The following is an 87,115-nucleotide window of genomic DNA, read 5'->3' on the forward strand; positions in this document are numbered from 1 at the left end:
CGGCGCCTCGATGCTGCTGATCCGCCCGATGCTGCGTGCGAACGAACACCGGCGCGATAAAGTCCATACGATGGTGTTCTTCATCTTCCTGGTGTCGAATGTCGGCGGATCGCTTACCCCGCTGGGCGACCCGCCGCTGTTCCTGGGCTTCCTGAAGGGCGTCGATTTCTTCTGGCCGACGGTCCACCTGTTCGCCCCGATGGCCTTCTTGTCGGTCCTGCTGCTGCTGATCTATTTCGTTCTCGACGTCTTTCTGCACACCCGTGATCCCGGCAAGCACCCGCTGATCGAGGGCGTGCACGAACGGGAACCGATCCGCATCGAAGGTTCGGTCAACCTGCTGCTGCTGGTGGCGATCGTCGGCGCCGTGCTGCTCAGCGGCGTCTGGCATCCGGGGGGCGGCGTCACGCTGTACCATGTGACGGTGCCGCTGGAGAGCATCGTGTCGAACTTGCTGCTGCTGGGCATCACCGGCCTGTCGCTGGCCCTGACCAGCAAGCAGAGCCGCCGCATGAACGGCTTCACCTGGGGTCCGATCCTGGAGGTGGCGAAGCTGTTCGCCGCCATCTTCCTGACCATCATCCCGGCCATCGCCATCCTGAAGGCCGGCACCGACGGCGCGTTGGGCGCGATCATCTCTGCGGTGAACGAGGGCGGCAAGCCGAACCCCGCCGCCTATTTCTGGGCGACCGGCATCCTGTCCAGCTTCCTCGACAACGCGCCGACCTACCTGATCTTCTTCAACACGGCCGGGGGTGACGCGAAGGTTCTGATGACCGACCTCTCGTTGACGCTGACCGCGATTTCCGCCGGCGCGGTGTTCATGGGCGCCAACAGCTACATCGGCAACGCCCCCAACTTCATGGTCAAGGCCATTGCGGAGGAGCGCGGCGTAGCGATGCCCAGCTTCTTCGGCTATATGGCCTGGTCCTGCGGCATCCTGGTGCCGCTGCTGGGCCTGACCACGCTGGTGTTCTTCGTCTGACGCGGGTGTCTCTCACAAGCCGAAGGGATAGGTGTCGGGCACGTCCGTCCGGACGTGCTCCGGCCCCAGCGGGGTAACGGCGCTCGTCTCGTCGAACCAGACCCAGGCGTCGAACTGGCCGGGCAAGGTGGCTTCCGAATAGTGGCTCCACAGCTCCGTCTCGGGCCGGTAGATGACGCCGATGAAGCGTTCCAGCCGCGGCGTCAGCAGGGCGCGCCGCACCGCCCCGTTCCGTTCCGCCTGAAGGTCGAGCAGGAAGCGCTGCACTCCCGCGTCGTGGCAGAGCCGTTCATAGCTGTCGCTGCGCGACGGGCGCACCCGCTTCACCTCCATGGCGCCGTTCCAGTCGGTGGCCGCGGCTACCGTGCCGCCGTGGGTGCCGAAGCCGATCAGCGCCGCCTCCGCACCGAAGCGCTCGCGGCAGAGCTGGCCGATGTTCAGCTCGTCGCGGGTGATGCCCATGTCGGTCTGGCGGGCATCGCCAATGTGGGAATTGTGGGCCCAGACCACCGCCTTCGCGTCCGACCCCTTGGCTTCCAGCAGGTTGGCGAGGGTTTCGAACATATGGGTGTCGCGCAGGTTCCAGCTGTCCGCCCCGCCGTAATACATGATGCGGTAATAGCGCTCGGCCGAAGCGATCAGGCGGGCGTTCTGGGCGGCGTCGAGGAAACGGTCGCCGTCCTCCCCCGCATAATCCAGCCGCTTTTCGAGCAAGGCCCGGCACTGCTCGATCACCGCCGCCTCGCATTTGCGGAATCCGCCGGACAGCGCCGCGCGGCCATAGGTGGCGGGATCGCGCTGCCAGGGCGTCAAGCAGCCGTAGCGCTCGCGCGCCGCCGCCGCCGCCTCCGGATCGACGCGGTCGAGATAGTCCAGCACCGCGGCGATCGAACCGCCCATGTTGTACATGTCCAGCCCATAGAATCCGGCGCGACGCTCCGGCGGCTGGCTGCCGTTGCGGTCATGCAGCCAATCGAGGAAGGCGGCGACGTCGGTGTTCCGCCACATCCAACTGGGGAAACGCTGGAAAGGCGGCTCCTCCGCCCGGCCGCCGGGGCGCTGGCGGACATAGCGGTCGATTACGGCGGCGTCCGGCCAGTCGGCTTCCACGGCGACGATGGTGAAGCCGTGGTGCTCGATCAGCCTCTTCGTGATGGCGGCGCGGGCGCGGTAGAACTCCGAGGTGCCGTGGCTCGCTTCGCCCAGCAGCACGACGCGGTGGTCGCCCCAGCGGTCGAACAGCCGGCCGAAGTCGGGGTTGTCGAAATCCGGCAGGGGTTCGGCAGCATCGGCGATCATCTCCGGCAGGGTGGCCGGTGGCTCTCCCGGCCGCCGTCCCGGACTGTGGTTGCTGGCCGCCCGCGTGCCGTCCTCCGCCCAGCCCTGGGCGCCGATCAGCGGCACGAAGGACACGCGGTCCCGCTCCTCCCGCTCGAATTCGGTTTCACTGTGGCGGACGACCTTCACCAGCGTCTGGTCCCGGCGGGCGCCGACCGGGATCACCATCCGCCCGCCGATGGCGAGTTGGTCCATCAGCGCCTTCGGCACCTCCGGCCCACCGGCCGACACCAGGATGACGTCGAAGGGCGCTTCCTCCGGCCAGCCTTCGGTCCCGTCGCCGGTGCGCACCGTCACGTCGCCGAACCCAAGATCCTGCAGCCGGCGCCGTGCCGATTGGGCCAAGCTGGGGTGCCGTTCGACCGCGAAGACGCGGCCCCGGCCCTGGCGGGCGATGTGGCCCAGCAGCGCCGCGACATAGCCGGAGCCCGCCCCGACCTCCAGCACCCTGTCGTTCGCGCCGACCTCCGCCGCCTCGATCATTGCGGCGACGACGCTGGGCTGTGAGATCGTCTGCTCCTCCCCAATGGGCAGGGGCGAGTCCTCATAGGCGAATTCCACCATTTCCGGCGCAACGAAATGCTCGCGTGGGACGGCACGCATGGCGTTGAGGACGGGTTCGGCGCGGATGCCGCGGCGGGCGATCTGGGTGTCGACCATCCGCTGGCGCTGGCGATTGACGTTGGCCACGGTCTTCTCCCCGGGGCAGGAATGCGGCGGCCGGCTGTTGGCGAGCTGCTGTTTGATGGCCCAACAGGGTGCGGGCCGCAGCGTTCCCTCCTCCACGGCAGTCCGAACCAGATAGGGCACAGCAAAAAAATGCGCCCGGAGGCCAATGCCACCGAGCGCGAAGTCACAGTACGAAAGAGGATCATCAGCAGTGATGATGCAATCGGGAGATCGATTGTGCCGGCACCCTCGCATGGGGCGCAGGGGCATCCCTTGACCGCGGTCAAGCTTGAGCGAAAGAGTTGGTTATCAATCCCCCAGCGCCGGATCCGGCAGCGCGCCGTTCACCCCGGTGTCCTCCACCTCTTCCGTCTCCGGCCGGGGCACGCGGAACCAGGCGGCGTAGAGCGCCGGCAGGAAAAAGATCGTCAGCACGGTGGCGCCTGCCAGACCACCCATGATGGCGACCGCCATCGGACCCCAGAAGACGCTGTGCGTCAGCGGGATCATGGCGAGGATCGCCGCGGCGGCGGTGAGCGCGATGGGGCGGGCGCGGCGTACCGTCGCCTCCACGATGCTGTCCCAGCGTGACCGGCCGCCGCGGATGTCCTGCTCGATCTGGTCGACCAGGATGACCGAGTTGCGCATGATGATGCCGGCCAGCGCGATGACGCCCAGCATGGCGACGAAGCCGAAGGGCAGGTTGAACAGCAGGAGCGACGCTGTGACGCCGATCAGCCCCAGCGGCGCCGTCAGCAGGACCATGAACACGCGCGAAAAGCTCTGCAGCTGCAGCATCAGCGTGGTCACCATGATCAGCAGCATCAGCGGCATCATGGCATTGATCGAATCCTGGCCCTTGGCGCTTTCCTCGATGGCGCCGCCCATGGTGATGGCGTAGCCGTCGGGCAGGGTGGCGCGGAGCGCGTTCAGCTGTCCGTTCAGCTGGGTGCTGACCACCGGGGCCTGCAGGCCGCCGGTCACGTCGCCCTTGATCGTCATCGTCGTCTCGCGGCCCCGGCGCCACAGCACCGGCTCCTCCAGTTCGTAGCGGACGCTGGCGACCTGGCTCAGCGGCACGGTGGTGCCGCGGCTGGTGCGGATGTTCAGCTCGCCCAGGCGCGACAGGTCCGCCCGCTCCTCCGGCGTAGTGCGCAGCAGGACGCCGATCAGTTCCGTCCCCTCGCGGTACTGCGTGACGGACATGCCGTTCAGCAACAGTTGCAGGGCGTTGGACAGGTCCTGCTTCGAAACGCCCAGCGCGCGGGCCTTGGCGGTGTCCACCTCCAACCGGACGCGCTTGGACAGCTCGTCCCAGTCCAGATGGACATTGGCGGTGTTTGGGTGGCCGCGCATGGTGTCGCGCACCTGATAGGCGATCTTGCGAATGGTCGCCGGATCGTCGCCGGTGACGCGGAACTGCACCGGATAGCCGACCGGCGGGCCGTTCTCCAGGCGGCTGATGCGGACGCGGGCGGCGGGGAAGTCGGATTCCAGCGTCGGCTCCAGCCGCTGCATGAAATGCTCGCGTTCCTCCAGCCCCTTGGTCATCACCATGAACTGGGCGAAGTTTGCGGTCTCCAGCTGCTGGTCGAGCGGCAGGTAGAAGCGCGGGGAGCCGCCGCCGGTGTAGGCGACCCAATAATCGACGTCCGGATCCTTGGCCAGCACCGCCTCCATCCGCTTCACCTCGGCGGCCGTCGCCTCGAAGGACGAGCCCTCGGCAAGGCGGATGTCGATCAGCAGCTCCGGCCGGCTGGCTGAGGGGAAGAATTGCTGCTGGACATGGCCGAAGCCGACCAGGGCGGTGACGAAGGCCGCCACCGTCACGCCGATGGTGAGCCAGCGCGCCCGCACGCAGGCCTCGATCATCCGGCGCAGGATGCGGTAGGTCCGCGTGTCGTAGATGTCCAGCTCGTGCCCGTCCGGCACAACATGCTTGGGCTTGGGCAGCAGGAGCCAGCCGAGATAAGGGGTGAAGATCACCGCCACCACCCAGGACAGCATCAGCGACAGCGCCACCACCCAGAAGATGGAGTTGGTGTATTCGCCGGCCGCCGACGCCGCGAAGCCGACGGGCACGAAGCCGGCGGCGGTGACGATGGTGCCGCTCAGCATCGGGAAGGCGGTGGAGGTGTAGGCGAAGGCGCCGGCCCTCAGCCGGTCCCATCCCTGTTCCATCTTCACCACCATCATCTCCACCGCGATGATGGCGTCGTCCACCAGCAGGCCGAGCGCGATGATGAGGGCGCCCAGCGAGATGCGCTGCAAATCGATGTGCAGGATCTGCATCGCCACCAGCGTCATCGCCAGCACCAGCGGCACGGCCAGCGCCACGACGATGCCGGTGCGCCAGCCCAGGCTGACGAGGCTGACCAGGATGACGATGCCCAGCGCCTCCGCCAGCGACTTCATGAACTCGCCGACCGAATTTTCGACCACAGTGGGCTGGTCGGCGATCTGCGCCACCTCCAGCCCCACCGGAAGCTCCGCCTTGACCTTCTCCATCGCGGCGTCGAGCTTCTCGCCCAGCTTCAGAACGTTGCCGCCCTTCGCCATGACGACGCCGAGCCCGATGGCGTCGCGCCCCTTGTAGCGCAGGGTGTAGCGGCGCGGTTCGACATAGCCGCGCTTGACCTCCGCCACGTCGCCGATGGTCAGCAGCCGCCCGCCGCTCTCCACCGGGATCGCACGCACCGCCGCTGCGGTGTCGAGGCCGAGGTCGAGGCGGACATAGACCCGCTGCGATCCGGTATCGACATCGCCGGACGCGGCGATGGCGTTCTCGCGCTGCAGCGCCTGGATCACCGATTCTACCGGCAGGCCGAAGCTGGCGAGCCGCTGGCTGGAGATCTCGACATAGACGCGCTCCTCCTGCGGGGCGATCAGGTCGATCTTCTCGACCCCCGGCAGCTTCAGCAGGCGGGCACGCGCCTGTTCCGCCACCTTCTTAAGCTGGGCCGGTGTGAAATCCTCGCCCATGAAGCCGTAGATGGCGGAATAGACGTCGCCGAACTCGTCGTTGAAGAAGGGGCCGACCACGCCGTCGGGCAGCGTATAGGTGATGTCGCCGACCTTCTTGCGGACCTGATACCACAGGTCGGCCACCATCTTCGGCGGGGTATAGTCCTTCAGCTGGACGAAGACCACCGACTCGCCCGGCTTGGAATAGCTGCGGGAGACGTCGTAATAGGGCACTTCCTCCAGCTTCTTTTCGATGCGGTCGGTGACGAACTGTTCCACCTCGCGCGCGGTGGCGCCGGGCCATTGGGTGCGGACCACCATCACCTTGAAGGTGAAGGACGGATCCTCCGCCCGGCCCAGATTCATGTAGGCGAGCGCGCCGGCCAGCACGCTGGCGAGCATCATGAACAGCACGAGCGTGCGGTGCGCCAGCGCCCAGGCCGACAGGTTCATGCGGGAATGGTTCATCGCGCCGGCTCCGTCCAGACGCGGACCTTCTGCCCGGAATCGAGCTTGTGCACCCCGGCGGTCACGACGCGTTCGCCGTCCTTCAGCCCGCCGCCGATCAGCGCGAGGTCACCGGCATAGGCGGCGACGGTGACGGGGCGCAGCTCCAGCCGGTCGTCGGGAGCGGCCAGCACCCAGACCGCCGGCTTCTGTTCGCGCTGGGTCAGCGCGCTGAGCGGCAGGCGGGCGACGGGCGCCCCGTGATCGGCCGCGGCGGTGACGGTCGCCGTCATGCCGAGCTGGACCGTCGGCGGCGGATCGGCCAGCGCGATCTTCGCCTGGAAGGTGCGGGTGCTGGCATCGGCGCTGGGCGAGACTTCGCGCAAGCTGCCGGCAATGCTCTGGCCGGGGTGGGACCACAGCTCCACCGCCAGCTTCTGGCGGGGCAGGGCGCCCACCTGCTGTTCGGGGATGTTGGCGACCGCCTCCAACGCCCCCAGCCGGGCAATGCGCAGGGCGGTCTGGCCGGATGCCACCACCTGACCCGGCTCGACCAGCGTCGCGGTGACGATGCCGGCCTCGTCCGCAACCAGCGTCGCATATTGGGCGGAATTGTTCAGGACGCGCAGTTGCGCCTCCACCTCCCGCACCTTGGAATCGGCCTTGTCGAGGGTCGTCTTGCGGCGGTCGTATTCCTGCCGCGTCGTCCATTCGCCGTTGCGCAGGCTGGCATAGCGCTGGAAGTCGCTACGCGCGTTGGCCGCGTCGGCCTGCGCCGAGGCGAGTTGCGCCTGCGCGGCTCGAATCTGCAAATGGAGGTCCGTGGGGTCGAGGCGGGCGAGCGGCATGCCGGGTTCGATGCGGGTGCCGACCTCCACCAGCCGGGCGGTGACCTTGCCGCCGACGCGGAAGCCGACATCCGCCTCCACCCGCGGGCGGATCACCGCCGGGTAGCGCACGCTGTCGACAAGCGGTTCCAGCGCGACTGTGGCGACGCGGACCGGCCTGACCTCTCCCTCCGCGGGAGTGGAGGCGGAGTGCGTCTCGTTGCAGCCGGTCAGCAGGCCCGCCACCGTCAGCATGGCGGCGGTCGCCATGAAGGTGGACGCAAACCGTCTTTCGCGGAATTGGGCCATACCACGTCTCCCCACTGGACTGGACTGTATCGTACTGCTACCGTCCTACTCCGGCATCCGGGCAACGTCAAGAGTGAACGGTACAGTTCAGTGCAGTCATTGGAGCAAAAAGCGTCTCAGCCATCCGCCTCCCATGATGCGAAGGCGGAGCAGATCCTTGCCGCCGCGCGGGAGGTGTTTCTGGAGCTTGGCTACGCCGCGACCTCGATGGATCAGGTGGCCCAACAGGCGCGCGTATCGAAGACCACGCTCTACACCCGCTTTCCGTCCAAGGAGGAGCTGTATACGGCGGTGATCTCCGCCGAATGCGAGCGGCGTGGCCTGAAATTCGCGCCGGAAATGTTCGACGACCTGCCGCTGCGCGACATCCTGGTCCAGGTCGGCCGCCGCTTCGTCGATCTGATCTGGTCGGAAGCGGCGATCCGCGTCCACCAGTCGGTGGCGGGGGAGGCGACACGGATGCCGCTGGCAGCACAGCTCTATTTCCGGGCCGGGCCGGAGCAGGGCATCGCCAACTTCGTCGCGCTGTTCACCCGGCTGGCCCAGCGCGGCGTGATCGCGACAGACGATCCGACCTTCGTCGCCCGGCAATTCCTGGCGGCTCTGCAGGGTGGCTCATACTGCCAGCTGGTGCTGGGCCTCTGCCCCCAGCCGACGGAGGAGGAGCGCTACGCCTTTGTCGACAAGGCGATCGACCTGTTCCTGCACGGCGTGGCACCTGCTACACGATAGCCGGTTGCGATTTTTCTTCGATGGAATGCTTGTCCATGTCCGCCTGCCCCTGCGGTTCCGGCCGCGCCTTCGACCTTTGCTGCGGCCCGATCCTGGCGGGGGAGCCCGCCCCCAGTGCCGAGGCGCTGATGCGATCCCGCTACACCGCCTTCGTCCGTCACGACATCGACCATATCGAGCGCAGCTGCGCCCCGGAAACCCGCGCCGCCTTCAGCCGTGACGATGCGGTCCGCGTGGCGCAGGAGTGCGAGTGGGGACCGCTGACCGTGATGAAGGCGGAGGAGAACAGCGACGACGGCATGGTCGAGTTCTTCCTGACCTTCCGCCGCGACGGAGAGGACTGGCCGGTGCATGAGCGGTCGCGCTTCCGCCGGGTCGATGGCCGCTGGCTCTATGTCGACAGCGTGCTGAACCCCAAGGACCCGCCGCGCCGCGTGGTGAAAGTCGGCCGCAACGATCCGTGCCCCTGCGGGTCAGGGCGCAAGCACAAGGCCTGCTGCGGGCGGTAACCTCAACAACGCCCGCAGCCCAACTTCAACTCATCCCCAGATAGCGCCCCGGCTTGTGGTTGATCGCCAGTGTCAGGTTGACGATGGCCGCGCCCACGACCGACAGCAGCAGCCGGTCCGGCGCCAGCACGAAGAAGGCGCCGGCCAGGATCGCCAGATCGACGCCCAGCTGGAAATATCCGGCGCGGATGCCGTGGCGCTCCTGCAGGTAGATCGCCAGGATGTTGACGCCGCCCAGCCCGGTGCGGTGGCGGAACAGCATCAGCAGGCCGGTGCCGCACAGGCCGCTGCCCACCACCGTCGCATAGACCGGATCGAGATGGGCGAATCCCACCCACTGCTCGGTCAGGCGCGAGAAGATCGTGACCAGCCCCACCGCAATGAATGTGCGCGCGGTGAACTTCCAGCCCAGACGCTTCCACGCCAGCCAGTAGAAGGGCAGATTGATGACGAAGAAGATGAGGCCGAACTGAACCTTGGTGACATAGCTCAGCAGCAGGGACAGTCCGGCGGTGCTGCCGGTCAGCAGCATCGTCTTCGAATAGATCAACATGCCCAGCGCGATGAACAGCGTGCCCATCAGCATGGCGAGCGCGTCTTCATACAGCTGGTGACGCTCCACCGCCGCGGGCGGGGCCTGAAGGGTCGCGGCCATCCTGGTCGTCTCCCGGCTCAGCGAAGGGCGGCGAACTTCGCGACCACATCGTCCACCTCGGCCGTCTTCAGGCCGGCGATGTTGATGCGGCCGGAGGTCGGCATGTAGATGGCGTGGTCGGCGCGCAGGCGCAGCACCTCCGCCTCGGTCAGCGGCAGAAGGGAGAACATGCCCTCCTGCTCCGCCACCGCGGTCAGGGTGGGGAAGGTACCGGCCAATCCGGCCGCCAGCTTGCGGCGGATGCCGGTGATGCGGGCGCGCATGCCGTCCAACTCCGCAGTCCAATCGGCGGTGAGCGCGGCATCGCTCAGGATGGTGCGGACCACGGCGGCGCCATGGTCGGGCGGCATGGAGTAGCTGGTGCGGGCCAGCGCCATCAGGTTCGACTTGGCGAGATCGGCCGGGATCTGGGTCGCCGCGACGGCGAAGATGGCGCCGGTGCGCTCGCGATAGAGGCCGAAGGACTTGGACGACGACACGGCGACCAGCGCCTCCGGAACCGCGCCGATCAGATGGCGCAAGCCCTCCGCATCCTCGTCCAGCCCGCGGCCGAAGCCCTGGTAGGCGAGGTCGACCAGCGGCAGCACGCCACGCGTCTCCAGCACCGCCGCCAGGGTCTTCCACTGGTCGAGCGACAGCGGCGCGCCGGTCGGGTTGTGGCAGCTGCCGTGCAGCAGGGCGACGTCGCCGGGCTGCGCCGCCTCGAACGCCGCGACCATTCGGTCGAACAGAACGGTCTGGCTGGCAGTATCGAAGAAGGGATGGCTGACCACCTCCAGGCCGGCGGCGGCGAAGATGCCGACATGGTTCGGCCAGGTCGGCTGGCCGACCAGCACGCGCTTCGATCCGCCGCGCAGGACGAGGTCGGCGGCCAGACGCAGCGCGCCCGACCCGCCGGGAGTCTGCACGCCGGCGGCCACAACCTTGGTGCCGGCATCGCCGCCGACCAGCGACCACAGACGCTCCAGATACAGCGCGTCGCCTTCCAGCCCCAGGTAGGACTTGCTGTCCTGCCCGTCGAGCAGCAGGCGCTCAGCCGCCTTGACCGCGCGGAAGACCGGGGTGCGCCCCTCCTCGTCACGGTAGACCCCGACGCCGAGATCGACCTTGCCCGGCCGCGGATCCTGCTTGTACAGCCCGATCAGGGCGAGCAGGGCGTCGTCGGGCTGGCGGGAGAGCGCGTTGAACATGGCGGTTCGTCCGGTCCTTAGCAGATGGAAGAGGTGATGGCGGCGGGCCGGCCCTAATAACGGGAAGCCGGCCCGGCCGCGGCGATCCTCCACTTTTGCGGCCCCGCCGACAATGTCGAAGATCTCACCGGAGCATTGTCGCGGCGCATTGCCGCCGTGCGACACCTCCGCGCATATCGGGGCGGGGCGGCCGTCACTGCGTGAAGAACATTGCCGCGAACACGGCGACCGTGGCGGCGATGGCGGTCACCAGCCCGTTCCGCCCCAGCGCCCGCTGGCGATAGAGCGCCACCGCGAACACGATCACGGCAAGGCTGGCCACGAGCAGGCCGAGCTTGAATTCGGTCATCGTCCGTTATCCTCGAAGTTCATCAGTGCGGCCCGACCCAGCCCAGCACCCCGGCAGCGGTGACAAGCAGGATGGCGCCGCACAACAGCACCAGCCAGCCCGTCATCAACAGGCGCCATCCCGGCCCGGCATGGTCGAGTTCCAGGTAATGCAGAAGGATTTCCCTTCCCTTGGCCACGGCGAGCGCCAGCAGCAGGGCCGCACTGGCGATGCCGACCCCGCCGCCCGCATCGCCGTGGCGGGCGAACAGCAGGGTCACGGCGGTCAGCCCCATCAGCACCAGCCAGGACAGCGTCAGCCGGTCGATTTTCTTGAGCAATCCCATGGCCGGCCTCCTCAGCGGATCAGATAAACGAGCGGGTAGAGGATGACCCAGACCAGATCCACCATGTGCCAGAAGGCGGCCCCGGTCTCCAGATTCTCCACCAGCGTTTCCGGTCCGGATCGGGAGACCAGCAGAAGGATGACGATGCCCAGCACGACATGCAGGGCGTGGAAGCCGGTCAGCAGGAAATAGAGGGTGAAGAAGGTGTCGCTGTCGATGGTCAGCCCAGCCCCCAGCGTCGCGGAATACTCCACCGCCTTCACCGCCAGGAAGACCGACCCGACCGCTGCGGCGGCCAGCATCGCCCGGCGTGCCTGCTTCGCGGCGCCGCGCCGTCCGGCGGCGACGGCACGGGCCGCCAGATAGCCGCTGGTGACCAGCACCATGGTGTTCAGCGCCCCCAGCGTACCGTTCAGGTGCGCTTGCCCGGCGGCGAAGGTGGCGGGATCCAGCACGCGGGCGATCGCGAAGCCTATGAAGGCCACGCCGAACACCGCCAGCTCGCTGAAGATCAGAATCCACATCATCAGGTTGCCGGGCAGGGCATCCAATCCGCCCGGCCTGTCCTGCGGGGCCGTCATGTCAACGTCGGCCATGTCCGATCCTTCTCATCATGTATGCGAACGATAGGCCGGCACCGCTCCGGCCGGCTTGACCGCGGTCAAGGAATGCCCTCCTTCCACGGTCAATTATTCGCTCGACCCGTGGCGGAAAGACGCTGCGACGCCCGGCTTCCGGCCCCCGGCTTCGCGCACCCAACGCCTTCCGAACCGACCCCACTCGACGAAAATTCGAGATTGCCAGGGATCCCGAGCGATGACCGAACGCTTTACCAAGGCGGCCGCGCGAAACATCTTTTATGGCGGATCGCTGTTCTTCTTCGCGACCTTCGTCGCGTTGACCGCGCTCAGCCACAATTACATCGTCAAAACCGGTACGGACGAAAAGACGCTGACCGATGCCGTCACCCGCGGCAAGCATGTGTGGGAAAAGAACTCCTGCATCAACTGCCACACGCTGCTGGGTGAAGGCGCCTATTTCGCCCCCGAGCTGGGCAATGTCTGGCTGCGCTACGGCGGCGACAAGGACCACGACAGTGCCGTCATGGCCCTGAAGGGCTGGATGGCGGCGCAGCCGTCCGGGATCGAAGGACGGCGCCAGATGCCGCAGTTCAACCTGACCGACGCCGAGGTCGAGGATCTGGCCGCATTCCTGGAATGGACCAGCCGGATCAATACCCAGAACTGGCCGCCCAAGCTGTCGGGCTGAGGAGATTTCCGTCATGAAGTACGAATCGCAAAAAGTCGCCATCTATTACTTCGCGGCGGCCATGGGACTGTTCGGCGTGCAGATCCTGGTGGGTCTCCTGGCCGGTGTCGTCTATGTCCTGCCCAATACGCTTTCGGAATTGTTGCCCTTCAACGTTCTCCGGATGATCCACACCAACGCGCTGATCGTCTGGCTGCTGATCGGCTTCTTCGGCGCCGCCTATTACCTGATCCCGGAAGAGTCGGAGACCGAGCTGCACAGTCCGAAACTGGCGCTGATCCAACTGGGCCTGTTCGTCTTCGGCGCACTGGCCGCCGTGGTCGGTTACGTCTTCCGCATCCATGAGGGGCGGGAGTTCCTGGAACAGCCGACCTGGATCAAGGGCGCCATCGTCGTCGTCGCGCTGATGTTCCTCTACAACATGACGATGACGGTCATCAAAGGCCGCCGCACGGTCATCACCAACATCCTGCTGGTGGGCATGTGGGGCATCGCCATCTTCTTCCTGTTCTCCTTCTACAATCCGTCGAACCTGTCGCTGGACAAGATGTACTGGTGGTACGTCGTCCATCTGTGGGTCGAGGGCGTGTGGGAACTGGTCCTGGCCTCCATCCTCGCCTTCCTGATGATCAAGATGACCGGCGTCGACCGCGAGGTGGTCGAGAAGTGGCTGTACGCCATCGTCGGTCTGGCCCTGTTCAGCGGCATCCTCGGCACGGGCCACCATTATTACTGGATCGGCACGCCCGGCTACTGGCAGTGGATCGGCTCGCTGTTCTCCACGCTGGAAGTCGCACCCTTCTTCACCATGGTCGTCTTTGCCTTCATGATGGTGTGGAAGAGCGGCCGGCGGCATCCGAACAAGGCGGCGATGCTGTGGTCGCTGGGCTGCGCGGTGTTCGCCTTCTTCGGCGCCGGGCTGTGGGGCTTCCTGCACACGCTGGCCCCGATCAACTACTACACCCACGGCACCCAGGTGACGGCGGCGCACGGGCACCTCGCCTTCTACGGCGCCTATGCGATGATCAACCTCGCCATCATCACCTACGCCATGCCCTACCTGCGCGGCCGGCAGCCCTACAACCAGCTCCTGAACATGTGGAGCTTCTGGCTGATGAGCGGTGGCATGGCCTTCATGACCTTCGCCCTGACCGTGGCCGGCGTGGTGCAGACCCATCTGCAGCGCGTCCTGGGCATGGACTACATGGAGGTGCAGGCCCAGATCGCACTGTTCTATTGGATGCGGCTCGGCGCCGGCGTCGCGGTAGCGGTGGGCGTGCTGGTCTACCTCTACGCCATCTTCGGTCCGGCCCGCGAAGAGCGGCCTGCATCGATCCCGGCCAGCTACCAACCGGCCGAGTGACGTCCCCTCCGGCCCCTGCGCTCCGTCGGCCATCCGATACGCGCAGGGGCCGTCTTTTTTTGGAGTTCCGCTGCGATGCCCGACGCCGCCGTCCCGATCGACCCGTCCGTCTCCTTGCCCTTCTACCAGCCCACCGGCGACGAGTGCGCGCTGTTCGAGCACGCCTACCATCACCGGCTGCCCCTGCTGCTGAAGGGACCGACCGGCTGCGGCAAGACCCGCTTCGTCGCCCATATGGCGGCCAAGCTCGGCCGGCCGCTCTACACCGTGTCGTGCCACGACGACCTGACCGCCGCCGACCTGACCGGGCGCTACCTGCTGAAGGGCGGCGACACCGTATGGGCTGACGGTCCGCTGACCCGCGCCGTGCGCGAAGGCGCCATCTGCTATCTCGACGAGGTGGTGGAAGCGCGCAAGGACGTCACGGTGGTGCTGCACCCACTGACCGACGACCGCCGCATCCTACCGCTGGACCGCACCGGCGAAACGCTGGAAGCGCCGCCGGGCTTCATGCTGGTGGTGTCCTACAACCCTGGCTACCAGAATGTCCTGAAGGCGCTGAAGCCCAGCACCCGCCAGCGCTTCCTGGCCGTCGAGTTCGACTTCCCGGCGCCTGAGCGGGAAATCCCCATCGTGGCGACCGAAAGCGGCTTGGCCGAAAACCGCGTCGTCCCGCTGGTCCGCCTCGCCAACGCGTTGCGTGCCCTGAAGGGGCAGGATTTGGAAGAGGGCGTGTCGACCCGCCTGCTGATCTACTGCGCCACGCTGATCCGCTCCGGCATGAAGCCCGAACGCGCCATCCGCGCCGCCCTGATCGAACCGCTGACCGACGACCCGGACATCCGCGCCGGCCTGCTGCGCGTGGCCGAGGTCACGCTGGGGTAGGGCTTTCGGCCTCATAGGGAACAGGTGTCATGCTGGAAATCTTCGAGCCGGAAGAGACCGTCGGCCGCTTGTGGCACCGCCTGATCGGCGGGCGGTCGAGTTATCCCCACCATCCGGACGCGGCGGTGACGCTGGAAACGATGCGACCGCGGCTGGCCGTGTTCTTCCGCGCTCTCGGCGGTGACCGCGGGGTGAGGCTGGCGGCGGGAACCGCGGCAGTTTCGGGGCACCGGCTTCCCCTGCTCGACCGCATCGGGCTGGGGGCGGAACGGGTGGAGCGGGCGTCGCTGGACGGCGATGTCCTTCAACTGCCGGCGGCCATCGACCTGTTCCCGGATCCGGCACTGAACGAACGTCTGTACGAATGGCTGGCCGCCTTCTTCGCCCATGCCGAACACGTTCCGCTTCCCGCCGACCCATTGGGAGCCGACGTACAGCTTCTGCGCAGTGCCGCGGCGACCACCGCGACGGTGCTGACGTGCTGGCCTGGCCTGCGCCGCCCCTATGAGGATCTCGCCCGCGCCGTTGCCGCCATCCGTCCGGTCCGGCGCCTGCCTCCGGTGGAAGCCGAAGTGGAGAGCGCCGTCCTGGCGCTGCTCGGCGCAGGAGCCGCCACCGCGGAAGCGGCGCGGATGCTTGCCCCGACGATCCCGCTGTCGGATTTCGCCGCCCCCTACGGCTATGCCCGCCTGCTGCCGGTCCCACTGTGGGGCTTGGTGGCGCCAACGACCGAGCGCTCACTCGCCGCTGCCGCCGAAAGTCCGGGCGAGGGAGGACAGGCGGCGGAGGGAGACCAGCGCCGCCGTGCCGCGACCCGGCGGCAGACCGACCAGATCCAGCGCAACGACCCGCTGATCCTGAACCGCTTCGAGAAGATGCTGAGCCTCGCCGAGGCGCTGAACATCCCGCGCGCGGTCGACGACGACGATGCGGAGAATGCCCGCAAGGCCGCCGACGACCTGGACGAGATCGCCGTCGGCACGCACCAGCGCAAGGCCTCGACCACGCTGAAGCTCGACCTCGACCTTGGTGCACAGGCCGTCGACGACACGCCGCTGACAGCGACCCTGACCTATCCCGAATGGGACCACCGCCGGCAGGCCCATCTGCCCGACCACTGCCGTGTGGTTGCGGAGACGGCCCCGGCGGACGGCGAGTCCTGGCAGCCCGACGACGCGGCGCTGCGCCGCATCCGGCAAGTCCGCCGCCAGTTCGAGGCGCTGCGCCCGAAGCGCATGCTGTTCACCGGGCAGGCCGATGGCGACGAGTTGGACCTGACCGCCCTGGTGCGGAGCCGCGCCGACTTCCTGGCCGGCGGATGCGGCAGCGACCGGGTGCATCAGCAGGCCCGCAACGCCGCCCGCGACCTCGCCGTCGCCGTGCTGGTCGACGGTTCGCTGTCCACCGACGGCTGGATCGACGGACGCCGCGTGCTGGACGTGGAGAAGGAGGCGCTGCTGGCCTTGACCCATGGGCTCACCGCCTGCGGCGACGACCATGCGCTCTACGCCTTCACCTCGCGCCGGCGCGACTGGGTGCGGGTGCAGACCCTGAAGGGCTTCGACGAGCCGCTGGGCCCCACCGTGACCCGTCGCATCGGCGCGCTGAAGCCCGGCTACTACACCCGCATGGGCGCGGCGATCCGTCACGCCTCCGCCCAGTTGGCCGAGCGGCCGAACCGTCATCGGCTGCTGGTTCTGCTGACCGACGGCAAGCCGAACGACGTGGACCATTACGAAGGCCGCTACGGCATCGAGGACACGCGTCAGGCGATCCGCGAGGCGAGGCGCGACGGATTGGCCGTTTTCGCCATCACCGTCGATGCGATGGCCCGCGATTACGTGCCCTATCTGTTCGGACGCGGCGCCTATGCCATATTCCCGCAGGTTTCCCACCTGACGAAGGCGCTGCCGGCACTGTACCGGCAGGTCGCCTGCGCCGCCTGACCCTGTAAGGAACCAGCACAATGACCGACGCGAATGCCGCAACGCCCGCTCCGGTGAAGCCCGCCCCGGTGAAGATCGGGATCGTCACCATCTCCGACCGCGCCAGCCGCGGCGTCTACGAGGACAAGGGCGGCCCGGCGATCCGCGAAGAACTGACGCGCATCGTCGCCTCGCCCTGGATCGCCGAGGCTCGGGTCATCCCGGACGAGCTGGACCTGATCGCCGCCACCCTGGTCGAGTTGTGCGACGTCGCCGGCTGCGATCTGGTGGTCACCACCGGCGGCACCGGCCCCGCCCCGCGCGACGTGACGCCGGAAGCGACCGAGCGGGTGTGCGACAAGATGATGCCGGGATTCGGCGAGCTGATGCGATCGGTCAGCCTGCGGGTAGTGCCGACCGCCATCCTGTCGCGCCAGACCGCCGGCATCCGCGGCCGCAGCCTGATCGTCAATCTGCCGGGCAAGCCGTCCGCCATCCACGACTGCCTGGAGGCGGTGTTTCCCGCGATCCCCTATTGCCTGGACCTGATCGGCGCCGGCCGCATCGAAACGGACCCGGCAGTCTGCGTCGCCTTCCGCCCCAAATCGTAGTAGGGAAATCCTTATTGGTTGTATGGAAATAAAAAAGGCCTGCGACAAAGTTGCGTCCAGGCCTTCCACTTGACGGCGGTCAAGAAGAGAGAGGGGGAACGGGGGGAATATTACCTCACAAGAAACAAACCCCGAGACGACGCCATGAAGACCTCGCGCTCCCTCGTCACCGTCAGCGCCGCCGCCCTGATGATCCTCTCCGGTATCGGTGCCGCTTCGGCTGCGGACACGCTCTACGCCGACCCGAAGGTCAAGCAACCCACCCACAGCGTCGTCATGGACCCGGCGTCGGTTCCCGCCCCGGAAAAGGCCGGAAAACGGGCGCCGAAGACCCACAAGGTCTCGCTGGTCACGACGGAAGTCGAGTCCAAGCTGGATGACGGCACCACCTACACCTATTGGACCTTCAACAACACGGTGCCCGGCCCGATGGTGCGGGTACGGGTCGGCGACACGGTGGACGTCTCCATCGCCAACGCGCCGGAATCGACGATGAACCACTCCGTCGACTTCCATGCCGCGACCGGTTTCCTCGGCGGCGGCCAGATCACCCAGGTGGAGCCGGGCCAGACCAAGGCCTTCACCTTCAAGGCACTGACCCCCGGCGTCTATGTCTATCACTGCGCCACGCCGATGGTCGCCCACCACATCTCCAAGGGGATGTACGGCCTGATCGTGGTGGAACCGGAAACCGGCCTGCCGCCGGTGGATCACGAGTTCTACGTAATGCAGCAGGAGATCTACGCCACCAAGGCCAAGAACCTGTCGAACGCCGAGGACGACTATGATGGCCTCGTCAACGAGCGTCCGAGCTATCTGGTGTTCAACGGCACGGTCGGCGCGCTGACCAAGGACAAGCCGCTGAAGGCCAAGGTCGGTGAGACGGTGCGCCTGTACTTCGGCGTCGGCGGCCCGAACCTGACCTCCTCCTTCCATGTCATCGGCGAGATCTTCGACCGCGTCTACAACATGGGCGGATTGGAGAATGAACCGGCCAAGGGGATCCAGACCGTGACCGTCGCCCCCGGCGGCGCCACGATGGTGGAGTTCAAGGTCGACTATCCCGGCAAATACGCCCTGGTCGACCATGCGCTGAGCCGCGCCACCAAGGGCCTGATCGGTATCCTGGAAGTCGAAGGCAAGGCCGACGACAGCATCATCCTCGACAAGACCGGCGACTCCCGCAAGCAGATGGGCGAGATGCAGCACTGAGGGTCAGTTGGGCGGAAAGCTCGCGTCCCCTCACCCCAACCCGCGGGTCGGCAAAACGCCGTTGGCGTTTGGCCGATCCCGCCCCGCAAGGGGAGAGGGGCTTTGCAAGGCCCCACATCCTCGAAAAACAAAGAAGGGCTGCCGTTGCCGGCAGCCCTTCCATTGTCGATCCGTGTGTCGTCGACACCACGGCGCAGTCCTTAGCGGACCGAAATCCCCTTCACGAAGAAAGAGACCTCGGCCTTGGCGCTCGACGACGAGTGAGACGGACAATGAGACACGAGATCACCTCCTTTCTGTTGTTGGCGTAGGACACCCTATATAGGCCAGGTCGCGCCGACCGCAAGACGGTTTGCTGACCGCCCCGCTGTGACATTAACCGGGCCGCTCACATCAGTGCGTTGGGCATGAACAGCACCAAGCCCGGCCACAGCAGCAGCACCGCGACCAGCCCCACCACCGCCAGGACGAAGGGGATGGATTCGACGATATATTCCTCGATGGGGCAGTCCAGCAGGCTGCACACCGTGTACATCGCCACCCCCACCGGCGGGGTCATGGATCCCAACGTGACGATGGTCATCATCAGGATGCCGAAATGCACGGGATCGACGCCCAGCGGCTGGACGATCGGCAGGAAGATCGGCGTCAGCAGAAGCACCAGCACCGTGCTTTCGATGAACAGACCGGCGATGAACAGGAAGATCAGGATCAGGGTCACCACCAGCACCGGCTCCCGCGTCAGGTCGGTCATGGCGGCGGCAATGCTCTGCGGCGCCTGTTCGAAGACGATGGCGTAGCCGACCATGCCGGAGAACAGGATGATCAGCATGATCAGACCGGTATCCGTCACCGCTTCCACCAGCGCGTCGACCAAGCCCTGCATGGTCAGTTCCCTGTGGGCGAAGAAACCGACCAGGACCGCATAGACGACGGCGAAAGCGCCGACCTCCGATGGGGTGAACAGGCCTCCGCGGATGGCGACCAGCAGGGCCACCGGGAACAGCAGGGCCCATTTCGCGTCGACCACCGCCGCCCAGATCGCCTTGGCGGTCGGCCGCTGGGTGGTGGCGGCGCGATAGCCGCGGCGCCGGGCGATCCACCAGACGGTGACCATCAGCACGGCCATCATCAGGAAGCCGGGAACGATGCCGGCCAGGAACAGCCGGCCGATCGACACGTTGCCGACGAAGCCATACAGGATCAGGCCCAGGCTGGGCGGAATGGTCGCGGTGATCAGCGACCCAACCGCGATGACGGCCGAGGTGAAGCCCTTGGAATAGCCGCTGCGGATCAGGTCGGGACCCAGGATGCGCGCTTCCATCGCCGCGTCGGCGACGGCGGAACCCGAGACGCCGCCCATCAGCGTGGACAGCACGATGCAGACCTGCGCCAGACCGCCCGACATCCAGGACACCAGCACATTCGAACAGGCGATCAGCCGGTGCGTGATGCCGGTCCGGTTCATCATGTGGCCGGCCAGTACGAAGAAGGGGACCGCCAGCAGCGGGAAGCTCTGCGACGCGGTGGCGACCTGCTGCACCCCGATCGACATCGGAATGATGCCGTTGGTCAGGAAGAAGGTGAAACCGGCGATGCCGATGGCGAAGGCGATGGGAACGCCCAACCCCATCAGGACGAAAAAGGAAACGGCGAGCAGGATCACGGCATCACCTCCTCGGCGAGCGGAACTTCCGACGGCGTGTTGAAGATCGGGCGCGGGGTCCGGCGCAGCCGGCCGATGGCGGCCACCGTCTGCCCCAGCAGGGTGAAGGACAGCAGCAGGCAGCCGACCGGCACTGCCGCGGTGACGAAGGCATAGCTGATGCCGCTGTCGCCGAACTGCCGCTCCAGGTTCAGCATAGTCAGCTGATAACCCTTGACCGCCATTGTCAGCAGGAAGGCCAGCACCACCAGCGCCAGCAGGATGTCCAGCACCGCACGCGGCCGTGCCGGCAGGCGCTTGACCAGATAATCGATGCCTATATGGGCATGCTTGCGCAACGCGAGGTCGGCGCCGAGGAAGCTGGCCCAGGCGAACAGCAGCTGGGCGACGTCCACCGACCAGACCAGAGGATAGCCGAACCAGCGGCTGACGCCGGCCAGGAAGACCAGCAGGACGATGACGGCGAGCAGCGTCGTCGCCAACACCGCCTCCGCCTTGACGTACAGGGATTTCATCGCAAGGGGGTGCTCCGGTCCGGCCCGCCGGGATCGTCAGCGACGACGAAGGCTGCGAGCGTCGGTTGTTTGGAAGGGGAGCGCGAGGAAAGGGGAGCCTTTGAAAGGGCCCCCCACTCCGATTACTGCTTCACGAGCGCTTCGACCTGCTTCTGCAGGTCGCCATAGCCGAGCTTCTCGTAGACCGGGGCCGTGGCGGTGCGGAAGGGCGTCACGTCGATCTCGACGACCTGCATGCCCTTGTCCTTCATCTGCTTCTCGAAATCCGCAAGCGAAGCCTCGGTCGCCTTCGACGCGCTGTCGCCGGCCTTCAGCGATTCCTCGCGCAGCAGCGTCTGCATGTCCTTCGGCAGGCCGTCGAACCAGGCGGCGCTGGTGACGATGCCGGTGATCAGGTTGATGTGGCCGGTCTTGGTCAGGTACTTCGCCACTTCGTACAGGCGGGAGCCGTAGATGGCCGGGTCCTGCGCCTCCGCCCCGTCGATCACCTGCTGCTGCATGGCGGTGTAGACCTCCGACCAGGGCAGCGGCGTCGGCGTGGCGCCCATGGCGCGGATCGTCTCCATCCACACCGGCGCACCGGGGGTGCGGACGCGCACGCCGCTGAGGTCGGCCGGCACCTTCACCGGCTTATTGGTCAGCATGTGGCGTTCGCCCTGCCACCAGTTGAAGGACAGCACCTGATGGCCGGACGCCTTGCGCAGCTTCTGCACCCATTCCTCGAACATCGGGGAGGTCACGACCTTGCGGATGCCGCCATAGCCCTGGGCGACGTAGGGCGCGCCGAGAACGCCGAACTCCTTCACGAAGACGGCCAGCCGGCCGCCGTCCACCACAACCGCGACGGGGGCGCCGGCCCGCGCCTGTTCCAGCAGATCCTCGTCCTTGCCCAGCTGCGAGGCGGGGAAAAGCCGGACGCTCATCTTGCCGGCCGACCGCTTTTCCACATTGGCCTTGAACTCCTCCAGGCCCTTGTAGAGCGGGTCCTGGGGCGACAGCGCCGTGTTGACGCTGAGGGTGTAGTCGGCGGCCGACGCGCCGAACGAAGCCAGGGACATCACCGAACCGAACAGCGCCGCGCGCACGGCCTTTGCCATGACAGACATCTCGTTTCCTCCCAGCAAATTGGACTGTCGGCGGCATGGAAACCGCCGTTCGACTGGTGCGTGTTCGGCCCGACGCCGGGGTGCCAGCAGCGCCCGCGATCAAGGGGGCGCCGGCAGGGAAGGGAATGGCCGATGACCAGATTGTTCAAACACTGGTATGGTAGTATGTATGAATGGTCTTGGCAATAGCGTTTCAGGCGAACTGTACGTTTTGCCCGCAGGATGGGTGCCGGACGGTTTGCGCATAGGAAAAGGGCCGGCACCCGAGAAGGATGCCGGCCCTATTTCTCTTCCGCGTTCAGCCCGCCTAGCGCAGTCGCGGCGTCATCCGGCTCATGGCGAAGCCCAGACCGCCCGCCAGGATCAGCCCGGCGGCGACCGCCAGACCGCGGGCGGCGCCGCTGGGGGCGGCAAGCCGCAGGCTGTTGTGCGGCAGGCCGAAGCGTCCGCGGGTCCGGTGCAGCCCGTCGACGGGGTGATAGAGATTGTCCGGCCGGCCGGGGATCTCGGTCTCTTCCGTCAACTGGCCGTCCACCGCGTTGGCGGCGAGGTAGCGGTCGGCAAAACCGGGAGCGAGAAAATTGCCGAGGATGGCCTGCATCGCCGATCCGCCCAGCCAATATTCGCGGCGGGGGTTCTCGGCTGCATGAAGGATGGCGCGGGCGACGTCCTCCGGCTGGAAGATCGTCCCCATCGGCCGGGCACGGCGCGGCATATGGCTGCGCGCCCAATCGAACTGCGGCGTGTTGACCGCCGGCAGATGCACCGCCGTCAGGGTGATCCGGCTGTCCTCGTGGATCAGCTCCGACCGCAGGCTGTCGACGAAGCCCTGCACCGCATGCTTGGCCGCGCAGTAGGCCGATTGCAGCGGGATCGACCGGTAGGCCAGCGCCGATCCGACCTGAAGGATCGCGCCTTGTCCCCGCACCCGCATCCGCCGCAGCGCCGTCTGGATGCCATAGGCGGAGCCGAGATAGGTCACCTCGGTCACCCGCCTCAGTTCTTCCGCCGTCACCGCGTGGACCGGGCCGAAGACGGTGACCATCGCCGCGTTGATCCAGACGTCGATGGGACCGAAGGCCTCCTCCACCTTGTCGGCGGCGCTGTCCAGCGCATCGGCGTCGGCGACGTCCAGCGGCAGCACCAGCGCCCGGCCGCCCAGCCGCTCCACCTCCGCCTTAACCTCCTCCAGCGCCTCCTCGGAGCGGGCGATCAGGCCGATGGAGGCCTGCCGGTAGGCGGCGAAGGCCAAGGCCGTGGCACGGCCGACCCCGGCCGATGCGCCGGTTATGCAGACGACGGGGGCTGACGGAAGGGGCATGAGCGTTGTCCTGATCATGGTGCCGTACATGGTGCCATCAGGCGGCCGGCGGGACGCGGCGGCCGCTCCACCCGGTCCAACGGCCTGCACCGCTCGCGGTTCCCTGCCGGTCGCTCAGCGCCTCCTCCTCCACCTGGATGCGGCGGCGGGTGAGGGGAATGTTCAGCAGCGTGACGGCGACGGCGATCCAGACATTGCCGAACACCAGCGGCAGCACCACCAATTCGCCCGCCACCACCAGATAGTTGGGATGCCGGACCCAGCGGAACGGGCCGCGGCGGACCAGCGGAGCGCCGTCCAGTGTGATGATCCGCGTCGTCCAGAAGCGGCCGAGCGTCGCGATCACCCACACCCGCCCGGCCTGCAGCAGCAGGAACAGCGCCAGAAGCCAGCCATTGATCGGGGCGTCCGCCGGCACCGCCAGGAACAGCGCCAGCAGCCATCCGGCATGCAGCACGACGAACAGCGGGTAATGGGCGGCCCCAACCTCCCGCGCGCCTTCGTCCAGCAGCCGCGCTGTGTTGCGGCGGGCGACCACCAACTCAAGCAGCCGCTGCGCCGCGACCGCCAGCAGGATCGCCTGCGGCCAACCGAGCGATTCCATGGTCACAGATCCAGCAGGGTGAGGGCGGCGGTGAAGCCGGGGCCGAGCGCCAGCATCAGATGCGCCCCGGTGGCGCCGCTGCGCATCCGGCGGTCGAGCACGAACATCACGCTGGCCGCCGACATGTTGCCGCACTCGCCCAGCACCGCCCAGGAGTCGTCCATTCCGGCGGTGGCGGGCGCCAGCACTTCGGTCAACGCCTGAAGAACCTTGGCGCCACCGGGGTGGCAGATCACCCCGGACAGGTCCGCGCGGGTCATGCCGCGGCCGGTCAGGAAGCCATCGGCCACCGGGGCCAGCCGCTCGCGGATCAGGCGCGGGATGTCCTGGCTGAAGACGACGCCGAAGCCCTCGTCCTCGATCCGCCAGCCCATGATCCGCCGGGTGCCCGGCCAAGTGTGTTCGGCACTGTCGATGAAGCGAGGGCCAGGGGCATCGCCGCCGTCGGTCGGCGCGCGCAGCAGGGCGGCGGCGGCACCATCGGCGAAAAGCGCGCTCGCCACCACATTGGTGGGAGAGGCCTCTTCCGGCCGGTGCGAGAGGGTGCAAAGCTCGACCACCAGGAACAGCACATTGCGCCCCGGCATGGCACGCGCCATCATGCCCGCCCGCGCCAGCCCCAGCGCCCCGCCGGCACAGCCCAGCCCGAAGACCGGCAGCCGCACCGTGTCGGGCCGGAAGCCCATGCGATCAAGCAGAAGCGCCTCCAGGCTCGGCGTCGCGATGCCCGTTGTGGTGGCGCAGACGATGGCGTCGACATCGGTGGGGCGGAGCCCGGCTGCGTCAAGCGCCTTGCCCGCCGCTTCTTCCAGCAGGTCCAGCGCCACTCGCTCGAACACGGCGGCGCGCTCGCCCCAGCCATGGGGCTCCAGATACCAGGACAGCGGGCAGGCGGCATAGCGGCTGCGGATGCCGGTGTTGGCGAAGACGGGGGCCAGCCGGTCGAAGTCGCGCAGGCGATGGGCGAACACCGTCCGGGCGACGGCCAGCGTCTCCTCCTGCTCGAAGCGGTGGGGCGGCAACGCCGTGGCGACCGCCAACAGCCGCGGATCGAGTGACATCCTGCCTCCTGCATGCTGCGGCGGGCCGGCATGCGCATCCGGTCGATGCTCAGTCCAACCCTTTCCGCCAACAGAAAGCTGCCCCTGCGGTTGCGCCCGCCCACCCTCCTCAAAAGGCGATAGCCTTCTGAGGAGGTGGTGGTGCCGTTCAGTGCGCCAGGGCGCGCTCCTCGGCCCCCGGCTTGTCGTGGGTCGCCAGCCGGTCGACGATGGTCTCGCTGGCCGCATTGAGGCCGATCAGCCGCACCTCGGTCCCGGCACGGCGGAACTTCAGCACGACGCCGTCCAGTGCCGCGACGCTGGAGATGTCCCAGATATGGGCGCTGGAAACATCGATGACCGCGGCGTCCAGATCCTCCCGCACGTCGAAGGCGGCGGAGAAATCGTCGGCCGAGGCGAAGAACAGCTGCCCTTCGACCAGATAGGTGCGGGTGCGGCCATCCGCCGACAGGGTGGAGGTGACGCGAAACATCCGGGCGACCTTTCCGGCAAAGAAGATGCCGGACAGCAAAACGCCGATCAGCACGCCGATGGCGAGATTGTGGGTGAAGACCACCCCGGCCACCGTCGCCAGCATCACGGCGCTGGAACTGCGCGGATGCGTGACCAGGGTCTTCAGGGATTGCCAGCTGAAGGTGCCGACCGACACCATGATCATCACCGCCACCAAGGCGGCCATCGGGATGCGCTTCACCCAATCGCCCAGCACGACGATCAGGAACAGCAGGAACAGGCCGGCGCAGAAGGTCGACAGCCGGCCCCGGCCGCCCGACTTCACGTTGATCACCGATTGGCCGATCATCGCGCAGCCGGCCATGCCGCCGAGGAAGCCCGAGACCATGTTGGCAACGCCCTGGCCGACGCATTCGCGGTTCTTGTCGCTGCCGGTCTCCGTCATGTCGTCGACGATGGCCGCGGTCATCAGCGATTCCAGCAGCCCGACCACGGCGATGCCGGCGGAATAGGGCAGGATGATGCGCAGCGTCTCCAGCGTCAGCGGAATGTCGGGAAGCAGGAAGACGGGCAGGGTGCTGGGCAGTTCGCCCATGTCGCCGACGGTGCGCACATCGATGCCGAAGCCGATGGTGACCGCGGTCAGCACAAGGATGCTAACCAGCGCCGACGGCACCGCCCTGGTCAGGCGCGGCAGCAGGTAGATGATCGCCAATCCGGCGGCGACCAGCGCATAGGTGACGGTCGGCACCCCCACCAGCTCCGGCAACTGGGCCAGGAAGATCAGGATGGCGAGCGCGTTGACGAAGCCGGTCATCACCGACTTCGACACGAAGCGCATCAGCGCCCCCAGCCGCAGGAACCCGGCGCCGATCTGCAGCAGTCCGGCCAGCACGGTGGCGGCCAGCAGATATTGCAGGCCATGCTCCTTGACCAGCGTGACCATCAGCACCGCCGTGGCGGCCGTGGCGGCGGAGATCATGCCGGGACGGCCACCGACGATGGCGATCGTCATGGCGATGGCGAAGGAGGCGTAGAGGCCGATCTTGGGATCGACACCGGCGATGATGGAGAAGGCGATGGCCTCCGGGATCAGGGCAAGGGCGACGACAAGGCCGGACAGCAGGTCGCCGCGCGTGTTGCCGAACCACTCCTGGCGGAGCCGTTGCAAATCGATGGTCATGGGTCTCGCAAGCTCAAGACGGGACGGCGGCAGCGTTCGCGCAGCGGCAAAGGCCGGGCGGTGTGTCGCCATCGACGATGATCGGGAATGGAAGTCTGAAACTGGAATCGCTGCGAAGCGGCGGCCGGTCCGGGACTTGGACGGTCGGGCTTCAGGTCAATGCAGGGAGCAGGCCGTCAAGGCGGCGTGACGCGGTGCAGCATGACGGCAGACGTAACAGAATGTCGCAGGCCCGGCAACCCCGTGCATGGCTGCCCGTCGCGGACGCAAAAAGGCGGCGCCCCGCAGAGCGCCGCCTTGTCTGTCAAACGATTCGTTCCGTCAGGCCTGACGCGGCTTCAGCGGCGCGGTGTCGCGGAAGGGCTTGTCGACCCCGCCCTTGTCGTTGGTCTGGTTCTCGACATCGCCTTCGAAGGTGCTCTCGCCCTGTGCCAGATCCATGTCGTCCGGCGTCATGCCGGCGGCGCGGGCGCCCTTGGTCCCGCCGATCTGCGGGTTGTTCTTCAGGTCGGCATCGGTCGGCTTGTCGGTCTTCTCGTGCTTGCTTGCGCTCATGACGGCGTCTCCGTTCCGGTTCCGCGGGTTCCCTTGTCAACCGGCGCGGTGCCGGATCGTTGCGGCCCTGACTCCGTACAGACCATCTGCCGCAGCGATTGTCCCTTCTCGCTCCCGGAGAGAAGGATAGGATGGGCCGAAGATCATCCAAAGGGCTTCCATGTCCCATGACGACAAGCGGCTGAGGATCCGCGTGCGCGGACGGGTGCAGGGCGTGGGTTTCCGTCCGCATGTCCATGCGCTCGCCCGGCGTTTCGGCATGACCGGCTGGGTGCTGAACGACCCGCAGGGCGTGCTGATCGAAGTGCAGGGCGCCGACACCGCCGCCTTCCGCACCGCCTTGATCGAAGAGGCGCCGCCGCTTGCCCGCATCGACGTCGTCGACTGCGAAGCCGTCGCCCCGCTCCCCGGCGATGTGTCCTTCGCCATCCGCCACAGCGAGACCGGCGGCGCCATCGCCACCGGCATCGGTCCCGACGCCACGGTCTGCCCGGCCTGCCTTGCCGAACTGTTCGATCCGGCCGACCGCCGCTACCGCTATGCCTTCCTGAACTGCACGCATTGCGGCCCGCGCTACACCATCACGCGGCGGCTCCCCTATGACCGGCCGCAGACGGCGATGGCCGGCTTTGCGCTCTGCCCCGACTGCATGGCGGAGTACAAGGACCCGGCCGACCGCCGTTTCCACGCCCAGCCGACCGCCTGCCCAACCTGCGGTCCCCGCCTGTCGCACCCTCCGGAGGACATTCTGGCCGCCCTGCGGGATGGCAGGATCGTTGCCATCAAGGGGCTTGGCGGTTTCCACCTCGCCTGCGACGCCACGCGCGCGGACGCGGTGGAGCGGCTGCGGCGGGTCAAGCAGCGCAACGGCAAGCCCTTCGCCCTGATGGTCGCCAGCGCGGAGTCCGCCGCCCGTCATGTCGGCATGGACGACGGCGAGCGCCGGCTGCTGGAGGGGGTGGCGCGCCCCATCGTCCTGCTGCGGCGGCGGGAGGACGCGCCGGAACTGGCGCCCGACATTGCTCCAGGCCTCGCTTGGCTGGGCGTCATGCTGCCCTACACGCCGCTGCATTACCTGCTGTTCCACGAGGCGGCGGGACGGCCCGACGGCACCGCTTGGCTGCGCGAGCCGCAGGATCTGACCCTGGTCATGACCTCCGCCAATCCCGGCGGGGAGCCGCTCGCCATCGGCAACGGGGAGGCGCGGGAAAGGCTGGCGAGCATCGCCGACATGATCGTCGACCATGACCGCGACATCGTCATCCGCGCCGACGACAGCGTGGTGCGCAAGCTGGCCGGCGCGACCGCCTTCCTGCGCCGCGGTCGCGGCCATGTGCCGGAACCGATCCGGCTGGCCCACCCCGTGCCGCCGATCCTGGCGGTCGGCGGCCACCTCAAGGCGACAATCTGCGTCACCCGCGGCGACGAGGCCTTCCTGTCCCAGCACATCGGCGACCTCGACAATGCCGCGACGCTGGGCTTCCTGGAGGAGACCGTCGCCCATCTGCTGCACATCCTGGGCGTCGAGCCGGTGGCGGTCGCCCATGACAGGCATCCGGATTTCCAATCCACCCGCTTCGCCGAGCGAACCGGCCTGCCGGCCATCGCGGTCCAGCACCACCACGCCCATGTCGCCGCCGTGGTGGCCGAACACCGGGTGGACGGGCCGGTGCTGGGCCTCGCCCTCGACGGCTTTGGCCTGGGGGAGGGGGGGGGCTCCTGGGGTGGGGAGATGCTGCTGGTCGACGGCTTGCAGTCGGAGCGCCTCGGCAGTCTGGCCCCGCTCGCCCAGCCCGGCGGCGATGTCGCCGCCCGCCAGCCCTGGCGGATGGCCGCAGCGGCCCTGGTCCGCATGGGCCGCGCCGACGAGATCGTCCCCCGCTTCGCCAACCATGGTCCCGCCGAAGGCGTGCGGCGGATGATCGAGCGCGGCATCAACGCCCCGCTCACCAGTTCCTGCGGACGCTGGTTCGACGCTGCCTGCGGGCTGCTGGGCGTCCGTGCCGTGGCGGGTTTCGAGGGCGAGGCGCCGATGGCGCTGGAATCGCTGGTCCGCCGGCCACGGGTGGCGGCGGGTGCTTGGCGGATCGCGGGCGGCGAGCTTGACCTGACGCCCCTGCTGGAGCGTCTGCTGTCGGTCGCCGACGCGGTGGAGGGGGCGGAGCTGTTCCACGGCACGCTGGCTGCGGCTCTGGTCGACTGGACGCTGCCGGTGCTGCGCGCACGGAGCCTGAACCGGGTGGTGCTGTCCGGCGGTTGCCTGATGAACGCGGTGCTGGCGGAGGAACTGGTTACCGGCTTCCGTGCCGCCGGGGTTGAGGCGCTGCTGCCGAGGCTGGCACCCGCCAACGACGGCGGGCTCAGCCTCGGTCAGGCGTGGACCGCGTCCTTCGTCCTGTAGGAGAAGAGCGGCATCTGGACCGGCGCCCGCACCCTGGTCCTGGGCGCCGGAACATCGGCACTGCGGCTGGCCTTGTCGAACTCGTAGAGGCCGCGGTACTTGCCGATGTAGCCCTTTCGGCAGGCGCGATGGAACCGCTGCGACGCGGTTTCCCAATCGTCGCCGGGCCGCAGCCAGCTGACATAGGTGGTGCCGCTGCGCGGATCGGTGCGCAGAAATCGGCCGCGCCCCTTCTCGCCCCGCACCCACTGGCCGGGGTTCAGCGTCAGCGCCCCGCGCGCCAGAAGCAGCTTCACCTGCGGGGTCAGGTCGATGGTGGGAAAATAAGGCATGACATCCTCCGGCCGCACCCGGACGGTGCGGCGCTGATCTGGAATTCCCGATTGTTGCGGAACCTCCCGGATATGGGAACGCATGCGGAACAATTCAAGGTTTTCAAGGGGTGTGGGATGCTGGAGGGGCTGAGTTTTGCCCCCACCCCGAGCCTCCCCCGCTGGGCGGGGGAGGGGGACAGGACCTTTGTCAAAGCGCGGCGGCAGTCCCTCCCCCGCCCAGCGGGGGAGGATAGGTGGGGGCAGAGAACCTCAACCCATCAGACACTCACCCCACACGCGCCGCCTTCTTCACCGGGCGCTCATGCTCCTCGTCGGCCGGGGCTTCGGCGTCCTTGAAGGTGCGGACGCCGCTGATCATGGTGGAGATGATCGACTGGCGGGACATGATGTCCTCGCGCACCGCGGCATAGATGTGGACGATCACGAACAGCAGGATCGCCCACATGCCCAGATGGTGCCAGGTGTGGACGTCCATGCTCTGGCCGAACAGCGGGATGACCCAGCCGAACAGCCGGTCCTGCCAGCTGCCCAGCCCCGTCCCTTCGCTGTAGAGCGCAAAGCCGGTGACGATCATGAAGACGCTGCCGACCGCGATCGCCCAGAACATGGCGAACTGGGCCAGCGGGTTGTGGCCGACATACAGCTTCGGCTTGCGCTCCAGGAACAGGTACCAGCGGGCTTCGAGGAACAGCTCACCCCACCAGTGGCGGTCCCAGAAGGGGAAGCGGAACAGCTGCTTGGCATGGTGGTTGCCGGCGAACGCCCAATAGAGCCGGCCGATGAAGCCGATGGTGAAGATGTAGGCCGCCGCGAAATGCACGAAGCGGATGTAGCCCATCAGGAAATTGGCGCTCGCCTCGCCCGGCATGCTCGGCAGCGGGTTGGCGATCAGATAGCCGGTGACCGACAGCAGCGTGATCGCCAGCGCGTTGACCCAGTGCCAGACCCGGACCGGCACCTCATACACATAGATCGCCTTCAGGAAGCGGCCGCCACCCGAAGTGGCCGTTCCCTCCTCGTCCGGTGTCGCGACCGGCTTCGCATCGTCGAGAGGAGCCATGACGTAATCCTCCTCGGTTGCCGGTCAGCGCACGGTGACACGGGCCAGTTCGGCGCCGTCGGGCGCCATGACGTGGGTGGAGCAGGCAAGGCACGGATCGAAGCTGTGCAGGGTGCGCAGGATCTCCACCGGCTCGTCCGGGCGGGCCATCGGCGTGTTCAGCAGCGAGGCCTCGAAGGCGCCGATGTTGCCCTTGGGATCGCGCGGGCTGCCGTTCCAGGTCGTCGGCACGACGCACTGGTAGTTGTCGATCTTGCCGTCCTTGATCTTGATCCAGTGGCCGAGCCCGCCGCGCGGGGCGGCGACGGTGCCGACGCCCTTGGCCTCCTTCGGCCAGGTCTTCGGGTCCCACTTCTCGACATTGGCGGTGGCGGTGTCGCCGGCCTTGATGTTGGCGATCAGGGCGTTCCAGTCGTCCATCATCATGGTGCAGCAGTACTGGCATTCCAGCGCGCGGGCCAGCGTGCGGCCGATGGTGGTCGGCAGCGCCTGCTGCGGCGTGAAGTTCGTGCCGGCCAGCGCGTTGAAGGCGCCGAGAGATTCGGTGATCTGGTCCTTCACGTAACCGACGCCCTGGGCATAGGCCAGGATGTAGCGGGGCAGGGGGCCGACCTCCACCGCATGGCCGCGCCAGCGCGGGGCCTTGATCCAGGAATACTTGGCGGCCTCGTCAAGTTCCTTGATGTCGGTGCGGGTGCCCTTGGTGTTGGCGCCCAGTTCGAACTTGGCCTCGGTCACGCCGTCCCACGGGTGCAGGCCCTTGCTCTCGTCCTCGTAGTGATACCAGCTGTGGGCGACGAACTCCTGCACCTGGGCAGGGTCGCGCGGGTCGATGGGATGGACCTCGTTCCAGTTGCCGTTCAGGATGACGCCGCCCGGCAGCTGGCAGGTCGAATGGTCGTACGGCACCTTCTCGTAATCGCCGTAGTCCATGACGTTGGTCGCCGCCAGTCCGCCGCCATAGAGCCAGTCCTTGTAGAAGCTGGCGATGGCGAGCACGTCCGGCAGATAGACGTTCTCGACGAAGGCCGTGGCCTCCTGGATGCGGGCGCGGATGAAGTTCAGCCGCTCCATGTTCAGCGGCGCGCCCGACGATCCGTTGCCGTCCATGTTGATGGCGCAGGGAACGCCGCCGACCATGTAGTTCGGGTGCGGGTTCTTGCCGCCGAGGATGGTGTGGATCTTGACGATGTCCTTCTGGAGATCGAGCGCCTCCAGGTAATGGGTCACCGCCATCAGGTCGGCTTCCGGCGACAGCTTGTAGGCCGGGTTGTCCCAATAACCGTTCTTGAAGATGCCGAGCTGGCCGCTCTCCACGAACTTCTTCAGACGGGTCTGGACGTCGCGGAAATAGCCGGGGCTGGACTTGGCATGGCGCGGCGACACCGCCTGCTGCAACGCCGAGGTCGCCTGCGGATCGGCCTTCAGCGCGTTGACCGGGTTGACCCAGTCCAGCGCGTGCAGGTGATAGAAATGGACGATGTGGTCATGGACCTGCAGCGTCTTCGCCATGATCTCGCGGATCAGGTGGGCGTTCTTGGGGATGCGGATCTGCAGCGCATCCTCCACCGCGCGGACGGAGGTCAGCGCGTGGCAGCCGGTGCAGACGCCGCAGATGCGCTCCACGAAGGCCCAGGCGTCGCGCGGGTCGCGGCCCTTCAGGATCACTTCGAGGCCCCGCCACATGGTGCCGGTCGACACCGCGTTGCGGATGACGTTGTTGCTGTCGACATTCACCTCGCAGCGCATGTGGCCTTCGATGCGGGTGACCGGATCGACGACGATCCGCTTGCCGCCGTTGTCGAGCGAGAACCCGTTCGGGGTCTGGACGATGCCCATGGTCAGACGTCTCCCTTGTGCTGTGCGCGCTTCAGGGCGCTGACCGCCGCGTGGGCGGCGATGATGCTGCCGACGCCGATGGCGGCGGTGGTGCCGATTTCGTCGGCGTTGGCCTCGATCCCGAACTGGAGGATGTCGGACTGGCGGGCATACCAGGAGCCCTTGTCCCAGAAGCCGTCCTCCGAGCAGCCGATGCAGCCGTGGCCGGACTGGATGGGGAAGCTGGTGCCCTCGTTCCAGCGGACGGTGGAGCAGGCGTTGTAGGTGGTCGGTCCCTTGCAGCCGACCTTGTAGAGGCAATAGCCCTTGCGCGCGCCCTCGTCGTCGAAGGACTCCACGAACTGGCCGGCGTCGAAATGCGGCCGGCGATAGCATTTGTCGTGGATGCGCTGGCTGTAGAACATCTTCGGCCGGCCCTGGCGGTCCAGCTCCGGGATGCGGTCGAAGGTTAGCATGTAGGTGATGACGCCGGTCATCACCTCGGCGATCGGCGGACAGCCGGGAACCTTGATGATCGGCTTGTCGGTGATGACCTCATGCACCGGGGTGGCGCGGGTCGGGTTCGGGCGCGCCGCCTGGACGCAGCCGAAGGAGGCGCAGGAGCCCCAGGAGATGATCGCCTTGGCATCCTTGGCGACCTTGCGCAGCTGGTCGGTGAAGGGCTTGCCGCCGATGATGCAGGACATGCCGTCCTGGTTCAGCGGCGGATTGCCTTCCACCGCCAGGATGTAGTTGCCCTTGTACTTCTCCATCACCTCGTCGAGGATCGCCTCGGCCTGATGGCCGGCCGACGCCATCAGCGTATCGTCGTAATCCAGCGAGATCATCGACAGCACCACGTCCTTCACCAGCGGGTGCGCGGAGCGGATGAAGGATTCCGAACAGCAGGTGCATTCCAGCCCATGCAGCCACAGCACGGGCGTGCGCGGCTTGGTTTCCATGGCATGGACGATCTGCGGCACCAGTTCCGGCCCCAGCCCGAGGGCGGCGGCGGTGAGCGAGCAGTATTTCAGGAACGAACGGCGTGTGATCCCCTGCCGCCGCATCACCTCGTAGAAGGTTTCCAGCGTTGCCATCGGCTTGTTTTCTCCCCTAGGGCGGCACCGGCGTGCGAGGGTCCGGTGCGCTTCTCCGTCGGGCATAGGCAACAACCGTGCCGTAATACGAACATTTGGCAAAGCAACGGTTTCATGCCCGGACTGCCCCTTCCCCCTGGCAAGCTCCCGGCCGATCTGGCGGCCGGGATGGCAGGGGAGTTGCCGGCAGCCGTCGGGCGGCTTGCCCTCAGGCTGCCTGATTGTCCTCTTCCGGCCGGCCGATCAGCCGGTGGAGCGCCAGCCCCAGCGCGATGCCTGCCGCATGCAGACCGGCAGTGCTGGTCAGGAAGCCCGCGGCATAGCCGAGCGCCGCGGCGTCAGCCGGCATCTCCGCCCCATGGGCGAAGCCGTGGAACAGACCGAAGGCGGCGGCAAAGGCCGCACCGATCAGCCCGTTGCGCGACATCGGCATCACGCACAGCAGGGCCAGCACTACCGTGGAGGCGTAGATCGTCGGCTCGACCAGCGGCAGTCCGCCACCGGTCAGCGCGAACAGTCCGCCCGCCAGCATGGCGGCCAGGAACGCCCCCGGCACCGCCAGCACGGCGCGCCCGCCGATGGTGGCGCCATAGACGCCGACCGTGACCATGGCGATCAGGTGGTCGAGCCCGCCCAGCGGATGCGCGGCGCCATCGAGGAAGCCGGCGCCGGCAAGATGGCCGGGATGGGCCAGCGCCGGGGTGGCGGCGAGCGCGACGGCAGCCGCGACGGCGGCAAGACGAGTGGTTTTCGACATAGCGAACGGCTCCTCGGGGTTCTTGTGGTTTGGTGGTTGGGGGAAGGCCCTCTCCCGCCCCGGGAGAGGGAGGGGACCCGCGCCGCAGGCGTGGGGAGGGTGAGGGGCATTCCGAACATGGATTCCGATCCTTGTCGTACCCCTCACCCTTCCCACCGCTTTGCGGCGGGCCCCTTCCCTCTCCCGGGGCGGGAGAGGGGGGATATCAGTGCCTCTGCGCGGACCCACGCTCGATGCCGTAGCGTTCCAGCTTGGCGCGCAGGCCCATGCGGGACAGGCCCAGTTCGTCGGCGGCCTTGCTCTTGTTCCAGCGGCAGCGGACCAGCGTTTCCATCAGGATGCCGGCCTCCACCCGCTCGATGCGCGACTTCAGCGGTCCGCCCTGGCCGATCAGATCGAGCGGCGGCAGCGGACCGTCCTCCGGCGAGGCGGGGCGGGCGTTCAGCGCGGCACCGCGCAGCACCTGGTCGGACAGCAGTTCCGCCCCCAGCGTGTCGCCCTCGCACAGCACCAGCATGCGCATGATCTCGTTCTGCAGCTCGCGCACATTGCCGGGCCAGCCATAGGCCTCCAGGCAGGCCAGCGTGTCGGGGGCGAAGCCGGCGACAGGCTTGCCATGGGCGGCCGACAGCCGGTCGAGAATGTGGCGGGCCAGCACCGGGATGTCGTCCGGCCGGTCGCGCAGGGGCGGCATGGTCAGCGTCATCGTGCTGAGCCGGTAATAGAGGTCCTCGCGGAAGCGGCCGGCCTTCACCTCGGCGGTCAAATCGCGGTGGGTGGCGGCGACGACGCGGACATCGACCCGCCGCGTTTCGTTTGAGCCTACCGGCCGGATCTCGCCCTCCTGAAGGAAGCGCAGAAGCCGGACCTGGAAGGCCGGGCTGATGTCGCCGATCTCGTCCAGGAAGATCGTGCCGCCGTCCGCCTGTTCCAGCAGGCCGAGGCGGTTGCTGTGCGCGCCGGTGAAGGCACCCTTCTTGTGGCCGAACAGTTCGCTTTCCAGCAACTCGTCCGGGATGGCGCCGCAATTCTCGCAGTAGAAGGGCTGGTCGGACCGCGGGCTGCCGTAATGGATGGCGCGCGCCAGCAATTCCTTGCCGGTGCCGGTCTCCCCCAGCACCAGGACCGGCACGTTGAACCCTGCCACCCGCTCCGCCTGCCGGCAGACCTCCTCCACCGGGCTGCCCTCGGCCCGGACCAAGCCGTCGAAGCGGTAGGACTGCCGCACCCGCTCGCGCCTGGAAGCCACGCGGGTCTCGGCGACGGGGGGCAGCAGCTTCAGCTCGTTGGTCAGCCGGTCATGCTCGCGCTGCAGTTGGTACATCTTCGCCGCGTTGCGGGCGGTCAGCAGCAAATGGTCGGGGTGCCAGGGCTTGGTGATGAACTGGTGGATGCCGGCGGTGTTGATGGCGCCGATGATGTCCTCGGGGTCGATGTAGCCGGTGATGACGATGCGCACCACCTCCGGCCAGCGTTCGCGCACCTGGGTCAGGAATTCGACGCCGCTGACCTCCGGCATCCGCTGGTCGGAGAAGACCACCTGGATCCATTCGGCTTCCAGCAGGCGCAAGGCCTCTTCCGCCGACAGCGCGGTGAAGACCTCGAACTCCTCGTCCAGCAGGCGGGCGATGACCTCGACGGAGCGCGGCTCGTCATCCACCACCAGGATGCCGGGGCGGGTGGGGTCGGTCATCGCACGGGATCCTTCTTCATCGGGCCTGCCTCATTCGACCTCGCCTCACTCGACCTCGAGATCCTTGATCGTCATTTCGGTGCCGCCGTTGGGATGCAGCCGGCTGCCGCCGCAGTGTGGGCAGGGCGACAGCCGGTCGTCCAGATCCACCGTGTCGCTGCAGTCGAAGCACCAGCCCCGGCCCGGCACCTCCAGCACCACCAGTTCCGCCCCCTCGGCCAGAGAACCGCGCATCACCACGTCGAAGCCGAAGCGAAGCGCCTCCACCTCCACCCCGGCGAAGCGGCCGATCTCCAGCCGGATTTTGGTCACGCGGCTGAAGCCGTTGGCGCGCCCGGCCTCCTCCATCGCCTGGAGCAGGCTTTCGCAGAGCGCCATCTCATGCATCGGCGACGTCCCCCGCTCCCATCCCCAGCAGCGCCCGGCGCGACGGCCGAACCGGCTGCGCTGGTTCCGAAACCGCGTCCGCAGAAACCGCTTCCGGCGGCGCCAGTTCTTCCTCGCGCCGGCGCCGGATCTCGGCGGTCTGGGCGCCATCTTCGCGGATGGAGGGGTCGAAGAGGGAGACCAGGGCCGCCGAGGCCGTATCCGTCGCCTGGAGCATGGAGGCGAACTCGAACATCGGCGAGAACAGCGAGCATGCCTTGTAGGCGCCCACGCCCTTGCGGTTGGCATGGACGAACTCGTACCGGCCGGACGGGAACTCGATCAATTCCTTCGCGCCTGGCACCAGCCCCGTCCAGTCGTCCCCCTCGCCCGGCAGCAGGACGAGATTCAGGAACCAGGGCGTCACCAGCGCGCCCAGCCAGCGTTCGCCATGGCGGCGGAAGCCGACGGCCTTCACCGCCAGCGCGTCGTTGACGATGGGCAGGCCACGCATCTGCGCGGTGTGGATCTCGCGGAAGGCCGCTTCCAGCCGCGCGATGGTTTCGACCGGCTGGGCGGGCGGGGCAGGGACGGACGGCGGCGGCGCGGAGACCGTCTCCGCCACGGCGACTTCGCCGTCCAAGGCCATGAACTGGTCGCGGGCGCCGTCGCAGACCGGACAGCGCCAATGGTCGGGCAGGACGGCGAAGGGGGTGCCGGGCGGCACCTGCCAATGCTCGCAACCCTCCGCCGGATCGTAGACATGCCAGCAGATCTTGCATTCCATCCGCGTCGCCGCACCGATGCGCGTGGCGTCGCCGAGGTAGGAACCTTCAAAGCGGGAGGCGGCGGCGCTCATCGCGCCCGCTCCAGATCGGTCGCCAGCGCGTCGAGGATCTCGGCCAGCCGTTCGGCGCTGTCGGCGATGTCCTCCGCCGCGGCGCAAACCACCGCCGGCACGTCGACGATCTCCACCGTGTCGAGGATCAGCGTATCGACCGAGTTGTAATAGCGCACCCACCAGACGTTCGGCGTCGCACTGGCAGTGACGCGGCAGTTGCCGTAGCCGCGCGACAGGATGGTGGTGGCACCGACGCCCAGCCGCTGTTCGATGAAGGCCAGATCCTCGGGCGTGTGGGGAAGCAGGCTGAAATTCACCGCGTGGGGGCCATCGCCGCGGCGCCAGGCGGCGCTGCGGTCCAGCAGTTCGGTCAGGATCGGCTGGCCGTTCATCAGTCCGGCCGGAGCGGGACCGGCGGCGACCGGTGCAACGGCGGTGAAGGCGCGGTTCAGCGCCACCCGCGGGAAGCTGCCGACCAGCAGGCTTTCGCGCACGGTCCCTTCACCGAAGCCACGCACGCGCCAGACGCCGGCCAGCGACGCCTCCTGAATCTCCAGCCTGTCGCCGGCCCGCTCCACCTTGACTGCGACCTCGCCTTCGCCCAGCGCCTCGTCCACCAGGGCCAGAACCGGGGCGTCGAGATCGTCGACCGGAATGCGGATTTCCTCGCCCGCCGACCAGCCGGCGAGCGCCTGATGAACGCGGACCAGCACCGCGCGCGCCTCCGCGGCGCGGGCAGGGTCGGCGACCTCCGGCACATGCGGTTCGTAGACGCGCATGCCCGACGGCATCGGCAGGTATTCCAACCCTTCCTCGGTCGCGTCGGGCTGGCTGCCAGGGCCGAAGCCGACCGGCGGGTGGGTCATGCCGAACAGGGAACTCATGCCGCACCGCCTTCCGAAGTGCCTTCCAGTATCTCGCCGATCCGCTGCAGGTAGTCGTCCCAGTCGCGCACGCGCGGAATGCTGCCCAGCAGCCGGTCGCCGCGCAGGAAGACCAGGGCCGGCAGGCTCATCATGCCGGTCAGTGCCAGGATCGCGCGTTCCGCCGCTTCGCCCGCCACCGCCGGGGTCAGGCGCGGGTGCAACGCGCGGACCAGTTCCGGCAGGATGACGGCCACGTCGGCGGTCTCCGCATTGCCCTTGCCATGGCCGGGCAGGAAGACCACCCAGCATTTCGCCGGATCCTCCAGCCAGGGCCGGTCGTCGGCATTGTCGAGCCGCCGATACCCATGGACGTCGGTCAGCAGATCGACCAGCGGCGGCAAGGGCAGGCGCGGTTTGACGAGCGGGGGTGCAAGGTCGGTCATGGCGTCAGGCCTCCGTCAGGCCGGCCGCACGGGCCGCCTCCAGGTGGGGGGGAAGGGTCGGTTCACGGCCGGTCAGGTCGGCGAAGGCGCTGTCCAATGCTTCCCCGTCCAGCGCCGCAGCCATCGCCGCCAGCGCATCGAGGATCTGCGCCGCCTCTTCGGGCTCCAGCAGCCGGCGGGCGGCGCCCAGGAAGCCGAGCACCCAGTCGCCGGAACCGGCCTCCGGGACCAGCGACAGGTCGATGGCGGACCCGTCCTCCGCCCGGCCTACGATACCGTCGACGGCGGTCAAGCGCAGGGGAATGCCGATGCACATGCTGGCCGCGCTCCAATCAGGATGCCGTGGCGGACAGCGCCGCCAGAATTCGGGGATCTCCGATGCGGCAGGCATCCTCGGCGCTGGGTCGGCCGCCCTCATAGGCATCGCGGGCGATAGCCGGGGCGGCAATGTCGGCAGCAGCGTCCCGGCGTACGCCTTCCACGCCGAATTCGCCGCTCAGCAGTTGCAGAATGACGTCGATGGTGGGGGCGACCTGGGCCGCGACGGTATCGGTCAGGCCGCCGCCGTAATCCTCCAGGCATTCCGGCTGGACCCCGACGAGGATCAGCTTTTCCGGGCAGCGGCCGAGAAACATGGCGCTGGCCAGCACCTCCTGAAACCCGGTCTGGTGCAGGCTCATCTTCTTGGCGCCCAGGAAAGCCGGCACGTCGTCGCCATGGAAGACCCGGCGGGTGCCCGGTGGCAGGCCATAGTCAATGGCGTCGACGACGATCAGCGCGTCGGCAGTCTCCAGATGCGGCAGCAGATACAGCCCCTGTGTTCCGCCATCCATCAGCGTGACAGTGTCGGGAAACCGCCAATCGGCGGCCAGACGCTCCACGGTGCGGACACCGAAGCCCTCGTCAGCCCACAGGATGTTGCCGATGCCCAACACCAGGATTCGCGCCGCTTCGCGACCGCCGCCGCACCCCGTTCCGTCCATTCCCACGCCCCGGCATCTGTCCCATTCCGCGGCGTTCCGCCGCCGAGGCTTGTTCGTACAAGTTCCATGCCAGGACCGGCCATAAGGTCAGCCCCTTGATCGGACAGCATATTTCCCCACCCATCGCTCGTCAGGGCAGCGATTGTGGACATCAACATTACAGCATGCATGGAAAGTGGCAACTTACTTGCCGGTCTGGCTGCGCGCTTGCCGCAGAGTGTGCCGTCCGATTGTTCGCCGCAGCCGAACGGTGAAACCATGATCCGGGCGTTTATCCCGGCACCTCGCGGATTTAGATCTTGTCCATCAGGGCGGACATCCCCGCCGGATGCTCCGCCCCATGGAGGTCGAAATGGCACGAATGGTTTCTCTTCTGATGTTCGTCGGCGTCATGTCCTACGCGGCGTTCATCGTCTCGTGAGTGCCGACCTGAGACGGCACTTCAATTCCTTCCTTCAAACGGCTGGTACAAAAGCCGATTTATCAAGGAACCAAGTTGGCGAACCGGGCTCCTGAAGGCATGTGCAAGGGGCTAGGCTTCGTCATATCCCGGCTCCCGCGTCTGGCCTTCGCGGTCGCTCGCCTTCTCTGAAGCGGGCTTTTTGGGGGCGTTGCCATTCGGCTCCTTGTTTTGGCCGATTGACGGCGAATCCGGCGCCTGCCTGTTGCGCTCGCCCTGGGTGGGTTGGTCTTCGGTGGGTTTGTCGCTCATGACGCTCTCCCGGCTTGGTGATCCAATCCCAACAGGTTTGGAACAGGTTCATCCCCAATCACGGCCCGTCTTTGATGGAAGCCGGCTATCTCGCCGTCTTTCGGGTGCTGTTCCACGAACTTTGATGAACACTGAAAAGCAACAAACAAAACACTGATATTGCTATGGCTTTATCAATGAACCGTGCAGACCATGCATGGGTCGAAGGACCGGACGATGTGCTGCACCGACAGCGGCGTGCGCTCTCCCTCCTGCACCGGTGCGCCGACCAAAGCCTGCTCCAACGGGCCGGGAACGCCGTCGAGGTCGCGGGGGGAGAAATTCCAGGTCGTGGGCGCGATGATCTGATAACCGGCGATGCGCCCGCGCTCCACCCGCAGCCAGTGGCCGAGCGCGCCGCGGGCCGCTTCGGTCAGGCCCACTGCCTGGGCGCTCTCGGGCATGTCCGCCGTCGCACACCAGGGGCCGTTGGGCTCGATGGCACGCAGCCAGCCTTCCATGGCGCTGGTCGTGCGGGCCAGTTCCAGCAGGCGGGCAACCACCCGGCTGCGCACCGATCCGCCATCCTGCACCACCAGCGCCCTGATCAACGGGTGGCCGTGCACCAGCTGCCGCGCAATCGCCCCGGTCTCATAAGGAAGGCCGGCCAGCCGGGGCGCCTTGCACCAGCTGTATCCCTCCTGGTCCGCGCCGTCGGGCACGGTCGAGCCGGCGAAGGGCGGGTGGGGGCGTTCCTGCCCGGCCATGCGGCTGAAACGGTGATGCTCGGCCACCTGATCGGGGTCGAATGCGGCGTCCCGACCGTCTGCAAAGGTGCCGCGGCGATAGAGATGCACGCCGTCGGGCTCCGGATAGGCGCCGTGGCTGAGAAACCGGCCATAGGCACGGCCGAGATGAGCGAGGTCGAGATCCTCTGCGATCTCCAGGAACAGGCGGAAATCACCGGCCGGACCGGAAAGGCGCCAGCGTTCCAGATCCTCCGGCGCCGCAAGTTCCAGAACGCGGTCCAGCGGGGCGCCGAACAGGTTGTCCTCCAGGAAGCGGCGGAAGGCGCCGACGGTGGCGAGCAGCCGCACCCGGTCGCGGGCATCCGCCGCGCGGGTCACGCCGCCGGGCTGGAGCGTCAGCGTGTGCGGCCACTTGCCGCCCAGGATGCCCAGCACATGGAACAGTTCCGCCCGCGCCGCGGTGGCGCCGCGCACGGCGCTGCCCTGCGCCGCCTTGAAGCGCGCCTCCGCCCGCGCGAACCATGGGCGGCCTTCGTAGGCGGGCCGGGCGAAGTCCGGCATGAAGAACAGGTGGAAATGGGTCAGGTGATCGGCGGCATTCTCCGTTGCCGTCATCAGGTTGGTCGCCAGAACGCCGTTGCGCGGTATCTCCACTCCCATCGCTGCGGCCAGCGCCAGCGCCGCCGCATGGCTTTGCGAGACGGAGCAGATGCCGCAGATGCGCGGCGCCACCACCAGTGCATCCATCGGGTCGCGCCCCTCCAGAATGCGCTCGAACCCGCGGAATAGGGGGGAGTTCACATAGGCGGCGGAAACACGTCCGTCGTCTATTTCAAGCCTTACCTCAAGATCGCCCTCTACACGATTGAAAGGACCTACGATCAGGCGTCGCTTCGGCTCTTCACTCACCGGTTCAGCCTTTCCGGGTCGGGCGGACGGTGGGCGGCACGACGATACGGTCGGCGGCGGCGTTGCGGCGCACCCGTTCCGGTGTCGCCGCCTTGGCGAGGGAGGCAAGCGCCACGAACCACGCCTTCGGCATATCGGTCGGCAGGCCGATGGGGATGCCGGCGAATTTCGGGGTCTGCTGGAAGGGATGCCCCGGCTCCTCGAAGCCCGGCGCGGTGCAGTTGATGCAGGCGGAGCCGCCGCGGGTGCAAGAGCCCTCGCCGTTCCACAGGCGGGTGTTGCAGTCGGCATGGGCCTGGGTGCCCAGGCAGCCGAGATGCTCCATCAGGCAGCCGAGATCCGACGGCTTTTCCGCACTGGCCTTGTATTCGTAATACTCGTTGCGGGGGCAGCCATGGTGGACCAAATGGTCGGCGTAGAAGCGCGGGCGCTGGTAGACGTCCAGATCGTCGGCCGCCAGAGTATCTTCGGCCAGCAGCATCAGCGTCTCGGTCACCCAGTTGGGATGGGTCGGGCAACCGGCGACATTTACCACCGGCAGGCCGCCGTGCGCGCGGAACTCTCCGCCCAGCGCCCCGCCACGTTGCGTCCCCTCATATTGCAAGCCGCAGGCATCGGCGATGTTCTCGCCGCCCGCGGTGATGCCGCCATAAGCAGCACAGGTGCCTACGGCCAGCACGGTGCCGGCGACGGCGGCCAGATCGCGCGCCCAGTCGATGGTCGGCCGGCCGGTTCCCGCCAGCACATGGAATCGTCCGGTGCCGTTGGGGCCGCGCAGCAGCGATCCCTCCACGCACAGCACGTCCAGCGGCTCCGCCCCGGACAGGATGCGCTCGAACAGATCCAGCGCCTCAGCGCCGGTTTCCTCGGACAGGCTGGGGTGCCAGAGCAGGCGGATGCCGGCCGTCTCGAACAGCGCCATCAGATCCGGGGATTCGGCGCAGAGCAGCGACATGGTGCAACCGCCGCAGCCGCCGGATTGCAGCCACAGCACCGACAGCGGACGCCCGCTCATCGCCTGGCTGTTCATGCTGCAGCCCCATCCTTGTGCCCGGCCGCCGGCAGGGTCAGGGTGAACAGCGCCCCGCCATCGGGATGGTTGGCCGCGGCCAGAGCGCCGCCATGGTCGCGCACCAACTGGTAGCTGATCGACAGGCCGAGCCCGGTGCCCTTGCCGACCGGCTTGGTGGTGAAGAAGGGGTCGAAGACCCGGCCCAGGATCGCCTCGGGAATGCCGTGGCCCGTGTCGCGGATGGTGACGACGACCTCCCCGGCCTGCTCCCGGCCATGCAGTTCCAGCCGCTTGACCCCAGCGCCGGCCATGGCGTCGATGGCGTTCTGGACGAGGTTCATGGCGACCTGATGCAGGTGGCCAGGATGCCCGGCGATCTCCAGCGTCTCTGGCAGGTCGAAGACGACGGTCAGGTCCGGCATCTGCGCCTTCGCCACCCAGGTCACTGCGGACCGAAGAAGTGCCGTCAGATCAAAGCGTTCCGAGGCGTGCTTCTGTTCCGACGAGAAGCGGCGAAGCTCCGCCACGATGTCGCGCACCCGCTCCGTCCCCTCCAGCATGCCGTCCAGCGTCGCAGCGGCGTCGGCGCGGGCACGGTCGATGCGCAGCTCCTTGCGCAAGCCCGCCAATTCGGCGGCGCCGGCACCCTCATGCACGCGGTCGAGATAGGCGGTCATCCGGTCGACATAACGGCGCATGGCATGGGCGTTGCCGTAGACGAAGGAGATCGGGTTGTTCAGCTCATGCGCCACGCCGGCGACCAGCCGGCCGAGCGAGGCCATTTTTTCCGAATGGACGAGCTGCTGCTGGGTCTGCTTCAGCCCCTCATGGGCGGAGGCGAGGTCGCGGTAGGCGCGCCGCAGTTCCCCGATCGGCCGGCCGACCAGCACCAGCCCGATGGCATGGCCGCGCTGGTCGTAACGCACCGTGCTGTTGACCGCGACGGGAAAGGGACCGGTCGGACCGCGCAAGCACAGCTCCACATCGCTGCCGCCTTCGCGCTGGAGGGCGGCGCTGCACAGCCGGGCGAAGGCGGGGTGGGAGGCGGGGTCGAGGAAGTCGCGCAGCAGGCGGCCGGTCAGCTCCCGCCCGGTGCAACCGAGCGCCCGCTCGGCGGCCGGGTTGGTCTGCTCGATCCGGCCGTCGCGGTCGCAGGCGATCAGCACGTCGGTCATCGAGCCGAGGACGCTGGCGATGAAGGCCTGCGCCTCCTCCAGCTCGGCATTCTTGCGCTCCAGCTCCACCTGCTGCGACACCAGATTGGCGTAAGTCTCGTCCATCTTCCGGATCACCTCGATCCAGGCGCTCTCGGCGTCGGCATCGGGCAGCATGCCGGGAATGGAAAAGGGCTGCGACAGGGGGGCGGTCATGGGGCGCAGCCTAGCATGCTCCGCCCGCTTTGGGTGTGGTGGATTTCGCCCGGGACTCAGGCGGTCCAGACCGACCACAGTCCGGCGAGGCCGCTCAGCACCAGCACATAGAGCGCGAAGTCGAACAGCGGCGGGTGCCAGACCCAGCCATAGGCGCCGACCGCGCGCAACCCCCGGCGCAGCAGCGCCGACACCGCCCAGGCCACGACGGCCAGAATCAGGAGCGGCGGAAGGAACAGGCCGTAGACGTCGATCTCGCCGATCATGCGCGTGCCCTTTCAGGAATATGCATCTCGTCCATCGGCCGCGGGGCGCCGAAGGCGGCGTCGGGGAACAGGCTGCGCCGCAACGACGCCAGCGCCACCACCGCCCGGTCGCGTTCGGGGCAGCGTGGAGCGGTGCCGACCGCCGACAGCAACGCGTCCATGCTGCCCAGCAGTTCGGCCGGGGCCGGGTCGGGACGCTTGGCCGACAGGGCGCGGAAATGGGCGGCCACGCCGCGCAACAGCCGGTCCAGCACCGGTCCGGCTGCTGCGCCCAGCATCGGCCTGACCCGCTGAAGCTCCACCACGTTCAGCCCGACCCGCAGGTCGCGCACCGCGTCGATGGCGTCCACATCCACCGATCCGCCGGCCTGCGCCAGCCGGGCCGAGAGCAGCCCGACACGGTCCAGCATGCGGCTTTCGAAACCGTCCGCCGCCGGAGCGGTCCTGCCTCCGGCCAGTTCGGCGATCTCGCGCCAGCCGACATGCAGAAGGCGCCGGGCGCTCCAGGCGGCGCCGACCGACCGGCACAGGCGGGTGACCAGCATGGCGGTGACGATGCCGACGATCTGCCCGGCGCTGCTGTTCAGGAAGGAGGCGAAGTCGCCGGTCCCGGTGTCGAGCAGGCTGAGCGAGCCGCCGACGCCGAAGATCAGCGCCATCGCCTTGCCCATCGTCGCCGGCCGGGCGACGAACACGCCCAGCGTCACCAGGGTGGGCGCCAGACAGAGCACCAGGATCGGGAAGCTGTCGAAGGACGGCAGCACCACCAGCAGGTAGAAGGCCGACAGCGGCATCGAGGCCAGCGTATAGACCAGGAACAGGCGGATGCCCGGCACCGGATCGTCGAAGGAGGCGAAGAAACAGGTGAAGACCGCCACCATCATCGCCGCCACCGAGCCGGACGACCAGCCGGTCAGGATCCAAAAGGCGCAGATGACGGTGATCCCCAGCAGCGCCGCCGCCGCCGACCACAGGGCCATGCCATGGTCGAGGTGGAAGACGCCGCGCGACCGCTTGCGCGCCAGCGGGTCCAGATGGTCGGGCAGGGCGTGGTCGCCGGACACGATGTGCGCCCGCAGATCCCGGCAATCGCGGTGGATTTCCACCAGCGACCGCAGGCGCCGGATGAAGCTGAAGCGGGTGGCCGCCTCCCAATCTCCGGCCGAGCCCGCGGACTCCTCCGCTCCCAGCCGGTCGAGCCAGCCGGTCAGCCGGTTAGCCTCTGCCGGATCGGCGCCAGCCCCGGCAGCGATCCAGTCGCGCACGGCGGTCAGCACGGGGGCCACGTCCGGCGGCAGCGTGCCGTCCGCCCGGCGCAGTGCGATCAGCCGGTCCTGCACTGCGGTCAACACCGGCAGCAGGAACACCATGCGGTCCTGCAATGCCCGCATCGGCCGGGTCATCCAGCGCAGGTCCGAGGTGTCGTAGGGCAGGTGGGTGGTCATCACCCGCAACTCGGTCAGGTCGCTCGCCATCTTGTGGCGGTCGCGCAGGCGGGCGTCCATTTCCGCCCCGTCCAGAGCGTCGAGCGTCCAGCGCTCCGCATCGCGCAGCGCCGCGTCGAGCTTGCCGAGCAGAACCGGCCCCATGCCGCGCGGCAGGATCACACTGTGAATGACGGTGGCGCAGACGATGCCCAGGATGATCTCCTCCACCCGGGCAAGGCCGGTGTCGAAGATCGCCTCGGGATTGGCGACGCCGGGGAAAACGATCAGGCCGGCGGTGTAGCCGGCCAGCATGAAGACGTAGCTGCGCGGCGTGCGGTCCAGCAGCGAGACGAACAGGCAGCCGCCGACCCACAGCCCGACCGCCAGCGACAGCAGTTCCGGCGCGTTGATCAGCTCCACCGTCAGGATGATGGAGGCGATGCTGCCGATCACCGTGCCGACGACGCGGTACACCGCCTTGGACCGGACGGTCCCCGACAGCGGGCTCGACACCACATAGGCGGTCAGCATCGCCCAGAAGGGGCGCGGCAACCCCATGCCGAAGGCGATGTAGAGCGCCAGCATGGAGGCCGCGAAGGACTTCAGCGAGAAGACCAGTTCGTTGAAGGTCGGCGCCGGGGGCAGGGAAAGGGCAGGGGACTTTTGCATCGCGATGCGCTCACCGCTCCACCGGCAGTCCGGCGACCTTCGGCGCAGGGTCGGGAGCACCGACGACCGAGACCGTCGCAGTGCGTCCGGCCACCAGCTGCAGCGAGTCCGGCACCTCGTCCAGCGCGATGCGCACGGGGATGCGCTGGGCCAGCCGCACCCAGTTGAAGGTCGGGTTGACGTTGGCGACCAGCCCGGTGCCTTCCGCCCGGTCGCGGTCGACGATGGCGCGGGTGATGCTGTCGACACGCCCGCGCAGTTCGGCCTCCGTCCCCATGATCCGCACGGACACGGGCGCCCCGGCATGGATGCGCGGCAGCTTCGTTTCCTCGAAATAGCCCATGACGTAGAAGGAATGCCGGTCGATCAGCGCAACCACCGCCTGCCCGGCGGCGACGTAGTTGCCGGTCTTCAGCTGAAGGTTGGTGACGTAGCCGTCGACCGTCGCCTTTACCTCCGTCCGCTCCAGGTTGAAGCGGGCGAGGTCGAGGGCGGCTTCCGCCTGCTTGGTAGCGGCGGCAGCCTTGGCCATCGCCGACATCACCTCCTGCCGCTGGGCGGTGGAGACGACGTTGTTGCCCAGCTGCTCATAGCGATGGGCCTCGGCGCTGCGGTAGGACTGCTCCGCCTTCGCGCTGTCGAGATTCGCCTGGGCCTGCTCCACGGCCAGCCGGTAACGGCCGGGATCGACCACGAACAGCACGTCTCCCTTGTGGATCAGCTGGTTGTCGGAGACCCGGACATCGGTGACCAGCCCGGCGACGTCGGGCGACACCTGCACGATGTCGGCGCGGACGCGGCCGTCGCGGGTCCAGGGCTCGTTCATGTAATAGTCCCACAACCACAGGCCGCCGCCGACCGCCGCCACGGTGATCAGCAGGGTCACGGCGATGCGGGCCACGGTCCGCAAGGAAGGCAGGAAAGTCACGGTCTTGGTTCCTCAATCACCGCACCGATCGGACCGTAGGCACAGCAAGCCAGGGCTTGTCCGCGCCGCCGGGATCGCGCCGCGGTCAGGTCTGTTCGCGCTTGGCGTTGGCTTCGATGGTGGCGAGCACGCGGTAGCAGGCCTCCACGTCGGCGTCCGTCACGTTCGCCATCAGGCGCTGGCGGACGTCGTTCAACGCTTCGTTCACCTGCGCCAACAGCTGACGGCCGGCGTCGGTCATGTGCAGGGTTTTCGCCCGCCGGTCGCCGGCATCCTCACGCCGTTCCACCAGCCCCGCAGCCTCCAGCCCGTCGAGCAGCCGGACAAGCGACGGTCCTTCGACCGCCATCTCCTCCGCCAGCTCCCGCTGGCGCAACCCGTCGCCGAGTTCGGCAAGCAGCATCAGCGGCGTGATCGCCGAGCTTGAGAACCCGCTGTCCGCCAACACTCTGTTCGCCGCCCGCCGCCACAAATGGGAGGCGCGGAACAGGTGCAGGCCGAAATTGGGAGGAAGGCGCAGAGGCTTATCTTGTAGCATAGCTATTTAATAGGTTTGCTATCTAACATCGGCAAGTGGCCTCAGCGCTACGAAAGCCCCGGCTGCCGCATGGCTGGTTTGATGCGGCAGGCGGAGATTGTTTTCCATAAGTTTCCTTATGCGTTTTTAATGTGTAAGCGGGGTAGGTTCTATTCTGAAGTGCAACTCCGCCCCCTACCGCCGACGCAGACGAGCCATGACCGTTGGCGCCGTAGGGCAGCCTTCACGCTCGAATCCCGAACCTGATAAGGAAGAGGCTGCAAAGCGCCGAAACGGCGCGACGATGAGACCGGAGACGCCCGTGACGATCAATACCGCGTCCGCAACGCTGAAGGCCGTCCTGATCGGCAAGGCGGTTCCGTTCGGCAAGCCGGGAGCGCTCAGCGCCATCGGAAAGCAACCGGTCGACGGCGCACTCGCCATCGGGACCGCTGGTCTTGCCGGCGACGAGCAGGCCGATCTCCGCAATCACGGCGGCCCGGACAAGGCCGTGCACCATTACCCGTTCGACCATTACGCGGCATGGCGGGCCGACCTGCCCTCCCCCGCTCCCTTCCTGGAGTCGGTCGGGGCCTTCGGCGAGAACCTGTCGACGCTGGGGCTGACCGAGGACGAGGTCTGCGTCGGCGACGTGTTCCGCGTCGGCACGGCGACGCTGCAGGTCAGCCAGGGCCGCCAGCCCTGCTGGAAGCTGAACCATCGCTTCGGCGTGACGGACATGGCGCGCCGGGTGCAGGCCACCGGACGGACCGGCTGGTATTATCGGGTGCTGGAACCGGGTGTGGCCGCAGCCGGCGACAGTGTCGCGCTGGTCGAGCGTCCCCTGCCCGACTGGCCGCTGGCCCGCATTCTGCGTGCCTTCTATCACGACACCGGCGACGTCGGGACGCTGGCGGGCATCGCGGAGTTGGAGCCGCTCGCCCCCGGCTGGCGCGATCTGGCCCGGCGGCGGGTGGAGAGCGGCAGGGTCGAGGACTGGAGATCGCGTTTGGGAGAGTAGGCGACCAAACCGCCGGACGTCATACGTCTGTCATGGAGCTGCTGTAGCGTTGCGCGCGGGCGCGGGGTCGTGCCGACGCTGCTTGCCAGGGGAAGCTCCCGTGTACGACATGTCCACACCGAACGCCAATCCGGCCAACGATCAGGCCGGCTCCTTCCCCGTCGCTGCGCCGGGCTCGTCGCCCGTGCGTATCCGCAACTCGGCGGAAGCGGATGTGCCGGCCATGCTGGACATCTACAGTTACCACATCCAGCGGGGGCTCGGCCCCTACGACATCGAGCCCCCGCACCCGGAAGAGCTGAAACGCCGCCGCAAGGCGATGCTGAAGCGCCGGCTGCCGCATCTGGTCGCGGATCTGGACGGGCTTGTCGTCGGCTATGCCTATGCCGCACCCTTCCGCAAGCGGCCGGCCTACCGCTACACGGCCGAACACTCGATCTACGTCCATAAGGACCATCAGGGCCGCGGCATCGGCCGGCTTCTGCTGCCGGCACTGATCGATGCCTGCACCGCTGCCGGCTGTCGCCAGATGATCGCGGTGGTGGACAGCGCAAATGTCCCGTCGCTTCGGCTGCATGAGGCCTGCGGCTTCGTCCAGTCCGGCATCCTGCGCAATGTCGGCTTCAAATTCGGACGCTGGACCGACAGCGTCTTCCTTCAGCGCGCGCTTGGGGCCGCCGACCGCGAGCCGCCGCACGATTACCGCGGCAGCTGGGCGGCTGAATAATCGCCCTTGCGGGCCAGTGCGGTCCGCCCTTTCCATCTCGTCATCCTCCCTGCCCTTCCGGAGACCCATCGCATGGATTTCTTCCGCCGCTTCAACTTCCTGGTCTGCGCCCCCGCCTTCGAGGTGGACGAGTTGGAGGGCATGCGGCTTCAGCAGATCCTGTCGGAGGTGGAGCGGATGGGCTTCGAGGTGGTTCGTGCCCGCCGGGTGGAGGATGCCGAACTGGCCATCCGCACCGACGCCGCCATCGGCTGCATGATCGTCGACTGGGGCAAGCGCGGGGCCGACGGCAAGCAGGCCTCGCTGATCGCCTTCGCCCGCCAGCGCGGGCTGGAGATGCCGATCATCCTGCTGGTCCGCCGCCAGCGGCTGGAGAACATCCCGGTCGATGTGCTGAACCAGGTCGACGGCTACATCTTCCTGGCGGAGGAGACGCCTGAATTCATCGCCAAGAATCTGGTCAGCCGGCTGAAGCAATATGCCGACACGCTGAAGACCCCCTTCTTCGGCGCGCTGGTCGATTATGCGGAAGAGGGCAACCAGCTCTGGACCTGCCCCGGCCACAATGGCGGCATCTTCTACAGCCGCAGCCCGATCGGCCGCATCTTCGTCGAGCATCTGGGCGAGGCGGTCTTCCGCGACGACATCGACAACTCGGTTCTGGAGATGGGCGACCTGCTGGTCCATGAGGGACCGGCCCTGCAGGCCCAGAAGGAAGCCGCCCGCATCTTCGGGGCGGAGCGAACCTATTTCGTGCTGAACGGCACCTCGGCCTCGAACAAGATCGTGCTGTCGGCGCTGGTGGCGGAGGACGACCTCGTGCTGTTCGACCGCAACAACCACAAGGCGGCTCACCATGGCAGCCTGTTCCTGGGCGGCGGCATCCCGATCTTCCTGGAGACTGAGCGCAACGCCCATGGCCTGATCGGCCCCATCGACCCGCGGGCGCTGGACGAGGAGGTGATCCGCGAGCGCATCCGCCGCAACCCGCTGGTCAAGGATCCCGACGCCTGGAAGCGCGAACGCCCCTTCCGCGCCGCGGTGATCCAGCAATGCAGCTATGACGGCACCATCTACAACGCGCAGATGATGCTGGAGCGGATCGGCAAGCTCTGCGACTACATCCTGTTCGACGAGGCCTGGGCCGGTTTCCTGAAATTCCACCCGCTGTTCAAGGGCCATTTCGCCATGGGGCTGGAAGGGCTGCATGACGGGCATCCCGGCATCATCGCCACCCAGTCCACCCACAAGCAGCTGGCCAGCTTCTCCCAGGCCTCGCAGATCCATGTGAAGGACAACCACATCAAGGGGCAGCGCCGCCGGGTGGAGCATCGCCGCTTCAACGAGACCTTCCTGCTGCACGCCTCGACCTCGCCCTTCTACCCGCTGTTCGCCTCACTGGACGTCGGCGCGCAGATGATGAAGGGGCGTTCGGGCGAGATCCTGTGGGACGACACGATCCGGCTGGGCGTCGAGCTGCGCAAGAAGATCCGCGCCATCCGCCGCGAGTTCGAGGAGCGCGAGAGCGATCCGGCCAAGCGCTGGTTCTTCGACCCCTTCGTGCCCGACCGGGTCGTCCGCAACGGCGTAGAGACCGCGTGGGAGGAGGTGCCGACCGACGAGCTGGCGACCGACGTGCGCCATTGGGAATTCGCCCCCGGCGCCGACTGGCATGGCTTCCAGCATGTGGAGCCGGGCTATGCCATGACCGACCCCAACAAGCTGACCCTGCTGACCCCCGGCTTCGACCGCCACAGCGGCGCCTATGGCGACCACGGCATCCCGGCCCCGGTGGTGGCGCAGTATCTGCGCGAGAACCGCATCGTGCCGGAGAAGAACGACCTCAACTCCCTGCTGTTCCTGCTGACGCCGGGTGTGGAATCGAGCAAGGCCGGCACGCTGCTGAGCGGTCTGGTCGCCTTCAAGCGGCTGCACGACGACAACGCCCCGCTGGAGGAGGTCATCCCCGAATTCGTCGCCAAGCGGCGCGCCCATTACCTGGGCCGGCGCCTGCGCGACCTGTGTGCGGAGATGCACGCCTTCTACCGCGAAAAGAACACCAGCGCCCTGCAGCGCGCCATCTTCCGGCCGGAGCATCTGCCGACCATGGTGATGCCGCCGCGCGAGGCGACGCGCCATCTGGTGCGCAACGACGTGGATTACCTGCCCATCGACGAGATCGCCGGCCGCATCGCCACCACGCTGTGGGTCGTCTACCCGCCGGGCATCGCCACCATCGTTCCGGGCGAAAGGCTGGACGCGCGGGCCAAGCCGATGATCGACTATCTGAAGGTCTTCCAGGAGAGCGCCAACCGCTTCCCCGGCTTCGACAATGAAATCCAGGGCCTGTACCGGGAGACCGACGCCAACGGCGTGATCCGCTACTTCACCTATGTGGTGAGGGAGTGAAGCCCATCGGGAGGAGGGTTTCTCCCTCCTCCCGGTGTCTCCCTGGCTGCTTACAGGGTCGGGATGCCCTGTTCCGCGGCGACTTTCTCATACGCATCCTGAAGTCCGGCCAGGACCGGGGGTCCTTTGACCGGCGCCCCCAGATGCAGGCTGCGCAGTTCGTCCATGAAGGCCTCCCACAACGGCGGCCCGCCCTCTTCCAGCAGTTGGGCGCGGATGGCGAGTTCCGGGGTCACCGGTCGATGCCGGCGGCCCCAGGCCCCCATTTGCACAAGCAGCGGCACGAGCTGAATTGCCGCTTCCGTCAGGCTGTAGATCGCCTTCTGCTGATGGGATGGATCGTCCCGCTTCGTCAGCAACCCGGCGTCCATCAGGCGTTTCAGCCGGTCGGACAGAATGTTGGAGGCGATCCGCTCATGCGACCGGCTCAGCAATTCCCGAAAATGCCGACGATTCCCGAACATGATGTCGCGGATGACGATCAGGCTCCAGCGGTCGCCCAGCACCTCCACCGTCAGATTGATCGGACAGCCGGAACGGTGCCTGTCCTCCATCGCGAGCTCCTCTGAAAACCGCTTGCAAAATAGGATCGGTCTGGCCTAATGGCAACTGATTGCAAGACGCAATCGGATTGGCGGCAGACCAGCCATCCGCTATCGCCGAGGCTGGACGGGAACCTGTCCCCGAAGCGCGAATGCGGGTTCGCCCCGCCCTCCACCAGTCATCCTGTCCATGGTCACGCTGCAACAGAGGAGACGATCATGTCCTATGTCGATGGATTCGTCCTGGCCGTGCCGAAACAGAAGCTCGATGCTTACAAGGAGATGGCCCGCAAGGCCGGAGCGATCTGGATGGACCATGGCGCGCTCGCCTTCGTCGAGTGCGTCGGCGACGATGTGCCGTATGGAGAGCTGACATCCTTCCCGCGCGCAGTGCAGGCGACCGAGGAGGAAATCGTCGTTTTCTCCTGGATCGTCTACAAGTCTCGCGAGGACCGCGACACGATCAACGCAAAGGTCATGGCCGATCCCCGCATGCCGAAGGACATGAGCGAGATGCCCTTCGACGGCAAACGGATGATCTTCGGCGGCTTCCGCCCCTTCCTGGAACTTTGATCCCAGCCCTTTGCTCCTCGCCTTACGCCCCCTGCCCCTACCACATTCGGATTTCCGAACACCAAACACAGGCAGCGTTCGGAAATCCGAACGGCGGCGGCTCTGACCAACGATGGAACCTCATAGTTCCAATAGCTTAGCCGGCTGATCGCCCCCGCTGGCCAGTGGCACGCCGGTTGCTCCTTATGGGTCGCGTCCCGCGCAGGCGGGGCCGACTCATCAGATCAGGGGAGCGAAGCGTCCGATGCCTGCCACGACGCGCACCGAACACGACCTGCCGGGCGACCGCGAGGCTCCGGCCGACGCCTGTCATGGCGGCCGAACTCCGCGCGCTGTCGAGAATTTCCCGATCATCACCGGCTGACCGTTCCGCCACCCGGCCCCCATTCCGGTCCCGCGAGGGGCTTGGGAAGCCGGTACCCAATCGACCGTTACCCCGGCCGGCGCGTGAAGCGGGCGGGAAAGGTGAGGTAGTAGGACCATGAACAAACAGACGACGCTGATCATCGTCGCCATGCTGCTGGGCATCGTCACCGGCTATGTCTGCAACAGCATGTTCGACCCGGCCGCCGCCAAGACCATCGCCAGCTATTTCGCGATGGTGACGGACATCTTCCTGCGCCTGATCAAGATGATCATCGCGCCCCTCATCTTCTCCACCCTGGTCGCGGGCTTGGCCGGCATGAGCGACGCCCGCACCGTCGGGCGCATCGGCGGCAAGGCGGTGGGCTGGTTCCTGATGGCTTCCTTCGCCTCGCTGTTCATCGGGCTGGTCTTCGCCAACCTGCTGCAGCCGGGCGCCAATGTCGGCGTGCCGCTGCCCGATGCCGCCGCCAGCGCCGGGCTGAAGACCTCGGCCCTGAACCTGAAGGATTTCCTGACCCACGTCTTCCCGCGCAACTTCTTCGAGGCGATGGCGAACAACGAGATCCTGCAGATCCTAATCTTCTCGATCTTCGTCGGCCTCGCCATCGGCCAGCTGCGCGACACCAAGGCGGGCCTGCTCGCCCGCTCGATCGAAGAGGTCGTGCCGGTGATGCTGAAGGTCACCGACTATGTCATGCGCTTCGCCCCCATCGGCGTCTTCGCCGCCGTCGCCAACGTGGTGACGACGCAGGGGCTGGGCGTGCTGGCGGTCTACGGCAAGTTCATGGGCAGCTTCTACCTGACGCTGGCGGTGCTGTGGGCGACGCTGATCTTCGCCGGCTTCGTCGTGCTGAAGGGCGACGTGTTCCGTCTGGTGAAGACCATGCGCCAGCCGATGCTGCTGGGCTTCTCCACCGCGTCCAGCGAATCCGCCTATCCGCGCGTGATGGAAGGGCTGAAGGAATTCGGCGTGAAGGAGCGGGTGACCGGCTTCGTCCTGCCGCTCGGCTATTCCTTCAACCTCGACGGCTCGATGATCTACACGACCTTCGCGTCGCTGTTCATCGCCCAGGCCTATGGCATCCCGCTGACGCTGGAACAGCAGATCGTCATGCTGCTGGTGCTGATGGTGTCCAGCAAGGGCATCGCCGGCGTGCCGCGGTCCTCGCTGGTCGTGGTCGCCGCCGTGCTGCCGATGTTCAACCTTCCCGAGGCCGGCGTGCTGCTGATCATGGGCATCGACCACTTCCTCGACATGGGCCGCACCGCCACCAACGTGTTGGGCAACGCCATCGCCACCACGGTCGTCGCCAAGTGGGAAGGCGCCATCGGCGAGGAGGACGAGGACGAGGAGGTCGACGCGCCCCTGCCCGCCCCGGCCGCGGCGGAGTAAGCGGGACAGGACATCCACAAAGACAGTCCACAAAGGCGGGCGGGCAATGGGAGGGGGGCATCTGCTATGATGCGGCAGTCCCCGTCCCTGCCCGCCTTTTTCATGCAGATTACGCGCCGTCTCCGCACCATCGGTCTTCTCCTGCCGGTCATGGCCGGGCTGGCCCTGCTCGCCGGACTGGCGGGATTCCGCGTCAGCGAGGGAATGGGGCTGGCCGCCCTGCGGGAGACCGGTCGCCACCGTCTCGACCTCTATGCCGAGAGCCTGGAGCGGGAGATCGACAAATACGCCTATTTCCCGGCGACGCTGGGGCTGGAGCGCGACGTTCTCGACCTCGTGACCGGACGCGCACCGCTGGCCTGGGGGCTGAACCGCTATCTGGAGCGACTGAACGAGCGGGCCGGCACCCTGTCGATCTATGTGCTGAACCGCCAGGGCCGGGTGGTGGCCGCCAGCAACTGGAACCGCCCCGACAGCTTCGTCGGCGAGGATCTATCCTATCGCCCCTATTTCATCGAGGCCGCCGCCGGTCGCCAGGGCCGTCTGTTCGGCGTCGGCACCACGCGGGGGGAGGCCGGCTATTACCTGTCCTCTCCGCTGGCGGAGGACGGCGCCATCGTCGGCGTCGCGGTGGTGAAGGTCAGCCTGGAGCAGCTGGAACAGTCCTGGTCGACGGTGGAGGCACCGGTCCTGGTCAGCGACGAGAACGGCGTGGTCATCCTGGCCTCCGTTCCCTCCTGGAAATTCACCACCCTGCGGGCGATGGACGAGCCGACGCGCCGGCATTTCGACCGGACCCTGCAATACAATGCCCGTCCGCTGCCGCCGCTGGGCCTGTCGTCGCTGAACCGGATCGCCCCCGATGCGGAACTGGTCCGGCTCGCCCGCCCGGCGGATGGGGAGGCGGAGTCGGCCGTCTTCCCGGTCAGCGGCAGCTTCCTGGCCCAGACGGCGCCGCTGCACGGCACGGGGTGGACGATGACCGTGCTGTCGCCGGCTTCGCAGATCACCGGCATGGCCTGGACCCGCGCGGCGCTGGCGGCGGTCGGCAGCGCTTTCCTGGGCATCCTGCTGCTGATGTGGGTGCAGCGCCGCGGCCATCTGCGCGACCTGGAACGCAAGGTGGAGGAGCGCACCCGCAACCTGCGCGCCGCCCAGGACGAGCTGGTGCATGCCGGCAAGCTGGCGGTGATCGGCCAGCTGTCCGCCGGGCTGGCGCATGAGCTGAACCAGCCGCTGGCAGCCCTGCGCACCCTGTCGGGCAACACGGTCAAGTTCCTCCAGCGCGGCAACCTGGACGCGGCAAAGGGCAATCTGGAGCGCATTGCCCAGTTGGTGGACAGCATGGGCGCCCTGACCGGCCAGCTGAAATCCTTCGCCCGCAAATCCTCGGGCGCCCCCCGCCCGGTGGCAGTGCGGCGGCCCATCGATAACGCATTGTTCCTGCTGGAGCAGCGGCTGCGGCGCTCCGGCGTCGCCGTGACGGTCGATGTGCCGGAGGACGTGGCGGCGCTGTGCGATCCCAACCGGCTGGAGCAGGTGGTGGTCAATCTGGTCGCCAACGGCCTCGATGCGCTGGCCGGGCGGGCAGGCGGCAAACTGACCCTGACGGCACGGACGGAGGACGGCCGGACGCGCATCCAGGTGGCGGATAACGGCCCCGGCCTGTCCGAAGAGGTCCTGCCCCGCCTGTTCGAACCCTTCTTCACCACCAAGGAAGCGGCGAAGGACGGCGCGCGGGAGGGAAGCGGCGGGCTCGGGTTGGGGCTTGCCATCTCCGCCGGGATCGTGCGTGACTTCGGCGGCACCCTGACCGGGGCGAACGGTGCCGATGGCGGAGCGGTCTTCACCATCGACCTTTCCGCCGCCGTCCTGCCCGCCGACCCGACCACCATCCTGGCCGAAGACCTCGCATGCCCGACATTTCCTCCGCCGCCCTGAAGGTTCTTATCGTCGAGGACGACCCGAACGTCAGCCTCGGCTGCCAGCAGGCGCTGGAGTTGGAGGACATCCCGACCCAGGCGGTGGACAGCGCGGAGAAGGCGCGGCGGCTGGTGGCGGACGGCTTTCCCGGCGTGGTCGTCACCGACATCCGCCTGCCGGGCATGGATGGCATGGAGCTTCTCTCCACGCTGCTCGCCGCCGATCCGGATTTGCCGGTGGTGCTGATGACCGGCCATGGCGACGTGTCGATGGCGGTGCAGGCGATGAAGCTGGGCGCCCACGACTTCATCGAGAAGCCCTTCTCCCCCGACTATCTGGTGGAGGTGGTGCGCCGCGCGCTGGAGAAGCGGCGGCTGACGCTGGAGGTGCGCGAATTGCGCGCCCGGCTGCAGAATCGCGACAGCATCGAAGCGCGGCTGGTCGGCGGATCGCCGCAGATGGAGCGGGTGCGCCGGCTGATCGGCGAACTCGCCAGCTCCGCCGCCGACGTGCTGATCCATGGCGAGACAGGGTCAGGGAAGGAACTGGCGGCGCGTTGCCTGCATGACGCCAGCCCGCGCCGTGCCGGCAACTTCGTCGCCATCAATTGCGGCGGCCTGCCGGAAAGCCTGATCGACAGCGAGATCTTCGGGCATGAGGCCGGGGCCTTCACCGGGGCCGGCAAAAGGCGGATCGGCAAGGTGGAGCATGCCCATGGCGGCACGCTGTTCCTCGACGAGATCGAGAGCATGCCGATGCCGGTGCAGATCAAGTTCCTGCGCGTCCTTCAGGAACGCACGCTGGAACGGCTGGGCTCCAACACGCCGGTCCATGTCGACTGCCGGGTGATCGCCGCCACCAAGGTGGATTTGCGCGAACTGGCCGACCGCGGACAGTTCCGCGCCGACCTCTATTACCGGCTGAACGTTGCCAACCTGCCGCTGCCGCCATTGCGCGAACGGCGCGAGGACATCCCGCTGCTGTTCGAGCAGTTCATCCTTCAGGCAGCCGCCCGCCATGACCGCCCGGTGCCGCCGCCGGATGCGGAGCGGATGCGCCGGCTGATGGCCTACGACTGGCCCGGCAATGTGCGCGAGCTGCACAATGTCGCCGACCGCTGCGTGCTGGGCATCGAACAGGGCTTTCCGCCTTTCGCCACCGCCCATCCCGCGACCGCACGGCCGCTGGCTGAAGCGGTCGAGGCCTTCGAACGCGCGCTGATCGCCGACACGCTGCGCCGCACCGGCCACAGCCTTGCCCGTGCAGCGGAGGAGTTGCAGATCGCAAAGACCACGCTGCACGACAAGATCAGGAAATACGGCCTGTCGTGACGACTGCGTGGCATCGGAAGCCCTTCTCCCCTTGCGGGAGAAGGGCTAAGATTCCCGGTCAGCGGGAGGCGCCTGCCAGCGCGGCGGCGTAGCGTTCGGCCAGCAGCGGGCTGGCGGCGGCGCAGGCATCCGCGACAAGGCGGGAGCCTTCGACATAGGCCTCGGCCCGTTCGACGCTCCAGGACAGCGGGCGTTCCACCGCCAGCGCCTGGAGGATCGAGATCTGTTCCGCCAGCTTGATGCGCTTGGCTCCGTCGGGCGCGGCGGCGAGGCGGGCGGCCTGGATCGCCTTGCGATCGGCAATCGCCCGGCCGACATCCTCCGGCGCATCGCTGACGGCGGCCACCAGATCGGCGACCTCCGGGCCGAAGCGGTCGGCCAGTTCGGCGATGGTGGTCAGCCCATCCTCGACCGCGTCATGGAGCCAGGCGGCGGCGATCTCGGCCGGAGTGCCGCCGGCCTGGGCCACCAGCTCGGCGGTTTCCGACAGGTGCGAGACGAAGGGCGTGCGCGCTCGGTCGGGGCGGAAGGTGCCGTCATGCAGGGCCGCCGCATGGCGCAGCGCCGCGGTGATCAGTTCATTGTTGTCAGACATCTGGTCTCCTCCGTGCCGCGGGCGGGCGGCGCCTTGGCATTGCCCGCCCAGGCGGCGACAGTGCACCTATGGTCCGCTGCGGGGGCTTCGCTGCGGCTATTCGGCTGCAGGGTCACCGGTCCGGTCAGGCGGCGCGCGCCATCGGCAGGCGGCGGCAACCCATCTCGAACGCATGCAGCCGGGTACGGAGATGGTCGGCCGTCACGCGGTCGAAGTCCAGAACCTCGGCCGGCGGCAGATCGCCGCGGATCCGCAAGTGGATGGCCGCCTTAGCGTCATGGGTCAGATGCAGGTCGAAGCTGCCGACCAGCCGGTGCAGCCCTTCGCCCTCGTCTTCGCCATGATGGGCGCGGTAGAGCAGTTGCGCCCCGCCGTCACGCTCCACCAGTTCGATGGTGCCGACATCGGCCATGCGCCGCGCAAGCGCGTCCGTTTCGCTGTGCAGGCGGGCGACCACCTGGGCGAAGGCGGCAAGGACATCGGCACCCAGCGGCTCGTGGTCGAGCGCGCGCTGGGCCGGGGCGACTGACCAGCGATGCGACGAAGTATCTGTGTTCATTGGAAAGAGCACTCCTCGGGGGAGGCGTGGACGGGCCGATCCCGGCGCGTCTCCCGTCCGATTCCATATCATGCTGCAATGCAACACAGGGGCGCGACAAATCGTCAAGTGGTATGACCAGTTGGCAAAGCTGCCCTGTGATCAGGCCGCCATCGCCAGTTCCGGGGCGAGCCGGCGCGCGTCTGCGATCAGCGCGGCGGTCAACGGCGGCTGCGGATCGCGGCGGGCGACCACGAGGCCGATCAGGGTGGACAGCTCCGGCGCCACGATGGGAATCGCACGGATGGTCGGGGGCAGCAGCAGCGAATCCGCCATGATCCGCGGCATGATCGTCGACCACATCCCGGTGCAGAGGTGGTTGGCCAGCACGACGATGGAGTTGGATTCCAGCATCGGTTCGGCATGCACGCCCGCCTCGGCGAAGGCGCGGTCGATGATGCGGCGGTTCTGCATGTTGGCGTTCAGCAGGCAGAGCGGCACCTTCGCCGCCTCCTCCCAGGTGACGCTGTCGCGCGTGCCGAACGGGCCGTCCACCGAGGTGATCAGGTGGTAGCGCTCGTGATAGAGCGGCACCTCGTCGACATTGCCGAGCGGTTCGTTGTCGAGATAGGTGATGCCGGCCTCCGCCTCCAGATTCTCCAGCCGCGACAGGATCTCGGTGGAGCTGTGGGAGGCGATGGTGATCTTGATGCCGGGATGCATCGACCACACGGTGGCGGTCAGCCGCTGGACCATGGGCAGCGCCGTCGGCACCACCACCAGCCGCAGCGTGCCGGTCAGCCCCTGCTTCATCGTCTCCACATCGGCGCGCATCGCCTTGTAGTCGCCGACGATGCGCCGCGCCCATTCCAGAACCCGTTCCCCTTCCGGGGTGAAGCCGATGAAGCGGGCGCCGCGGTCGACCAGAGGCATGCCCATGGTCGATTCCAGCTGCTTGATCGCCGCGGACAGGTTCGGCTGCGAAACGCCGCAGACCTGCGCCGCGCGGCCGAAATGCTTTTCGGTGGCCAGCGCGATCAGAAATTCCAGCTTTTCCTGCATGCCGGGGCTCCTCCCACATCGGGCGCAGCGTAAATCGGGTGCCCGCTGCCAGGGCGCACTGCACGCGGGAACTTATCGATCACGACCCGGGCAATATCATTGATGCGAGTCACGGTTTTTTGTCGCGGCGCGGCCTGCCGCAGCGGCAAAGGGACGCATCGTTGGCGCACGAAGGGTTCACGGTCACGACACCTCCATCTCCAGCAGCCCGAATCCGTCGCCGGGCGGCTGGTCAATCCGCAGCTCCGCGCCCTCCAGGAAGGTGTCGCGGCTGAGCAGGTCGAATGCATGGCGCAGGGCGTCCGGCTGCACCCGGCTGGTCCGGCCGACCGACAGGCTGACGCGGACCACCCGGCCGAAGGGGTTGGCGTCCCGCGCCTTCATCGCCTGCTCCAGCAGGGATTGGCAGAGTGCGATCTCATGCATGGGATTGGGTCCTGTAAGAGCCCTCTCCCGCCCCGGGAGAGGGAGGGGACCCACGAAGTGGGGAGGGTGAGGTGTGATCTGGACATGGATTCTCTTGATCCTCGGATAACCCCTCACCCTTCCCATGGCTTACGCCATGGGCCCCTTCCCTCTCCCGGGACGGGAGAGGGAGATACATCACGCGTAGGCCGGGGCCTTCTTCGCCGCACGGGTCACCGCGTTGCTGAGGCCGCCCTTCAGCTTCGCGTATTCCTGCTGGACGTGGTTCTCGGCCCAGACCTGATCGGCAATCGCCTCGACCCGGACGGCGGCGTATTTGTATTCCGGCGTCTTGGCGATGGGATCGACGGCGTGGATGGTCAGCTCGTTGCAGGCGCCGATCCACCACTGGTAGGTCATGTAGACGGCCCCCTTGTTGGTGCGGTCGGTGACGCTGGCGCGGCTGATCACCTTGCCCCGGCGCGACGACACCCAGACCAGTTCCTGGTCGCGGATGCCCAGGGCCTTGGCGTCCTTCGGGTTCATGGTGACATAGCCGGGCTCGTCGGCCAGCGTCTGCAGGGCGGCGCAGTTGCCGGTCATCGAACGGCAGGAGTAATGGCCGACCTCGCGCACCGTGCAGAGGATCAGCGGGAACTCCTCGTTCAGCTGGTCCTGCGGCGGACGCCATTCGGTGGCGAACAGCAGGCCCTTGCCGCCCGGCCGCTGGAAGACGTTGCCCTCGTACAGATACTTGGAGCCGGCCGAATCGAGGTCGCGGCAGGGCCAGGGCACCGCGCCGAGTCCTTCCATCTTCTCGTAGGTCACGCCGTAGAAGATCGGGCAGAGCTCGCGCAGCTCGTCCCAGATCTCCTTGGTGTTGTTGTAGTGCATGGGATAGCCCATCGCCGTGGCGAGCAGGCTGATGATCTCCCAGTCGTGCTTGACGTCGCCCTTGGCGTCCACCGCCTTGGTGAAGCGCTGGAAGCTGCGGTCGGCGGCGCTGAACACGCCCTCATGCTCGCCCCAGGAGGTGGCCGGCAGGATCAGGTCGGCGAACATCGCCGTCTTCGTCATGAAGATGTCCTGGACGATGACGAACTCCATCGCCTCGAAGCCCTTGCGCACCTGGGTCAGGTCCGGCTCGGTCTGGGCCGGGTCCTCGCCCATGACGTACATGGCCTTCAGCCTGCCGGTTTCCGCCAGATGCGGCACGTCGGTCAGGCGGCAGCCGATCTGGTCGGGCAGTGAGTCGACCCCCCAGGCCTTGGCGAATTTCGCGCGCACCTCCGGATCGGTGACCTTCTGGTAGCCGGGGAATTCGGTGGGCAGCACGCCCATGTCGCAGCTGCCCTGCACGTTGTTCTGCCCGCGCACCGGGCCGACGCCGACATTCGGACGCCCGAGATTGCCGGTCAGCAGCGCCAGCCCCGACAGCCCCTTCACCACGTCGACGCCCTGGCCCCATTGGGTGACACCCATGCCCCACAGGATGGTGGCGGAGGGAGCGGCGGCGTAGATCCGCATCGCCTCGCGGATGTCGTCGGCGCGCAGGCCGGTGATCGCCGCAGCATATTCGGGCGTATATTTGTCGACGATCTTCTTGTACTCGTCGAAGCCCTCGGTGTGGTTGGCGACATAGTCCTTGTTGTAGAGCCCTTCATTGATCAGGACATTGGCGAAGGCATTGACCAGCGCCATGTTGGAGCCGTTATTCAGCGGCAGCCACAGGTCGGCCAGACGCGCCGTCTCGATCTTGCGCGGATCGCAGACGATGATCTTGGCGCCGCGTTCCTTGGCCCTGATGATGCGTTTGGCGATCACCGGATGGCTGTCGGCAACGTTGTAGCCGAAGACCAGGACGCATTTGGTGTGCTCGATCTCGGGGATCGAGTTGCTCATGGCGCCGTTGCCCAGCGTCACCTGCAATCCGGCGACTGACGGGCCATGGCAGACGCGCGCGCAGTTGTCGACATTGTTGGTGCCGAGAACCGCGCGGGTGAATTTCTGCATCACATAGTTGGTCTCATTGCCGGTGCCGCGCGACGAGCCGGTGGTCATGATCGAGTCGGGGCCGTACTTGGCCTTGATCTCGCCCAGCTTGGTCGCGGCGTACTGGATCGCCTCGTCCCACGACACCGCCTCGAACGCGGTATCGCGGCTGCGGCGCAGCATCGGGTTGCGCAGGCGCGGCGTCAGGATCTTGGTGTCGTTGATGAAGTCGTAGCCGAAATAGCCCTTGAGGCAGAGCTCTCCTTCATTGGTGACGCCGTTGAGGGGTTCGGCACCGACGACCTTCCCGCCCTCGACCAGCAGATTCAGTTTGCAGCCCGTACCGCAGTAGGGGCAGACCGCCATATGCTTTTCCATCTCGACCTCGATGTTCGCTCGATTGTGCCGGCTGTGCTTCAGCCGCAGTGATGGGAGGGTCAGGCCGCCACTTCGGCGGCTTCCAGGGCGGCGCGCTCGCGCCGGCGGCGCAGGGTCTCGTCCATCGCGTCCCGGTCCATCAGCGTCAGGGCGTTGGTCGGGCAGACCGACACGCAGGCCGGACCAGCGGCGCGGTCGACGCACAGGTCGCATTTGTGCGCCTGCGCCTTGACGCCCAGGCTGAGCGTCATGCCGGCGAACTGCCGGACCGCCGGGATCGTCACCACGTCCATGGCGCCGAAGGGGCAGGCCAGCACGCAGTTCTTGCAGCCCAGGCAGCGCTCCTGTTCCACCTGCACGCTGTGCTGGCGATAGACGATGGCGTTGTTGGGGCAGGCGTTGACGCAGGGCGCGTCTTCGCAATGGTGGCACATCACGGCAGTGCTGACGCTGGCCGTCTTCACCATGCGGATGCGCGGCTTGAAGGTCTCCGGCGCCAGTCCTTCGACGCCGGCACCATCGGAATGGGCAAGCGCACAGGCGACCTCGCATGTGCGGCAACCGATGCACTTGCTCGGGTTGGCAGTGACGAATCTGTTCATTCCCGTCGTCCTTGTTTGCAGCCGGAGGGGGCCGTCGGACGGTCCCGCCCCGGCATCGCTTCACTGTTCCCTGGCGTTACGCGCCGGTCCGCCGCGATGGGCACCGGTGGCTTCACGTCCGATCGAAATCGCTTATCGCCCGATATTTAAAAGTAATCGATGCCGATAAGCCGATCCTATCGAGTATATTGTCTTTCTTATCGGAGTTTCCGGTGAGTCATTCGGCAGTGAAATTGCCTCATGACTTCCTGTCTTCGTGACGCGCACCTTATACCCACTTTTTTTATGTGTCTAGTTGACATCGCGTAACTGAGGGGAATAGCGTAGCGAAGTCGATGACGGTCCCCATCGAGACGGTCATTTGACAAAGATTCGCAACAGCTGGCTCTCCTTCTGCCGCACCGCATGTGAAGACAGGCGGCCGCGGGGGCGTGCGCGAGCCAATACTGTCTTCTTATTGGCCGATCAGGATTTTTTATCGGGATCCTTCCCAATCCCGATCAGGCCGAGTCGACGCACCCGCCCGGGAAGCCGGAGGTCTGGACATGAATCGCTTCGTTATCGCGGAACCGAGAAAATGCATCGGGTGCAACACCTGCATGGCGGCCTGCACCGAGGCACACAAGAAACAGGGGCTGCAGTCGCATCCCCGGCTGACCGTCATGCGGATCGGCGACGACACCGGCCCCGTCCTCTGCCACCAGTGCGAGGACGCGCCCTGTGCCCGCGTCTGTCCGGTCGACGCCATCACCCATGCCGCCGACGCCATCCTGCTGGATGAGCAGGCCTGCATCGGCTGCAAGATGTGTGCGCTGGCCTGCCCCTTCGGCGCCATCACGCCCAGCGGCACGGGCATCGCCGGGGTCGCCGGCATCGCCACCGCCACACCGACCCATTCGGCGGCGCTCGACCCGCTGCTGGCCTGGGACATCGGCGTGCGCAGCGTGGCGGTGAAATGCGACCTCTGCGCCTTTTCCGGCGACGGGCCGGCCTGCGTGCGCGTGTGCCCGACCGCCGCCCTTTACGCGGCAGACGCCGACGCCACCCGCCAGACTGCCGCCGTCAAGCGCAGGCTGGCCGCCGCGGCACCGGTCAGTCCCGAAACGCCGCTCGCCTCGCTGGAGGGGCTGGACCCATGATTCCACTCTCCCTGCTCATCATGTCGCTGCTGCTGTCCTGCGGCGGCGCCATCCTCTGCCTCCTCCTGAAGCATCGGGAGGGGGACATCCGTCTTGGCGGCAGCGGCGTCGGCATCGCCGCGGCGGTCGCCGGGCTCGGCGCCGGGCTGACGGCCATCGGCGCCGGCCAGCCGGCCGTGCTCGATGCCGCCGGCCCCTACCCCTTCGCTCATTTCGTCCTGCGGCTCGACCCGCTGGCCGGCCTGATGATCGCGGTCATCTCCCTGCTGTCGCTGGTCGCCTGGATCTACGGCTTCGCCTATGTGCGCGAATATGCCGGGCGCGGCATCGGGGCGATGGGCTTCTTCATGAACGCCTTCATCGCGTCGATGATGCTGGTGGTGGCGGCCGACAACGCCTTCTGGTTCCTCATCTTCTTCGAGATGATGTCGCTGGCCTCCTACTTCCTGGTCATCTTCGACCAGGATGACGAGGCGGTGGGCGCCGGCTTCCTCTATTTCCTGGTCGCCCATGGCGGCTCGGTGCTGATCATGGCCGCCTTCTTCCTGATGGCGAACCAGGCCGGCAGCTTCGATTTCGCCGCCTTCCGCGCCCATCCGCTGCCGGCCCCGCTGGACAGCGTGGCGTTCCTGCTGGCCTTCATCGGCTTCGGCGCCAAGGCCGGAATGATCCCGCTGCACATCTGGCTGCCGCGCGCCCATCCGGCCGCCCCGTCGCACGCCTCGGCGCTGATGTCGGGCGTGATGATCAAGATCGGCGTCTTCGGCATCGTCAAGGTCGGCATCGACCTGCTGGGCGCCAGCGCCGGGCCGGCGATGCTGGGCTGGGGCCTGCTGGTGTTGGCCTTCGGCGCGGTGTCCTCGGTGCTGGGCGTCGTCTATGCCCTGGCGGAGCACGACATCAAGAAGCTGCTCGCCTACCACTCGGTCGAGAATATCGGCATCATCCTGCTGGGTGTGGGCACCGGCATGATCGGCATGGCGCTGCACCAGCCGGTGCTGGCGGTGCTGGGCCTGATGGCCGGCCTCTATCACCTGCTGAACCATGCGGTGTTCAAGGGCCTGCTGTTCCTCGGCGCCGGCTCCGCCATCTTCCGCATGCACACCAAGGACATGGAGGAGATGGGCGGGTTGGCCCGTACCATGCCCTGGACCGCCCTGTCCTTCCTGGTCGGCGCGCTGGCCATCTCGGCGATCCCGCCGCTGAACGGCTTCGTGTCGGAATGGTACACCTATCAGGCGCTGTTCGCCGCCGCTCTCGACGGTACCCCGCTTGTGAAGTTCGCCGCCCCCATCGCCGCCGTCATGCTGGCGCTGACCGGCGCGCTGGCGGTGATGTGCTTCGTCAAGGCCTACGGCATCATGTTCGCCGGAGCGCCGCGCAGCCATCATGCGGAGGAGGCGCGCGAGGCGCCGGCCGCGATGGTCGCCGGCATGGCGGTGTTGGCCGTCGCCTGCGTGGCGCTCGGCCTGCTGGCTCCGCTGGTGGCCCCGGTGATGGGCCGCATCGCAGCGGCGACCATCGGCACCGCTCCGGTGACTCTGGCAGTCGGCACCACCCTGCTGCCGGGCGACGCCCAGCAGGCGACGCTGTCCACCCCGCTGATCGCCATCCTGCTGATCGCCATGGCCTTCCTGCCTATCGCGCTGAAGGCTGCCTTCGCAGGCCGCCGCGGCGGCGACCGCAAGGTGGCGGCGCCCTGGGCGGCCGGATATCTGCCGGACCATCACATGCCCGCCACCGCCGGCAGCTTCGCCCAGCCGATCCGCATGTTCTTCGCCCCGCTCTACACCATGCGCCGCTCGATCTCCGGGCGCTGGACCGGCGTCGCCCTCGGCTTCGAGCGGGTGGTCACGCTGGCGCGGCGCACCGAACCGCTCGCCGACCGGAGCGTCATCGCCCCGATCACCGGCGCCGTCGATACCAGCGGCAAGTGGCTGCAAATCATCCAGGCCGGCGATTTCCGGATCTACTGCCTCTACATCGTCGCGGCGCTGATCGCGCTGCTGGCGCTGGCCGTCTGACGGGAGGACGCCATGCTGACCTTCTCACACCTGATCCTGGGACTGTTCCAGGCGCTCCTCCTGCTGGCCGCGGCCCCCCTGATCTCCGGCCTGTCGCGCATGATCCGGGCAAAGCTGCACACCCGCCACGGGCCGGGACTGCTGCAGGACTATCGCGACATCGCCAAGCTGCTGACCCGCCAGGACCTGACCCCACCCAACAGCGGCTTCGCCTTCCGCGCCATGCCGGCGGTGATGCTGACGACGGTGCTGGTCATCGCAATGGGCATCCCGATGCTGACCCGCTTCACGCCGGTGGCGCCCATCGGCGACCTGATCACCGTCATCTATCTGTTCGCGCTGGCCCGCTTCTTCTTCTCGCTGTCCGGCATCGACAGCGGCAGCTCCTTCTCCGGCATCGGCGGCAGCCGCGAGCTGACCATGGGCGTGCTGGTGGAGCCGGTGATGATGCTGTCGCTGTTCGTCGCGGCGCTGCTGGCCGGCTCGACCAACCTCGGCGCCATCGGCACCGCCATCGCAGACGGCCATGTCCGGTCGGCCACCGCGACCGTCATCGCAGCTCTCTCCTTCGCCTACGCCATCTACATCGAGCTGGGCAAGCTGCCCTACGACATGGCGGAGGCGGAGCAGGAGCTGCAGGAAGGCCCGCTGACCGAATATTCCGGTCCGTCGCTGGCGCTGATCAAGTGGGCGATGTCGCTGAAGCAGGCGGTCGTCGTCGCGTGGTTCATCGGCGTCTTCCTGCCCTTCGGCAGCGCGCCCGAGATGACATTCTTCGGGCTGCTGTTCGGGCTGGTCGCCTTCGCCATCAAGCTGGTCCTGATCTTCGCCGCCGTCGGCGTGGTCGAGAACAGCGTCGCGCGCGTCCGCTTCCGCCTGACCCCCCAGCACAGCTGGGTCGGGGTCGGCGCCGCCTCGCTCGCCTTCGTCTTCTATCTGGTCGGCCTGTGAGCCGGCGAGGGGCAGCATCATGATAACACTCCCCACGGAACCGCTCGGGCTGCTGGCGCTGGCCGCCATCCTCGTCCCCTTCGGCGGTGCGGCGGCGATCGCGGCATCGGAACGGGCATCGGCCAAATGGCTGTGCCAGGGCTTCGCAGCCGCCACCGTCGCGGTGATCGCCATCCTCGCCATGTCGCTGCTCGGCGACGGCAAGATCGGCGGCACCTTCGACCTGATCTCCTTCGGATCGGTCTCGATCCTCGGGCTGGTGGTGGACAGCGTCAGCGTGCTGATCGCGCTGGCGGTGATCTCCATCGGTCTGCTGGTGGCGGTCTATTCCGCCGCCTATCTGAACGCCGGCAACCGCGAGCATCCCGACATCGGCCGGCGGCGCTTCTACGCCTTCCTGCTGGTGTTCATCGGCGCGATGACCGGGCTGGTCTTCAGCTCCACCGTCGTCGGCCAGCTTGCCTTCTTCGAGCTGACGGGCGCCTGCTCCTGGGCCCTGATCGGCTACTACGAATCGCCGAAGGCGCTGCGCTCGGCGGCCAAGGCGCTGCTGGTCACCCATGTCGCCTCGCTCGGCCTCTATGTCGCGGCGGCGCTGCTGTTCCTGTCGACCGGCACCTTTGCTCTCACCGCCATCGCCGATCTGGCGCCGGGGATGAAGGCGGTCGTGCTGCTGGCGATCCTGGTCGCCGCCTGGGGCAAGTCGGCCCAGTTGCCCTTCCACATGTGGCTGCCCGACGCGATGGAGGCGCCGACCCCGGTCAGCGCCTACCTGCATGCGGCATCGATGGTGAAGGTCGGCGTCTACATCTTCGCCCGCGGGCTGATGTCGTCGGGCGGCGCGCCGGAGATCGTCGGCTGGGTCGGCTCGACCATGGCTGTGCTGACGCTGGTCTACGGCTTCTTCATGTATCTGCCGCAGGTCGACCTGAAGCGTCTCTTGGCCTATTCGACCATAACGCAGCTGGCCTACATCCTGCTGGCGCTGTCGCTGTCGGTCTTCGGCTCCGACCTCGCCTTCAAGGGCGCCATCGCCCACATCTTCAACCACGCCTTCGCCAAGACGCTGTTCTTCCTGGTCGCCGGTGCGCTGAGCTACACCGCCGGCACCCGCCTGCTGCCGTCGCTGCGCGGCATCGTCACCAAGTCGCCGCTGCTGGGCGTCGCCTTCGTCTGCGCCGCCCTGGCGATCACCGGCGTGCCGCCCTTCAACGGCTTCTTCAGCAAGTTCGCCATCTTCGCCGGCGGGTTCGAGGTCGGAGCGCATCACTGGGCGCTGATGGTGCTGGTCGTCATCGCGCTGGCGGAATCGGTCGGCTCCTTCGCCTGGTTCCTGAAATGGCTGGGCCATTCGGTGCCCGGCAAGCCGTCCACCACCATGGCCGCGGCGGCGCCGCTGCCGGCCGGCATGAAATTCGTGCTGGTGGCCCTGGTGGCGATGACGGTGGTCTCAAGCTCCATCGCCGCCTCGTGGCTCGGCTGAGGGAGGGAACGGTCATGAACGGATTTCTCATCGTCAACGGCCTGTCGGGCCTGCTGATCGTCAGCTCCCTTCTGGTCACGCTCGCCGGCAATCCGGCCAACTCCGCCCGCTTCTACGCGCTGCAGAGCTTCATCCTGGTGATGCTGTTCGTGGCGCTGGCAGGGACCACCGGGTCGGGCGAGCTGTATCTCTGGTCCTTCACCGCGCTGCTGACCAAGGTGATCCTGGTCCCGGCCATCATGTATCGCGCCTTCCGCAAGCTGAGCGACCCGGCCATCGGATCGGGTGCGGTGATGCCGACAGCGCTGTCGATCGTCGGGGCGGCGGTCGCCGTCATCCTGTGCTTCGGCGTGGCGTCCAAGGTGACGCTGCCGGCGGCGGATGCCATCAAGCCGGCGCTGGCGGTGTCGCTCGCCCTGTTCTTCATCGGGCTCGCCTGCATCGTGGCGCAGCGGAACATCCTGAAGCAGGTGTTCGGCTATTGCCTGATGGAGAACGGGTCGCACCTGACCCTGGCCCTGCTGGCCCCCAACGCCCCTGAACTGGTGGAGATCGGCATCGCCACCGACGCCATCTTCGCGGTGGTGGTGATGGCGGCGCTGGGATCCCGGATCTTCGACACGCTGCACACGCTCGACGCGCGCCAGCTCACGAGCCTGAAGGGATGACCGCCATGGTACCCTCGATCCTTCCCCCACTTCTGCTGATCGGTCCGCTGGCGGTGGCGCTGTTCCTGCTGACCCTGCCCTGGTTCCGGGAGTCGCTGCCCGACTCCTTCGCAACCGACCAGGGCAGCGTGGCGCTGCTGGAGCGCATCCATCTGGGCTCCATCGGCTATGTGTTCCTCCTGAGCGCCGCGGCGCTGATTCAGGTGCTGTCGAACGGCGCCATCGCCGCCTTCGGCGACTGGCTGTTCGTCGATGCGCTCGGCGCGGTCTTCATGATGCTGATCGGCGTGGTCGGGCTGCTGACCGGGCTCTATTCCATCGCCTACATCCGCCACGACCTCGAAGCCGGCCTGATCGATGCCGGCAAGCTGCGGATCTATTACGGCTTCTTCAGCCTGTTCCTGTTCACCATGCTGCTGGCGGTCACCGCAAACAACATCATCATGATGTGGGCGGCGATCGAGGCGACCACGCTCGGCTCCGCCTTCCTGGTCGGGCTGTACGGGCAGAAATCCTCGCTGGAAGCCGCCTGGAAATACGTCATCATCTGCACGGTCGGCGTCGCCTTCGGCCTCTACGGCACGGTTCTGGTCTTCTCCAACGCCGCCGACGTGCTGGCCGACCCGCATCAGGCGGTGCTGTGGACGGCCCTGGTCGGCCATGCCGCAGAGCTGGACCCGATGCTGGTCAAGCTGGCCTTCGTCTTCGCCCTGATCGGCTTCGGCACCAAGGCCGGCATCTTCCCGATGCATGCCTGGCTGCCCGACGCCCATTCCGAGGCGCCGAGCCCGGTGTCGGGCCTGCTGTCGGGCGTGCTGCTGAAATGCGCGCTGCTGATCGTCATCCGCTTCTACGTCATCACCGTCGGCACGGTGGGCGTCGGCTTCCCGCAGATGCTTCTGCTGACGCTGGGCGTCCTGTCGGTCGGCGTCTCGTCCCTGCTGTTCTTCGTGCAGCAGGATTTGAAGCGCAAGCTGGCCTATTCCAGCATCGAGAATGTCGGGCTGATCGTCGTGGCGCTCGGCGTCGGCGGGCCGCTGGGCATCGCCGCGGCCTTGCTGCACGCCATCAACCACAGCGTCACCAAGGCCCTGTTCTTCTGCAGCGCCGGCAATGTCCTGATGAAGTACGGCACCCGCGACCTGCGGGCGGTGAAGGGCGTGCTGCGGGTGGCGCCGGCCACCGGCCTGCTGATGATGGGCTGCGCCCTGGCGCTGGCCGGCTTCCCGCCCTTCAACATCTTCGTCAGCGAATTCATGGTCTTCATGGCCGGGCTGAACGAAGGCTATGGCTGGGTCATGGCGCTGTGCGCGCTGTTCCTGTGCATCACCATCGCCGGTCTGGTGAAGATCGTCGCCGACAGCGTGCTGGGCAAGAGCCCGGAGACGATGGCCAAGGGTGACGTGGGCTGGAGGGCGCTGGCCCCGCTGGGCGTCCTGGCGGTGCTGGTGCTGACGCTGGGCTTCGCCGTGCCGCAGCCGCTGTCCAACCTCGTCCAGCAGGCAACCGCGGTGGTGATGAACGGCGACAGCCGCCCGGTGGTCGCCGCCCCATGGCAGAAATACGACACGGTCCGCGCCGCTGGGCCGGTGGTGACCGGCAGCCTCTCGCAGACGGAGATTTCCAAATGAACCTCATCACTCCGGAACGGGTCGGGAGCGGCACTATCGCCTCCCTGCGCGAGAGCCTGCCCCATGCGATCCTGGATGAATCCTGGCAGACCGAGGCCCAGGTCACCATCACGGTCAAGCCCTCCTCGCTGCCCGATGTTGTCGCCAGCCTCTATTACGACCACAATGGCTGGCTGTCGGTGGTCGTCGGCAACGACGAACGGCCGCTGAACGGCGCCTACGCCGTCTACTACGTCCTGTCCATGGAGGGCGGCGACAAGTGCCATGTGGTGGTGCGCTGCGAGGTGCCGGCCGACACGCTGGAATACCCCTCCGTCACCCCGCGGGTGCCTGCCTGCGTCTGGGGCGAGCGCGAGGTGCGCGACATGTTCGGCCTGCGCCCGGTCGGGCTGCCGGACGAACGCCGCCTCGTCCTGCCCGACGACTGGCCCGACGAGCTGTATCCGCTGCGCAAGGACTCGATGGACTACCGGCTGCGGCCGGCGCCGACCAGCGACGACGAGACCTACCAGTTCATCAACGAAGCCAAGCAGGAGACCCGCGTCGTCCCGCTGGGACCGCTGCACATCACCTCCGACGAGCCCGGCCACTTCCGCCTGTTCGTCGACGGCGAGGACATCATCGACGCCGATTACCGCATGTTCTACGTCCACCGCGGCATGGAGAAGGTGGCCGAGACGCGGATGGGCTACAATGACGTGACCTTCCTTGCCGACCGCGTCTGCGGCATCTGCGGCTACGCCCACAGCGTCGCCTATGCGAACTCGGTGGAAAATGCGCTGGGCATCAAGGTTCCGCCGCGGGCGCAGGCCATCCGCTCCATCCTGCTGGAGACGGAGCGGATGCACAGCCATCTGCTGAACCTCGGCCTCGTCTGCCATTTCATCGGCTTCGACACCGGCTTCATGCAGTTCTTCCGCGTGCGCGAGAAGGCGATGACGCTGGCGGAGTTGCTGACCGGCGCCCGCAAGACCTATGCGCTGAACCTGATCGGCGGCGTGCGCCGCGACATCCTGGGCGACCAGCAGGCCAGGACCCGCGAACTGGTCGCCGAACTGCGCGACGACGTGACCCGGCTGGTCGACGTGCTGCTGTCGACCGCCAACGTCAGCGGCCGCGTCAAGGGCGTCGGCCGGTTGGACCCGCAGATCGCCCGCGATTACAGCCCGGTCGGGCCGGTGGTGCGCGGCAGCGGACATCGCCGCGACACCCGCGCCGACCATGCCTTCGGCGGTTACAAGCTGCTCGACATGCCGGTTCATGTGGAGCAGGGCTGCGACGTGCTGTCCCGCACGCTGGTGCGGGTGGCGGAGTTCTTCGACAGCCTGTGGATCATCGAACAGCTGCTGGACAAGGCGCCCGCCGGCCCGGTGCTGACCGAGGACTTCACCTATGCCCCGCATAAATTCGCGCTGGGCTTCACCGAGGCACCGCGCGGCGAGGACATCCACTGGTCGATGACCGGCGACAACCAGAAGCTCTACCGCTGGCGCTGCCGCGCCTCGACCTACAACAACTGGCCGGTGCTGCGCTACATGCTGCGCGGCAATACGGTGTCGGACGCCCCGCTGATCGTGGGCAGCATCGACCCCTGCTATTCCTGCACCGACCGCGTGACCGTCGTCGACGTTCGCAAGAAGCGCTCCAAGACCATCGCCTACAAGGAGATGGAGCGCTACTGCCGCGAACGCACGGATTCACCGCTGAAGTGACGGGGGCGACCGATGCTCAAGCTACTCAAGGAAATCTTCCGCACGGGCGAAGCGACGGTCAAGTACCCCTTCGCTCCCATGACGGTCTGCAAGGACTTCCGAGGCAAGCCGGAACACAGGGCGGAGGACTGCATCGCCTGCGCGGCCTGCACCGTCGCCTGTCCGGCCAATGCCATCCAGATGGAGACCGACACCGCGGCCGGCACCCGCACCTGGTCGATCAACTACGGGCGCTGCGTCTTCTGCGGCCGCTGCGAGGAATCCTGCCCGACCGCCGCCATCCGCCTGTCCGACGATTTCGAACTGGCGGTCGGCAGCAAGGCCGACCTGACGCGCAAGGCGGTGTTCTCGCTGGCCGAGTGCGCCTGCTGCGGCAAGGCCTTCGCCCCGGCCAAGGAGGTCGATTACGTCGCCCGCCTGCTGAGCCAGTCGGCCCGCAGCGCCGAGGAAGCGGACCGGCTGCGCCTGACCGTCTCGACCTGCCCGGCCTGCAAGCGCGCCCAGGACGTCCACCAGATCGCCCGCATGGGGATCGGCCGGCAGATTGAAGCCGGACAGTCGGTCAATGAACTGGAGACCACGCCATGAACGTCCCGGTGAACCCCAAGACCCTGGCGGCGGAGCTGCCGCAGGTCTCCACCAGCGAACAGATCGCCACGATGAAGAAAGCGCTGCTGAAGAACATCCAGCGCTCCGCCTATGTCTATCGCGTCGATTGCGGCGGCTGCAACGGCTGCGAGATCGAGATCTTCTCGTCCATCACTCCGGTGTTCGATGCGGAACGCTTCGGCATCAAGGTGGTGGCGTCGCCCCGCCATGCCGACATCCTGCTGTTCACCGGGGCGGTCACCCGCTCCATGCGGATGCCGGCGCTGCGCGCCTACGAGGCGGCGCCCGATCCGAAGATCGTCGTTTCCTACGGCGCCTGCGGCTGCACCGGGGGCATCTTCCACGACCTCTACTGCGTGTGGGGTGGCACCGACAACATCGTGCCGGTGGACGTCTACATCCCCGGCTGCCCGCCGACGCCGGCCGCGACCATCCATGGCTTCGCGGTGGCGCTGGGTCTGCTGGAGCAGAAGCTGAAGGCCGAGACCCATGTCGAGGCCGCCGGGGAGACCGCCGCTCTGCCCCACCCCGACATCCCCTATGCGCTGCGGGTCCGGCTGGAACGCGAGGCGCGGCGGATGGCCGGCTACCGCCAGGGGCACGACATCGCCGAGGAGTTCTTGGCCCTGCTGGAGGGGCATGCGCACATGCCGGGATCCTTCACCCTGTCCGAATGCATGATGGAGGCGATTGCCGAGGAACGCGACCCGCGCCGCGCCGAGATCATCGGCCGGCTGGTCGATGTCGTGCAGCAGGCGATCCGGGGAGAAGCGGCATGAGCACCCTCGCACAAGCCGATCCTGGCTCCATCCCCGGCTTGCGCGCCGGCCGCGGCGTGGCGCCCGAGGTGGTGTTCTACCAGCTGAACGCCAAGGTTCTGGAGCGGAAGGAGGACATCCCGGAGGATGCGAAACAGGTGGTCTATTATTCCCTGGCCATCGGGCATCACATCGGCGTGTTCGACTGCTTCAAGCCGGCCTTCCGCTGCACCACCGCGGTGTTCGACCGCGTGCTGGAGACGCTGAAGGACAATGAGGAGGCGCACCGCAAGCTGTCGGGCCTGCTGCGCTTCGGCGAGATCACGGTGGACAGCACCCACACCCGGCCGCTGATTGCGGCCATCGAGGCGGTGCTGCCGACCGCGCCGCCCGACGTGGCGGCATGGCTGGACCGGCTGCGCACGGCGCTGGACGCCATCCGGCGCGAACCCGCGATCTATCTGATGGGGAGACGGCTGTCATGACCGATGTCGTATTCACGGTTGGGAATGTCCTGCGCGGCGATGATGGGGCCGGCCCGCTGCTGGCCCAGCTGCTCGACGAGCAGCCCGCCCCCGGCTGGACCGTGGTGGATGGCGAGGATGTCCCGGAAAACCACACCCATCACATCCGCTCGCTGGCGCCGCAACGGGTGCTGATCGTCGACGCCGCCGACATGGAACTGCCGCCGGGCGCGGTCCGCCTGATCGACCGGGACAGCGTCGCCGAGCAGTTCATGGTCACCACCCACGCCATCCCGCTGAACTTCCTGATCGACAGCCTGCGGGAAACCGTGCCGGAGATCCTGTTCCTGGGCATCCAGCCGCAGGACACCAGCTACTTCGCGCCCGTCACCAGCACCGTCCGCCATTCCGTGGAGGCCGTTCACGACCGGCTCGTCCGCGGCGAGGGCTTCGAGGCCTACGAGACGGTGGGCTGACACCAGTCCCCCCGGAGCGTCTGCCGCGTCCTTCTTCGCAGCGCTCCGGGCATCAACGAAGACGCCGACGGCGTCACCGATCGGCGCTGAATTGCCGGTCGCCCCTCCCCCTGGCCGACGAACCGTTGCACATCCGTCGGCGGGTGCCGGGACAGACCGTGTCCGGAACAACTCCACACAAGCGGAGGACCCCGTCATGGCAACGGATCCAGCATCTAAAGACTCGATGGTGCTCGGCATGGACGCCTATTCGCCTGCCGAGATTCAGGACAAGGTGGAAAAGCTCGGCGTGAAGAAGGCGACGATGCCCTTCCTGCCCAGCTTCATGCTGGCGGTGGTCGCCGGCGGCGGCATCGGGCTGGGCGGCATGTTCTTCGTCATCGTGCTGGCCGATCCGGCGCTCAGCTTCGCGGTCCAGCGGCTGCTGGGCGGGCTGGTCTTCTCGCTCGGCCTGTCGCTGGTCATGGTCGGCGGGGCGGAGCTGTTCACCGGCAACTGCCTGATCGTCATGGCACGGGCGAACGGCCAGATCAGCACGGCGCAGGTGTTGCGCAACTGGGCGACGATCTGGATCGGCAACGCGGTCGGCGCGCTCGGCCTCGTCTTCCTGATCTACATGTCGCACCACACCGAGATGAACAACGGCGCGATCGGCGCCGCCATCCTGAAGCTCGCCATCGGCAAGATCGCGCCGGACGCGGTGACGATCTTCTTCAAGGGCATCATGTGCAACCTGCTGGTCTGCCTGGCGGTCTGGCTCGCCTATGCCGGCCGGACGGTGACCGACAAGATCGTGGCGCTGACCCTGCCGGTCGCCGCCTTCGTCGCCGCCGGGTTCGAGCACTGCATCGCCAATCTGTATTTCCTGCCGCTGGCTTATGTGCTGAAGATCACGGGCCATGTGTCGGCCGGGATGGACGTGTCGATGATCACCGCGGGCGGCATCCTGCACAACCTGCTGTTCGCCACGCTGGGCAACATCGTCGGCGGATCGGTGTTCGTCGGCGGCGTCTACTGGCTGATCTATCGTAAGGGCCTGGGAGGCCTGACCCCGCTGCCGTCGCGCAAGGCGATGCCGGTTATGGGGCGGTCTGCCGCGACGCATTGATCAGGAGACTCCCGCGGGCCGGCGATGAACCGGCCCGAGGGATTTGACGCTCATGCGAGCGTGGCGACGCGGGAGGGAACGGCGTAAACGGTGAAACGGCCGTCGCGCACATAGGCGACCACCCCCACCCCGACCGTCTCGGCAAAGCCGACGCAGAGTGAGGTCGGTGCGGAAATGGCGGCGATCAGCGGGATACCGGCGGTGGCCGTCTTGTGGACCATCTCGAAGGAACAGCGGCTCGACACCACGACGAAACCGCCGGTCGGGTCGATGCCGGCACGGGCCAGCGCGCCGATCAGCTTGTCGAGCGCATTGTGCCGGCCGACATCCTCGCGCACGGCCAGCAGTTGCCCATCGGGACGGGCGAAGCCGGCGGCATGGACGGCCCCGGTCTGCCGGTTCAGCGTCTGCCCCGATGGCAGGGCCGCCACGGCGCGGCGGATGGCGTCGGGCGCGATGCGGGCGGTCGAGCGGACGGGATCGAGAGGCCGCAACGTTTCCGCGAAGCTGTCGGTGCCGCAACGGCCGCAGCCGGATCCGCCCATCAGGTTGCGCTTGCGCCGCAGCAGTGCCGCAAGCCGCTCCACCGGCAGTTCCATGCGGAGGCGCACGCCGTCCGTCAGCTCGTCGATTGCGGTGATCGCCAGTTCGTCGGCACTGCCGACGATCCCCTCGCTGAGCGAGAAGCCGGTGGCGAAATCCTCCAGGTCGGTCGGGGTCGCCAGCATGACGGCGAAGAGGTCGCCGGCATAGACCAGCCCGACCGGCACCTCGTCGATGATCTTCTCTTGGCGGTCGTCGGTGTCCGATCCGGTGCAGACGGTCGCCGGCACCAGCCGGATGCCATGACGCGACAGCGGCTGCGCCAGGGAAAGCGGCGCGGATGTCGGGGCCGCGCAGGCGGTGGCGTGATCCATGATGTGGCAGAGCCCCTGGCTGCGATGAAAAGCGGGGTGAGGACGAGCGCCGGCCGAACGGTCCGTCACAGCGTACCGTTATAACGCCGAAGCTGGAGCATTGGTCCCGGCGTCATGATCGGACCGGCGCTCGCCCCACGATCTTGCACCGGCGCGCGGCGGAACGACATGCGGCATTACGGCCCAGTGTCAATATTTAACGGACAGACTTTAAATAAAATCGGCTTATCGGTTGATAGAATACACTTATCGCTCAGATGCGATGATGGACTTTCATGTATTGCTTCTGTTTTACGGTTTACAACACTTTGCCTGTGATGATATTTTCCACGAGGTGGAGGCGGAAGATGCATGAGCTTTCATTGTGCGAACGGCTGCTGGATTTGCTGCAGGAGGAATCCCGTCGGCACGCCTTCCGGCGCGTGACCCGCATCCGGTTGGCGGTGGGGCGATTCGCCTGCGTCGATCCGGACGCCCTGCGCTTCGCCTTCGACGTGGTCCGCCGCGACACGCTGGCCGACGGGGCGGCGGTCGACATCGTTCAGCCGCCGGGTCTCGTCTGGTGCGACGACTGCGCTTGCGAGCGGGAGGTGCCGTCACGGCTCGCCCTCTGCCCAACCTGCGGCGGTCAGCGCCTCAGCCCACGCGGCGGTGACGACCTGACCCTTGTCGAACTGGAAGTGGCCTGACCGCCGCGACGAAGGAGTCCGCCATGTGCCTTGGTGTCCCGGCCCGCATCCTCGCCGTCGCCGATGCCGGACGGATGACCGTCCTGGCCGATATGCTGGGCGAAGAGCGGGAGGTGAACCTCTCCTGCCTCGCCGGCCCGGATGAGCCGCCGGTCGCCTGGATCGGCGACTGGGTGCTCGTCCATCTCGGCTTCGCCCTGTCCCGGATCACAGAGGCCGACGCGCTTACAACCCTCGACATGCTTCGCCAGTTGGACGAGGCGGAGGACGGACGGGGCCACCTGAAGGCCTCCCTGATCGGCTGATCCCGGCAGAGAGAACAGCCGGCAGAGAACAGCCGGCATTCACAGGAGATCACTTGCGATGAACAGGTTGCTTTCCGCCGGCCTCGCCGGCCTTCTTGCGGTGGCGCTCGCCCTTCCGGCACTTGCCCACACCGGCCACGCCGGACACGCGATGTTCCAGGAAGGGCTGCTCCACCCGCTGAACGGCATCGACCATCTGCTGGCCATGGTAGCCGTAGGCATCTGGGCGGCGCAGAATGCCGGCCGGGCGATCTGGCTGCTGCCGGCGTCCTTCATCGCCATGCTGGCCGGGGGCGCCCTTCTCGGCATGACCGGGGTCGAGTTGCCGGCGGTGGAGGCCGGGATCGCCGCCTCCGTCGTGGTGCTGGGCCTGCTCGTGCTGCTGAACAAGCGGGTGCCGGTGGTGGCCGGAATGCTGCTGGTCGGTGCCTTCGCCGTCCTGCACGGCCATGCCCACGGCGCCGAGATGCCGCAGGCGGCCGATCCGGTCCTCTACAGCCTGGGCTTCCTGCTGTCGACCGCGATGCTCCACGGTGCCGGCATCGCCATCGGGCTGACCAGCCACATCCCGCGCCTGCTGTCGGGGCGGCGCATCGTCCGGTAAGCCGGCCTGCAGGGAACGGCAAGGAAAGCCGGGCTGGGAGCGGGAGCGGTACCCATCACGCCGTTGCGAACGAATGGTGCCGAGCGCTGTTCTTGTCTGCGTACCCTTCCCCGGCCGCCACGGTTCATGCCCTCCGCTCCGATCTCCCTCACCGACACATCCCTGCATCACACATCCGATGCCGGCCGGCTCGCCGAAGATCTGGCCCGCAGGGAAAGGCAGCACGAACTGCTGGCCCGCTTCGGCATGGCCGCCCTGAAGAGCACGGAGGTCGGCACGCTGTTGCAGGAAGCCACGAGCCTGTGTGCCGAAGGGCTGGGAACGGAGCTGTGCAAGGCGCTGGAATGGGTGCGGGACACCGATGGCGACGGGACGGAGGGAGACCGCCTGCTGGTCCGCGCAGGCGTCGGCTGGAACCCCGGCGTCGTCGGAGGCCGGACGGTGGGTACCGACCTCGCCTCCCCCGCCGGTTACGCGCTGAAAACCGGCGAGCCGGTCATCTCCAACGATCTCGGCACCGAATCGCGCTTTCGACTCCCGGCGCTCCTGGCCGAACATGGGGTGAGGAGCGCCATCAACGTGATCATCCGCGGCGAAGGCGCGCCCTTCGGCGTGCTGGAGGTCGACAGCCGACAGGAGGGCCGCTTCGATGCCGCCGACGCCGCCTTCCTCCAGGGCTTCGCCAACCTGCTGGGCGGTGCCATCGACCGAGCCCGCGACGCGGCGGAGCGCCACCGGACGGAAGCGCTGCTGCGCGAGAACGAGGAGCAGTTCCGAAGTCTCGCCGACCTGATCCCGCAGTTGACCTGGATGGCCGACGCCGGCGGCGCGATCTACTGGTACAACCGGCGCTGGTACGACTTCACCGGCGCCAAGCCGGGAGAGACGGAGGGCTGGAACTGGCGCATCGTCCACCATCCCGACCATGTCGATCGCGCCTCCGACGGCTTCTTCCGCGCCATCCGGGCGGAGGAGCCCTGGGAGGACACCTTCCCCCTGCGCAGGCACGACGGCGAATACCGCTGGTTCCTGTCCCGCGCCGTGCCGGTCCGCAGTCCCGATGGGCGCATTCTGCGCTGGCTGGGCACCAACACCGACGTGACCGAGCAGCGCCGGGCCGAAGCCCGCATGATGGAGGCGGAGCGGCGGCTGCAGCTGGCGCTCAACGCCGCGCGGATCGGCGCATGGTCGTGGAACCTGGACGAGGACCGCATCGAGGCCGACGCCCGCCTGCGCGAGATCTTCGACTTCACCGCGGAGTTCCCGCCCGACCGCCCGCTCTGCGGATCGGACGTGACCGGCCGCGTGCACCCCGACGACCAGTCCCGCATCCGGCGGATCATCGAGACCGCCCGGCGGGAACGCGGCGAATATGACGCCGAGTTCCGCATCCTCCTGCCGTCGGGCGAAATCCGCTGGGCGGTGGCGCGCGGCATCGTGACCGACAGCACGCCCGAACGCAGCCTGAGCCTGATCGGCGTCACCTGGGACACCACCGACCGCAAGAGGGCCGAAGACCGTCTGCGCGTCAGCGAGGAAAGGTTCCGCTCGCTGGTGGAGGCCACCGCCGCCATCGTCTGGAGCACGTCGGAGACCGGGCGCTTCACCGCTCCGCAGCCGAGCTGGAGCGCCTTCACCGGCCAGAGTTTCGAAGAGTTGAAGGGCACCGGCTGGATCGACGCGATCCATCCCGACAACCGCCCCCACACAGCGGAGGCCTGGCGCGCGGCGCGGGCGGGACGGACCGTCTACAAGGCCGAGCACCGGCTGCGCCGTCACGACGGCGTCTATCGCGACATGCTGGTCCGCGCCGTCCCGCTGCTGGACGGCACCGGCGCCGTGCAGGAATGGGTCGGCGTCCACACCGACATCACCACCCGCCGCCGCGCAGAGGAGGCGTTGCGCGAGACGGAGGAGCGTTACCGGCTGGCAGCGCGGGCGACCAACGATGCCATCTGGGACTGGAACCTGTCGTCGGACCGCATCCACTGGAACGAGGCGGTGCGCACCCTCTTCGGCTATGGCGAAGATGCGGCTGAGACCGCCGCGGCCTGGTGGATGGACCACATCCACCCCGACGACCAGGACCATGTGGTGACCGGCATCCATGCGGTGATCGACGGCGGCGGCACCCGCTGGAACGACGAATACCGCTTCCGCCGCGCCGACGGCAGCTATGCCAGCATCCTCGACCGCGGCTTCGTCCTGCGCAACGCTATCGGACAGCCGCTGCGCATGATCGGCGCGATGCAGGACATCAGCACCCGCAAGCGGGCGGAGGCGGAGCTGGAGGCCGCCCGCCTCGCCGCGGAGGAGGCCAACCGGGCCAAGAGCCTGTTCATCGCCAACATGAGCCACGAACTGCGCACGCCCTTGAGCGCCGTCATCGGCTATACCGAGATGCTGGAGGAGGAGCTGGCCGACCTCGGCGTCGACAGCATGCTGCCCGACCTTGAGAAGATCGAGGCCAACGCCCGCCACCTGCTGAACCTCATCAACGGCGTCCTCGACATCTCGAAGATCGAGGCCGGCAAGATGGAGGTGCATGGCGAGGACGCCGACATCGCCGAACTGACCCGCGAGGTCGCCGCGACGGTCGAGGCCCTGGTGTCGAAGAAGGGCAACCGGCTGGCCGTGGAGGTGGCGGACGGGCTGGGCCGCATGCACACCGACGTGGTGAAGGTTCGGCAGTGCCTGTTCAACCTGCTGAGCAACGCCGCCAAATTCACCGAGAACGGCACAGTCACCCTGTCGGTCGAGCGTGCGGCGAACGGCTCGGGTCCGGAGGCCGTCGACATGGTGGTCTTCCGCGTCACCGATACAGGCATCGGCATGTCGCCGGAGCAGGTCCGCCGGCTGTTCGAACGCTTCATGCAGGCCGACAGCTCCACCACGCGCCGCTTCGGCGGGACCGGACTGGGGCTGGCGATCACCAAGGCCTTCGCGGAGATGCTGGGCGGAGAGATCGCGGTCGAAACGGCATCCGGCAAAGGCACCAGCTTCATCCTGCGACTGCCCGCCGACCTGCGGCACGGCCAGGCGCACCGCCACTCCGATCCTTCACCAGTAACGGTCGACGGGACCACCCCCGCGCCGTCCGCCCGCGAGACGATCCTGATCATCGACGACGAGCAGGCGATGCGCGAACTGCTCGCCCGCTTCCTGCACCGCGAGGGCTTCGGCGTGGCGCTGGCGGCGGACGGCCAGACCGGCCTGTCGATCGCCCGGCAAATCCGCCCGCGCGCCATCCTGCTGGACGTGATGATGCCGCGGACCGACGGCTGGTCGGTGCTGTCGCTGCTGAAGGCGGAACCCGATCTGGCCGACATCCCCGTCATCATCATCTCTTCCCGCCGGGAAAAGGGGCTGGCGCTGTCGCTGGGGGCCGCCGACTATTTCACCAAGCCGGTGGACTGGCAGCGCCTGCACCGCGTGCTGAGCGGCCTCAGCGGTCAGGCTCCGGGCACCGCGCTTGTGCTGATGGAGGCCGACGAGACACGCGCCCTCCTGGGAGCGGAGCTGGGCCGCGACGGCTGGGACGTCCGGGAGGCCGAAACGGAGGAGGAGGCGTTCCGCCAGCTTGCCGCCGTCCGGCCGACCGTGATCCTGCTGGACCCCTTCATGGACGGCCTGGACGGCTTCGCCTTCCTCAAGGCGCTGAGCCGCAATCCGGATTGGAGCGGCATCCCCGTCATCGTCATGGCCCCCCAGGCGATCGGCCGCGCCGAGGCCGAAGAGCTGCGAGGCCGCGTCCGCGACATCATCCCGATGACGGAGGATGGATCGGAAGAGATGATCGAAGAGTTGAAGGACGCGATCGCGCGCCTGCGGCCGGCCTCCGGCAAAATGGAGGATACCGCTGGCGCGACCGGTAGAACGGGAGGAACCGATGGCTAAGCTGCTGCTGGTCGAGGACCATGAGGAAATCTGGGACTTCCTGTCACGCCGCCTGAAGCGGCGGGGGTTCGACGTGGTGCTCGCCTTCGACGGGCGCCAGGGAGTGGAGATGGCGCGCAGCGAACGGCCGGACGTGATCCTGCTCGACATGAATCTGCCGGTCATCGACGGCTGGACCGCCGCCCGCGAACTGAAGGCCGGCGGGGAGACCGCCGCCATCCCGATCATCGCCCTGACCGCCCACGCCATGTCCGGCGACCGCGAGAAGACCCTGCAGGCGGGCTGCGACGATTACCATCCCAAGCCCGTCGATTTCTCCCGTCTGCTGACGCAGATCGACAGCGCGATGCAACGACCGGCCGGAACCGACGGGGGAACCCCGTGATGACGGATCTTCAGAAGCCCGGCCTGCTGAAGCGCCTGTTCGGCGGCTTGCCGAGTTCTCCGCCTGCCATTCCGACCGCCATTCCCACCGGCGAGCCGGACGCGGACGCCAGCCCGCTGGGATCGCGCCTCGGTCACCAGCCGGTGCTGCACGAGATGCTCGCCCGGCAGATCCTGGACGCCCATCTGCGCAACCGCCACCAGCTGCACGACCGCGCGCCCGCGGATCTTGCAGGCGCCAGTCCGGAGGAGGCCCGCCTGCTGGTCCGCGCCATGGCCGCCGCGGCCCACGCGAACGGCAAGTTGGACGGCATGGAACTCGGTCGGATCAGGGGCAAACTGCGCAGCAGTCCCCTCGACGAAGAGGACCGGCGCGCGCTTGAGAATTCGTTGGAAGAACCGCAATGCCTGGAGGACCTAGTCCGGCAGGTCGACAGTCCGCGCCTGGCCGCCCGTTTCTACGCGGTCTCCCTGGCGGCGGTCGACAAGAACGCGCCGATCAACCGCTCCTACCTGCGCTACCTCGCCCAGCGCCTCGGCCTTCCCGCCGATCTGGTGGTGCGGCTGAACCGGCAGATGGGTCTGCGGCTGTAGCCGGCTCCGTCAGACGTCCTGCCGTCAGACGTCCTGCCCGCTGGCGCTGAGTTCACCCAGCGCGTTCCGGATCGTGTTGGTTTCCAGCAGCAGCCGGCGCGACACGTCGCTCAGCGTCAGCCAGCCGACGACCTGATTCGCCTCGTCCAGCACCGGCAGGCGCCGCACATGATAGGCGCCCATGATGTCCATCGCCGTCGCCAGCGTGTCGGTGTCGCGGCAGCTGAAGACGGAACTGGACATCACCTCGCGGACCCGTACTCGCGTGCTGTCGCCGCCCTCCGCCACCACCCGGAACAGGATGTCGCGGTCGGTCAGGATACCCAGCAGGTCCTCGGCCGACCCGACCGGCAGCGCGCCGACATCCAGTTCGCCCATCAGGGTCGCAGCCTCCTGTACGGTGGCGTCGGGGGCGATGAACTCCAGCGCCTTCGCCATGATCTCGGAAACCAGCACGGTCGTGTTCCTCATTGGTCGGGCCCGCCCCTTGGCGTTTGGGGGGGGCGGCGTTGGGGGCCGGCGATGGGCGGGCGGCGATTGACAACATCCGGTCGGGAACCGTTGTTCCTTCCTCACCCCCCAAGCGGCCAGACCATCACGATCAGCCAGGTGCCAAGCGTCAGGATGAGCAGCGACAACGGCAAACCCAGCCGGGGATAGTCGCTGAACCGGTAACCGCCGGGGCCCATCACCAGCGTGTTGCATTGATGGCCGATGGGGGTCAGGAAATCGCTGCCGGCACCAACGGCAACCGCCATCAGGAACGGATCGGGGCTGAGGCCCAGCTGCTGGGCCACCCCGGCGCCGATGGGCGCCATGACCAGCACGGTCGCCGCATTGTTGAGGAAGGGCGTGACCGCCATCGCCGCCGCCATGACCAGCGTGACGCAGGCCACCGCCGGCAGGCCGCGCGCGGCATCGGCCAGCAGCGTGGAAATCACCCCGGTCGCCCCGGTGCTTTCCAGCGTGCCGCTGACCGGGATCAGCGCGGCCAGCAGGATGATGATCGGCCACTCCACCGCGTGATAGGCATCCTCGACGCTGAGCACCCCGGTGACGATCATCGCCGTTGCCGCCGCCAGGAAGGTGACCGCCAGCGGGGCCAAATGCAAGCCGACGACCAGCATGGTGATGATGACGATCCCGACCGGCACCCACATCGGCCGGCGTCGGCCGAGTTGCAGGCGGCGCTCCGCCAGCGGGATCAGGTTGGCATCGGCGAGCGCGTCGGGATAGCGCTCCGCCGGCACTTGGAGCAGCAGCAGGTCACCCTCGCGGAACACCACATGGTGCAGGCGCTGGGCAATCCGCTCGCCGGCGCGGCTCACTGCCAGCAGGCTGAGGCCGAAACGCCGCCGCAGGTCGAGACGGCGGTCGGAATGGCCGGCAAGCGGCGAGTCCGGCGTGACCACCGCCTCGACCGCCAGCAATTCGCCATCCACGCCCTCCAGCACCCCTAGCGGTTCCAGCGAAGCGGCTTGGACCAGACGCTGCAGGGCCGGCGCATCGCCCTCCAGCACGAGGATGTCGTCGGCCAGCAGGACCCAGTGCTTGTCGGGAACATAGCGGCGGAACCGTTCGCGGATCAGGCCGATCACTTGAGCCTCGCCCTCCGCCAGGCCCTCGATGTCGCGGACGGTGCGGCCGACGAAGGCCGATGCGGCCGACAGCCTCATCTCGCTGGCGTAATTCTCGACGGCGAATGTCTCTTCCGCCGACCGGGCGCCGCTGCGGTCCTGGGGCAGCAAGCGCCAGCCGAACATCAGGAAGGCCAGCCCGGCCAACGTGATCCCAAGCCCGACCGGCAGGTAATCGAACATGGCGAAGGGCTTGCCCAGGATCTCTTCCCGCACGCGGGACACGATGATGTTGGGCGAGGTGCCGACCAGCGTCATCAGTCCTCCCATGAGAGAGGCGAATGCCATCGGCATCAGCACGCGATGCGCCCCGGTGCGGTGCCGCCGCGCCAACTGCATGGTGATCGGCAGGAAAATGGCGAGCGCGCCGATGTTCTTCATCAGGGCCGACATGAAGGCCACCGACCCGGACAGGAAGGCGATCTGGCGCGTCGGCGTGTTCAGCTTTGCTGCCACCGGGCGGACCAGCGCGTCGATCACGCCTGATCGGGCGATGCCGGCGCTGACGATGAGGGCGGAGGCGATGATGATGACGATGTCGTCGGCAAAGCCGGAAAAGGCGTCCTTCGCCGGAATCAGCCCCAGGAATACGCCGGCCAGCAGGGCCAGCACCGCCACCACGTCGAAGCGCAGCTTGTTCCAGACCAGCATCGCCACCACAATGCCCACCAACGCAAAGGCCATGAACTGCTGCAGGGTCATCGAAGGTCCATCTGTTGGTGTCGCCCGGAGGTAACCCCGCGACACCCGGCAGCGTTCCCGAAGCGCTGGCGGTACGGCAGTTGCGCCAACGCCGGTTTTGAACCAACAGCAAAACGCCCCGGCTCATGTGAGCCGGGGCGTTTCCGATATGTGCGAAGATGCCAGCGTTTGTGCTTCGGTGTTTAGCGTCTCTTGAGCCTGAGTGACCTGGCGGCGACCTACTCTCCCACGTCTTAAGACGCAGTACCATTGGCGCGGAGGCTTTTCACGGCCGAGTTCG

At 67.5% G+C, this 87,115-nt stretch carries 81 protein-coding genes (1 of these 81 running past the window's edge); 35 read left to right on the forward strand and 46 right to left on the reverse strand.

Features of this window, described 5'->3' with window-relative positions:
* Positions 1–985: the 3' portion of a sodium:proton antiporter gene (locus J2Y49_RS26640; protein ID WP_310118356.1), read on the forward strand. The gene continues 491 nt to the left of window position 1, outside the view; only the last 985 of its 1,476 coding nucleotides appear in the window; its start codon lies off the left edge, out of view; its stop codon occupies positions 983–985.
* 12 nt (positions 986–997) lie between these two features.
* On the opposite strand, the gene J2Y49_RS26645 is transcribed toward J2Y49_RS26640, so the two are convergent.
* The 3 genes from J2Y49_RS26645 to J2Y49_RS26655 all read right to left on the reverse strand — a co-directional run bounded on the left by J2Y49_RS26645 (position 998) and on the right by J2Y49_RS26655 (position 7,539).
* Positions 998–3,013, reverse strand: coding sequence for a protein-L-isoaspartate(D-aspartate) O-methyltransferase (locus J2Y49_RS26645; protein WP_310118358.1), 2,016 nt, complete (start codon positions 3,011–3,013; stop codon positions 998–1,000).
* Between the two features lie 288 nt (positions 3,014–3,301).
* Positions 3,302–6,424, reverse strand: a complete 3,123-nt coding sequence (locus tag J2Y49_RS26650) for an efflux RND transporter permease subunit (RefSeq protein ID WP_310118360.1) — start codon at positions 6,422–6,424, stop codon at positions 3,302–3,304.
* Positions 6,421–7,539, reverse strand: a complete 1,119-nt coding sequence (locus J2Y49_RS26655) for an efflux RND transporter periplasmic adaptor subunit (protein ID WP_310118362.1) — start codon at positions 7,537–7,539, stop codon at positions 6,421–6,423. Before J2Y49_RS26655 ends, J2Y49_RS26650 begins: the two co-directional genes overlap by 4 nt.
* 90 nt (positions 7,540–7,629) lie before the next feature.
* Here J2Y49_RS26655 and J2Y49_RS26660 point away from each other — a divergent pair, with 90 nt between their 5' ends.
* Together J2Y49_RS26660 and J2Y49_RS26665 are read left to right on the forward strand one after the other, a co-directional pair.
* A complete protein-coding gene (locus J2Y49_RS26660; RefSeq protein WP_310118364.1) occupies positions 7,630–8,271 on the forward strand; it encodes a TetR/AcrR family transcriptional regulator in 642 nt (213 codons plus the stop codon).
* Between the two features lie 35 nt (positions 8,272–8,306).
* Positions 8,307–8,780 carry a YchJ family metal-binding protein gene (locus J2Y49_RS26665; RefSeq protein WP_310118365.1) on the forward strand — a complete coding sequence of 158 codons (474 nt, stop codon included), beginning with the start codon at positions 8,307–8,309 and terminating at the stop codon, positions 8,778–8,780.
* 25 nt (positions 8,781–8,805) lie between these two features.
* Here the strand turns inward: J2Y49_RS26665 and J2Y49_RS26670 are convergent, their stop codons facing one another.
* The 5 genes from J2Y49_RS26670 to J2Y49_RS26690 form a co-directional block, all read right to left on the reverse strand.
* Positions 8,806–9,435, reverse strand: coding sequence for a YitT family protein (locus tag J2Y49_RS26670; RefSeq protein WP_310118368.1), 630 nt, complete (start codon positions 9,433–9,435; stop codon positions 8,806–8,808).
* Between the two features lie 17 nt (positions 9,436–9,452).
* Positions 9,453–10,625: an amino acid aminotransferase gene (locus J2Y49_RS26675; RefSeq protein ID WP_310118371.1), complete on the reverse strand. Its 1,173-nt coding sequence runs from the start codon at positions 10,623–10,625 to the stop codon at positions 9,453–9,455.
* A gap of 193 nt (positions 10,626–10,818) precedes the next feature.
* On the reverse strand, positions 10,819–10,974 hold the full coding sequence (locus J2Y49_RS26680; RefSeq protein ID WP_310118372.1) for a hypothetical protein: 156 nt from the start codon (positions 10,972–10,974) through the stop codon (positions 10,819–10,821).
* Positions 10,975–10,996: 22 nt separating this feature from the next.
* Complete coding sequence (locus J2Y49_RS26685; RefSeq protein WP_310118373.1) at positions 10,997–11,299, reverse strand: cytochrome C oxidase subunit IV family protein; 303 nt, start codon at positions 11,297–11,299, stop codon at positions 10,997–10,999.
* An 11-nt stretch (positions 11,300–11,310) separates the two neighbouring features.
* Positions 11,311–11,895: a cytochrome c oxidase subunit 3 gene (locus tag J2Y49_RS26690; RefSeq protein WP_310118375.1), complete on the reverse strand. Its 585-nt coding sequence runs from the start codon at positions 11,893–11,895 to the stop codon at positions 11,311–11,313.
* Between the two features lie 220 nt (positions 11,896–12,115).
* Here J2Y49_RS26690 and J2Y49_RS26695 point away from each other — a divergent pair, with 220 nt between their 5' ends.
* The 6 genes from J2Y49_RS26695 (at position 12,116) to nirK (ending at position 18,564) form a co-directional block, all read left to right on the forward strand.
* Positions 12,116–12,568 (forward strand): cytochrome c, encoded by a 453-nt coding sequence (locus tag J2Y49_RS26695; protein WP_310118377.1) that lies wholly within the window; start codon positions 12,116–12,118, stop codon positions 12,566–12,568.
* Positions 12,569–12,581: 13 nt separating this feature from the next.
* A complete protein-coding gene (locus J2Y49_RS26700) occupies positions 12,582–13,931 on the forward strand; it encodes a cbb3-type cytochrome c oxidase subunit I (RefSeq protein WP_310118379.1) in 1,350 nt (449 codons plus the stop codon).
* A 75-nt stretch (positions 13,932–14,006) separates the two neighbouring features.
* Entirely contained in the window at positions 14,007–14,816 is an 810-nt protein-coding gene (locus J2Y49_RS26705) for a CbbQ/NirQ/NorQ/GpvN family protein (RefSeq protein ID WP_310118381.1), read from the forward strand.
* A gap of 29 nt (positions 14,817–14,845) precedes the next feature.
* On the forward strand, positions 14,846–16,762 hold the full coding sequence (locus tag J2Y49_RS26710) for a VWA domain-containing protein (RefSeq protein ID WP_310118383.1): 1,917 nt from the start codon (positions 14,846–14,848) through the stop codon (positions 16,760–16,762).
* A gap of 20 nt (positions 16,763–16,782) precedes the next feature.
* Complete coding sequence (mog, locus tag J2Y49_RS26715; RefSeq protein WP_310118386.1) at positions 16,783–17,352, forward strand: molybdopterin adenylyltransferase; 570 nt, start codon at positions 16,783–16,785, stop codon at positions 17,350–17,352.
* Positions 17,353–17,496: 144 nt separating this feature from the next.
* The gene (nirK, locus tag J2Y49_RS26720; RefSeq protein ID WP_310118388.1) at positions 17,497–18,564 is read left to right on the forward strand and encodes a copper-containing nitrite reductase; all 1,068 of its coding nucleotides are present in this window, start codon (positions 17,497–17,499) and stop codon (positions 18,562–18,564) included.
* Between the two features lie 388 nt (positions 18,565–18,952).
* Here the strand turns inward: nirK and J2Y49_RS26725 are convergent, their stop codons facing one another.
* The 8 genes from J2Y49_RS26725 to J2Y49_RS26760 all read right to left on the reverse strand — a co-directional run bounded on the left by J2Y49_RS26725 (position 18,953) and on the right by J2Y49_RS26760 (position 27,028).
* Positions 18,953–20,230, reverse strand: coding sequence for a TRAP transporter large permease (locus tag J2Y49_RS26725; RefSeq protein WP_310118390.1), 1,278 nt, complete (start codon positions 20,228–20,230; stop codon positions 18,953–18,955).
* Positions 20,227–20,745 (reverse strand): TRAP transporter small permease, encoded by a 519-nt coding sequence (locus J2Y49_RS26730; protein ID WP_149225931.1) that lies wholly within the window; start codon positions 20,743–20,745, stop codon positions 20,227–20,229. Before J2Y49_RS26730 ends, J2Y49_RS26725 begins: the two co-directional genes overlap by 4 nt.
* Before the next feature lie 122 nt (positions 20,746–20,867).
* Entirely contained in the window at positions 20,868–21,851 is a 984-nt protein-coding gene (locus J2Y49_RS26735; RefSeq protein WP_310118391.1) for a C4-dicarboxylate TRAP transporter substrate-binding protein, read from the reverse strand.
* 307 nt (positions 21,852–22,158) lie between these two features.
* Positions 22,159–23,172 (reverse strand): SDR family oxidoreductase, encoded by a 1,014-nt coding sequence (locus J2Y49_RS26740; protein WP_310118393.1) that lies wholly within the window; start codon positions 23,170–23,172, stop codon positions 22,159–22,161.
* A 37-nt stretch (positions 23,173–23,209) separates the two neighbouring features.
* On the reverse strand, positions 23,210–23,776 hold the full coding sequence (locus tag J2Y49_RS26745) for an isoprenylcysteine carboxylmethyltransferase family protein (protein WP_310118395.1): 567 nt from the start codon (positions 23,774–23,776) through the stop codon (positions 23,210–23,212).
* A gap of 2 nt (positions 23,777–23,778) precedes the next feature.
* A complete protein-coding gene (locus J2Y49_RS26750) occupies positions 23,779–24,837 on the reverse strand; it encodes a 3-oxoacyl-[acyl-carrier-protein] synthase III C-terminal domain-containing protein (protein WP_310118396.1) in 1,059 nt (352 codons plus the stop codon).
* A 148-nt stretch (positions 24,838–24,985) separates the two neighbouring features.
* On the reverse strand, positions 24,986–26,473 hold the full coding sequence (locus tag J2Y49_RS26755; RefSeq protein ID WP_310118398.1) for a SulP family inorganic anion transporter: 1,488 nt from the start codon (positions 26,471–26,473) through the stop codon (positions 24,986–24,988).
* A gap of 321 nt (positions 26,474–26,794) precedes the next feature.
* A complete protein-coding gene (locus tag J2Y49_RS26760; protein WP_310118400.1) occupies positions 26,795–27,028 on the reverse strand; it encodes a hypothetical protein in 234 nt (77 codons plus the stop codon).
* A 160-nt stretch (positions 27,029–27,188) separates the two neighbouring features.
* Here J2Y49_RS26760 and hypF point away from each other — a divergent pair, with 160 nt between their 5' ends.
* Positions 27,189–29,429, forward strand: coding sequence for a carbamoyltransferase HypF (gene hypF / locus J2Y49_RS26765; RefSeq protein ID WP_310118402.1), 2,241 nt, complete (start codon positions 27,189–27,191; stop codon positions 29,427–29,429).
* Here the strand turns inward: hypF and J2Y49_RS26770 are convergent.
* The 20 genes from J2Y49_RS26770 to J2Y49_RS26865 all read right to left on the reverse strand — a co-directional run bounded on the left by J2Y49_RS26770 (position 29,399) and on the right by J2Y49_RS26865 (position 48,157).
* Complete coding sequence (locus J2Y49_RS26770) at positions 29,399–29,761, reverse strand: hypothetical protein (protein WP_310118405.1); 363 nt, start codon at positions 29,759–29,761, stop codon at positions 29,399–29,401. The genes hypF and J2Y49_RS26770 overlap by 31 nt on opposite strands.
* A gap of 268 nt (positions 29,762–30,029) precedes the next feature.
* Positions 30,030–30,824: a Ni/Fe-hydrogenase, b-type cytochrome subunit gene (gene cybH / locus J2Y49_RS26775; RefSeq protein WP_310118407.1), complete on the reverse strand. Its 795-nt coding sequence runs from the start codon at positions 30,822–30,824 to the stop codon at positions 30,030–30,032.
* A 24-nt stretch (positions 30,825–30,848) separates the two neighbouring features.
* The gene (locus J2Y49_RS26780; RefSeq protein WP_310118408.1) at positions 30,849–32,663 is read right to left on the reverse strand and encodes a nickel-dependent hydrogenase large subunit; all 1,815 of its coding nucleotides are present in this window, start codon (positions 32,661–32,663) and stop codon (positions 30,849–30,851) included.
* Positions 32,664–32,665: 2 nt separating this feature from the next.
* Positions 32,666–33,739: a hydrogenase small subunit gene (locus tag J2Y49_RS26785; protein ID WP_310118411.1), complete on the reverse strand. Its 1,074-nt coding sequence runs from the start codon at positions 33,737–33,739 to the stop codon at positions 32,666–32,668.
* Positions 33,740–33,947: 208 nt separating this feature from the next.
* A complete protein-coding gene (locus J2Y49_RS26790; protein ID WP_310118412.1) occupies positions 33,948–34,496 on the reverse strand; it encodes a HupE/UreJ family protein in 549 nt (182 codons plus the stop codon).
* Between the two features lie 205 nt (positions 34,497–34,701).
* On the reverse strand, positions 34,702–36,189 hold the full coding sequence (locus J2Y49_RS26795; RefSeq protein WP_310118413.1) for a sigma-54 dependent transcriptional regulator: 1,488 nt from the start codon (positions 36,187–36,189) through the stop codon (positions 34,702–34,704).
* A 45-nt stretch (positions 36,190–36,234) separates the two neighbouring features.
* Positions 36,235–36,576 (reverse strand): hydrogenase maturation nickel metallochaperone HypA, encoded by a 342-nt coding sequence (hypA, locus tag J2Y49_RS26800; protein ID WP_310118415.1) that lies wholly within the window; start codon positions 36,574–36,576, stop codon positions 36,235–36,237.
* Complete coding sequence (gene hybE / locus J2Y49_RS26805; protein ID WP_310118416.1) at positions 36,569–37,414, reverse strand: [NiFe]-hydrogenase assembly chaperone HybE; 846 nt, start codon at positions 37,412–37,414, stop codon at positions 36,569–36,571. Before hybE ends, hypA (J2Y49_RS26800) begins: the two co-directional genes overlap by 8 nt.
* Positions 37,411–38,280, reverse strand: coding sequence for a hydrogenase expression/formation protein (locus J2Y49_RS26810; RefSeq protein WP_310118418.1), 870 nt, complete (start codon positions 38,278–38,280; stop codon positions 37,411–37,413). Before J2Y49_RS26810 ends, hybE begins: the two co-directional genes overlap by 4 nt.
* Positions 38,277–38,705, reverse strand: coding sequence for a hydrogenase (locus tag J2Y49_RS26815; protein ID WP_310118420.1), 429 nt, complete (start codon positions 38,703–38,705; stop codon positions 38,277–38,279). Before J2Y49_RS26815 ends, J2Y49_RS26810 begins: the two co-directional genes overlap by 4 nt.
* Positions 38,706–38,709: 4 nt before the next feature.
* Positions 38,710–39,021, reverse strand: coding sequence for a HypC/HybG/HupF family hydrogenase formation chaperone (locus J2Y49_RS26820; RefSeq protein ID WP_310118421.1), 312 nt, complete (start codon positions 39,019–39,021; stop codon positions 38,710–38,712).
* Positions 39,022–39,037: 16 nt separating this feature from the next.
* Positions 39,038–39,688: a HyaD/HybD family hydrogenase maturation endopeptidase gene (locus tag J2Y49_RS26825; protein WP_310118423.1), complete on the reverse strand. Its 651-nt coding sequence runs from the start codon at positions 39,686–39,688 to the stop codon at positions 39,038–39,040.
* Between the two features lie 532 nt (positions 39,689–40,220).
* Positions 40,221–40,400: a hypothetical protein gene (locus J2Y49_RS26830; protein WP_310118424.1), complete on the reverse strand. Its 180-nt coding sequence runs from the start codon at positions 40,398–40,400 to the stop codon at positions 40,221–40,223.
* Between the two features lie 173 nt (positions 40,401–40,573).
* Positions 40,574–42,037 (reverse strand): nickel-dependent hydrogenase large subunit, encoded by a 1,464-nt coding sequence (locus J2Y49_RS26835; RefSeq protein ID WP_310118426.1) that lies wholly within the window; start codon positions 42,035–42,037, stop codon positions 40,574–40,576.
* Positions 42,038–42,041: 4 nt separating this feature from the next.
* Positions 42,042–43,067 carry a HupU protein gene (locus tag J2Y49_RS26840; RefSeq protein ID WP_310118428.1) on the reverse strand — a complete coding sequence of 342 codons (1,026 nt, stop codon included), beginning with the start codon at positions 43,065–43,067 and terminating at the stop codon, positions 42,042–42,044.
* Positions 43,064–44,419 carry an ATP-binding protein gene (locus tag J2Y49_RS26845; RefSeq protein WP_310118430.1) on the reverse strand — a complete coding sequence of 452 codons (1,356 nt, stop codon included), beginning with the start codon at positions 44,417–44,419 and terminating at the stop codon, positions 43,064–43,066. Before J2Y49_RS26845 ends, J2Y49_RS26840 begins: the two co-directional genes overlap by 4 nt.
* A gap of 56 nt (positions 44,420–44,475) precedes the next feature.
* Positions 44,476–44,685, reverse strand: coding sequence for a DUF1656 domain-containing protein (locus tag J2Y49_RS26850; RefSeq protein ID WP_310118432.1), 210 nt, complete (start codon positions 44,683–44,685; stop codon positions 44,476–44,478).
* Positions 44,682–46,781 (reverse strand): FUSC family protein, encoded by a 2,100-nt coding sequence (locus J2Y49_RS26855; protein WP_310118434.1) that lies wholly within the window; start codon positions 46,779–46,781, stop codon positions 44,682–44,684. The genes J2Y49_RS26850 and J2Y49_RS26855 overlap by 4 nt, the downstream gene beginning before the upstream one ends.
* A 10-nt stretch (positions 46,782–46,791) precedes the next feature.
* Entirely contained in the window at positions 46,792–47,709 is a 918-nt protein-coding gene (locus J2Y49_RS26860; RefSeq protein WP_310118435.1) for an HlyD family secretion protein, read from the reverse strand.
* A gap of 85 nt (positions 47,710–47,794) precedes the next feature.
* Entirely contained in the window at positions 47,795–48,157 is a 363-nt protein-coding gene (locus J2Y49_RS26865; RefSeq protein WP_310118436.1) for a MarR family transcriptional regulator, read from the reverse strand.
* A 391-nt stretch (positions 48,158–48,548) separates the two neighbouring features.
* Between J2Y49_RS26865 and J2Y49_RS26870 the strand changes: the two genes are divergently transcribed.
* From J2Y49_RS26870 to J2Y49_RS26880, 3 genes are all read left to right on the forward strand, one after another.
* The gene (locus J2Y49_RS26870) at positions 48,549–49,247 is read left to right on the forward strand and encodes an MOSC domain-containing protein (RefSeq protein WP_310118437.1); all 699 of its coding nucleotides are present in this window, start codon (positions 48,549–48,551) and stop codon (positions 49,245–49,247) included.
* Between the two features lie 109 nt (positions 49,248–49,356).
* Positions 49,357–49,974, forward strand: coding sequence for an N-acetyltransferase family protein (locus tag J2Y49_RS26875; protein WP_310118498.1), 618 nt, complete (start codon positions 49,357–49,359; stop codon positions 49,972–49,974).
* Positions 49,975–50,046: 72 nt separating this feature from the next.
* Positions 50,047–52,383, forward strand: a complete 2,337-nt coding sequence (locus J2Y49_RS26880) for an Orn/Lys/Arg decarboxylase N-terminal domain-containing protein (RefSeq protein WP_310118439.1) — start codon at positions 50,047–50,049, stop codon at positions 52,381–52,383.
* Positions 52,384–52,433: 50 nt separating this feature from the next.
* Here J2Y49_RS26880 and J2Y49_RS26885 read toward each other — a convergent pair whose 3' ends face one another.
* The gene (locus tag J2Y49_RS26885) at positions 52,434–52,937 is read right to left on the reverse strand and encodes a helix-turn-helix domain-containing protein (RefSeq protein WP_310118441.1); all 504 of its coding nucleotides are present in this window, start codon (positions 52,935–52,937) and stop codon (positions 52,434–52,436) included.
* Between the two features lie 207 nt (positions 52,938–53,144).
* Here J2Y49_RS26885 and J2Y49_RS26890 point away from each other — a divergent pair, with 207 nt between their 5' ends.
* The 4 genes from J2Y49_RS26890 (at position 53,145) to J2Y49_RS26905 (ending at position 58,511) form a co-directional block, all read left to right on the forward strand.
* On the forward strand, positions 53,145–53,498 hold the full coding sequence (locus tag J2Y49_RS26890) for a DUF1428 family protein (protein ID WP_310118443.1): 354 nt from the start codon (positions 53,145–53,147) through the stop codon (positions 53,496–53,498).
* Between the two features lie 481 nt (positions 53,499–53,979).
* Positions 53,980–55,257 (forward strand): dicarboxylate/amino acid:cation symporter, encoded by a 1,278-nt coding sequence (locus tag J2Y49_RS26895; protein ID WP_310118445.1) that lies wholly within the window; start codon positions 53,980–53,982, stop codon positions 55,255–55,257.
* 66 nt (positions 55,258–55,323) lie between these two features.
* Complete coding sequence (locus tag J2Y49_RS26900) at positions 55,324–57,198, forward strand: ATP-binding protein (protein ID WP_310118448.1); 1,875 nt, start codon at positions 55,324–55,326, stop codon at positions 57,196–57,198.
* Complete coding sequence (locus J2Y49_RS26905; protein ID WP_310118450.1) at positions 57,171–58,511, forward strand: sigma-54 dependent transcriptional regulator; 1,341 nt, start codon at positions 57,171–57,173, stop codon at positions 58,509–58,511. Before J2Y49_RS26900 ends, J2Y49_RS26905 begins: the two co-directional genes overlap by 28 nt.
* Positions 58,512–58,569: 58 nt before the next feature.
* Here the strand turns inward: J2Y49_RS26905 and J2Y49_RS26910 are convergent, their stop codons facing one another.
* The 6 genes from J2Y49_RS26910 to J2Y49_RS26935 all read right to left on the reverse strand — a co-directional run bounded on the left by J2Y49_RS26910 (position 58,570) and on the right by J2Y49_RS26935 (position 64,083).
* The gene (locus tag J2Y49_RS26910; protein ID WP_310118451.1) at positions 58,570–59,106 is read right to left on the reverse strand and encodes an HD domain-containing protein; all 537 of its coding nucleotides are present in this window, start codon (positions 59,104–59,106) and stop codon (positions 58,570–58,572) included.
* Positions 59,107–59,230: 124 nt separating this feature from the next.
* Positions 59,231–59,665, reverse strand: a complete 435-nt coding sequence (locus tag J2Y49_RS26915) for a hypothetical protein (protein WP_310118453.1) — start codon at positions 59,663–59,665, stop codon at positions 59,231–59,233.
* Positions 59,666–59,806: 141 nt separating this feature from the next.
* Complete coding sequence (locus J2Y49_RS26920; RefSeq protein ID WP_310118455.1) at positions 59,807–60,706, reverse strand: LysR family transcriptional regulator; 900 nt, start codon at positions 60,704–60,706, stop codon at positions 59,807–59,809.
* A 183-nt stretch (positions 60,707–60,889) separates the two neighbouring features.
* Positions 60,890–61,132 (reverse strand): hydrogenase maturation nickel metallochaperone HypA, encoded by a 243-nt coding sequence (locus J2Y49_RS26925; RefSeq protein ID WP_310118458.1) that lies wholly within the window; start codon positions 61,130–61,132, stop codon positions 60,890–60,892.
* Between the two features lie 177 nt (positions 61,133–61,309).
* A complete protein-coding gene (gene fdhF, locus J2Y49_RS26930; RefSeq protein ID WP_310118460.1) occupies positions 61,310–63,481 on the reverse strand; it encodes a formate dehydrogenase subunit alpha in 2,172 nt (723 codons plus the stop codon).
* Between the two features lie 59 nt (positions 63,482–63,540).
* Positions 63,541–64,083 (reverse strand): 4Fe-4S dicluster domain-containing protein, encoded by a 543-nt coding sequence (locus J2Y49_RS26935; protein ID WP_310118461.1) that lies wholly within the window; start codon positions 64,081–64,083, stop codon positions 63,541–63,543.
* 545 nt (positions 64,084–64,628) lie between these two features.
* On the opposite strand from J2Y49_RS26935, the gene J2Y49_RS26940 reads away from it, so the two are divergent.
* The 12 genes from J2Y49_RS26940 to J2Y49_RS26995 all read left to right on the forward strand — a co-directional run bounded on the left by J2Y49_RS26940 (position 64,629) and on the right by J2Y49_RS26995 (position 77,106).
* Positions 64,629–65,222: a 4Fe-4S dicluster domain-containing protein gene (locus tag J2Y49_RS26940; RefSeq protein ID WP_310118462.1), complete on the forward strand. Its 594-nt coding sequence runs from the start codon at positions 64,629–64,631 to the stop codon at positions 65,220–65,222.
* Positions 65,219–67,246, forward strand: coding sequence for a hydrogenase 4 subunit B (hyfB, locus tag J2Y49_RS26945; protein ID WP_310118463.1), 2,028 nt, complete (start codon positions 65,219–65,221; stop codon positions 67,244–67,246). The genes J2Y49_RS26940 and hyfB overlap by 4 nt, the downstream gene beginning before the upstream one ends.
* 12 nt (positions 67,247–67,258) lie before the next feature.
* Positions 67,259–68,197 carry an NADH-quinone oxidoreductase subunit H gene (locus J2Y49_RS26950; RefSeq protein ID WP_310118464.1) on the forward strand — a complete coding sequence of 313 codons (939 nt, stop codon included), beginning with the start codon at positions 67,259–67,261 and terminating at the stop codon, positions 68,195–68,197.
* 19 nt (positions 68,198–68,216) lie between these two features.
* Positions 68,217–69,680, forward strand: coding sequence for a hydrogenase 4 subunit D (locus J2Y49_RS26955; RefSeq protein ID WP_310118465.1), 1,464 nt, complete (start codon positions 68,217–68,219; stop codon positions 69,678–69,680).
* 14 nt (positions 69,681–69,694) lie between these two features.
* Positions 69,695–70,348, forward strand: a complete 654-nt coding sequence (gene hyfE, locus J2Y49_RS26960; protein WP_310118468.1) for a hydrogenase 4 membrane subunit — start codon at positions 69,695–69,697, stop codon at positions 70,346–70,348.
* A 5-nt stretch (positions 70,349–70,353) separates the two neighbouring features.
* Positions 70,354–71,979, forward strand: a complete 1,626-nt coding sequence (locus tag J2Y49_RS26965) for a hydrogenase 4 subunit F (protein WP_310118469.1) — start codon at positions 70,354–70,356, stop codon at positions 71,977–71,979.
* Positions 71,976–73,691 carry a hydrogenase large subunit gene (locus J2Y49_RS26970; RefSeq protein ID WP_310118471.1) on the forward strand — a complete coding sequence of 572 codons (1,716 nt, stop codon included), beginning with the start codon at positions 71,976–71,978 and terminating at the stop codon, positions 73,689–73,691. Before J2Y49_RS26965 ends, J2Y49_RS26970 begins: the two co-directional genes overlap by 4 nt.
* A 12-nt stretch (positions 73,692–73,703) precedes the next feature.
* Positions 73,704–74,279: a formate hydrogenlyase complex iron-sulfur subunit gene (locus J2Y49_RS26975; protein WP_310118473.1), complete on the forward strand. Its 576-nt coding sequence runs from the start codon at positions 73,704–73,706 to the stop codon at positions 74,277–74,279.
* Complete coding sequence (locus J2Y49_RS26980; RefSeq protein ID WP_310118475.1) at positions 74,276–75,079, forward strand: NADH-quinone oxidoreductase subunit B family protein; 804 nt, start codon at positions 74,276–74,278, stop codon at positions 75,077–75,079. The genes J2Y49_RS26975 and J2Y49_RS26980 overlap by 4 nt, the downstream gene beginning before the upstream one ends.
* Positions 75,076–75,543: a formate hydrogenlyase maturation HycH family protein gene (locus tag J2Y49_RS26985; protein WP_310118477.1), complete on the forward strand. Its 468-nt coding sequence runs from the start codon at positions 75,076–75,078 to the stop codon at positions 75,541–75,543. The genes J2Y49_RS26980 and J2Y49_RS26985 overlap by 4 nt, the downstream gene beginning before the upstream one ends.
* The gene (gene hycI, locus J2Y49_RS26990) at positions 75,540–75,998 is read left to right on the forward strand and encodes a hydrogenase maturation peptidase HycI (RefSeq protein WP_310118478.1); all 459 of its coding nucleotides are present in this window, start codon (positions 75,540–75,542) and stop codon (positions 75,996–75,998) included. The genes J2Y49_RS26985 and hycI overlap by 4 nt, the downstream gene beginning before the upstream one ends.
* A gap of 196 nt (positions 75,999–76,194) precedes the next feature.
* Complete coding sequence (locus J2Y49_RS26995; protein WP_310118480.1) at positions 76,195–77,106, forward strand: formate/nitrite transporter family protein; 912 nt, start codon at positions 76,195–76,197, stop codon at positions 77,104–77,106.
* A 50-nt stretch (positions 77,107–77,156) separates the two neighbouring features.
* On the opposite strand, the gene fdhD is transcribed toward J2Y49_RS26995, so the two are convergent.
* A complete protein-coding gene (gene fdhD, locus J2Y49_RS27000) occupies positions 77,157–78,023 on the reverse strand; it encodes a formate dehydrogenase accessory sulfurtransferase FdhD (RefSeq protein ID WP_310118482.1) in 867 nt (288 codons plus the stop codon).
* 347 nt (positions 78,024–78,370) lie between these two features.
* On the opposite strand from fdhD, the gene hypA (J2Y49_RS27005) reads away from it, so the two are divergent.
* From hypA (J2Y49_RS27005) to J2Y49_RS27030, 6 genes are all read left to right on the forward strand, one after another.
* Positions 78,371–78,712, forward strand: a complete 342-nt coding sequence (gene hypA / locus J2Y49_RS27005) for a hydrogenase maturation nickel metallochaperone HypA (protein WP_310118484.1) — start codon at positions 78,371–78,373, stop codon at positions 78,710–78,712.
* A 23-nt stretch (positions 78,713–78,735) separates the two neighbouring features.
* Complete coding sequence (locus J2Y49_RS27010; RefSeq protein ID WP_310118486.1) at positions 78,736–79,017, forward strand: HypC/HybG/HupF family hydrogenase formation chaperone; 282 nt, start codon at positions 78,736–78,738, stop codon at positions 79,015–79,017.
* A 58-nt stretch (positions 79,018–79,075) separates the two neighbouring features.
* Positions 79,076–79,621 (forward strand): HupE/UreJ family protein, encoded by a 546-nt coding sequence (locus tag J2Y49_RS27015; protein WP_310118488.1) that lies wholly within the window; start codon positions 79,076–79,078, stop codon positions 79,619–79,621.
* Between the two features lie 126 nt (positions 79,622–79,747).
* Positions 79,748–83,518, forward strand: coding sequence for a PAS domain-containing protein (locus J2Y49_RS27020; protein WP_310118490.1), 3,771 nt, complete (start codon positions 79,748–79,750; stop codon positions 83,516–83,518).
* Complete coding sequence (locus J2Y49_RS27025) at positions 83,511–83,903, forward strand: response regulator (RefSeq protein WP_310118491.1); 393 nt, start codon at positions 83,511–83,513, stop codon at positions 83,901–83,903. The genes J2Y49_RS27020 and J2Y49_RS27025 overlap by 8 nt, the downstream gene beginning before the upstream one ends.
* Positions 83,903–84,496 carry a DUF533 domain-containing protein gene (locus J2Y49_RS27030; protein WP_310118493.1) on the forward strand — a complete coding sequence of 198 codons (594 nt, stop codon included), beginning with the start codon at positions 83,903–83,905 and terminating at the stop codon, positions 84,494–84,496. The genes J2Y49_RS27025 and J2Y49_RS27030 overlap by 1 nt, the downstream gene beginning before the upstream one ends.
* Before the next feature lie 24 nt (positions 84,497–84,520).
* Here the strand turns inward: J2Y49_RS27030 and J2Y49_RS27035 are convergent, their stop codons facing one another.
* Positions 84,521–84,967 (reverse strand): CBS domain-containing protein, encoded by a 447-nt coding sequence (locus J2Y49_RS27035; RefSeq protein WP_310118495.1) that lies wholly within the window; start codon positions 84,965–84,967, stop codon positions 84,521–84,523.
* Positions 84,968–85,068: 101 nt separating this feature from the next.
* Positions 85,069–86,835: an SLC13 family permease gene (locus J2Y49_RS27040; protein ID WP_310118497.1), complete on the reverse strand. Its 1,767-nt coding sequence runs from the start codon at positions 86,833–86,835 to the stop codon at positions 85,069–85,071.
* Between the last annotated feature and the right edge of the window lie 280 nt (positions 86,836–87,115).

It is taken from the genome of Azospirillum sp. BE72 (assembly GCF_031455875.1).
Lineage (GTDB): Bacteria > Pseudomonadota > Alphaproteobacteria > Azospirillales > Azospirillaceae > Azospirillum.

What these genes read in the sequence shown, in the direction of transcription:
- J2Y49_RS26650 (WP_310118360.1), bottom strand. Translation starts at nt 6,424, where the DNA reads ATGAACCATTCCCGCATGAACCTGTCGGCCTGGGCGCTGGCGCACCGC.
- J2Y49_RS26655 (WP_310118362.1), bottom strand. Translation starts at nt 7,539, where the DNA reads ATGGCCCAATTCCGCGAAAGACGGTTTGCGTCCACCTTCATGGCGACC.
- J2Y49_RS26665 (WP_310118365.1), top strand. Translation starts at nt 8,307, where the DNA reads ATGTCCGCCTGCCCCTGCGGTTCCGGCCGCGCCTTCGACCTTTGCTGC.
- J2Y49_RS26670 (WP_310118368.1), bottom strand. Translation starts at nt 9,435, where the DNA reads ATGGCCGCGACCCTTCAGGCCCCGCCCGCGGCGGTGGAGCGTCACCAG.
- J2Y49_RS26675 (WP_310118371.1), bottom strand. Translation starts at nt 10,625, where the DNA reads ATGTTCAACGCGCTCTCCCGCCAGCCCGACGACGCCCTGCTCGCCCTG.
- J2Y49_RS26680 (WP_310118372.1), bottom strand. Translation starts at nt 10,974, where the DNA reads ATGACCGAATTCAAGCTCGGCCTGCTCGTGGCCAGCCTTGCCGTGATC.
- J2Y49_RS26685 (WP_310118373.1), bottom strand. Translation starts at nt 11,299, where the DNA reads ATGGGATTGCTCAAGAAAATCGACCGGCTGACGCTGTCCTGGCTGGTG.
- J2Y49_RS26690 (WP_310118375.1), bottom strand. Translation starts at nt 11,895, where the DNA reads ATGGCCGACGTTGACATGACGGCCCCGCAGGACAGGCCGGGCGGATTG.
- J2Y49_RS26695 (WP_310118377.1), top strand. Translation starts at nt 12,116, where the DNA reads ATGACCGAACGCTTTACCAAGGCGGCCGCGCGAAACATCTTTTATGGC.
- J2Y49_RS26700 (WP_310118379.1), top strand. Translation starts at nt 12,582, where the DNA reads ATGAAGTACGAATCGCAAAAAGTCGCCATCTATTACTTCGCGGCGGCC.
- J2Y49_RS26705 (WP_310118381.1), top strand. Translation starts at nt 14,007, where the DNA reads ATGCCCGACGCCGCCGTCCCGATCGACCCGTCCGTCTCCTTGCCCTTC.
- J2Y49_RS26710 (WP_310118383.1), top strand. Translation starts at nt 14,846, where the DNA reads ATGCTGGAAATCTTCGAGCCGGAAGAGACCGTCGGCCGCTTGTGGCAC.
- mog (WP_310118386.1), top strand. Translation starts at nt 16,783, where the DNA reads ATGACCGACGCGAATGCCGCAACGCCCGCTCCGGTGAAGCCCGCCCCG.
- nirK (WP_310118388.1), top strand. Translation starts at nt 17,497, where the DNA reads ATGAAGACCTCGCGCTCCCTCGTCACCGTCAGCGCCGCCGCCCTGATG.
- J2Y49_RS26730 (WP_149225931.1), bottom strand. Translation starts at nt 20,745, where the DNA reads ATGAAATCCCTGTACGTCAAGGCGGAGGCGGTGTTGGCGACGACGCTG.
- J2Y49_RS26735 (WP_310118391.1), bottom strand. Translation starts at nt 21,851, where the DNA reads ATGTCTGTCATGGCAAAGGCCGTGCGCGCGGCGCTGTTCGGTTCGGTG.
- J2Y49_RS26740 (WP_310118393.1), bottom strand. Translation starts at nt 23,172, where the DNA reads ATGCCCCTTCCGTCAGCCCCCGTCGTCTGCATAACCGGCGCATCGGCC.
- J2Y49_RS26745 (WP_310118395.1), bottom strand. Translation starts at nt 23,776, where the DNA reads ATGGAATCGCTCGGTTGGCCGCAGGCGATCCTGCTGGCGGTCGCGGCG.
- J2Y49_RS26750 (WP_310118396.1), bottom strand. Translation starts at nt 24,837, where the DNA reads ATGTCACTCGATCCGCGGCTGTTGGCGGTCGCCACGGCGTTGCCGCCC.
- J2Y49_RS26755 (WP_310118398.1), bottom strand. Translation starts at nt 26,473, where the DNA reads ATGACCATCGATTTGCAACGGCTCCGCCAGGAGTGGTTCGGCAACACG.
- J2Y49_RS26760 (WP_310118400.1), bottom strand. Translation starts at nt 27,028, where the DNA reads ATGAGCGCAAGCAAGCACGAGAAGACCGACAAGCCGACCGATGCCGAC.
- hypF (WP_310118402.1), top strand. Translation starts at nt 27,189, where the DNA reads ATGTCCCATGACGACAAGCGGCTGAGGATCCGCGTGCGCGGACGGGTG.
- J2Y49_RS26770 (WP_310118405.1), bottom strand. Translation starts at nt 29,761, where the DNA reads ATGCCTTATTTTCCCACCATCGACCTGACCCCGCAGGTGAAGCTGCTT.
- cybH (WP_310118407.1), bottom strand. Translation starts at nt 30,824, where the DNA reads ATGGCTCCTCTCGACGATGCGAAGCCGGTCGCGACACCGGACGAGGAG.
- J2Y49_RS26780 (WP_310118408.1), bottom strand. Translation starts at nt 32,663, where the DNA reads ATGGGCATCGTCCAGACCCCGAACGGGTTCTCGCTCGACAACGGCGGC.
- J2Y49_RS26785 (WP_310118411.1), bottom strand. Translation starts at nt 33,739, where the DNA reads ATGGCAACGCTGGAAACCTTCTACGAGGTGATGCGGCGGCAGGGGATC.
- J2Y49_RS26790 (WP_310118412.1), bottom strand. Translation starts at nt 34,496, where the DNA reads ATGTCGAAAACCACTCGTCTTGCCGCCGTCGCGGCTGCCGTCGCGCTC.
- J2Y49_RS26795 (WP_310118413.1), bottom strand. Translation starts at nt 36,189, where the DNA reads ATGACCGACCCCACCCGCCCCGGCATCCTGGTGGTGGATGACGAGCCG.
- hypA (WP_310118415.1), bottom strand. Translation starts at nt 36,576, where the DNA reads ATGCATGAGATGGCGCTCTGCGAAAGCCTGCTCCAGGCGATGGAGGAG.
- hybE (WP_310118416.1), bottom strand. Translation starts at nt 37,414, where the DNA reads ATGAGCGCCGCCGCCTCCCGCTTTGAAGGTTCCTACCTCGGCGACGCC.
- J2Y49_RS26810 (WP_310118418.1), bottom strand. Translation starts at nt 38,280, where the DNA reads ATGAGTTCCCTGTTCGGCATGACCCACCCGCCGGTCGGCTTCGGCCCT.
- J2Y49_RS26815 (WP_310118420.1), bottom strand. Translation starts at nt 38,705, where the DNA reads ATGACCGACCTTGCACCCCCGCTCGTCAAACCGCGCCTGCCCTTGCCG.
- J2Y49_RS26820 (WP_310118421.1), bottom strand. Translation starts at nt 39,021, where the DNA reads ATGTGCATCGGCATTCCCCTGCGCTTGACCGCCGTCGACGGTATCGTA.
- J2Y49_RS26825 (WP_310118423.1), bottom strand. Translation starts at nt 39,688, where the DNA reads ATGGACGGAACGGGGTGCGGCGGCGGTCGCGAAGCGGCGCGAATCCTG.
- J2Y49_RS26830 (WP_310118424.1), bottom strand. Translation starts at nt 40,400, where the DNA reads ATGAGCGACAAACCCACCGAAGACCAACCCACCCAGGGCGAGCGCAAC.
- J2Y49_RS26840 (WP_310118428.1), bottom strand. Translation starts at nt 43,067, where the DNA reads ATGAACAGCCAGGCGATGAGCGGGCGTCCGCTGTCGGTGCTGTGGCTG.
- J2Y49_RS26845 (WP_310118430.1), bottom strand. Translation starts at nt 44,419, where the DNA reads ATGACCGCCCCCCTGTCGCAGCCCTTTTCCATTCCCGGCATGCTGCCC.
- J2Y49_RS26850 (WP_310118432.1), bottom strand. Translation starts at nt 44,685, where the DNA reads ATGATCGGCGAGATCGACGTCTACGGCCTGTTCCTTCCGCCGCTCCTG.
- J2Y49_RS26855 (WP_310118434.1), bottom strand. Translation starts at nt 46,781, where the DNA reads ATGCAAAAGTCCCCTGCCCTTTCCCTGCCCCCGGCGCCGACCTTCAAC.
- J2Y49_RS26875 (WP_310118498.1), top strand. Translation starts at nt 49,357, where the DNA reads ATGTCCACACCGAACGCCAATCCGGCCAACGATCAGGCCGGCTCCTTC.
- J2Y49_RS26880 (WP_310118439.1), top strand. Translation starts at nt 50,047, where the DNA reads ATGGATTTCTTCCGCCGCTTCAACTTCCTGGTCTGCGCCCCCGCCTTC.
- J2Y49_RS26885 (WP_310118441.1), bottom strand. Translation starts at nt 52,937, where the DNA reads ATGGAGGACAGGCACCGTTCCGGCTGTCCGATCAATCTGACGGTGGAG.
- J2Y49_RS26890 (WP_310118443.1), top strand. Translation starts at nt 53,145, where the DNA reads ATGTCCTATGTCGATGGATTCGTCCTGGCCGTGCCGAAACAGAAGCTC.
- J2Y49_RS26895 (WP_310118445.1), top strand. Translation starts at nt 53,980, where the DNA reads ATGAACAAACAGACGACGCTGATCATCGTCGCCATGCTGCTGGGCATC.
- J2Y49_RS26900 (WP_310118448.1), top strand. Translation starts at nt 55,324, where the DNA reads ATGATGCGGCAGTCCCCGTCCCTGCCCGCCTTTTTCATGCAGATTACG.
- J2Y49_RS26905 (WP_310118450.1), top strand. Translation starts at nt 57,171, where the DNA reads ATGCCCGACATTTCCTCCGCCGCCCTGAAGGTTCTTATCGTCGAGGAC.
- J2Y49_RS26910 (WP_310118451.1), bottom strand. Translation starts at nt 59,106, where the DNA reads ATGTCTGACAACAATGAACTGATCACCGCGGCGCTGCGCCATGCGGCG.
- J2Y49_RS26915 (WP_310118453.1), bottom strand. Translation starts at nt 59,665, where the DNA reads ATGAACACAGATACTTCGTCGCATCGCTGGTCAGTCGCCCCGGCCCAG.
- J2Y49_RS26920 (WP_310118455.1), bottom strand. Translation starts at nt 60,706, where the DNA reads ATGCAGGAAAAGCTGGAATTTCTGATCGCGCTGGCCACCGAAAAGCAT.
- J2Y49_RS26925 (WP_310118458.1), bottom strand. Translation starts at nt 61,132, where the DNA reads ATGCATGAGATCGCACTCTGCCAATCCCTGCTGGAGCAGGCGATGAAG.
- fdhF (WP_310118460.1), bottom strand. Translation starts at nt 63,481, where the DNA reads ATGGAAAAGCATATGGCGGTCTGCCCCTACTGCGGTACGGGCTGCAAA.
- J2Y49_RS26935 (WP_310118461.1), bottom strand. Translation starts at nt 64,083, where the DNA reads ATGAACAGATTCGTCACTGCCAACCCGAGCAAGTGCATCGGTTGCCGC.
- J2Y49_RS26940 (WP_310118462.1), top strand. Translation starts at nt 64,629, where the DNA reads ATGAATCGCTTCGTTATCGCGGAACCGAGAAAATGCATCGGGTGCAAC.
- hyfB (WP_310118463.1), top strand. Translation starts at nt 65,219, where the DNA reads ATGATTCCACTCTCCCTGCTCATCATGTCGCTGCTGCTGTCCTGCGGC.
- J2Y49_RS26950 (WP_310118464.1), top strand. Translation starts at nt 67,259, where the DNA reads ATGCTGACCTTCTCACACCTGATCCTGGGACTGTTCCAGGCGCTCCTC.
- J2Y49_RS26955 (WP_310118465.1), top strand. Translation starts at nt 68,217, where the DNA reads ATGATAACACTCCCCACGGAACCGCTCGGGCTGCTGGCGCTGGCCGCC.
- hyfE (WP_310118468.1), top strand. Translation starts at nt 69,695, where the DNA reads ATGAACGGATTTCTCATCGTCAACGGCCTGTCGGGCCTGCTGATCGTC.
- J2Y49_RS26965 (WP_310118469.1), top strand. Translation starts at nt 70,354, where the DNA reads ATGGTACCCTCGATCCTTCCCCCACTTCTGCTGATCGGTCCGCTGGCG.
- J2Y49_RS26970 (WP_310118471.1), top strand. Translation starts at nt 71,976, where the DNA reads ATGAACCTCATCACTCCGGAACGGGTCGGGAGCGGCACTATCGCCTCC.
- J2Y49_RS26975 (WP_310118473.1), top strand. Translation starts at nt 73,704, where the DNA reads ATGCTCAAGCTACTCAAGGAAATCTTCCGCACGGGCGAAGCGACGGTC.
- J2Y49_RS26980 (WP_310118475.1), top strand. Translation starts at nt 74,276, where the DNA reads ATGAACGTCCCGGTGAACCCCAAGACCCTGGCGGCGGAGCTGCCGCAG.
- J2Y49_RS26985 (WP_310118477.1), top strand. Translation starts at nt 75,076, where the DNA reads ATGAGCACCCTCGCACAAGCCGATCCTGGCTCCATCCCCGGCTTGCGC.
- hycI (WP_310118478.1), top strand. Translation starts at nt 75,540, where the DNA reads ATGACCGATGTCGTATTCACGGTTGGGAATGTCCTGCGCGGCGATGAT.
- J2Y49_RS26995 (WP_310118480.1), top strand. Translation starts at nt 76,195, where the DNA reads ATGGCAACGGATCCAGCATCTAAAGACTCGATGGTGCTCGGCATGGAC.
- fdhD (WP_310118482.1), bottom strand. Translation starts at nt 78,023, where the DNA reads ATGGATCACGCCACCGCCTGCGCGGCCCCGACATCCGCGCCGCTTTCC.
- hypA (WP_310118484.1), top strand. Translation starts at nt 78,371, where the DNA reads ATGCATGAGCTTTCATTGTGCGAACGGCTGCTGGATTTGCTGCAGGAG.
- J2Y49_RS27010 (WP_310118486.1), top strand. Translation starts at nt 78,736, where the DNA reads ATGTGCCTTGGTGTCCCGGCCCGCATCCTCGCCGTCGCCGATGCCGGA.
- J2Y49_RS27015 (WP_310118488.1), top strand. Translation starts at nt 79,076, where the DNA reads ATGAACAGGTTGCTTTCCGCCGGCCTCGCCGGCCTTCTTGCGGTGGCG.
- J2Y49_RS27020 (WP_310118490.1), top strand. Translation starts at nt 79,748, where the DNA reads ATGCCCTCCGCTCCGATCTCCCTCACCGACACATCCCTGCATCACACA.
- J2Y49_RS27025 (WP_310118491.1), top strand. Translation starts at nt 83,511, where the DNA reads ATGGCTAAGCTGCTGCTGGTCGAGGACCATGAGGAAATCTGGGACTTC.
- J2Y49_RS27030 (WP_310118493.1), top strand. Translation starts at nt 83,903, where the DNA reads ATGACGGATCTTCAGAAGCCCGGCCTGCTGAAGCGCCTGTTCGGCGGC.
- J2Y49_RS27035 (WP_310118495.1), bottom strand. Translation starts at nt 84,967, where the DNA reads ATGAGGAACACGACCGTGCTGGTTTCCGAGATCATGGCGAAGGCGCTG.
- J2Y49_RS27040 (WP_310118497.1), bottom strand. Translation starts at nt 86,835, where the DNA reads ATGACCCTGCAGCAGTTCATGGCCTTTGCGTTGGTGGGCATTGTGGTG.